Here is a 112,624-nt window from a genome sequence, read left to right as displayed (position 1 = left end):
CGCTGTCCGCGTAGTGCTGGACGCCGTGGCGGGTGCCGAGGCCCGCCCACTTGCCGAGGTGGTAGACGTCGACCTCGCCGGTGTGCCGGGTCATGGCCTCGGCGAAGCGGAAGATGTCGGCGCGGCCGGAGCGCATGTACGCGAACCAGAGCCACAGGTCGGGCGAGAGCTCGGAGTTGTCCCAGGCGTAGCCGCCGACGTCGTAGCACCACTGGTGCCGGCTCGGGTCGTAGCTGTGCATGATGTCGCCGTAGTCCCAGAAGCCGTACCAACGGCGCATCTCCACCTGGTCCTTGTAATAGGTGAAGAGGAAGTCGAGGTGGTCCTCGATCTTCGCCTTGGCGGCGGTGGTGCGGTCCGGCTCGGAGAACAGCCGGCCGAAGACGCCCGCCTCGACTAGGTGCTTGGGCGGGGCGGCGAGCTGCGGAGGCGTGCGCACGGCCTCCACCTGCTCGGCCATCGCCTCGGCGCCCGGCGTCGACTCGTGGGCCCAGAAGAGGAGTTCACTGGTACGGGCGATGCCGTAGGGCCTGCCGAACCCGGGCTCGTAGTCCTCGTAGGTGATGTTGAGGCCTTCGAGCTGTTCGGGGTACGTGTCCTGGCCCATGCCGTCGTGGTAGAAGCGCAGGTCCATGGGCTGTGCCTCGGGCGACCAGAGCCACATGGTGACCTCGGCCTCGTCGGTCTGCGCGTTGCGGATGTCGAGCTGGGCGGGGAACTTCTCCCAGAAGTCCCGCAGCCCGAAGGCGAGTCCGCCGCTCGCGCCGCCGACGTACCCGAAGCCGCTCGCGCGCCGGCCGCCGCCCGCGCCGATCCAGCCGTGGCCCTTCTTGGTCCGCTTGCGGACCGTGAAGCCGTCCGCGGAGAGCTGGGAGAGGGTGTAGTCGCCCCACTCGGGGATGTACTGGAGGCGGGTGGTCACCCGCTGGTCCCAGGTCGACGGGTTGGGCAGCTTCTTGCCCTCGAACTGGGCGGTGCGCACGGCCGTGCCCGGGTCCCGGCGCAGACCGGTGATGCCCTTGACGGCCTCGCGCAGCAGACCGGTGCCCTCGCCGCCGATACGGATGTGCCGGTCGTAAGCGGCGTCGCGCATCGGCACCTTGAACCGGACGCCGATGCCACGGATGAAGTCGCCGCTGGCCTTCCCTGGCTCCTGGGTGCCGTCGAAGGTGATCGTGTGCACCATGCGGAACGACTCGGCACCCGCGTAGAAGTAGAGCCGGACCGAGAAGGGCAGCCAACTCCGGCTGCCCTTGCGGTGCTTGCCGTCGATACGGACGACCGCGCGGACCGGCCCGTCCTGCTCGACCTCGACCTCACTGATGGCGCTCTCGAACCGCTCGTACTTCTCCGCGCCCTGGTCGCCGTCCTCGATCTCGGGCTGGCGCAGCAGCACGAGACGGCCGTCCTTGGCGATCTCCGTCGAGCCGCGCAGTACGGATTTCACCAGCGTGGAGCCGCTCTTGCCGATCTTCGCGGTGATGACACCGGTCGACACGTCGATGGAACCGCCGCGCTTGTCGACGGTCACCTTCTTCGCGGGTGCGGCGGGCGACCCCGCGGCGAGCGTGAGCTTGCCGCTGCCCGCCCCCGGCCCGACCGCGTGCGCCGTCCACTTCAGCGATCCGTCCGGCCAGTAGCCGATCGGCCAGGACTGGACGGGCACCTCCTTGCCGTCGCCGTCGGTCAGCGCGAACGTCTGCTCCTTCTCGTACGCGCCCTTCGGCCAGGGCACGCCCACGGTCGAGCCGGGGGCGGCGCCGAGGCCGCCGTCCTCCAGCCAGTCCAGGGTCACCGGGTCCGCGTCGGCGGCTTCGGCTCTCGGCGCGGCCTGCGCGTCCTGTGCGCCCAGGGCCCAGCTGAACTGGGCGGCGGCTCCGGCGACGGCGGCCGCCTTGAGGAGGGACCTACGGGGGATGGGAGACATGAGATGCAGCCATTCCTTTCCGTGCGGGGAAGTCAGGGGCATGGCAGAGAGAGGCGCGGCGCGGGACGCCGACCTTGAGTACGGGTGATGGGTGTTGTTGAACGGTTTGCGTCAGCGGTGCCGGGCGCGCTCCTCCACGGCGACGGCCGCTGCCGCGACGGCCCCGAGCACGGGGACCGCCAGCGGCAGGATGAACCAGGCGGAGCAGGCCACCACGGCCACTCCGCCGACCAGCAGGAACGACCCGGCGGGGTCGAGGACGGTACGGCGCCCGGCGGCCCCGAGCAGCTCCCGCCAGGACGCGCCGGGCTCCCAGACCGCCGCCGCGCGCAGCCCGGCGACGACCAGCCCGATCAGGGCGAACAGACCGACGGCCCCGACGACCGGGCCGCCCGGGATCCCGGCACGCACGGCCTGGACGTCCACCCACACCGCGAGGGCCGCGGCCCACCCGGCGAGTCCCGCGATCCATCCGCCGCGCAGGGCCGCCCGGTAGTCCGAGACGAACTCCCGCCAGCCACCGCCCAGATGGGCCGTACGCCGTCGAAGATGCCGGGACCCGGCGGCGAACGCGGCGGGATAGGTGACCACGGGCAGCGAGGCCACCGCGATCCACACCCCGGTGAGCAGACACTCGGCGAAGAGCGCGAACCGCTCGGCGAAGGCCGATTCGCGCCTGGGAGCGGCGTCCGTACGGGCCTTCGTGCGCGTGTGGGTCATGACCGGCTCAGCCCTTCAGCCCGGAGGTCGCCATGCCGTCGATCAGGTACCGCTGGAAGGCGAGGAAGAAGGCCAGCACGGGCAGCAGCGCCACCAGCGACATGGCGATCATGCCGCCGTAGTTGGCGACGCCCTCCTGGTCGCGGAACATCATCATGCCCAGCGAGACGGTGTACTTGCCGGGCTCGTTGAGGTAGATCAGCGGGCCCATGAAGTCGTTCCAGGCGTTGATGAAGGTGAAGATCGCGCTGGTGATGAGCGCCGGACGGCAGAGCGGCAGCACGATCGACCAGTAGATCCGCAGATGCCCGCAGCCGTCGAGCCGCGCCGCCTCGTCGAGTTCCTTCGGCAGGTTCCGCATGAACTGCACCATGAGGAAGACGAAGAACGCCTCGGTCGCCAGGTACTTGCCGATCAGCAGCGGTACATAGGTGTTGATGAGCTCCATCTTCTGGAACATCACGTACTGCGGGATGAGCAGCACGTGGTACGGCAGCAGCAGCGTGCCGATCATCAGCGAGAACATCAGATTGCGCCCGGCGAACCGGATGCGCGCGAAGGCGTACGCCGTCAGCGAGCAGGAGATCAGGATGCCGACGACGGAGCCGAGCGCGTAGAAGAGGGAGTTCTCGAAGAACGTGGCGATCGAGATGTCCGCGATGCCGTCGGCGAGCCCCTTGAAGTTCTGGAGGATCGGGCTGGTCGGGAAGAGCTCCAGGCTGCCGATGATCTCCCGGCTGGGCTTGAACGAGGCGCCGAGGACCCAGATGACGGGATAGAGGACGACCGCGAGGACGAGCAGGGCACCGAGGTGCCAGGCGAGCGACCCGGTCCGCTTGCGCCCGAGGTCCAGCGACTTGCGCGGCGTGGTCGGCGTCGGGGTGGTGGCCGGAGTCGTGGTGGTGCTCATCGGGAGGCCTCCTCGTAGTGCACCCACCGCTTCTGGGACCAGAAGAGGACCACCGTCACCAGCGCCACGGCGAGCAGCAGCATCCAGGCCATCGCGGAGGCGAAGCCCATCTGGGCCTCCTTGAAGCCCTTCTGGTACAGGTAACAGGTGTAGACGAGCGTGGAGTCGGCCGGTCCGCAGGTGGCGTTGGAGACGACGTACGCCGAGCCGAAGATCTGGAACGAGTGGATGGTCTCCAGCAGCACGTTGAAGAACAGCACCGGAGAGATCATCGGCAGGGTGATGCTCCAGAACCGCTTGAACGGCCCGGCGCCGTCCACCTCGGCCGCCTCGTACAGCTCCTTCGGGACCTGCTTGAGCCCGGCGAGGAAGATGACCATGGGGGCGCCGAACTGCCAGACGGTGAGCGCCACCAGGCTGTAGAGCACCCAGTCCGGGTTGCCGACCCAGCCGCCGACGTCGAAGCCGAAGAACGACTGCGTACGGTCCACGACGGCGTCGTCGGAGAACAGCGCCCGCCACACGAAGCCGACGGACACGCTCGCGCCGATCAGGGAGGGCGCGTAGAACGCGGCCCGGTAGAAGGCCTGCCCGCGCCGGCTCTGCGCGAGCAGCAGGGCGACACCCAGCGCGAGCAGCAGCTTCAGCGGGGTGCCGATGACGACGTACTTCGCCGTCACCTCCACCGACTTCTGCCACCGCGGATCGTCGAGCATCCTGGTGAAGTTGTCGAGGCCGATCCACTTCGGGGAGTCGAAGAGGTTGTAGTCCGTGAACGCGAAATAGAGCGAGGCGGCCATGGGCCCCGCGGTCAGCAGCAGAAAGCCCGCGATCCACGGGGACATGAAGAGGTAGCCGGCCAGATTCTCCCGGCGGCCCCGCCGCCTGACGGCGGCGGGGGGACCGGGACGCTTCTCCGGAGCATCCGGCGGAGAGTCCTTGATGAGCGTCGTCACTGCTGTTCCCATCAGGCGGCGAGCGCGGTCTCGGCCTCGGAGAAGAACTGCTTCACCGCGTCGGAGACCTTGGTCTTGCCCTGGGACAGGTCACCGGCGATGCGCAGGAACGCGGCTTCGACGGTGTCGGCGCCCGCCGGGTGCGGAGTGATCGTCCCGAGGACCCCGGCCGCCGCGACGTCCTCCTCGTACTTGGCGATCGCCTGGTTCGGGGCGTCGGTCGGCTTGTACGCGTCGAACTGCTCGGTCGTGGCCAGGATGCCGCGGTCGTAGCCCATGATCTTGCCGACCTCGGGGTCGTGGACCATGAAGTCGATGAACTGGGCGACCTCCTTCGGGTGCTTGGTCCGGGCGGAGCCGCTCAGCATCAGCGAGGAGAGGTACTGGCCGGTCTGCTTGCCGTCGGTCGTCGGGATCGGCGCGAGCCCGTACGTGCTGTCGCCTTCCGTGGCGTAGCGCACGGTGAAGTTGTCCCAGGTGAACTCGGAGGCCGCGTCGCCGGAGGCCAGGGAGGACTTGGGCTTGTTCTGCTCGACCTTCTTCGGGTCGGTGATGATCCCCGCCTTGACGCGGTTGTAGCCGTCCTGCCACCACTCCGTCAGGGCGGCCTCGTCGAAGCCGAGACCGTCCTCCGTGAAGAACGCCTTGCCGTTCTGGCGCAGGTAGAGGTCGTAGAGGTACATGATCCCGAAGTAGCCGGTGTCCCCCGCCACCTTCCGGCTGTCGTGGATCTTCTTGAGGGCGGCGAAGTACTCGTCCCAGGTCCACCCTTCCTTGGGCTTGATCCCGGCCTTCTCGAAGACCTTCTCGTCGACGACCAGTGACATCGTGTTGGAACCGACGGGTATACCGAGCAGCTTTCCGTCCACCTCGCCGACCTTCTCGACTCCGGCGCGGAAGTTCTCGAGGCTCAGATTTCCGGCGTCCACTTGGGACTTGAGATCGAGGAGAACACTTCTCTTGTCGTACTTCCGCAGGAATGCGACAGCGTTCTGGAATACGTCCGGCGGATTCCCGCCCGCGGCCTGGGTCTGGAACTTCTCCCAAAAGGCCACGTAATCCTGGAAGTCCGTCTTCACCTTGATCTTCGGGTACTTCTTCTCGAAGAGCGCGATGGTCTGGTTGATGCGCTTCGCGCGCTCCTCCGCGCCCCACCAGGCAAAGCGGATCTCGACGGTTCCGTCCCCCGATCCGCCGCTGTCTCCCCCGCAGGCCGTCGTCGTGGCCAGCCCCAGCGTGGCCAGCGACGCTCCAGCCGCCTTGAGGACCGTCCGCCTCTCAACACTCCCGTTGTCTCCCACAGTCGGGCCTCCCCGCGACGTAACCGTCCGCTGCCATGAATCGTTTCAAGTAAGCGCTTGCTGGCACAAGGTACGGAGGGTCTCAGCGGGCGTCAATGATTCGGACAGGAATCGGTGTGAACGGGGTCGCTCGCGCGGCGGCCTGAACTGGGGTGATTCGGCAAGGGAGTTGGGCGAGTCCGCAGGTGGGGTGGGGTTGGTCGGGTGGTCGAACGGGGTTTGGCGGGCTGGATTCGGGAGGGGGTGGGTGAACGTTGGGGGTGGGGTGCGGAGTTGGTGGGGTGGGGGTGGGACGCCGGGGGGCGGGGGTGGAGGCCGGGGCGGCGATGGGGGTGGCTGACGTCCCGCTGAGGGGCTGCCGATACCGGCGGCGCTCGCGAGGCAGCCGGGGGTGACCGCTGGGCGGTTGCCGTGGGCGGCTGTGGGCTTGAGCAGGCACGTTGTCCAGGTGGGGGCGGCTTGTGTGGTCTTTTGGGTGCCGGTTCGTTGTGGCTGGTCGCGCAGTTCCCCGCGCCCCTGAGGGGGCTTGGTGTGGGGCGGGATGTCAGGAGGGCCGGCCGAGTGTGGGTGGGGGTGGTGGGGCGACTTGGGGTGGTGGGCCGGGGCTGGAGACTCACGGTGGTCGAGCCGTGGGAAAGGTGGTCGGGCGTTCACTGCTCACTGGGAGCTGGGAGCTGGGAGCTGGGAGCTGGGACAAGCGTCCGGTCCAGAGAGCATCGGCCGGGCGTCCCATCCGCGGAGATCATGGCCGGGCGTCCGCCCCGGGAGGCTCAGGCCCAGCATCCGCTCTTGAGAATCACGGCTGGGTGTCCGCTCCGAGGAGCCCAGGCCTGCGTCCACTCCGCGACACCTCGTCCACGCGCCCGCTCCGAGAAGCCCGAGCTCAGCGCCCACTCGGGGAGGCCCCCGCCCGGCACCCACTCCACGAAACCGCAGCTGAACGCCCTCTCTGCGAGGCCCGGGGCTCAGCACCACTCCGCGAAGCCGCGGCCTGGCACCCTCGTCTGTAAGCCGAAGCCCGGCGTCCACTCGGCGGGATCACGGCTAGGCATCTACCGCGGGAGCCCGACCCCGGGCCACTCCGCGAAGCTACAGCTGGGCACCTCCGTGAAGCCCGGACTCAGCGCCGCTCCGCGAAGCTGCGGCCCGGCGCTCTCACCTGGAAGCCCAGGGCCGGCGTCCACTTCGCGGAATCGCAGTCGGGCACCCTCTCCGAGAGGCCTCGGACAGTGCCCGCTGCGGGGCCCAGGACACGCGTCCACCGCGGGGAATCCACAGATGGGTCCGCCTCTCAGAAACGACGGACAACGTCCCCTCCAGCCAGCCACGCACGGGACCGCCCGCTCCGGCCGGACCGGTACCCAGGGCGCAGATGGCGGGCCCTCTCGACGCGCGACAAACGCGTGCCGAAACGGCGATTGGCGGCCCGGTCCACGTGTTCTGTGGACCCGGCCGCCAATCGGTACGGTGGGCGATACTGGGATCGAACCAGTGACCTCTTCGGTGTGAACGAAGCGCTCTCCCGCTGAGCTAATCGCCCGGGCGCACGGAGAAGATTACCCCATGTCAGGGGGTGCCTCCGACCGCCCGCGAAGGATGCGGAGGGCTGTTACTCCTTGATCTTCCACGGCATCTCGAAGCCGAACTTCCAGACGTAGATCCCGACCAGCACCGCGATGATCACCAGCCCGATGGACGTCAGGATGATGTTGCGGCGGCGCACCTTGGGGTCGAGCGCCTTCTGCGTCGCCTCGGTGACCTTGCGCTTCGTCCAGCGGAGCACCAGCTGGGCCCAGACGAACTCGGTCGCCCAGATCGCCATGCCGCCGAAGATCACGAGCCAGCCCGGTCCAGGCAGTGGCAGCATGATCACGCCGGCCACGACGACCGCGAGACCCACGATGAACACGCCCACCTGCCAGCTCAGGTGCAGCGCCCGTCGTGCCTTGATGAATTCCGGCGCACGGGATCCGAGCGCCGGCTCACTCTTCGTTCCATCGGCCGCCGCGACGGCCTCCCCCGTTTCGTCACTCCCCGTATTCATACGGCCAAACCCTACCCGACGGAAACCGGTCACCGGAATGGTGGTACTCCGCGAACGAGCACTCGGCCGGATGAGGTACCTAAAGACACGCAAAACGCTCAGAGGGGTTTACAACGGCACCGTAGGTGGCATGTCGATTTCGCCGACGTGCGAATCCCCGAGCGCACACTGAGCGAAAGGCCCTGGCGCTTATGAACACCACGGTCAGCTGCGAGCTGCACCTGCGCCTCGTTGTGTCGAGCGAGTCCTCACTGCCTGTTCCCGCAGGACTGCGGTATGACACGGCCGATCCCTACGCCGTGCACGCCACCTTCCACACCGGAGCCGAAGAGACCGTCGAGTGGGTGTTCGCCCGCGACCTTCTGGCCGAGGGCCTGCACCGGCCCACCGGCACCGGCGACGTCCGCGTCTGGCCGTCGCGCAGCCACGGTCAGGGCGTCGTGTGCATCGCCCTGAGCTCTCCGGAGGGAGAGGCACTGCTCGAGGCCCCGGCGCGGGCCCTGGAGTCGTTCCTGAAGCGAACAGATGCCGCCGTGCCCCCTGGCACGGAACACCGGCACTTCGATCTCGACACGGAGCTCTCGCACATCCTGGCCGAAAGCTAGGACGAGACTCCGCACCAAGCCGCCCGGCGCCGTCCACTCGGGGAGACGGCTCGGGCTCAGACAACCGCATATGGTGCATGCACAGGTGCCGCGACCACGGATGTCCGTGGTCGCGGCACCTGTGCATCTGCCTGTGCATCTGCCTGTGCATGCGCCTGTGACGGTCCCGCGCGGATGTCGCCGACCCGTGCTCCGGGGCCGTCCGCCGGGACTGAGCCGGTCCCCCGGGTCGGTAAGCGGCTAGCATCGGCCAGCATCGGCGGGCGGCTGCCCGACCCCCAGGCCAGGGAGCGAAATGTGCTGATCACCCACGACACCCGGTGCGCCCTCGACACCGTGGTCGATCTGGTGAACACCGCACCGGAGGACGACACGACGGACGGGCTCGCGAACGTCGCGGGCCTGCACGATTTCGTACAGAACCACGAGATCAGCGATGTCGGCACCCTGTCCGAGCTGGATCTGTCGGCGGTACGCAAGATCCGGGGGCGATTCGCCTCGATCTTCGCGGCCCCGGATCCCCGGGCCGCCGCCGCGCTCATCAACGAACTGGTCGCCGCTGCGGGCACCACTCCGCGTCTCACGGATCACGACGGCTACGACTGGCACGTGCACTACTTCGCGCCGGGCGCGTCCGTCGCGGACCATCTCGCCGCCGACTGCGGCATGGCCCTGGCGTTCTTCGTGGTGGCCGGCGAACAGGAGCGGCTGCGCCGCTGCGAGGCACCGGACTGCCGACGCGCCTTCGTCGATCTCTCCCGCAACCGCTCCCGTCGCTACTGCGACAGCCGCACCTGCGGAAACCGTCTCCACGTGGCCGCATACCGGGCGCGTCGCAAGGAGGCGGCGGGCTGACGGAGTCCTCGGCGGGTGGCGCCAGGGACTCCGCGTACGGCTCAGAGCAGCAGCAGATCGTGCAGCGAAGCCATGAGCAGCAGACAGCCGATCACCGCAAGGAAGATCATCAGCGGTGGCTGGGAAAGCGCGAAGAGACAACCCCGCCGCTCCTCGGAAGGAGCCGCGGTGTCGCTCTGTGTTGTGTCCAGCATCTCGCGGCGATGATGGCGCAGCCGACTGGCCCTACGCGATCAACACGCCCGGATTATGGGGGAGTTAGCCGAAATCCGTGACACAGCGGTCCACGATCTGGGATAGGCGCCTGCCGGACGCGCACGCTCCGCCGCACCGCCCGCATCACTGTGTCGTTTCAGAGCGCCATAGGCCGTGCTGCTTCACGCGCCGCACAACGTCACATGAAGCGCTGCTTCATATGCCGTGCTTCTTCAGGATGGCCTCGATGTCGCTGAAGTCGTCCCCGGACTCGGTCTTGCGGGGCTTGGCCGCGGGTCGGGTCGCCGGGCGGGTGGCCGCGGCCGCGCCGAGCGAGGGTGCCGAGGCCGCCGGGGCCACCGCCTCGCGCTGCGCGGCCCGGGCGGCCTTGCGCTCCTTGCGGGTCCCGCCGGTGCGCCGCTCCACCGCTCGCGAGGTCATGAACAGCAGCCAGGCCCCGCCGAGCACTCCGAAGCCCGCCCAGGCCATCGGGCTGAAGGCGGTCTCCGCCGCCCATTCGACGGCCCCGGTCATCACCAGACCGAGGGGGACCAGCGAGTACGCGGTGAGGCGGACCGCCATGAGGAAACGCTTGCGGTACGCGGTGACCGCGGCGATGCCCAGGCCGGCCGCGGCGACAGCGGAACAGACGGTCTCGGCAATCATCCGGTCCTCCAGACATGGCTGGGGCGAGCAGGGTCAGATTCGTCCCTTCCATCCTGCACCGCCCGCTGCCCGGTATGCCATGGTCCGGGCAGACCTCAGGGACATCTCCGGGTCGGGTCCTCCTCAGGGCCCGGTTCCCGGTACGCGATCAGGAGTGGTTCGGGGTTCGCTCAGGGGTGGACGGTCCCGGTTGGGCCGCGAGGGCCTCGGCTGGGAGACTGGGGCCCATGAGCGACTCCTCCCCCGCACGCCCCGCCGCCCCCGTCCTGGACGTCTGGTGCGAACTGCAGTGCCCGGACTGCCGTAGCGCCCTGGACGACCTGCGAGCGCTGCGCGCACGCTACGGCGACCGGCTGGAGCTGCGGCTGCGGCACTTCCCGCTGGAGAAGCACAAGCACGCCTTCGCCGCCGCCCAGGCCGCCGAGGAGGCCGCCGAACAGGGGCAGGCATGGCCGTACGTCGAGGCGGTGCTCGGGCGCGTACAGGAGCTGGACCGTGAGGGGGAACCCTTCCTGGTCGAGATGGCCCGGGAACTCGGCCTCGACGCCGAGGAGTTCGACACCGCCCTCATCGACGGCCGGCACATCCTGATCGTCGACGCCGACCAGGCCGAGGGCAAGGCCATCGGCGTGACCGGCACCCCGACCTACGTCATCGACGGCGAGCGGCTCGACGGCGGCAAGAGCCAGGAGGGGCTGCGCGAGCGCGTCGAGGAGATCGTGGACCGGCTGCTGGCCGAGCAGAAGGCCTGACCGCCGCGCCCGCGGCCCCCTACAGGCACAGGTGCAGCTACAGCAGGTTCTTGTAGAGGTGATGGATGGTCGTCTCGTAGCCGAGTGACTCGTAGAGCCGCTCGGCCGGGGCGTTCCCGTCGAAGACGTTCAGGCGGATGCCGGGGCGTCCGGCGGCGATCGTCCGGGCTTCCGCCAGGAGCATCAGCGAACGGCCGTGGCCCCGGCCCCGACAGCGCTCGTCGGCCTCGACCTCGTAGACGAACGACCAGCCGTCGCGTGCGCCCAGCCACAGCACGCCGACCGGTGTCCCCTCGTGTTCCAGGACACTGAAGTCCATGCCCGCGCTGCCGATCCCGTCCGGCAGCGAAGTGGCGTGGTCCAGCTCGGACTTGGCGCGGGCCTCGGCCTCGGGCACTCCGCGGGTGATCCAGTCCTTGGTGTACTCCTCCTTCGCCCGCTCCTCCCAGGGCCCGAACTCGGCCTCCGTCATAGGGCGTCCCAGGCTGCCGGCGGGCAGTTCGGGCGGTGTGTCGCCGAGCCGCTTCTCCATCTGGCGGTTGCGCAGCACGTAACCGAGGGCCGTGGCCAGCCGCAGTGCGGCCGTGGCCGTGGCGGGCACCGACGCCTCGATCCGCGTACAGCCCCAGCCGCGCGCCACCTCTTCCGCGGCGAGCGCGGCCACGGTGCCGCGGCCACGTCCGCGGTCCGGTTCGTCGATGCCGAGGTCATGGATGCGGGCGACGGACGGCTCGGAGAGCGAGTGGGCGGAGAGGTGTATCGCGCCGACGGGACGGCTGTTCACGCACACCGTGTAGTGCCGTGACAGCGCCCCGTCGGCGTCGCGCTGAAGCGGCTCGGTCGGCCGCAGGGTCGTGGTCATCAGGGGTGTTGTACCCGTCCGCGAGGCCTACGTCATCCGGTTGAGGGCGTCGGTCCTGTCAGGGATCGAGGTCGTCGCCCGCCCGCTCGTCGAAGATCCGCATGGCCTTGGCGGTCACCGGGCCCGGTGCGCCCGGCAGTTCACGGGCGTCGGCCCGGTGCACGGCCTGCACATCGCGCAGCGAGGAGGTCAGGAAGATCTCGTCGGCCCGTTCCAGGACGTCCAGCGGCAGGTCGGTCTCCCTGGCGCCCGTCCACTCGACGGTGAGGGCCCGGGTGATGCCGGCGAGGCAGCCGGAGGCCACCGGCGGGGTGTGGATCTCGCCGTCGAGGACGACGAAGACATTGGAGCCCGTGCCCTCGCAGAGCTGTCCGACCGTGTTCGCGAACAGCGCCTCGGACGCGCCCTGTTCGCGCGCGCGGGCGAGGGCGACGACGTTCTCGGCGTACGAGGTCGTCTTGAGGCCCGTGAGCGTGCCGCGCTCGTTGCGGGTCCACGGCACGGTGATCACGGCGGTGGAGTCCGGGCGCCGGGTGGCCTCGCCGAGGGCGACGACCAGGGTCGGCCCGTGCTCCCCGCGGTCGGAGCCGAGCGGGCCGTGGCCCCCGGTGTACGTGATCCGCAGTCGGCCGAGCGGCATCGGGTTGGCTTCCAGGACGGCCGCGCAGGCCCGGCGCACCTCGTCGCGGTCGGGCTCGGGCAGTCCGAGGCCACGCGCGGAGCGCGCCAGCCGGTCGAGGTGGCGGGTGAGCGCGAACGGACGGCCGTCGACCGACTTCGCGGTCTCGAAGACGCCGTCGCCCACGGTCAGACCGTGATCGAAGACGGAGACACGGGCCGACTCGCTGTCCTGCAGCCGGCCGTCGAGCCAGAGCTTCACCTGTGGGTCCCTTCACTTGCGTCGTACGCCCCTGGGTACACCCCCGACGCTACAGCGAGCAGTCGCGCGGCTTTCAGTTCGGTCTCCTCCCACTCGCGCTCCGGGTCCGAACCCCAGGTGATGCCCGCGCCGGAACCGAAGCGCAGCACGCCCTCCGCCCGGTCGATCCAGAAGGTGCGGATGCCGACGGCCAGCTCGCCGGTGCGGCGGTCCGCGTCGACCCAGCCGATGCCGCCGCAGTACGGGCCCCGTGGAGCCGTCTCGAGGGCCTCGATGATCCGCAGGGCGCTGGACTTCGGCGCTCCGGTCACCGAGCCGGGTGGGAAGGCCGCGGCCAGCAGTTCGGGCCAGCCGGCGCCCTCGCGCAGTTCGCCGCGGACGGTGGAGACGAGGTGGACCAGCCCCGGGTGCTTCTCGACGACGCACAGGTCGGGCACGGTCACGCTGCCCGTGGCACACACCCTGCCCAGGTCGTTGCGCACGAGATCCACGATCATCACGTTCTCTGCGCGGTCCTTCTCCAGCAGGTCCGCCTCGGTCCGTCCGGTGCCCTTGATGGGGCCCGACTCGACCACCCTCCCGCCGACCCGGAGGAAGAGCTCGGGAGACGCGGTGGCTATCTCCACGTCGTGGCCGGGCAGGCGAATCGTTCCGGCATACGGTGCCGGGTTGCCGCGCGCCAGCAGAGCGGTCAGCGCGTCCACGTCGGCGTCGGGCGCGACCGGCGCGGACAGGACACGGCAGAGGTTCGCCTGATACACGTCGCCGGCCGCGATGTGCTCCCGGATGCGCCGCACTCCGGCCGTGTACGCGGCGCGGTCGAGCGACGACGTCCAGTCACCGACGGCCGGACCTCGCCACTCCCCCGGCACCGGCGAGGGAACGGGCTCCCGACGTACGTCCGCGAAACGGGCACAGACCAGCCGCCCCTCGAAGTCGGCACTGACGGCCCAGAAGCCACTGGAGTCCAGGGCCGCCGGGTCGCTGGTGACATCGAGGAGACCGGTCGCGACGATGTTGCCGAAACGGGCGAGAGCTGGGAGGTCGTGCACGGCTGTGAGTCTATGGCGGGTGACCCGCGGGTGCCCTGGCCGTGTCCTGGAGCGGGCGTAACGCAGCACGCTGCACAAACGCGTTTTTGTGCTGGCCCCGGAATCCGCTAGAGTTCAACACGTCGCCGGGACGCTCACGCGAACCGGAAACGACAAGCGGACGTAGCTCAGTTGGTAGAGCGCAACCTTGCCAAGGTTGAGGTCGCCAGTTCGAACCTGGTCGTCCGCTCGCAGGAAGTGGGGGATCTTCCCGAACCCCCGCACTCCTGGTGGAGTGGCCGAGAGGCGAGGCAACGGCCTGCAAAGCCGTCTACACGGGTTCAAATCCCGTCTCCACCTCCAAGGACGATTAGCTCAGCGGGAGAGCGCTTCCCTGACACGGAAGAGGTCACTGGTTCAATCCCAGTATCGTCCACTGGATCTTCCGGTACGTTCGGCGAGATCCGATCCCGCGCGATTAGCTCAGCGGGAGAGCGCTTCCCTGACACGGAAGAGGTCACTGGTTCAATCCCAGTATCGCGCACGCACTACGCACCACAGCAGGTCCTACCTGCGCGATTAGCTCAGCGGGAGAGCGCTTCCCTGACACGGAAGAGGTCACTGGTTCAATCCCAGTATCGCGCACCAGCCGAAGCCCCCGGCCGTCTCGTACGGTCGGGGGCTTCGTCGTTCCTCCGGGTCCGTCAGGAGGAGAAGAGCATGTGGCCGAAGCTCTTCTGACGCTTGTTGTGGCCGTAGTGACCGCCATGGCCGCCGTGACCGCCGTGCGGGGCGCCCCAGGCGGGTGCGGGGGCCGCGGGGTACGCCTGCGGGGCGCCCGCGGCCGGATATGCCTGCGGGACACCGGGGGGCGGCGGTGCGGGCTGCGAGTACTGGCCCTCCAGGCGGGACAGCGATTCCAGCTCGCCGTAGTCGAGAAATATCCCGCGGCAGCCGCTGCACTGCTCGATCTGGACGCCATTGCGGTTGTACGTGTGCATCGGCGCGTGACACTTCGGACACTGCATGCTCGGCTCAACTCCTCGCCGGTCGGTACTGCTTCCGCCAGGACAGACTCCGCCCGGCTTCGGTCGGTTGCACCCTACGTCGCGTATTCTCCCGCCAACTCCGGCGGGTGTGCGGCCATTCGGTCACAAGCATCGATGACGGACGTTTCCACCTCGTCCAACGGGCGCTCCGCCGCGACCGACTTGGCGATCGCCAGGGCCGCGGTCTGCACGGTCAGGGCGCGGGCCGGGACGTCGAGGGCCGGCCATGGGTCGCTGTCCGCGGGAACGGCCGGACCGCCGGCCTTCTGGTACGCGGTGAGGAAGCGGGCCCACTCGTCGGGCGGCAGGAGGCCGCAGGCGAACCAGGCCGCGGGGCGGGCCAGGTCCCAGGCGGGCTCGCCCAGGCCCAGGTCGTCGATGTCGATGAGCAGCCAGTCGCCGCCCCGCGTCCTCACCAGCTGGCCCAGGTGGAGGTCACCGTGGCACAGCGTGCGCGCGTACGGCATCGGGGCCTCGTCCCTCGCCCAGGCGGGCAGGACGGTCCAGGCCCGCAGGACCGGAGCGGCCGCCGGGTGAGCGCCTGCCGCGTGGAGGCGGGCGATGGCGCGGGCCGCCTTGGCCGGGCCGCGCATGGGGGGTATGCCGGGCGGGAGCACGGACTGCGGTGTCCGGTGGAGCCGCGCGAGGAGGGTGGCGGCCGCCTCCCAGGGGGCGGCGTCGGGGTCGTCCCGGTCCACGGGACTGCCGTACGGCCAGAAGGTGACCGGCCGCCCGTGCGACTCGACCGCGCCCGGCCTCAGCGGGGGCAGGAGGATACCGTCGAGCCGGGGATGCGCCGAGACGGCCATCCGTGCCGCGAGCTCAACGGGGTCGGTGTCGGCGGCGTGCGCCTTCGCCACGGTGCCGGCATGCCGGACGACGGTGCCGTCGGGCCGGTCGGCCAGTACGGAGGTCTCCGTACCGCAGACACAGGCCTCCGCCGCCGGATGAGCGACGGCCCGCACCTTCGCCCGGAGCGCGGGCAGCAGGTCTGCGGTCACTCGGTCCCCCTCAGGTCGTACGGCGCCGACTCCCCCGTGAGCGTACGCAGTCGGCAAACAGCCTTTGGATCGCAACCATCAATTGAGGAACCACGACGGCGAGCAATTTGGTCCGCGAGAGCGGCGCCGGTTTAGGCGCAAAAGACAGCAATGCGGGCGCAGCTCCCCAGCTGCGCCCGCATTTTTGCCGTCCGCCGCACCCCCGTCCCCACGGGGTTTCATGGCCGGATGTCCCCGCCCGGACCGCTCTTCCGGGCCTGGGGCGCCGCTCAGCGCCCCAGCATCACGCCCACGGACGACGCCTGTGTGACCACTGCTTCCCAGCCGCCGAAGACGACTACGAGCAGGGTGGCCAGAGGGAGGACCATGGCCGTCGCCACCAGGGGGTGGCGTCGGCCGGACCGGCTGGAACCGAACGCGGCGGTGTACGCCCTGCGTCCCTGCGTGCGGATCATGGTCCGCGATGCTGTGTCCGCCATGGTCCCTCTCCTGACCGTTCTGGTTGAGATCTCTTGGACGAGATCTGTTGAAAAGCTTCTGTTGTCTGGCAGCGGCGGGTGTCTGACCTCGGGGGACGAGTGCTGCACCCGCCGCTTGACAACAAATCTAGGCGGGAGAGGCGTGCGGGTCGTCATGCCCTCGTACCTATTACCGGGCCTCCCCGAGGATGACCGGTGACCTGCGGACTACTCCCCTGGGTGGAGAAGAGGTCCTAGGTCTCAGGGGTTTCCCGGAGGGGACGTCCGGTCTGTTCCGAGCTGTCCTCCCTCGGGACCGGCTGCTCGACGAGGGCGAGCACCCTGGTGGCCATGAAGCGGGCCGTGCGCACGACCGATCCGCTGCGGGTGACTTCGCTCACTTCGACCACCCCCCTGCGGACCGCTGTCTCCACCCGGCGGCCCGCCCGGCTCGCCACCACCTCGTACGTACGCGTCGTGTCACCGGCGTCGACCACTATCTCCACGCGATCACCCTTCACGGGTCCAATCCCCCTTCTGCGACGGATGGTTGGGGATCCGTGCAGCTCAACGCCGCCCGGCTCCCCCGTCCCCTGACCACCTTTCAAGTTTCCCACCCGGCACTGACAATCGATCGGGCCGTGAGGGCGCGGCCTCTGCGCGCACCCGGCCGCGGAAACGTAAGCTGTGGCTCGTCAAACGGACCGGGCAGCGGGGATGGACATGGCGATGATGCGCCTGAGGCGCGAGGACCCGCGTGTCGTCGGCTCGTTCAGGCTTCACCGACGGCTCGGCGCGGGCGGGATGGGCGTTGTCTATCTGGGCTCCGACCGGCGTGGCCAGCGGGTCGCGCTGAAGGTGATCCGGCCGGACCTGGCGGAGGATCAGGAGTTCCGGTCGCGGTTCGCCCGCGAGGTGTCGGCGGCGCGGCGGATCCGGGGCGGCTGCACCGCGCGGCTGGTCGCCGCGGATCTGGAAGCGGACCGGCCCTGGTTCGCGACGCAGTACGTGCCGGGCCCCTCGCTGCACGACAAGGTCAACGACGAGGGCCCGCTCTGCGCGGCCGAGGTCGCGGCCGTCGGCGCCGCCCTCTCCGAAGGGCTCGTCGCCGTGCACGAGGCCGGTGTCGTCCACCGCGACCTGAAGCCCTCGAACATCCTGCTGTCCCCGAAGGGGCCACGCATCATCGACTTCGGCATCGCCTGGGCGACCGGCGCGAGCACGCTGACGCACGTCGGTACGGCGGTGGGGTCGCCCGGGTTCCTGGCGCCCGAGCAGGTGCGGGGCGCGGCGGTCACGCCGGCCACGGACGTGTTCGCCCTCGGGGCCACGCTGGCCTACGCGGCGACCCAGGACTCGCCCTTCGGACACGGCAGTTCCGAAGTGATGCTCTACAGAGTCGTGCACGAGGAGGCGCAGCTGCACGGGGTGCCGGACGCGCTGGCACCTCTCGTACGGGCCTGTCTGGCGAAGGATCCCGAGGAGCGGCCCAGCACGCTGCAGTTGTCGCTCCGGCTGAAGGAGATCGCGGCCCGGGAGGCGCAGGGGATGGGCGATGCCCGGCCGCCCGCGCCCCGTACCGCCGAGGCCGACCGGCCGACCGGACGGCTGACCGAGAGCTACCCGGAGCAGCGGACGCAGCGGCGCACTCAGGGCACGTCCTCGCCTCGCGGGAACGGCAGCCCGTCGCGGTCGGGGGCTCGTCCGGCACCCTCGCGGTCCGGTACGGGTAGTCGGTCCGGGCCGCCCCGGAGTGGGGCGGGACGTTCTGGGCCGCGGACCACCGGGACCGGGCGGCGGCCTGCCAATCCGCGGTTGTTGCGGCAGCGGCTGTTCGTGTTCGTGGTGGTTACGTTGCTCGTGGCGTTGGGGATTGCGGCCGCGCAGGGATGCCAAGGGCCTGCCCGAGGGCTTGATCGTGGGGGCCCGGGCGGGGATGTGCGGCAGGCGCAGGAGTACGGACAGAGCGGGGTTCAGCTCGGCGGGTGAGCGTTTTTTGCCGGCTGCGGGTGCGTTGTGGCTGGTCGCGCAGTTCCCCGCGCCCCTTGCGGGGCCGTAGGCCCCTCTAACTCTGTGGTCTGCCCGTTGCCACCGCGTAGAACGCGACCGCTGCCGCCGCTCCCACGTTCAGGGAGTCGACGCCGTGGGCCATCGGGATGCGGACCCATTCGTCTGCCGCCACCAGGGCCTGAGTCGACAGGCCGTCGCCCTCCGCGCCGAGCATCAGGGCCACGCGGTCCATCTTGTGGGGGGCCGCCTCGTCCAGGGACTTGGCCTTCTCGTCCGGGGTGAGGGCGAGGAGGGTGAAGCCCGCCTCGCGGACCGTTTCCAGGCCCTTGGGCCAGGTGTCCAGACGGGCGTACGGGACGGAGAAGACCGCGCCCATGGAGACCTTCACCGAGCGGCGGTAGAGCGGGTCCGCGCAGTCGGGGGACAGCAGGACCGCGTCCATGCCGAGGGCGGCGGCGCTGCGGAAGATCGCGCCGATGTTGGTGTGGTCGTTGACCGACTCCATGACGACGACCCGGCGGGCCGTCTGGAGCAGGTCGTCCGGGGTCGGCAGCGGTTTGCGCTGCATGGAGGCGAGGGCGCCTCGGTGCACGTGGTAGCCGGTGACCTGTTCGGCGAGGTCCGGGCTGACCGCGTACACCGGAGCGGGGAGCTCGTCGATGACGTCGCGCATGACGTCGACCCACTTGGCGGAGAGCAGCATCGAGCGCATCTCGTAACCGGCGTCCTTGGCCCGTCTGATGACCTTCTCGCCCTCGGCGATGAACAGGCCCTCGGCGGGTTCTCGCTTGCGGCGCAGCTCCACGTCGGTCAGGCCCGTGTAGTCGCGCAGACGGGGATCGGCTGGGTCCTCAACGGTGATGAGATCGGCCACAGGGTGATACTGCCTTGTCCTGGGTGCGGTGCCAACGGCTTGGAACGGGTTGTGTTACCCGGGGTTACTCGGATGCCCGCGAGGAGCTGTCCGGGCGCACGGTCACGACCTCGCCGATGACGATGACCGCCGGGGGCTTCACGTTCTCGGCGACTACGGTCTCGGCGACCGTGGCGAGCGTCGCGTCGACCCTGCGCTGCGCGGCGGTCGTGCCCTCCTGGACGACGGCCACGGGGGTGTCCGCCAGCTTGCCGTTGTCCATCAACGTACGGGCGATGGCGCCGATCTTGTCCACGCCCATCAGGATGACCAGGGTGCCGCGGAGCTTGGCGAGGGCTGCCCAGTCGACCAGGGAGCGTTCGTCGTCGGGGGCGATGTGACCGCTGACGACCGTGAAGTCGTGGGCGACCCCGCGGTGGGTGACCGGGATGCCCGCCGCGCCCGGAACTGAGATCGAGCTGGAGATGCCGGGGACGACCGTGCAGGCGATGCCGGCCTCGGCCAGCGCCTGGACCTCCTCCATGCCACGGCCGTAGACGTAGGGGTCGCCGCCCTTCAGACGGACGACAGCCTTGCCCTGCTTGGCGTGCTCGATCAGCGCGTTGTTGATGGCCTCCTGGGCCATGAAACGGCCGTACGGGATCTTCGCCGCGTCGATCACCTCGACGTGCGGCGGGAGTTCGGCGAGGAGGTCACGAGGGCCGAGGCGGTCGGCGATGACCACGTCCGCCTCGGCGAGGAGGCGGCGGCCGCGGACCGTGATCAGGTCCGGGTCGCCGGGGCCGCCGCCGACCAGGGCGACGCCGGGGGTGCGGGTGCGGTGGTGGGGCGCGACGAGGGTGCCGTCACGGAGGCCCTCCACGACCGCGTCCCTGATGGCCGCCGTGTGGCGGGGGTCGCGGCCCTTCGCGTTCGTCGTCAGGACGGCCACCGTGACGCCCTCGCTGTGGCCGGTCGCCGGGGTCCAGGCCGTGGCCGCGTCCGCGTCGTCCGAGCGGACGCACCACACGCGGTGTGCCTCCGCCTCGGCGGAGGCGGCGGTGTTCGCCTCGGTGTCACTGGTGGCGATCAGGGCGTACCAGGCCTCCGCGAGGTCGCCGGGCTCGTACGGGCGCCTTGTCCAGGTCAGCTCGCCCGCGTCCGCCATCGCCTCGACGGAGGGGGTGGCGGCCGGGGACACGAGGTGGATGTCCGCGCCTGCCGCGATGAGGGCCGGGAGGCGGCGTTGGGCCACCTGGCCGGCGCCGAGGACTACTACGCGGCGGCCGGTGAGGCGGAGGCCTACGGGGTAGGCGGGGTTTTCGGCCATGGCGGTTCGGCTCCTCATGCGGGTGGTGCGGGTGGGCGCGCTGCAGCCTTGGAGCGTGCCCTGACGTGCGGATTTTAAAGTGCGGGGTGGTGGGTGGCCGGGGTGGGTGGGGTTTCTTTCCCCAGGCCCACCCCTTCCCGAAACCGGGGGCTCTGCCCCCGGACCCCCGTACGTGCGGGTCCGTCGTCGGTCTGTGCCCACCCGTTCCGCCCTGCGGAACGCCTGCCCACAGACCGACGACTCGGGTCTACTTCTCGGTTACCCCGGCTGAATCGAACGTCGCCACCTCGTGCATCGCGCGTGCCGCGCTCTGGACCACCGGGAGGGCCAGGAGTGCGCCCGTGCCCTCGCCGAGGCGGAGGTCCAGGTCGACCAGGGGGCGCAGGCCCAGCTTGTTGAGGGCCGCCACGTGGCCCGGCTCGGCGCTGCGGTGGCCCGCGATGCAGGCCGCGAGGACCTCGGGGGCGATGGCCCGGGCCACCAGGGCGGCGGCGCCGGCGCTGACGCCGTCCAGGATCACCGGGGTGCGGAGGGAGGCGCCGCCCAGGAGGAGGCCCACCATCGCGGCGTGTTCCAGGCCGCCGATGGCCGCGAGGACGCCGATCGGGTCGGCCGGGTCCGGCTGGTGGAGTTCCAGGGCACGGCGTACGACCTCGGTCTTGCGGGCCAGGGTCTCGTCGTTGATGCCGGTGCCCCGGCCGGTGACCTCGGCGGGGTCGGCGCCGGTGAAGACGGAGATCAGGGCTGCCGACGCGGTGGTGTTCGCGATGCCCATCTCGCCCGTGATCAGGGCCTTGTTGCCGGCCGCCACGAGGTCACGGGCCGTCTCGACGCCCACCTCGATGGCCGCCTTGACCTCCTCGCGGGTCAGCGCGGGGCCGGTCGTCATGTCGGCCGTGCCCGCGCGGACCTTGCGAGGCAGGAGCCCCGGGGTCGCGGGCAGATCGGAGGCCACGCCCACGTCCACGACGCAGACCTCGGCGCCGACCTGGTTGGCGAAGGCGTTGCAGACCGCTCCCCCGCCGAGGATGTTGGCCACCATCTGGCCGGTGACCTCCTGCGGCCAAGGGGTGACGCCCTGGGCGTGGACGCCGTGGTCGCCCGCGAAGATCGCGACGGCCGCGGGCTCCGGGATCGGCGGCGGGCACATCCGGGAGAGACCCGAGAGCTGGGCGGAGATGATCTCCAGCATGCCGAGGGCCCCGGCCGGCTTGGTCATGCGCTTCTGGCGCTCCCACGCCTCGCCGAGCGCCTTGGCGTCCAGCGGGCGGATGTTGGAGACGGTCTCGGCGAGCAGGTCGTGCGGCTCCTCTCCGGGCAGCGCCCGACGGCCGTACGTCTCCTCGTGTACGACCCAGGAGAGCGGGCGGCGCTTGGACCAGCCCGCCTGCATCAGCTCGGGCTCCTCCGGGAACTCGTCGACGTATCCGACGCAGAGGTAGGCGACGACCTCGAGGTGATCGGGCAGGCCCAGCTCACGGACCATCTCCCGCTCGTCGAAGAAGCTGACCCAGCCCACGCCCAGGCCCTCGGCCCGGGCGGCGAGCCAGAGGTTCTCGACCGCGAGCGCGGAGGAGTACGGCGCCATCTGCGGCTGGGTGTGACGGCCGAGCGTGTGCCGGCCGCCCCGGGTCGAGTCCGCGGTGACGACGATGTTCACCGGAGTGTCGAGGATGGCCTCGATCTTCAGTTCCTTGAACTGCTTCGCGCGGCCCTTGGGCAGCGACTTGGCGTACGCCTCGCGCTGCCGCTGCGCCAGTTCGTGCATCGTGCGGCGGGTCTCCGCCGAGCGGATGACGACGAAGTCCCACGGCTGGGAGTGGCCGACGGACGGCGCCGTGTGGGCCGCCTCCAGCACCCGGAGCAGCACGTCGTGCGGGATGGGGTCGCTGCGGAAGCCGTTGCGGATGTCCCGGCGCTCGCGCATCACGCGCAGGACGGCCTCGCGCTCGGCGTCGTCGTAGCCGGGCGCGGCCGGGCCGGCGGGCTCTCTCGTCTCTGCCACGGCGGCCGTGCTCTCTTCCTGGTCGGCGGCCCTGGTGTCCAGGTCCTCCGCGTGCTGTGCGGCTACGGGCTCCGCGTCCTGATCCTGGTCCTCGACCTGAACCGGAGCCTCCGGTACGGGAGTTGCCTCGGCCTCGGGGGCCTCTTCGGGCTCCCTGGGGGTGGGCAGGGTGAGCACCTGTTCCGGCTCCTCCGCGGGCGCGGCTTCGGGCGCCGGCTGCTCGACGGGCGCGAGCTGCTCGGCGGTCGCCACGGCCGGAGCTGCCGTCTCCACGGCCGGCTCCTCGGCGGGCTGCTCGGCGGGCTGCTCGGTGAACTCCTCCGGCAGGGGCGGCACCGTCATGCCGTGCGGCGGGGTCGGAGCCAGGTGCGGGGTGGTCGGGACGGCGCCCTCGACCGGCACGAACTGGCCGACGGGCTGTTCCGCGTGGGGCTCCTCCACGGGGACGGCCGTGGCAACGGCCGCCTCTTCGTGGAACTCGTGCCCGTGGGTCGGGTCGCCGTGGGTCGCCTCGCCGTGGACCACGACCGGGTCGGGTGCCGCGACCGGGTCAGGTGCCGCGACCGGTTCGGGCGCCTCGGACTGTGCGGCGCTGTCGACCGGGGCCGCCTGCGAGGGCGTGAGGTCGACGACGCTCTCGGCAGGCACTTCGGCGGGCTCCGCGAACTGCGGGGGCTGGACGATGTCCTGAGCCTGGGCGGCCTCTTCCACGGCGGGCGCGGGTTCCGTCAACTGCGGTTGCTGCTGCGGGAACCCGGCCTGCGGACCGGTCTCGGCGAACTGGGCCGCAGGATCCTGGAACTGCTGCTCCGCCTCGTACGCGGCCTGCGGGTGCGGGTCCTGCTCCGCGTGTGCGGGCTGCACCTCGTCGGCCGCCTGCGGAGGCTGGTACGCCTCGGGCGTGTGCAGGCCCGCGTCGTCCGACGGCTGCGGGACGTACGCGGCGACGGGCGCCACCGGGAACGGCGTGGGCTGCGGGAACTGGGCGAGGTCCGGGGTGTGCGCGAACTCCGGAGCCGTCTGGGCGGCCTCGTGGGTCTGGGGTGTCTCCGGAGCCTGCGGGAAGAGCGAACCGTCCGCGAGCAGAGGGGCCTGCGCGTAGTCCTGGACCTGGACCGCTTCCGGAGCCTGCGCGTAGTCCTGGACCAGAACCGTTTCCGGGGCCTGGGCGACGGCCTCCGGTGCCTGGGCCGCTTCGGGAGCCTGCACCGACTCGGGACCCGGCAGCGCTTCCGGCTGCTGAGGAACGTAGGCGGGATCCGGAGTCGGCTCGGCCTCCGGAGCGTCGGCGACGGGCTGGACGGGAGCGGGCCCGGCCTCGGGGACCTCGGCGGCGCTCGGGTCCTGGTGCACCTGCTGTACCTGCTCCGCCTGGGCCGACTCGGGGGCGGGCGCCTCGGCGGGAGGCTGTGCGGCGGGAATTCCCTCGCCCCCGGCGAGCGGCACCCCCCCGGCGTCGGGGGTGTGCGCGGCCTCCGCTACCGGCGCGGTGCCATCGTCCGGCATACCACCGGCGTGCGCTCCCCCACCTTCGGGGAAGACCGTTTCTGCAGCCTCGACCTCGGAGTCGACCTGTGCCACCGGCGGCGCGACCTGTACCTGGGCCTGCGCGCCCCAGGGAGCCGCGCCCTGCAGCGCGATCTCGTCCCGCGGCACGTCGAGGTACTCGGGACCGACCGTGGGCGGACCGGCCTGTCGTACGGGAACGGCGTGGGCGGGTGCTCCCGCCGGGCCGCGGTCGGCGAGGGAACGCACCGGGCTGCCGGCGCCGTCCGGGGTGGGCGGGCCGAGGTGCAGCGGGCGGCGGGCGACGGGCGGCTGCGGAGCGGGCGAGGACATCCGGACGGCGCTGAGGTCGACCGAGCCGCTGTCCCGGCCCGCCGTCTCGTGCGGTCCCGGCTCGTGGACGGTCTCGACGACCGGCACCGGGGCCGGCGGGGCCACTTCGTTGCCCCACGCGCCCTGGGCGCCCGGCAGCAGCAACAGGTCTTCGTCTTCGGCGGTGGAGTCGGAGAGGTAGGTGTACGCGCCGGGGGCGGGGACGCCCGGCTGCTCCACCATGCCTTGGTTCTCCGGCAGTCCCTCGCCCGGGACCTGGCCGGTGTCGGTCATGCGTACCCCTCGCCCATCGGTTAGTGCTCCAACGACCTGCTCGTCCGGAGCGGCGCACCGACCGCCCGCAATGAAGTAACGAGCATGCGTGCCGGGCGGCACGAACGACCGGTCGACAAAGCCATTAACTGGCATTGTCGCGGTCGGCCCGCCACCGCGACAGGGTGATCCGCCACGGCCCGCTGTGGACTGCGCCACGTTGCGCGTCCTCCGGTTTTCCGCCGTACCACACGCATCCCAAAACAGGTGCGTTTTCCGGACATTGACCGGCGAAATACCGGACAAGCCGAGCGCAGTACAACGATCGGCCAGCCTACCGCGCGCGGTACGACAACCGGATCACAGGGAGCGATCGGGCAGGAGCCCGGTGAGCAGGAACGCGACGCTCCGTTCCTTCTCCGTCCAGGCCCGGGTGTCCAGCTCGACGGACTGCAGAAGGGCGCACTCGACCTGGTAGCCGTGCTCCGTCAGGTCCCTGCCGACGAGTTCGGCGGCGTCGCGTGTCGCGGCGTGGGTGACGATCCGCTGCGGGCGCCGGTCGGCGACGGCTGAGACCACGGCGGCGCCGCCACCCCCGACGCGAACGACGTCCGGTTCGGGCAGGTTCTCCAGGATGTGGGGCGCGGTGCCGTGGGTGATCTGGAGCTGGACGCCGAAGCGGCGGGCGGTGGCCATGGTGCGGGCGCAGGCGTTCGGGTCGCGGTCGACGGCGATGACGGCGGCGCCGCAGCGCGCGGCCTCCGTGGCGAAGGCGCCGCTGCCGGAGCCGATGTCCCACACGAGGTCGCCGACGCGCGGTCCCAGGCGGGCGAGTTGGGCGGCGCGCAGCACCTCGGTCTCGCCCTCGCCGAGATCGCCGCCGTACATCTCGTCGGGCAGGGCCCAGCCGCGCGGTCCGGTTCCCGGGTCGCGTCCGGCGATCCAGCTGCCGCCCTCGGAGGGGGCGACGGGCCCGCCCATGACGATCACGATGTTCGGGTCGCGCCAGGTGTGGTCGGCGACCTTGTCGGAGGTGAGGACCGTGACCCGTTCGCGCGCGGTGCCGAGTTCCTCGCAGATGACGAAGGTGCGGTGGACCCCGTCCAGGAGCAGGCCCAGCTCCGCGGGGCCGGCTCCGGGCGAGGTGAAGACGGCGACCTTGGTGTGAGCGCGACACACATTCACCGCGCGTCGCAGGGTGCGCCGGTGTGCGACGACCACCTGTGCGTCGTCCCAGGGCATACCGGCACGGGCGAAAGCGGTGGCCACGGACGACACGGCCGGGACGACTTCGACCTCCAGGCCGAACTCGGGGGCGCGCAGGGTGCGTACGACTCCGAAGAAGCCCGGGTCGCCGTCGGCGAGGACGACGGCCGTGCCCCGGTGGGCGGCGATGCGGCGGGCGGCGAGGGAGACGCTGCCGAGCCGGATGCGCTCGGCGGCCACGGGCACCTCGGGGAGGCCCAGGTGATGGCCCGCTCCCGCCACCAGCGTGGCGGCGCCCAGAGCCGAGCGCGCCGCGTCGGTCAGCGGCGAGCCGTCCCAGCCGATCACCGTGACCCGGTCGGCCATCGTCGTCAGTCTCCTGGAGTCTTCGCAGGTCTCGGATGGGCATGCGGCCGCCAGGCAGGCATGCGGAGCCCCGTGAGCGTACCTCGTGACTTCCGGAGGTGGGGGCGCGGGTCCGCGGCCGTCCTCCGGGCGGTGGCCGTCCGCCTACGGCGTCAGTTCCAGTCGGAGTACGAGGTGAAGCCGCCGGTGTCGGCGAGCTGCTCGGCGATGCCCTCGATGTCTTCGGGGAGCAGTCCCCACACGATGAAGTCGGTGCGCAGGGTGACCCAGCTCCCGTCCTCGGTGCGGGTGCGCGCTATACAGGCGTTGCGCAGGACGCCCTCGCTGATGCAGCCGATCTTCTGCGCGACCTGTTGCGAGGCCGTGTTGTCCGCGGCGGTGCGCAGCTCCAGGCGCTCGAACTTCTGGTCGCCGAAGAGCCATTGGGCCGTGGCGAGCGCCGCCTCGGACGCATAGCCCTCGCCGCGCGCCCAGGGGGCGACGATGTACGACAGCTCCGTGGAGCGGACATGCCAATTCGTCTTGCCCAACTGGACGATGCCGACCAGGCGTTGGGTGAGGAACTCGGTGACGGCGAGGTCGAGCCCGCGGCCGGAGGTGCGCTCACCCGGCGCGTACCGGTTGATCCAGGAGCGGGCGGAATCCTCGGTGAAGGGCTGCGGTACGGAGGTCCAGGCCACGACCTGCTCGTCGTTCATCATCTCCGTGAGGGCCGACAGGTCGTCGTCCTCGAGAGGGCGCAGCACCAACCGCTCCGTGCTGAGGGAGATGTCGGGGAAGGTGTTAGTCATGCGCCGCTCCGTAACCATCAGGGACCGTCGGGCCTGCTGAACTGCCCAGCATGCAGCATGAAAGCACCGAACTGCACCACGGGGTCGAGTCGTTGTCGACGAATCGACCCCGTGAGTGCGAGCGGAACGGCGTCAGCCGGAGGTGACCGGCAGGACCGACCCCTGGTACTTGTCCTCGATGAACTTCGTCACCTCTGGAGAGGTCAGGAGTTTCGCGAGCTTCTCGACCCGGGGGTCGTCCTCGTTGCCCTTCTTGACGGCGAGGAGATTCGCGTACGGGTTGTTCTTCACGGACTCAAGGAGGATGGCGTCCTCGGCGGGGCTGAGGCCGGCGTCCTGGGCGTAGTTGTTGTTGATGACCGCGGCGGCCACGTCGTCGAGGGAACGCGGCAGTTGGGCCGGCTCCAGCTCCTTGAACTTGAGGTTCTTCGGGTTCTTGACGATGTCCCCCGGGGACGCGGTCGTGCCGGCGCCGTCCTTGAGCGTGATGACGCCCTCGGAGGCCAGGAGCTGGAGGGCGCGGCCCTCGTTGGTGATGTCGTTCGGCACCGCGACGGTGGCTCCGTCGGCCAGCTCCGTGACGTCCTGGACCTTCTTCGAGTACACGCCCATGGGCGGCAGGTACGCCTTCACGACCGGGACCAGCTCGGTGCCCTTGGACTTGTTGAAGTCGTCCAGGTAGGGCTCGTTCTGGTACAGGTTCGCGTCGAGCGAGCCCTCCTGGAGCGCGGTGTTCGGCAGGACGTAGTCCGTGAACTCCTTGATCTCCAGGTCGAGTCCGTTCTTCGCGGCGAGGTCCTTCTTGATGTACGAGAGGACCTCGCCGGCCGGGACGGCGGTGGCCCCGACGACGAGGGGGCCGTCGGAACCGCCACCGTCCGAGCCGGACCCGGAGCCACAGGCGGTGAGCCCGAGCCCCAGGGCGAGTGCGGCCGCGGCGGCGGGAATTACGGGCTTACGCATCTGTGGTCGTCCTCGATCCTTGGAAGGGGGGCTCAGAACGACGCGACGACGGAGCCGGCGTACTTGTCCGCGATGAACTTCTTGACCTCGGGAGAGGTGAGGAGCTTGGCGAGCTTCTTGACGCGCGGGTCGTCCTCGTTGCCCTTCTTGACAGCGAGGAAGTTGCCGTACGGGTTGTCCTTGGCGGACTCCAGGACGAGGGCGTCCTCGGAGGGCTTGAGGTCGGACTCGATGGCGTAGTTGCCGTTGATCACCGCGGCGTCGACGTCGTCCAGGGAGCGCGGGGTCTGGGCCGCCTCCAGCTCCTTGAACTTGAGGTTCTTCGGGTTCTTCGCGATGTCCTTGGGGGTCGCGTCGTTGCCCGCGCCGTCCTTGAGCGTGATGATCCCGTTGGCGTCGAGGAGCTTGAGCGCCCGCGCCTCGTTGACCGTGTCGTTCGGGACGGCGACCGTCGCACCGCTCTTCAGCTCGTCGGCCTTCTTGAACTTGCTGGAGTAGAGGCCGAGCGGCTCCAAGTGGACCGTGACGACGGGCACGATGTCGGTGCCGTTCTTCTTGTTGAAGTCGTCGAGGTACGGCTGGTTCTGGAAGTAGTTGGCGCCGACGGAGCCGTCCTGGGTCGCCGTGTTCGGCAGGACGTAGTCGGTGAACTCCTTGACCTGCAGGTCGAGGCCCGCATCCTTCGCCAGGTTGTCCTTGACGTAGGTGAGGATCTCGGCGTGCGGGACCGGGCTCGCGGCGACGACCAGCGGGTCGCTCGTGTCGGCGGAGCCCGAGGCCTCTTCCGAACCGCAGGCGGTGAGACCCAGGGTGAGGGCTCCGGCGGCGAGGACGGCGGTGGTGAACTTGGCAGTGTTACGCACGAAAAGTGCCTTTCCTGAGGGTGTAGCGGCCCCGCGGAGGGTGTGCGGGGAGAACTGAGGGGAGTGAGTACTGAGGGGGGTGAGTACTGAGGGAGTGGGAGTGAGGAGCGGGGGCCGTAGGGGTCAGACGGTCTTGCTGGTCGCGGTGGCGGCCTTCAGGAGCCTGAGCCTCGGGGCGGCACCCGACTGGCCACCTCGGCGGTGCAGCCCGCGGGCGGCGAAGTCCCCGGCGAACTGGATGAGGGAGATGACCACGGCGAGGATGCCGACGGTGATCCACATCAGTTCGGTCTCGAAGCGCTGGTAGCCGTAGCGGATCGCGATGTCACCGAGGCCACCCGCGCCGACCGTGCCCGCCATCGCCGAGTAGCCGATGAGCGCCACGATCGTCGTGGTGGTGCTGGAGATCAGCGACGGCAGCGACTCGGGGACGAGCACCTTGCGGACGACGGTCCAGGTGTTGCCGCCCATCGACTGCACGGCCTCCACGAGCCCGCCGTCCACCTCGCGGACCGCCGTCTCGACGAGGCGCGCGAAGAAGGGGATGGCGCCGATCGCGAGCGGCACGATGGCGGCCTCCCGGCCGATGGTCGTGCCGGTGATCGAGCGGGTGAAGCCCATCAGCGCGACCATCAGGATGATGAACGGCATCGAGCGGGCGACGTTCACGACCTGCCCGATGACCTTGTTCAGCACGGTGTTCTGCAGCAGGCCGCCCCGGTCCGTGAGGACCAGCAGGACGCCCAGCGGCAGACCGCCGACGACGGCGATGAGCGTCGACCAGCCGACCATGTAGAGGGTGTCCCAACAGGCCTGCTCCAGCAGCGGCTGCATCTCCGACCAGGTCACTTGGCACCTTCCTTCACCAGCACGGGCGCCTGGCCCTGGACATCGATCTGCAGACCCTGCTCGCGCAGGAAGCCGATCGGCACGACGTTCTCCTCGTAGCGGCCGGGCAGTTCGATGCGCATCCGGCCGACCTGCTTGCCGCCGACGGTGTCCATCGCGGCGCCCAGGATCGAGATGTCGATGTTGTACGTGCGCGAGAGCTGCGAGATGACCGGCTGGGTCGCGGCATCGCCGTGGAAGGTGACGTCGATGACCGTGCGGTCGTCGGCGGAGGCGTCACCGCTCACCGGGAAGAGCGCGGCGGCCAGCTCGGAGCCGGGGGTGGCCAGCAGCTCGCTGACGGTGCCGGACTCGACGATCTTGCCGTTCTCCATGAGGGCGGCCGAGTCGCAGATGCTCTTGACGACGTCCATCTCGTGCGTGATGAGCAGGACGGTCAGGCCCAGCTGCCGGTTCAGGTCGCGCAGCAACTGGAGGATGGAGCGGGTGGTCTCGGGGTCCAGCGCGCTGGTCGCCTCGTCGGAGAGGAGCACCTTCGGATCGCCGGCCAGGGCGCGGGCGATGCCGACGCGCTGCTTCTGGCCGCCGGAGAGCTGGGCCGGGTAGGACTTGGCCTTGTCGGACAGGCCGACCAGATCCAGCAGTTCCAGCGCCTTGCGGGAACGTTCCTTCCCAGACACGCCAAGGATTTCCAGCGGCAGCTCGACGTTGTCCTGGACCGTCCGCGAGGACAGCAGGTTGAAGTGCTGGAAGACCATGCCGATGTGGCTGCGTGCCTTGCGCAGTTCCCGGCCCGCGCGCGGGCCGCGCCCGGCGAGGGCCGTGAGGTCCTGTCCGGCGACGGTCACCGTGCCGGCGGTGGGGCGCTCCAGGAGGTTGACGCAGCGGATGAGGGAGGACTTGCCGGCGCCGGACTGTCCGATGACGCCGTACACCTCGCCTTCGCGGACGTGCAGATCGACGCCGTCCAGGGCGGTGACCTCACGGCCGCGCGAGCGGTAGACCTTCTTCAGGCCTGTTGTCGTGATCACTGGGGTTTCCGTCACTGTCGAGTGCAGGGCGTGGGTGTGCGCCGGGCACGGGTGCATTCGGTCCGAACGCGGCACGGTCGTTCTCGCGGTGGCGATGAAAGCCGGGCTTCGGCAGAACTGTGTGCGCGGGGCAGGCTCAGGCGCGTACGAAAAGGTCGTACGGGCAGACCTGAGCGGTCTCGCTTCGGGGCGCGAGGCTCTGGGTGGTGCGGGGGCCCTCTAGAAGGCGCACATTCGACACATACAGCGAGCACCGGGCGTCATGGTCGCCTCGGTCGCAAGGATGCGGCTGCTCGTCGTGGTCATGAGAAAAGTAAAGCAGACGTATGCGCGGGACCGGGAACCGCTGTCCGCATCGCGGACAGCGGTGGACTCCCCTCAGCCGCCGACGGAGATCTCCACTCCCCCGTCCGTGACCAGCGCCGACACGGCCGAGAGGTCACCGACGACGATGTCCGCGTCCAGCTCGGCGGCCTGGTGTGTTGTGGTCAATGCCACGGTGGTCATCCCGGCGGAGCGGCCGGCCTGCAGACCCGCGGGCGCGTCCTCGAAGACGACGCAGCGGGCCGGGTCCACGCCGAGCCGGCGGGCGGCGAGCAGGAACGGCTCGGGGTCGGGCTTTCCGCGCGTGATGTCGTCGGCGGCGATCAGGGTCTTGGGCCGGATACCGGCCTCGTCGAGGCGTGCCTCGGCCAGCCGCCGGGTGGCGGAGGTGACGACGGCCCAGCGGTCGGCGGGCACGGAGTCGAGGAGCGCCCTGGTCCCCGGAAGGAGATGGACACCGCCCTCGACGTCCTCGACCTCCAGCTGCTCGATGCGCACGACGGCCTCGGGGACCCGGTCGGCGGGCAGCAGGTCGGCGGCTATCTCGGCGGCGGGGCGGCCGTGCAGCTCGACCCGGGCGAACTCCTCGGCGGTGATCCCGTACTCCTCGGCCCAGCGGGTCCAGCAGCGGTACACCGACTCCAGGGACGAGACGAGCGTTCCGTCGTTGTCGAACAGCAGGGCATCGGCTTGGATCTTCATGCCCTCGACCCTACGGGGCACCCCGGGGGCGATCGCATCGGGCCTTTTGGCCCGTAATAGGGTCGCGGCATGCTTGATGCCCTGACGGTCGCGACCGCCGTCGCCGCGCTCGCGCTCGCCGCCTGGTGCGGCTGGGCCGCCTACCGCGACCAGCCGACCAAGGACTGGCACTTCATCGGCATGGCCGTGGTGACGCTGCTCGCCCTCGTCCAGCTCGTGGTCGGCGTCGTCCAGCTGGCCCGCGGCGAGAAGCCGGAGCAGGGCACGACGATCTTCGTGTCGTATCTGATCGGTTCCTTCGCGTGCATCCCGGCGGCCGGCTTCATGTCGCTGGCGGAGCGCACCCGCTGGGGTTCGATCACGGTCGCGGCCGGCGGTGTGGTCCTCGCCGTGCTCCAGGTGCGGCTCTACGACATCTGGGGAGGCTGAGATGACGGCGACCGACAAGCAGCCGGAGCGGACGCGGCTCATCGGCGGTCCGGGCATGCTGCTGGTCTGGCTGTACGGCGTGATGGTCGTCGGCGCCGTGTCGCGCTCCGCCGTGCAGATCGCGACGGAGTTCGACAATGCGCCGCTCGCCTATTTGCTGTCCGCGGTGGCCGGGCTCGTCTACGGCTTCATCACGTACTCGCTCGTGCGCGGCGGCGAAACGGCCCGCAAGGCGGCGCTGGTGTGCTGCGCCGCCGAACTCGCGGGCGTCCTGACCGTGGGCACCTGGACCCTGACCGACCCCTCCGCCTTCCCCGACGCCACGGTCTGGTCGGACTACGGCATGGGATACCTCTTCATCCCGGTCCTGCTCCCGGTGACGGCGATGTTCTGGCTCCGCCGCAGCAGGGCCGCCACTTCGTAGGCGTACGTCAGGTCCGGCGCGCCCCGTTTTCAGGGGCGCGGGGAACTGCGCGACCAGCCACAACGAACCGGCAGACGAAGAACAGCGCTACGCGCTGGCAACAAATGCACTGGTCGAAGACCCCTTCGCAAGGGTCACCAGACTCAGCCGCTCGTCCACCCGCTCCGTGGACACCTGCTGATACCCATGCTTCCGGTACAACCGCAGATTGTGCTCACTGCGATGTCCCGTGAAGAGCTGGAAACTCTTCGCCCCACCGTGCTCGGCCAGCCGGGACTCGATCGCGTCGAGCAACCGCCCGCCCAGCCCGTGCCGCTGCATCCGGGGATGGACGATCAACTTGTTGATGCGGGCCGTGCCATCCGCATCCACAGCCGCACGCACCGAGGCCACCACCTCGCCACCCAGCCGGGCCACCAGGACCGTGCCGCCCGCGAGCTCCGCCTTGAGGGAGTCGAGGGGCTGGGTGAGGGGCTCGATGCTGTAGTCGCCGTACAGCTCGGCCTCGCTCTGGTAGCAGAGGAACTGCAGTTTGAGGATCTGTTCGGCGTCCTGTTCGGTCGCCGCCGAGATGGTCACGCTCATGCCCATGTGTGCATGCCTCCCGCTCACCTGTTCCGCCGGTTGTCCCTCACTCCTATCCCCGTGGTTCGTGCGCCGCAACCTCCGACGTAAGCATTCGGCGCAGACAACCCAGGCATCTGGAACGTTCCGGACCGAGACTGCCCTGTGAGATACCCAACTCCCCCGCGATCTCCCGGTATGTGAGGTCCTGCGGGGACAGCAGCGCGGCCATGAGCCGCGGACAGCGGCCCGGCAGCTTGCGTACGGCGGAGTGCAGGGCCCGGCGCCGGGCGGCGGTGAGCGCGAGCTGTTCCGGGCCCGGTCCACTGTCGTCGGCGGGCTCGGATACGTACGGCAGTTCGATGCTCGCGGTGCGCCGGGTGCGGCGGGCCTCGGAGCGGACGGCGCCGCGCAGCCAGGCGGCCGGGTCTGCGGGCGGGCCGTCCGTGCCGAGGTGCTCCAGGAGGCGCACCCAGACGGCCTGTTCCAGGTCGCCGGGCTCCGCGCCCGAGGCATATGCCTCCGCGGAGGCCTCGGCGGCGAGCAGTGGACGCAGCGTGTCAAGCATGTCGTGGGTCATATGCGGCACGACGCGGCCGCCCCGGCACGAGGTTGCCGGGGCGGCCGTCTGTCACCCCAACCGGGGCCGGGGGCTCAGCTGTTGACGGGCGCGGTGCCTGCCGGGACTCAGCGCTTCAGGAAGTCCTCGCGGGCGAGGACACCGGTGTCGGGGTTGTCGGTGAAGACCCCGTCGATGCCGGTCGCGAAGTAGGTACGGAAGGCGCCGAAGGCGTCTCCGTAGCCGTCCGCGTCGGTGCCCTTGCGGAAGTTCGCGGGCAGGAAGGGGTTCTCGTTGCGCATCGTGTACGGGTGCAGGATCAGGCCCTCGGCGTGCGCGTCCCGGACCAGGGTGGTCGGGGTGGTGAGGTTGCCGCTCGCGTCCTTCAGGATGATCAGGTCGAGGGTCGGACCGATGCCCTGCGCGTAGGAGGCGATCTGCTTCAGGCCCGCGGGCTTGACCAGGTCGGCGACCGTACGCGGGTCGCCCGTCTCCACGAAGTCCCAGGGACGGGTGTTGGCGGCGGACAGGAGCACGACCAGGGGGTTGCCGACCAGCTTGTTCAGACGCTGGATGCTGGTCGGTTCGAAGGACTGGAGGATGACCGGCGAGTTCTTCTTGTCCAGGCCGTGCCTGCGCAGCACCTTGGCGACCCGCTCCTCCAGGCCGAGGCCCAGCTTGCGGAAGTAGGTGGGGTGCTTGAGCTCGGGGTAGATCCAGACCTGCTTGCCGCGCTTGCGGCTCTGCTCCTCGCGCCAGCGCAGCACCTCCTCGAAGGCGGGGATCTCCCAGCGGCCGTCGTAGAGGGTGTTGTGCGGGCGGTTGGCCGGGATGCGCTCCTTGGCGCGCAGCGTCTTCAGCTCGGCGAGCGTGAAGTCCTCGGTGAACCAGCCGGTGGTGGACACCCCGTCGAGGAGCTTGGTGGTCTTGCGGCTCGCGAACTCGGGGTGCGCGGAGACGTCCGTCGTACCGCCGATCTCCGGCTCGTGGCGGCAGACGAGGTGGCCGTCCTTGGTGGGCACCAGGTCGCCCGCCTCGATGACGTGCGCGCCCATGTCGAGGGCCAGCTGGTACGAGCCGAGCGTGTGCTCCGGCCGGTAGCCGCTGGCCCCGCGGTGCCCGATGATCGTCGGCTTCGGCAGGCTCTTGTAGCCACCGCCGCCGTGCTTCTCGTCGGCTCTCGCCGTGGCCGGCACGCCGAGGACCGCTCCGCCGGCGCCGAGGACCGCGGCCCCGAGCAGCGCGCGCCGTCCCGGGCCGGTCCCGTTCAGTCCCTCGTTCGACTCCTGCGTCCCCATGTGCGCTCCTCCGCATACTGCCCTGCACCTGTCAAAGCGGGACGATCGTAGGTGCGCGGGGGTGACGGAGGGGAGACCTTGGACGGAACACGCGGGTGACGCTGGATGTCTTGTGGGGTCCGCGAGTTGGCCGGGGGTCGGTGGGGACGTCCTGGACCGACTTGTCCTCGGACGCCGGACCCGCTGGGTGGGTGGAGGCGGCCCGGGTGGGTACCCGCGACTCGTAAGGGCGCGGGGAACCGCGCCCGCCGGCCCCACCCATCACGCACCCGGCCTCCCAAAAGGCCTAACAGGTGCGTACTTCGTCACACCGTGTCGTACGGATGACAGCCGTGCGACAGGGCGCCACCGCAGGTAAACAAGGGTCAACAGTGCGTATCCACTCGGTGAACCCGATGTGCAAGACCCGGGGGGCCGCGAGTATCGTCCTCACCTGCACAGACTTATACCGATCCCTTGACACCGGAGGGCACGTTGTCCCGCTTCGCGCTCATCAAGGCAGTGCTCGGACCGATCATGCGCCTGATGTTCCGCCCACGGGTGGAGGGTGCGGAGCGCATCCCGGGCACGGGCCCGGTCATCCTGGCCGGCAACCACCTCACGTTCATCGACTCGATGATCATGCCGCTCTTCTGCGACCGGCAGGTCTTCTTCATCGGCAAGGACGAGTACGTCACCGGGAAGGGCATCAAGGGCCGGCTCATGGCCTGGTTCTTCACGGGCTGCGGCATGATCCCGGTCGACCGTGACGGCGGCCGCGGCGGTGTCGCGGCGCTGATGACCGGCCGTCGTGTGCTGGAGGAGGGCAAGGTCTTCAGCATCTACCCCGAGGGCACCCGCTCCCCCGACGGCCGGCTCTACCGGGGCCGCACCGGCATCGCCCGGCTGGCCATGATGACCGGCGCGCCCGTCGTCCCGTTCGCCATCATCGGCACGGACAAGATCCAGCCCGGCGGTGCGGGGTTTCCGCGGCCGGGCCGCGTCACTGTCCGGTTCGGTGAGGCGATGGAGTTCTCCCGGTACGAGGGAATGGACCGGGACCGGTATGTGCTGCGGGCCGTGACGGACTCGGTGATGGCTGAGGTCATGCGGTTGTCGGGGCAGGAGTATGTGGACATGTACGCCACGAAGGCCAAGGAAGCGGCTTAGCTCCGCTGGTTGGGCGGGGGCTCCGGGGGTGGGGCTTCCGGTTGGTGGTGCGCTGCGGGTTCGTTGTGGCTTGTCGCGCAGTTCCCCGCGCCCCTTGGGGGCGCCTCAGCTGGGCTGTTCGTCCGGTGGGGCGGTGTTGGTGTGGTCGGCTCCCGGGGACGGGAACCAGAGGACGAAGGTCGAGCCCTCGCCGACTCTTGAGAAGAGGCGGATCTGGCCGCCGTGGGACTCGACTATCTGGCGGACGATCGCCAGGCCCAGGCCCGCGTGACGGTCGTGGCCGCCGCCGTTGCCCCTCGCACGCCAGAAGCGGTCGAAGACCCGGGTCTGGTCGTCGTCGAGGATGCCGGGGCCCTCGTCCTGGACCGAAGCCCAGAGCCAGCCGTCCGTCCGGCCCGCGGCGACCGTGATGCCGGTGCCGGGCGGTGAGAGTCGTACGGCGTTGGAGAGCAGGTTGCCCACCGCTCTGCGCAGCGCGTCGTGGTCGCCGATGACCGTCAGGCCCGTGGTGAGACGCCGGTGCAGTACGAGCCCGCGCTCGGCGGCGAGCGGCGCGAACTCCTCGCAGGCCTCACCCGCGGCCGCCGCCAGATCGACGTCCGCGTCGGCCAGCGCGGGTGCCGTACGGCGTGCGGTGGCCAGCAGGTCCTCGACCAGGCGGGTCATGCGGGTCGTCGCGCGGTCCACACTTCGGACGGCCGCCCTGCGCTCGGCCTCCTCGGACTCCTCCGCCGTCAGCACCGCGTCCAGGTTGGCCCGGATGATCGCGAGCGGGCTGCGCAGTTCGTGGGAGGCGTCGTCGATGAGCTGGCGCTGGGCGCGGAAGGCCTCGTCGAGGCGGTCGAGCATGGAGTCGACGGTGTCGGCGAGGTCGCGGAGTTCGTCCTTGGGTCCGTCGAGGCGGATGCGCTGCGAGAGGTCGGTGGCCTGGATCTCGGCGGCCGTACGAGAGATGGCGCGTACGGGGCGCAGGGCGCGGCCGGAGAGGATCCAGCCGATGGCGAGGCTGGTGACGGCGAGTCCGCCGAGTACGGCGAAGGAGAAGCGGCGGAGGTTGGCGAGGGTCTCGTAGTTGACGGCGGCCTCGACCTCCTGGACCTTCACCACCGGGATCTCGCCGACGTACTCGTCGTTCACGTACTTCGACGCCGAGAACTGCTTGCTGACGGGGTGCGCCTCGCCGCTGCGCTCGACCGCGAGGTACGTCCCGCCGAGGACGAGTGCGGTGAGGACGAAGAGGAGGCCGGAGTAGAGGACGGTGAGACGGAAGCGGATGGTGTGGGTGAACGCCGGGAGGCGGAGCCTGCCCCTGACGATCCGCAGCGCGCCGATCATCGTGTCTCCTTGAGGCGGTATCCCTGCCTGATCACCGTCTCGATGAGTGGTTCCTCTTCTCCGGTGATCTTCCGGCGCAGCGAACCGACCGTGACCCGCACGGTGTTGGTGAACGGGTCGGCGTGTTCGTCCCAGACGTGTTCGAGGAGTTCCTCGGCCGGTACGACACGTCCCGGGCGGGTCATCAGGTAGTGCAGGACGCCGAACTCCTTGGGCGTGAGCTGGAGCGGGCGGGCGCCCCGGAAGGCCTCGAACCGGGCGGTGTCCAGGCGGAGCTCGCCGACCTCGACGACCGCGGTTCCGCCGTCCTCGCGGCGGAGCAACGCCCTTATCCGGGCCAGGAGTTCGGGCAGCGCGAACGGCTTCACCAGGTAGTCGTCGGCGCCCTCGTCGAGGCCACGGACCCGGTCGGCGAGACGGTCGCGGGCGGTGAGCATCAGGATGCGGGGACCGCCGGGCGTGGCCCGTGCGGCACGGCAGACCGAGAAGCCGTCGCCGTCGGGCAGGTTGAGGTCCAGCAGCACCAGGTCGTAGTCGTTGACGGCCAGCTTCTCCGTGGCCGTGTCGACGTCGGGCGCGATGTCGACCGCGTAACCGGCCCGCACCAGCCCGACCTTGAGCGCAACGACGAGGTCTTCCTCGTCCTCGACGACCAGCAGTCTCATATGCCCCACCCGCCTCTTGCCGCTGTATGTGCCGTGCCCCCGTCAGGGGCGCGGGGAACTGCGCGACCGGCCACAACGGGCCCGCAGCCGCGAACCGGCCCTCCCCGGGAACACTCAGCCGCCGTCGATGATGGCCCGGGCTGCGGCCCGCGCGTCCCCCACCGGGATGGCGAACCCGATCCCGATCGAACCGCCCCGCTGCTGGTCCAACGTCGCGATGGCCGTGTTGATGCCGATCACACGACCCTCAGCATCGACGAGCGGCCCACCGGAGTTGCCCGGATTGATCGACGCGTCGGTCTGCAGGGCCCGCCGCCGCTCACCCCCCTCACCGAGCCGCACGGATCGGTCGAGCGCACTGACGATGCCCGACGTGACGGTGCCGCTGAGGCCGAGCGGGGAGCCTATGGCGAGGACGGTGTCGCCCACACCGGGCTTGGCCCGGGCCCCGGCGGCCAGCTGGGCGGCGCGCAGCCCTCGGGCGGTCTCCGGTTCCAGGACGGCCACGTCGTTGGCGGGGTCGTCACCGAGTACGTCCGCACGGAGCCGACGCCCGTCCTGGAGCTCGATCGACACCTCCGAACTCCCCGCCACCACATGCGCGTTGGTGAGAATCCGGCCGCGCTCGTCGAACACGAACCCGGAGCCCTGTCCCTCCGCCGTCTCGATCGACACGACACTCGGCAGCACGCGTGCGGCGACCGCTTCGAGCCCCGTGACGTCGTCCTGCTCGGCCGCGGACGCGGCGGGCTCCTCGTCGCCGATGGCCCCCGCCGCGTAACCCGCGGCCCCGCCCGCCAGGACGGCGGCGAGGACCGCGGCCACGAGGGGGCTGACCTTGCGGGGAGACCGGGGAGGCGGGGCCGGAGGGGGCTGCGGGGCCGGGGTCGCGTACGGGCTCGGGTACGACGTCTCCGGCGGCGCGGCCGGGCCGAATCCCGAAGGGGGCCGACCGGGCAGGAAGGAGGGTCCGCGCGGCTCGCCCAGGCCCGGATAGGGGGTGTGGGGGTGCCCGCTCCGGTACGGGTCGCCCGGCTCCGCCTCGGCCCGATGACCTTCCGCCCTGGGGCCGTTGGGGCCCAGAGGGCCGGGCGGACGGGGTGGCCCCATGGGCCGTGACGGGCCCAGCGGGCGGGTCGGACTGGGGTGAGCCGGCGGCCCCGCGCGGCCGGGGAGGCCCGCGCCGCTGGGGAGACCCGGCTCGTCCGGGAGACCCGGCCGGTCCTGGAAACCCGCGTCGCGCGGTGGTCCCGGGTGACGCGGCGGGCCCGGGTGGCCCTGGAATCGGTCGTACGACACGGTCGTTCCTCCTTGGTCGCGGAACCCTGGACCCGAGGGGCCGGGGCGCGGAACCCGGTGGTGCCGGAAGCCGGATGCCGGAGCAGGGCGCCGGAAGCCGGAGGGGTTGCGGGTCAGGGAAGTCGGGAGAACCAGAGCAGTGAGGTGGCCGCGGTGGCGAGGGCCGTGAGGAGGCCGGCCGCGACGAACCACTGCCAGATCTCGCGTTCCTCGGTTCGGTGCCCGACGGAGCTGCCGATGTCCTCGTACACCTCCTGGAGTTCTTCGCCCGTCGCGGCCTCGTGGAAGTCGCCGCCGGTGCCGGAGGCGAGGTCCCGCAGGGCGGGGCCGTCGACCGGGACGCTCACCGTGTCGCCGGACGGCAGGTCAATGGTCCCGCTTTCCGTGCCGTACGCGATGGTCGAGACCGGGATTTTGTCGCCGGCCGCCTCCTGGGCCGCGGACTCGACGGACCGGCCCGTGGTGTTGGAGCCGTCGGACAGCAGCACGATGTGCGCGGGCGGCGGCTTGGTCTCGGCCTCCCGGTCGAGCATGCGGACGGCGTCACGGGCGGCCACGACGGCCTCGCCGATCGCCGTGCCCTCGCCGGTGGTGAGCCGTTCGATGGCCGAGCGCAGAGCGCCGCGGTCGGTGGTCGGCGGGACCGCGACCGTGGCGGAACCGCTGAACGGTACGAGCCCCGCGTTGAAGCGCTCGGGCAACCGGTCGACGAAGGCGAGCGCGGCACGCTGCGCGGCCTCGAAGCGGGTCGGCTCGACGTCGGTGGCCTCCATGGACGCCGACACGTCGAACGCCACCACGATCGTGGCGCGCTCACGCGGCACCTGCACCTCCGTGGTCGGCCGGGCGAAGCCCACGACGAGCAACGCGAGCGTGCCGCAGAAGGCAGCCGCCGGGACGTGGCGGCGCCAGCCGGGCCGCCGGGGCGCGACCTTGTCCAGCAGTTCGAGGTTGGTGAACCGGACCGCGTACCGGCCGCGCCTGCGCTGCACCAGGAGATAGGCGCCGATCAGCAGGGCGAGCGGCACCAGGAGCAGCAGCCAGCCGGGCGAGTGAAGACTCACGGCACCTCCAGCGGACTCATGGCCCCCTCCGGGGGATCCGGAGGTACGGCCGGGGGTACGGACATCGGGGCGACGGACGTGTTCACGTGGCACCGCCTCCCGACCTGCGCCGCTGCTCCTCGACATGGCGTACGACGTCCCGCACCCAGTCGCGGTCCGTACGCAGCCGGAGGTGGGCCGCGCCCGCCCGGCGGATGGATGCCTTGATCAACGCACGCTGTTCCAGGGCCGCTTCGGCGTACCGCTCACGCAACCGCCGTGAGTGGGTGGGGATTTCGCGCCTGATGCCGGTCTCTGGATCGACGACGTTGAGCAACCCCACGTCAGGTAGCTCCAGTTCACGAGGGTCGACGGTCTCGACGGCCAGGATCTGGTGGCGGTGGGCGACCGTTCGAAGGGGTTGCTCCCAGCCTGTCTCCAGGAAGTCGGAGACGACTGCGACCAGGCCGCTGCCGGGGAGTGTGCGCAGCGAGCGCAGGGCGCCGGCCAGGGAGTGCGGGGCCTCCTTTGCCGCGGCCGCCGCCACCCGGGGCCGGTCCAGGGCGGCCCGCAGGATCGTGAGGAGGTGGTGGCGCCCGGTGCGGGGCGGGATCCGCTGGATGCCGCCCGGGCCGGTGATCTGCGCGCCGAGCCGGTTCCCGGCCCGTTCGGTGAGGAAGGCGACGGCCGCGGCGGCGCCGACGGCCAGGTCGCGTTTCTCCATCCGTGCCGTGCCGAAGTCCATGCTCGCGGACGCGTCGAGCACGATCCAGGTGGTCAGTTCGCGGTCGGCGAGGGTGAGACGGACGTGCGGGACGGTGGTGCGTGCGGTGGCGTTCCAGTCCATCCGGCGCACGTCGTCGCCGATGACGTACGGCCGGGTCTCGGACACCTCGGTGCCCGGTCCCGGTACGAGGCCGGGGTGGTCGCCCTGGAGGAGACCGTCGGGGCGACGGGTGAAGAGCAACTCCAGGTGTTTCAGGGCCTGTTCGGGGGTGAGCTCGCTGAGGGTCGGGGTGCCGCTCATGCCGCTTCGCCCTCCGTTCCCCCCTCTGCGCGTCCCTCTGTACGGCCTTCTGGTCGTCCCTCTGTCCGCCCCTCGGGGCGCGTGGCGGCCTGGCGTGGGGTGATGCGCGGCTGCTCCACGGCGGCCAGTACCTCGTCGACGATCTCGGCGCCGGTGACGCCGTCGGCGAGCGCGTCGAAGGACAGCACCAGTCGGTGGGCGACCACCTCGTGGGCCAGGTCGTGCACGTCCTCGGGGAGGACGTAACCACGGCCGCGCAGCAGGGCGAGCGCGCGGGCGGCGGCCACCAGGCCCAGCGTGGCGCGCGGGCCGGCACCGTGCGCCAACCGGCTTCCGGGGCCCGCGAGTTCACGGGTCGAGACGACCAGTCGTACGGCGTACTCGGCGACCGCGTGGTGCACGAACACCTCGTCGGTGGCGCGCTGGAGCGAGATGAGCCGCTCGGGGGTGAGGACGGGGCGCGCCCGGGGCGGGTCGACGCTCATGCGGTAGAGGATCGCGAGTTCCTCGGACTCGCTGGGGACGGCGACGTCGACCTTGAGCAGGAAGCGGTCGCGCTGGGCTTCGGGGAGTTGGTAGACGCCCTCGGACTCGATGGGGTTCTGGGTGGCGAGTACGAGGAACGGCTGGGGGACGGGAATGGTGGTGCCGCCGATGGAGACCTGGTGCTCGCCCATCACTTCGAGGAGCGCGGACTGCACCTTGGCGGGGGCGCGGTTGATCTCGTCGGCGAGGACGAAGTTGGCGACGACCGGGCCCGGTTCGACGCTGAACGTCTCCTGGGACGGGCGGTAGATCCGGGTGCCGGTGATGTCGGACGGGACGAGGTCGGGGGTGAACTGCAGCCGGGCGAAACGTCCGCCCGCCACCTGCGCGAGGGTCTTCGCGGCGAGTGTCTTGGCGACGCCCGGGACACCCTGGAGCAGGCAGTGGCCACGGGCCAGGACCGCGGTGAACATCCGTTCCACCATGCGGTCCTGGCCCACGATCACCCGCTTGACCTCGAAGAGCGCCTCTTCGAGGAGCTTCCCGTCCGCGGTGTCGCCGCGTGGGTCGGCGGTGGTCACAGCGCTGCCGCGGGGTTGCTCGGATCCGCGGAGGGGGTGCCGCTGGTGCCGTCCTTGTCGGGGCAGTCCTCGCGGGTCCAGGTGCGGGTTCCGCTGTCGTGCGCGCCCTCTTCGGCCGCGCCCTCCTCCACGACGAAGCGGACCGTTTCGCGCGGGGCCTCGTCACCGTCGGCGGCGAGGGCGACGCCGCCGCCTGCCAGGCCTGCGGCGGCCAGCACGGCGACGACGAGGATCTTTCGGTTACGGATACGACGGGTCATGGTCGGTGGCTCCTTCGGCCGTGTGGGACGACGTCGGGTACGGAGCCAAGACCATCAGGTGAGGGCGAAAACGCGCTTAAAGGGGGGCGCTGCCTGCGGGTTTCCTTTGGAGCGGGAGTTGGGGGCGGAAGGTTGTCCGTCGGCTGCGGGTGCGTCGGGGCCGATCGCGCAGTGCCCCGCGCCCCCGAAGGGGCACGACTGCCCGCAGCCGGACAGAACCAATGGCGGTGTCTACGGGTGCTCCGCCCCGTCCCCCAGTTTCTGGCCCCGCAGCAGTACCCATGCCGCCACCGACGCCGCCAGCAGTACCGCCGCGCCGAGGCCCGCCGCCAGGGCGACGCCGTCGACGAAGGCTGTGCGGGCGGCGTCGAGGAGCGGCTCGGCGTCGGGCAGCCCCTCGGATGCCTCCACGGCGCCGCCGAGGGACTCGTGGGCCGCGGCGGCCACCTCCGGCGGTGTGCCCGGCGGGGCCGTGAACCCGGCGTAGACGCCGGTGACGATGGAGCCGAGCAGGGCGATGCCGAGGGCCGCGCCGAGTTCGTACGCCGTCTCGGAGACCGCGGAGGCGGCGCCTGCCTGTTCCTTGGGCACGCTGGAGAGGATCACGTCGGCGGTCACGGTGAAGGAGAAGCCCGCGCCCACGCCGACGACCAGCAGGGCCCCGCCGAGCAGCGGATACCCGGTCGTCTCGTCGAGCAGGGTCAGCGCGCCCAGGGCGAGCCCGATCGCGGCGAGTCCGCCGGCGGTGACGGCACGTACCGAGTACCGGCGCGCGACCGTACCCGCGACCAGGCCCGCCGCCACCGCGCCGAGAGCGGCGGGCAGTTCGGCAAGACCTGCCTCCAACGGCCCCCTGCCCTGCACGAGTTGCAGGAACTGCGAGAGGAAGAAGACCAGCCCGGACAGGCCGAGGATGGTCAGCAGGTCGGCGAGCACGGCTCCGGAGAAGCCGCGGTTGCGGAACAGCCGCATGTCCAACAGTGGGATGGGCAGCGTGAGTTGACGGCGTACGAATCCGTAGAGCCCGGCCGCGCCGAGCAGTGCCGCGGCGCCCGCCGTGGCGTTCGGGCCGTGCGAGGCGGCCTCCTTGATCCCGTACACGATGCCGACCATGCCGACGAGCGACAGCACGACGCTCATCAGGTCCCAGGGGCCGGGCTCGGGATTGCGGGACTCGGGCAGCAGCTTCACGCCGACGAGGACGAGGACCGCCATCACGGGGAGGTTGATCAGGAAGACGGAGCCCCACCAGAAGTGTTCGAGGAGGAATCCGCCGACGACCGGGCCGACCGCCGTGCCGGCCGAGGCGGTGGCGCCCCAGATGCCGATGGCGAGGCTGCGTTCGCGCGGGTCGTGGAAGAGGTTGCGGATGAGCGCGAGGGTGGCGGGCATCAGGGTCGCGCCCGCGACACCGAGCAGCGCCCGCGCCACGATCATCAACTCGGGAGTGCTCGCATAGGCGTTGAGCACGGATACGAGACCGAACGCGACCGAGCCGATGAGCAGCAGCTTCTTGCGGCCGATGCGGTCACCGAGGCTGCCCATCGAGACGAGCAGGCCCGCGATGACGAAGGAGTAGACGTCTCCGATCCACAACAGCTGCGTACCGGAGGGCTTGAGGTCCTCGCTGATGTAGGGGGTCGCGAGACCGAGGACGGTCGCGTCGACGGCCACCAGCAGCACGGCGAGGACGAGGACGGCGAGCGCGAGCCAGCGGCCCGGACGCTTCTCCGTCTCCGCCGCGAACGCCGGCCGCACCGTGCTGGTCATGATTCCTCTCTCCGTAGTGCGCCGCCGAGCAACAGCTCGACGATCATGTGGTGGAAGTCGTTGGCCGCCACCCGGCCCTCGGTCACGGCCCATGCCCCGGAGGCGATGAGTCCGTAGAGGGCTTCGGTGAGCCAGACCGGGGTGAGGTCGATGCGGAACTCGCCGCTCTCCTGGCCGCGTCGGAACACCGCCGCGATCCGCGTGTCGAGCCGGGCCCAGCCCTCGTGCCGCTCCTCGCCCTCGAACAGCTGGTTCTCGGAGTAGAGGAAGGCGAGCAGCCCGGCGGCGCTCTCGATCTCGCCCACCAGGCGGCGTACGGCCTCCCGGGCGGTGTCCTCGTCGAGCCGCGCCGCGTCCAGCGCCGCCTCGCACTCGCGGATGCCGAGATCCTCCAGCGCCCGTACGAGGGCGTCGCGCCCGGCGAACTGGCGATGCAGCGTGGCCCGGCTGATCCCGGCCGCCTTGGCGACCTCGTCCATGGTGGCGGTGGATTTCCGGGTGAGCAGGGCGGCCGCGCTGCGCAGCACGTGGTCACGATCGATGGCCATGAGACAACCATAAACCATATGAGACATCAATGTCTCACTCGAAGCGCGCGACGCTCACCACCAGCGGTTCTTCCAGCTCTTCCAGCTCTTCCGGTTCTTCCAGCTCTTCCGGTTCTTCCAGCTCTTCCGGTTCTTCCAGCTCCTGCGGCTCCTGCGGCTCTTGCCGCGAAGGCTCAGTGCCAGGGCAGCTGCCCGCGCCGCTCCCAGTACGCCACCGGCTCCTCGGCCAGCGCGTCGAGCCGGGTCTGCTGCTCGTCGTCGAGGTCGACCACGGCGGCGTGCAGGTTCGAGGAGAGCTGGACGGCTGTGGCAGCGCCGGAGAGGACGACGCCGGCCCAGGGCTGCCGCAGGACGAGCGCCAGGGCGACCGCGTCGGAGCCGAGGCCCGCCTCTTCGGCGATGGCACGTACGGCGTCCGGCGCGTGCGGGTCGGCGAGCCGGCCGTTGGCCATGCCCTCCTTGACGATCACGGTGAGCCCGGCGTCGTGCGCCTCGGCGAGCGCGGGGCCCGCGGAGGTCTCCAGGACGTTGTAGGTGGCCTGGACGGTACGGAACAGCGGCTCGCCGTCGACCGTCACGGCGAGCGCGGTGCGGATCGCGTCGGCCTGGGCGGGACCGCTGGTGGAGAAGCCGACGGTCAGCCCCTGCGCGGCGGCCTCGGCCAGCCTGGCGTGCAGTTCCTTGTCGGTGAGGGCCGGGCTGTCCGGGGTCACCGAGTGGATCTGGTAGAGGTCGAGCCGGTCGCCGAGCAGTTCGGCGCTCTCGGCACGCTGCCTCTCGTACGTGGCGAGGCTGTGGTCCTTGATCTCGTGCGCCTCGGCGTCGGTGCGCCAGTCGGCCGTGTAGGTGTAGCCCCACTTGCTGCCGACGACGACGTCGCCGATGTCGGACCGTGTGTTCAGCCAGCCGGCGAGGAACTCCTCCGAGCGGCCGTACGAGCGGGCGGCGTCGAAGTAGCGCACGCCCTGGGCGTAGGCGGCGTCGAGGAGTTCGTGGGTGCGGGTGCGCAGCGTCTCGACGCTGCGGTCCTCTCCGAGGTCGTGGTCCCGGCCGAGGTTGATGTAGCCGGGGCGGCCGACTGCGGCGAGGCCCAGTCCGATGTGGCAGGTGGGGGTCGTTGCTGTGGCCAGTCGGGCGAAGGGCATCGCGGGCTCCGTTGGTCGGCTCCTGTACGGCTGTCCGACCAACGTAACCCGCGATGACCTTTGGCGAAGGGCGCCCGAGAGCTCGGTTCGTGTGGTGCTTTGGCGGGTGCGGGGTTCGTTGTGGTTGCTCGCGCAGTTCCCCGCGCCCCTGGAGGGCCTCCGGCCCTCAGGGCCAGATGCCTACTTCTTCTTGGCCGTCGCCCACTCGTGCTGAGCCGCCACGTTCGCCTTCACCTCTGTCAGCTGGACCGCGACCGCGCTCGGGGCGGTTCCTCCGCGGCCGTTGCGGGAGGCCAGCGCGCCAGGCACGTTCAGCACCGACCGGACCTCGGGCGTGAGGTGCGCGGAGATCTTCGCGAACTGCTCGTCGGTGAGGCCGTCGAGTTCGATGCCGTCGGCCTCCGCGGCCTTGACGCACTCCCCCGCGACCTCGTGCGCGACGCGGAACGGCACGCCCTGCTTGACCAGCCACTCGGCGATGTCCGTGGCGAGCGAGAACCCGGCCGGGGCCAGCTCCTCCATGCGCTCGCGGTGGACGGTGAGGGTCGCCATCATGCCGGTGAAGGCGGGCAGCAGGACCTCCAGTTGGTCGCAGGAGTCGAAGACCGGCTCCTTGTCCTCCTGGAGGTCGCGGTTGTACGCGAGGGGCAGGGCCTTGAGCGTCGCCATCAGACCGGTGAGGTTGCCGATGAGCCGACCCGACTTGCCGCGCGCCAGCTCCGCGATGTCCGGGTTCTTCTTCTGCGGCATGATCGACGAGCCGGTCGAGAAGGCGTCGTGGAGGGTGACGAAGGAGAACTCCTTCGTGTTCCAGATGATGACCTCCTCCGCGATCCGGGAGAGGTTCACCCCGATCATCGCGGTGATGAAGGCGAACTCGGCGACGAAGTCGCGCGAGGCCGTGCCGTCGATGGAGTTGCCGACACTGCCGTGCTCGAAGCCGAGGTCCTTGGCGACCGACTCCGGGTCGAGGCCGAGGGAGGAACCGGCCAGGGCGCCCGAGCCGTACGGCGACACGGCCGTCCGCTCGTCCCACTGCCGCAGGCGCTCGGCGTCCCGGGACAGGGACTGGGCGTGGGCCAGCACATGGTGGGCGAACAGCACGGGCTGGGCGTGCTGCAGATGCGTACGCCCCGGCATCGCGACGTCCGGGTGGGCCTCGGCCAGCCCGATCAGCGCGTCCTGGAGGTCGGCGACGAGCCCGCCGATGATCCGGGCGTGGTCGCGCAGGTACATCCGGAAGAGCGTGGCGACCTGGTCGTTGCGCGAGCGGCCGGCACGCAGCTTGCCCCCGAGGTCTGGGCCGAGCTGCTCCAGGAGCCCGCGCTCCAGGGCGGTGTGGACGTCCTCGTCGGCGATGGTGCCGACGAAGGAGCCGTCCGCGACGACGGCCTCCAGCCGGTCGAGCCCCGCGAGCATGCGCTCCAGCTCGTCGTCGGTCAGGAGTCTCGCCTTGTGCAGCACGCGCGCGTGGGCACGTGATCCGGCGATGTCGTACGGCGCCAGCCGCCAGTCGAAGTGGACGGACGCGGACAGCTTGGCAAGGGCCTCGGCGGGCCCGTCGGCGAACCGCCCGCCCCAGAGCCGTACATCACCGCTGTTGCTGCTCACTTGCTGTACTCCTCAAGACTGTTGATGTACAACCGCTTCCCCACTCTTCCAGCAGGGCCGCGCCCCCAAGGAGCGCGGGGCTGTGTCGATATGCGGCTCCGCCGCGTGGGCGCGACCAGCCCACCACAACCCGCAGGGGGCCATGTACCGGACTCCGCAGAACGCTACGCGAGGTCCCTCTTCGCCGCGATCTTCGAGGACAGCGCGAAGATGTCGATGAATCCCTGCGCCTTGGACTGGTCGAACGTATCGCCCGAGTCATACGTCGCGAGGTTGAAGTCGTACAGCGACTCCTCGGACTTCCGCCCGGTGACGACGGCACGGCCGCCGTGCAGGGTCATCCGGATGTCGCCGGAGACATGCTGGTTGGCCTCGTTGATGAACCCGTCCAGGGCGCGCTTGAGCGGGGAGAACCACAGGCCGTCGTAGACCAGCTCGCCCCAGCGCTGCTCGACCTGCCGCTTGTAGCGGGCGAGTTCACGCTCGACGGTGACGTTCTCCAGCTCCTGGTGGGCCGTGATCAGCGCGATCGCGCCGGGAGCCTCGTACACCTCGCGGGACTTGATGCCCACGAGCCGGTCCTCGACCATGTCGATCCGGCCGATGCCCTGGGCGCCCGCGCGGTCGTTGAGCTGCTGGATGGCCTGGAGGACGCTGACCGGCCTGCCGTCGACGGCGACCGGGACGCCCGCCTTGAAGGTGACGACCACCTCGTCGGGCTCGCGCGGCAGCGCCGGGTTCTGCGTGTACTCGTAGACGTCCTCGATCGGGGCGTTCCAGATGTCCTCCAGGAAGCCCGTCTCGACGGCGCGTCCGAAGACGTTCTGGTCGATGGAGTACGGCGACTTCTTGGTGGTGGCGATCGGCAGGCCCTTCTCCTCGCAGAAGGCGATCGCCTTGTCCCTGGTCATCGCGTAGTCGCGGACCGGGGCGATGCACTTGAGGTCCGGGCCGAGGGCCTGGATGCCGGCCTCGAACCGCACCTGGTCGTTGCCCTTGCCGGTGCAGCCGTGGGCGACGATGCCCGCGCCGTGCTTGTGGGCGGCGGCGACGAGGTGCTTGACGATCGTCGGCCGGGAGAGGGCGGAGACCAGCGGGTAGCGGTCCATGTAGAGGGCGTTGGCCTTGATCGCCGGGAGGCAGTACTCCTCGGCGAACTCGTCCTTCGCGTCCGCGACCTCGGCCTCGACGGCGCCGCACGCGAGGGCGCGCTTGCGGATGACGTCCAGGTCCTCGCCGCCCTGGCCGACGTCGACCGCGACCGCGATGACCTCGGCGCCCGTCTCCTCGGCGATCCAGCCGATGGCGACGGAGGTGTCCAGACCGCCTGAGTAGGCGAGTACGACGCGCTCGGTCACGGGCTTCTCCTCACAATGCATTCACTGACATGCATGAGTATGCAGTGCTCTGCATGATTCGTCAATCCGAGGTGTGCCGGAAAGTAATTTCGGAGTCGCTTGAACGCGGGAAACCGCTTACCCGTACTCCAACCCGAACGCCGGCGCCGCGTTTGTAAACCCACTCCTGACCCAAGTGAGGCACTCGCATGTCCAGGGCTCTCCCGAAGTACAACAAGCGCCGCGTGGCGATCATCGGTGGCGTGGCCGCGGTGGCGTTGTCCGGAGCGGTCATCGCCGGATCGGCCTTGGCCGGGGAAACGTCCAAGAGCGGCAACAGCCAGGCCGCCAGAACAAAGGCGTCCCCCGGCACGGTGAGCTGCCCGGCCGTCGCGCCGAGCCTGCCCGCGATCCCCGCCTCCGCCAAGGCCGAGGTCGACCGCAACCTGGCCCTCCTCGACACCCAGATCGCCGAGGCCAACAAGCGCCTCGTCGACACCGTCGGCCAGGGCGGCGCCAACTTCGCCCAGAACGCCATCGTCGGCCCCCTCAAGGACAAGCGCGTCGCGACCATCAACCGCATCGCCACCGCCATCGGCCGCACCGCCGCCAAGCCCCAGGGCCTCGACTCCCTCGCCGCCTGCACGCTGAACGCGGGCGCGGCGGCCGGAGGCGGTGCCGCGGCATCACCGAGCGCGTCCCCCACCCAGCAGGCGGGCGGCAACACCGGGAACGCCGGAAACACGGGCAACACCGGCAACACGAACGCGGCCGGCACGGTGAGCTGCCCCGCCGTCGCGCCGAGCCTGCCCGCGATCCCCGCCTCCGCCAAGGCCGAGGTCGACCGCAACCTGGCCCTCCTCGACACCCAGATCGCCGAGGCCAACAAGCGCCTCGTCGACACCGTCGGCCAGGGCGGCGCCAACTTCGCCCAGAACGCCATCGTCGGCCCCCTCAAGGACAAGCGCGTCGCGACCATCAACCGCATCGCCACCGCCATCGGCCGCACCGCCGCCAAGCCCCAGGGCCTCGACTCCCTCGCCGCCTGCACGCTCAACAAGTAGTCACCGGATCACCGACGTCCCCCCACGGGCGCCCCGCACGCCGGCCGGGGCGACTCCGGGGCCCGTAGGCCGCAAGGCCCGGGCCCCGGGGATCTCCGGGCATCACCCGGAGACCACGCCGCCCGTCGCACCCCACACGCGCGGGCGGCGCAATTCTTTAGACAAGCGAAGGAGTTGCGGCCATAATCGTTAGACATGGGAAAGACTTATGAGCGCATAGACGGCCGCCTGCGTACGTTCATCGAGGCGCAGCCCCTCTTCTTCACCGCGACCGCGCCCCTGTCGGGCGACGGCACGGTCAACCTCTCGCCCAAGGGCCTCACCGGTTCGTTCGTGGTCCTCGACGAACTCACCGTCGCCTACCTGGACTTCGCCGGGAGCAACGCCGAGACGATCGCCCACCTCCGGGAGAACGGCCGGATCACCCTGATGTGGTGCGCCTTCCAGGGCCCGCCGAACATCGTCCGCGTACACGGCCGGGGCGAGCCGGTCTTCCGCGACGACCCGCGCTTCAAGGAACTCCTCGCGCACTTCCCGGGCATCGACCCGACGCCGCACGGCCTGCGGGCGATCATCGTGGTGACGGCCGAACTCGTCCGGGACACCTGCGGCTACGCGGTGCCCTTCATGTCGTACGACGAGGACCGCGACCTGCACGCCAAGCGCTTCGCGCGGGAGGACGACGCCTCACTCGACGCGTACTTCGGGAAGAAGGAGCACATCGCGACAAGCATGGACGGCCTGCCCGGGCTGCCCCTGCCGCTGCCTCCCACCCCGGCCTGAGCCCGCACCACTCGAGAACCTTGCGCCGCTCCAGTCCGTGATGTCAGAGTATTAGCTTTTTGCCGATCTTCTTCGCAGAAACGTCAGTTGTGCCATTTGACGGAATTCTCCCTTCCACCGTGCGCAGCCCCTACGCTCGGCAAAAACCGCCCACCGGGCGGGAACACCAGGAACGGATGGGGGATCCATGTTCCGAGCCGCAAGCGAACCTCAGCGCAAACGTCATGTCCGGAACTCGTACTTCGTCGTGGGTGAGGGAATCCTCGCCGACCCCGGGGCCGACGAACCGGCCGAGGCGCAGGCGGCGTCGAGCGTCGCGGCGCTGCGCAAGTTCCAGTTCTCCCGGTTGGGGCCGAAGGCGAAGCCCGACCAGCTGCTCGACCGGGCCCAGCGCACGGAACTCGCCCAGAAGATGACCACGGACCCGCCCGGGCCGGGCGGCCAGCCCGACTCCAACCCCGGGGTACCGGCGGGCTTCACCTATCTCGGCCAGTTCGTGGACCACGACCTGACCCTGGACGCCACTGCGGTGCGGCTGGAGGAGGACGTCACCGTCCAGCAGCTGCTCCAGGGCAGGTCGCCGGCGCTGGACCTCGACAGCCTCTACGGCCTCGGACCGGACAACCGCTTCGACCGCCGTTTCTACGAGGACGACGGGATCCGGCTGAAGTCCGGCACGACCCAGGGCATCCCGGGCGCCACCGACATCACCAAGGACCCGCTGGCCGGCTTCGACCTGCCCCGGGTCGGAGCCGGCTCGCTGCCGTCCGAGCGACGACGGCCACTGATCCCGGATCCGCGCAACGACGAGAACCTCGCCGTCGCGCAGATCCACAGCGCCTTCATCCGCTTCCACAACCGGTTCGTGACCGAGCTCGCCGACAAGGGCGTTTCCAGCGCGGCGCTCTTCGAGTCGGCGCGCGAGGCGGTCGTCAAGCACTACCAGTGGATGCTGGTCCACGACTTCCTGCCGCGGATCGTCGACGGGACCGTCATCGACGAGGTCTTCGACAAGGGGCGCAAGCACTTCGAGCCCTCGCCGGGGGACCAGGACCGCCCGACGATGCCGATCGAGTTCTCCGTGGCCGCCTACCGTCTCGGCCACAGCATGGTGCGCGACGAGTACGAGTGGAACAGGATCTTCCGCACGGGCCGCACCGTGGCCACGCTGGAGCTGCTGTTCCGCTTCACCGGCACCAGCGGCAACCTCTCCCCGGGCGGCGACATCAACGACCCCGAGTCGGGCAGCTTCGAGCGCCTTCCCACCAACTGGGTCGCCGACTTCCGGCGCCTGTTCGACTTCCCCGAGGGGGGTCGCCCCGACCTCGCCGTGACCGCCGCGGAGTTCAACCTCACCAAGCGCATCGACACTCTGATGGTCGACCCGCTGGCGAAACTGCCGCTCGGCTCGTTCGGCGCACGCCCGCAGGGGCCCGGCGACGCCATCGAGTTGAACCTGGCGTTCCGGAACCTCACCCGGGCCAACATGGTGGGTCTCGCCACGGGTCAGCAGATGGCCTCGCGGCTCAGGGTGAAGCCGTTGCTCGCCTCCGACTTCGACAACCGCGACGGAGCCCAGCTCTCCGACCCGCTCAAGAAGAAGCTCGTCAGGGACTGCCCGCTGTGGTTCTACATCCTCCGCGAGGCCGAGGTGAACGGCGGCGGCAAACTGACCGGCGTCGGCGGCCGCATCGTCGCCGAGGTCTTCCACCGCGCCATCGAAGGCAGTCACCACTCCATCGTGCGTGACCCCTTCTGGCGTCCGTTCCTCACCCCCGACCCGCAGCGGAAGGCCGACGGGAAGTTCGACATGACCGACCTCCTGCTGTACGCGTTCGAGGGCAGGGCCGAACTCCTCAACCCGCTGGGTCCGTGAGCCCGGACCCTGTGGACCCCGTGGTTTCCGGACGCCCCGGCGGGCCGCCCGGAAACCACGGGAACACCGGCGCCGACACCGGGGAACACACCGACGGTCGGCGCCCGGACGGCCCACCCGGGCTGCCCCGGCCGCTGCCTCCCCGTAGCGTCCGGTCCATGCGTCCCGGTGCCGCCGTCCTCCTCGTGTCCGCGTCCCTCCTCACCCTGGCCCTGGCTCCCAGCGGCCCGCCTCCCCTTCCCGAACGGATGGCGGACACCGGCGGCGGCAGCCAGCTCATCACCGCGCAGGCCTCCCGGACCTCCTCGACGACCGGCACGGTCACCTGGTGGAACCGGCGGAACGGGCACTGGGTGAAGGCAGGTTCCGTACCCGCGCGCTTCGGTGCCAAGGGCCTCGTCGAGGGCAACTCCCGCAAGCAGGGCACCGACACCACCCCCACGGGCCTGTACGACCTGCCGTACGCCTTCGGCATCGAGCCAGCGCCCGAGGGGACGACCACGAAGTACCGCCCTGTGAGGCAGAACTCCTGGTGGTGCCAGGACACCGCCTCCCGCTCCTACAACCGCTGGACCGAGCCACGCCCCGCCGACTGCCGTGCCGCCGAGTCCGAGCACCTGATCACGTACAGGACGCAGTACGCGTACGCGCTCGTCATCGGATTCAACTACGAGCGGCCGGTGCGGGGACGCGGCGCGGGGATCTTCCTGCACGTCAACGGAAGTGGAGCGACGGCCGGTTGTGTCTCCGTGTCCCACGACGCGATGCGACGCATCCTGACCTGGGCCGATCCGGCGCGCAGCCCGCACATCGCCATCGGGACGGACGGCGGGCCCACCTCGATCGTCCGCTACTGACCTCCGCACCGACGTCCGCGCGGCCGTCGGCCGAGGAGACCCGCGCCACCTCGGGTTACCGCGAGTCGCACCAGTTCACGGCTTGCTCCGCGGGCTGTTGAACACTCCGCCGTCCCGGGACGTACCACTGGGCCAAGGGGCCACTCCCCTTCCCAGCGTCCCCCACGGAGGAACCGTGAGCACGATCGCCGGCGGCCGCGCGGCGCGGCGCCAGACGATGCGCCGCATTCGCCCTCGCCGCTCCCCCGCCATCCCGTTGCTGATCGCCGTCTGGGCGGGTGCGGCGGGCGTGATCTGGCTGTGGTGGAGCAACACCCCGTCCATCGCGGACGACAAGGGCCGGATCCTGAACGCGGGCCGGATCACCGGTCTGCTCGCCGGGTATCTGATGGCTCTCGTGGTCCTGCAGATGGCCCGGGTGCCTGCGCTGGAACGCCGGGTCGGCTCCGACCGGGTCGCTCGCTGGCACGCCATGAGCGGCCGCTACACGCTCTGCCTCACGCTCGCCCACATCGGGCTGACGATGTACGGCTACGCCCTGCAGGCGAACACGGGGGTCGTCGACCAGACCATCGAGTCGGTCACAACCCTGCCCGACATGGGCAAGGCGGCCATCGGCACGGGTCTGCTGCTGTTCATCGGCCTGATCTCCGTCGGCGGACTGCGCAAGCGGATCCCGTACGACACCTGGTACCACATCCACCTGCTCACCTACGCGGCCGTGTACCTGTCGTTCTGGCACCAGCTGTCCACCGGCAACGACTTCGCGGTCGAGCCGGCCGCCACGACGGCCTGGTACGCGCTGTACGGGACCGTGACCGCGCTGGTGCTCTGGTACCGGGTGATCACGCCGATCCGGCTGAACCTGCGGCATCGCATGCGGGTCGAGGAGGTCGTCGAGGAGGCGCCCGGCATCGTCTCCGTCCTGATCAGCGGGAAGCGGCTGCACCGCATCGGTGCCGAGCCCGGGCAGTTCTTCCGCTGGCGGTTCCTGGCACCGGGCATGCGGCTCAGTTCGCACCCGTACTCGCTGTCGGCGGCGCCCAGGCCCGGTCTGCTCAGGATCACGGTCAAGGCGCTCGGCGACCACAGCACCGCGCTGAAGGGACTGAAGCGGGGCACGCGGGTGTGGGCCGAGGGCCCGTACGGCGCGATGACCGCGTCCCGGCGCAGCCGCGGCAAGGTGCTGCTGATGGCCGGCGGAGTGGGGATCACCCCGATGCGGGCGCTGTTCGAGACACTGCCGGCCGAGCGTGGCGACCTCACCCTGCTGTACCGGGCCAACAGCACGCAGGACCTGGCGCTGTGGGACGAGTTGTCGGCGATCGCCGACGAGCGCGGCGCCCGCCTGATGTACGCGGTGAACAGCCCCGACGGGGAGCGCCCGGACATCAACCCGGAGACGCTGCGCCGGAAGCTGCCCGACATCGACGAGCACGACGTGTTCCTGTGCGGGCCTCCCGGCTTCGCCGAGGGCGCGTACACCGCACTGCGCGGCGCGGGCGTGCCGGCCCGCCGCATCCACCACGAGTCCTTCGAGCTGTGACGAACGGGAGTCCGCACCGATGAAGAAGAGCCACCCCCTGCGACGAATCGTGCTGGCCGGTGCCGCCACGGTGTCCGGGATCGTCCTTCTGCTGACGCTGAAGCCCTCCTCGGACCCGGCGGCCGCGTCGGCCGAGGGCACGCCACAAGGGCAGCAGTCGGTCGCGCCCCAGGGCTCCGGAGGCGTACAGGCGGGCAACGGAGGTGACCAGACCCTCACCGGTGACGTCGTCAAGACCGAGTACGGCAATGTCCAGGTCCGGGTCACCATGAGCGGCGGGAAGATCACCTCGGCCGCCGCCGTCCAGGCACCCAGCGGCGGGCGCAGTACCGAGGTCAGCACCAACTCGGTGCCCAAGCTCAACCAGGCGGCGATCCAGACGGGCAGCGCCGACATCGACGCGGTCTCGGGTGCCACCTACACGAGCGGCGGCTACAAGAAGTCCCTGCAGTCGGCCCTCGACAAGGCCGGCGCGTCCTCGGCGACCGGCGGCGGCTCGGGCGGCGGAGGCGGCTCGGCCGACGCGAGCGGCTCCACCGGAGGGGGTGCCGCCCAGGCCAAGACCCTCACGGGCACGGCCGTCGAGACCGACTACGGCCCCGTGCAGGTCCGGATCACCGTCACCGGCGGGAAGATCACCAAGTCCGAGGCGGTGCAGTCGCCCAGCGGCGGACGCAGCACCCAGATCAGCGGTGACGCGGTGCCCAAGCTCAACCAGGCCGCGGTCGCGGCGGGCAGCGCCGACATCGACGCCGTGTCCGGCGCCACGTACACCAGCGGCGGCTACAAGGAGTCCCTGCAGTCGGCCCTGGACCAGGCCGGTGGCTGAACCGACCGAGCCGGCCGATCTGGCCGAACCCGCCGAGGCGCCCGTCGCGGTGCGTCACGCGGAGGAGGTGATGGGCACGGTCTTCTCCTTCGACGTACGGGGCGGTGAACCCGAGGCCGTACAGGCCGCGTTGGCGGAGGCCGTGGCCCAACTCCACGCGGTGGACGAGGTGTTCAGCACCTACCGCGAGGACAGCCAGATCTCCCGGCTGGCGCGCGGCGAACTGACCGTCGAGAATTGCGACCCGGAGGTCGCCGAGGTGCTCGAACTGTGCGCCGAGGCCGAGCGGTTGAGCGACGGCTGGTTCAGTACGAGATACGCGGGTCTCATCGACCCGACCGGCATGGTGAAGGGCTGGGCCGTCGAGCGCGTGGCCCGGCATCTCGTCGCGGCCGGGGCGAGCGGCGTCAGCGTGAACGGCGGCGGCGACGTGCAGATGTACGGCGTGCCGGGGCCGCACCGGCCCTGGCGGGTAGGCGTCTCCGACCCGCTGCGGCCCGGCGGGCTGGCCGCCGTGGTCTCGGCGGCCGGGGTCGACGAGCTGGCCGTGGCCACCTCCGGCTCCGCCGAGCGCGGCACCCACATCGTGGACCCGCGCACCGGCCGCTCCGCGGTCACCGACCTGGTCGCCGTGACCGTCGTCGGCCCCCGCATCACCTGGGCCGACGCCTGGGCGACAGCGGCCTTCGCGATGGGCTCCCGCCAGGCCCTGACCTGGCTGGAGTCCCTGCCGGACGTCGAGGCCCTGCTGATCACAGCGGGCGACGAGGTCAGATGCACGGGGGGCCTGGCCAACAGGCTGGGCTGAGAAGGACTCACCCCTTCAGGCGCGCGAGCGGCGGGGTCTTCAGGGGCGCGGGGAACTGCGCGACCAGCCACAGCGCACCCGCACCCGATCCAGAACCCTCAATGATGGTTCTGAGCCAACCGCAGCAAGTGATCGGCCAACGCCTGCCCACCCGTGGGGTTCCGACTGATCAACAGCAACGTGTCGTCCCCGGCGATCGTCCCGAGAATGTCGTGCAACTCGGCCTGGTCGATCGCCGAGGCAAGAAACTGCGCAGCCCCCGGAGGGGTCCGCAGAACCACGAGGTTCGCCGAAGCCTCCGCGGAGATCAACAGCTCCGAGGACAGCCTCCGCATCCGCTCCTCCTTCGCCGACTCCCCCAGCGGCGCGCGCGGGGTACGGAAACCCCCCTCGCTCGGCACCGCGTAGATCAGATCGCCGTCGTTGTTGCGGATCTTCACCGCGTTCAGCTCGTCCAGGTCCCGGGAGAGCGTCGCCTGAGTGACGTTCAGCCCGTCGTCGGCAAGAAGCTTGGCCAACTGGCTCTGGGAGCGCACCGGTTGCCGGTTGAGGATGTCCACGATCCGGCGGTGGCGTGCGGTGCGGGTCTGCGGGACCGCGGGCCCCGCGTGCTCGTGGTCCTGCGCCTGACTCATCGTCGTCGTCCCATTCCTCAGGATGCTCCGTCCCCGTCGGCGTCTCGGGCCTGGTCGAGGACGCCGGGCAGGGCCCGCAGGAACGCGTCCACCTCGTCGTCGCTCACGTTCAGCGGCGGCATCAGCCGTACGACATCGGGGGCGGGCGCGTTCACCAGGAGACCGGCGTCCTGAGCCGTCTGCTGCGCGCGGGGCGCGAGCGGCTCGGTGAGCACGATACCCAGGAGGAGGCCCGCGCCCCGGACATGGTCGATCAGCGGATGGCCGAGGGACTCGATTCCGTCCCGCAGCTTCTCGCTCGTCCGCTTCACGTTCTCCAGCAGCCCCTCCGCCTCGATCGTGTCGAGGACGGCGAGTCCGGCGGCGCAGGCGACCGGGTTGCCGCCGAAGGTCGTGCCGTGGTGACCGGGCTTCAGCAGCTGCGCGGCCCGGCCGAAGGCGACGGTCGCGCCGAGCGGAAGCCCGCCGCCGAGTCCCTTGGCGAGCGTGACGATGTCCGGCAGGACACCCTCGTGGGCCTGGTACTCGAACCAGTGCCCCGTCCGGCCGACACCCGTCTGCACCTCGTCGAGGACGAGGAGCGTGCCGGTGGCGGCGGTGATGGCGCGGGCGGCCTTGAGGTAACCGGGCGGCGGCACGATCACGCCGTTCTCGCCCTGGACCGGCTCGATGACGACCAGCGCGGTGTCCTCGGTGACGGCGGCGGCGAGCGCCTGCGGGTCCCCGTACGGCACATGCGTGACGTCGCCCGGCAGCGGCAGGAACGGCTCCCGCTTGCCCGGCTGGCCGGTGAGCGCGAGCGCGCCCATGGTCCGGCCGTGGAAGCCGCCGTCGGTGGCGACCATGTGCCCGCGGCCGGTGAGCCGGCCGATCTTGAAGGCGCCCTCGTTGGCCTCGGCCCCCGAGTTGCAGAAGTAGACCCGGCCGTCCCGTCCGAAGAGCTGGAGCAGCCGTTCGGCGAGCGTGACGGGCGGCTCGGCGACGAAGAGGTTGGAGACATGGCCGAGGGAGGCGATCTGCCGGCTGACGGCCTCGACGATCGCCGGGTGGGCGTGGCCGAGCGCGTTGACCGCGATCCCGCCGACGAAGTCCAGGTACTCCTTGCCGTCGGCGTCCCACAGCTTGGTGCCCGCGCCCCGGACGAGGGGCAGCCGCGGGGTGCCGTAGTTGTCCATCAGCGCGCCCTGCCATCGCTGGGTGAGCTGTTCGTTGGCGGTCATACGGCTTCCCCCTCGTGCGTGTTCGGCTCTTGCTTGCGCGGCTCTTCCGCGTCCGGCACGACCATCGTGCCGATGCCCTCGTCGGTGAAGATCTCCAGCAGGATCGAGTGCTGGACCCGGCCGTCGATCACCCGGGCGGTGTTCACGCCGTTGCGGACGGCGTGCAGACAGCCCTCCATCTTCGGCACCATGCCGCTGGCCAGTTCGGGCAGCAGCTTCTCCAGCTCCCTCGCGGTGAGCCGGCTGATGACCTCGTCGGAGTTCGGCCAGTCCTCGTAGAGTCCCTCGACGTCCGTGAGGACCATCAGTGTTTCGGCACCCAGCGCCGCAGCGAGTGCCGCAGCCGCCGTATCAGCATTGACGTTGTAGACATGTCCGTCGTCCTGGCTACGGGCGATCGACGAGACGACCGGGATCCGGCCGTCGGCGAGCAGTGCCTCGATCGCGCCCGTGTCGATCGCGGTGATCTCGCCCACCCGCCCGATGTCGACCAACTCCCCGTCGATCTCGGGCTGGTGCCTGGTGGCGGTGATGGTGTGCGCGTCCTCGCCGGTCAACCCGACGGCGAGCGGCCCGTGTTGGTTGAGCAGCCCGACCAGCTCGCGCTGGACCTGCCCGGCGAGGACCATCCGTACGACGTCCATGGCGTCCTCGGTGGTGACCCTGAGGCCCGCCTTGAACTCGCTGACGATGCCGTGCCGGTCCAGGGCCGCGCTGATCTGCGGGCCGCCGCCGTGCACGACGACGGGCTTGAGCCCGGCCTGGCGCAGGAACACGACGTCCTGTGCGAACGCGGCCTTCAGGTCCTCGTCGATCATGGCGTTGCCGCCGAACTTGATGACGACCGTCCTGCCGTTGTGCCGCGTCAGCCAGGGCAGCGCCTCGATGAGGATCTGCGCCTTGGGCAGTGCGGTGTGTTTGCGGGTGGCGTTCATGAGGAGTACGCGCTGTTCTCGTGGACGTAGTCGGCGGTGAGGTCGTTGGTCCAGATCGTGGCGGTCTCGGTGCCCGCTGCGAGGTCGGCGACGATGTGGACCTCGCGGTAGCGCATGTCGACCTTGTCGCGGTCCTCGCCGACGCCGCCGTTCTTGCAGACCCAGACACCGTTGATGGCGACGTTCAGCCGGTCGGGTTCAAAGGCGGCTCGGGTCGTGCCGATGGCGGACAGGACACGGCCCCAGTTGGGGTCCTCGCCGTGGATCGCGCACTTGAGGAGGTTGTTGCGGGCGATGGAGCGGCCCACCTCGACGGCGTCGTCCTCGCTCGCCGCGTTGACCACCTCGACCTTGATGTCCTTGCTGGCGCCCTCGGCGTCCCGGATGAGCTGCTGACCGAGATCGTCACAGACCTTCCGTACGGCCTCGGCGAACTCCGCGTCGTCCGGGGTGACCTGGGAGGCTCCGGAGGCGAGCAGCAGCACGGTGTCGTTGGTCGACATGCAGCCGTCGGAGTCGACCCGGTCGAAGGTCGTGCGGGTGGCGGCGCGCAGGGCCCTGTCCAGTACGCCGCTCTCGACGTCGGCGTCCGTGGTGAGGACGACCAGCATCGTGGCGAGGCCGGGGGCGAGCATGCCCGCGCCCTTGGCCATGCCGCCGACGGTCCAGCCGTCCCCGGTGACCACGGAGGTCTTGTGGACGCTGTCGGTGGTCTTGATGGCGATGGCGGCCTTCTCGCCGCCGTGCGGGCTGAGTTGGGCGACTGCCTTGTCGACACCCGGCAGAAGCTTGTCCATCGGCAGAAGCAGGCCGATGAGGCCCGTGGAGCAGACGGCGATCATGCCTGCGGCGTGACCGCCCGTCTCGTCCAGCCCGGCGATGTTGAGGGACTCGGCCACCTTCTCCGCGGTGGCGTGGGTGTCCTGGAAACCCTTCGGGCCCGTACAGGCGTTGGCGCCACCCGAGTTGAGGACGACGGCGGTCAACTCGCCGCCCTTCAGAACCTGCTCGGACCAGAGCACCGGCGCGGCCTTCACACGGTTGGAGGTGAAGACGCCCGCCGCGGCCAGTCTGGGCCCGTTGTTGACCACGAGGGCGAGGTCCGGGTTGCCGTTCTCCTTGATGCCTGCTGCGATGCCGGAGGCGGTGAAGCCCTTGGCTGCCGTGACACTCACGGTGCGACTCCGATCGTGGAAAGGCCGGTGGCCTCGTCGAGCCCGAGGGCGATGTTCATGCTCTGTACGGCACCGCCCGCGGTGCCCTTGGTGAGGTTGTCGATGGCGCTGATCGCGATGATCCGGTGCGCGGCCGCGTCGAACGCGACCTGCACCTGAACGGCGTTGGAACCGTAGACGGACGCGGTCGCGGGCCACTGGCCCTCGGGCAGCAGATGCACGAACGGTTCGTCGGCGTAGGCCTTCTCGTACGCGGCCCGTACGGACTCGGCCGTGACGCCCTCGCGGGCCTTCGCCGTGCACGTGGCGAGGATGCCGCGGGGCATCGGGGCGAGGGTCGGGGTGAAGGAGACGGTGACGGGCTCACCGGCGGCCGCGCCGAGGTTCTGGATCATCTCGGGGGTGTGCCGGTGGACGCCGCCCACGCCGTACGGGGACATGGACCCCATGACCTCGCTGCCCAGCAGGTGCGCCTTGGGCGCCTTGCCCGCTCCGGAGGTCCCGGAGGCGGCGACGATCACGGCCTCGGGCTCGGCGAGACCGGCTCCGTACGCCGGGAAGAGCGCCAGCGAGGCGGCCGTCGGGTAGCAACCGGGCACCGCGATGCGCTTGGACCCCTCCAGCGCGGCGCGGGCACCCGGCAGTTCGGGGAGGCCGTAGGGCCAGGTCCCGGCGTGCGCGGAGCCGTAGAACCGCTCCCAGTCGGCCGCGTCCTTCAACCGGAAGTCGGCCCCCATGTCGACGACCAGTACATCCGGACCGAGTTTCTCGGCGACGGCGGCGGACTGTCCGTGGGGCAGCGCCAGGAAGACGACATCGTGTCCCGTGAGGACCTCGGGTGTGGTCTCCTGAAGCACGCGGTCGCTCAGCGGCAGCAGATGCGGCTGCAGCGCACCGAGCCGCTGCCCCGCGTTGGAGTTTCCGGTCAGAGCGCCGATCTCGACCTCGGGGTGCGCCAGGAGCAGACGCAGCAGTTCCCCGCCCGCGTACCCACTCGCTCCGGCCACTGCCGCACGTACCGCCATGGAACCCTCCTCTTGGATGGCATGACTATACGTTTCGATGCACGTTTATGCAATCTCGGAGCTTTTCGAGGCAGGTGTCACCCCGTCTCGGCGAACACATGATCGTGGGGCGGTGCCGGGTGGGAGGCATTCACGCGTAACGGGCATGCCGGGTGAGGATCTACCGCTCAGCGCGGGCGCGGTCTTGGATCCACGGGTCATGCGGTGACGGCGATGGCCGGCTCGTAGCGCGGGATGCTGTGCGACTTCCCAGCGCTCAGCCCCACCAGGTCAGCCGCTCGTCCGCCGGATCGGCTGCCCAGTCGGTCTCGACGGTCCGGGACCCGCGGGTGTCGTGGCAGAGCCGGTGCATAGGATCGCCGGCATGGCACTGCGACCTGTTCAGGTGAACATGAAGGCTTTGGACGCCTCGGCAGTCGGCCGGTTCTGGGCGGAGGCGCTCGGCTGGAGTGTGTTCAGCCCCGGCGTGACCACCTACGTCGGACCCGACGGCGACCTCGTCTGGCCGCACCCGGCCGCCGTCTGCATCGACGTCGTTCCCGTCCCGGAGTCCAAGACAGCAACGAAGAACCGTACGCACCTCGATCTCGCCACCACCTCCGCGGCCCATCTGACGGAGTTGGTCGCGCGTCTGAAGGCTCTCGGTGCGACGCCTGTCGACGTGGGTCAGGGCGATGTGCCGTGGACGGTACTCGCCGACCCCGAGGGCAACGAGTTCTGCGTGCTGGAGCCTCGGGAGATCTACCGGGACACCGGGCCGATCGCCGCGGTGGTGGTCGACTGCGTGGATCCGCGGGCCATGGCCCGGTTCTGGGGCGAGGCGATGGACTGGAACCTGCACGAGGTGACCGACGATCACGCGTCGTTGCGTTCCGCCAAGGGTGTCGGTCCGTATCTCGAGTTCCTCCGCTCGCCCGACGTGAAGACCGTGCCGGACCGCGTCCATCTCGACCTGCTGCCTTACCCCGGTGACGACAAGGCGGCGGAGGTGGCCCGGCTGCGGGCCCTCGGCGCCACCGACCTCGACCTCGGCCAGGGCGACGTCCCGTGGACGTGCCTGACCGACCCGGAGGGCCACGAGTTCTGCGTCCTCGCCCCGTCCTGACGCGGCGCCTCGACGACACCTGGACCTGTGCGCCCATGCGCCATGACCCCGGGTGGGCCGGGCCGCGGCGTCTCGGTCGGTTCGGGCGGCTGGAGCTTGTGTGAAGAGGGGCGTCGCTGAACGTCTTCTTCTCCACCCGGCCCCTGTGAGGGATCATGCCCGTGGGCCCCGACCGGGCCCACGGGGCGGGGACGGGCGGAAACGGGGGTGCGGCGGATGGTGTCGCTGGAGTCGAGGGAACGGTGGCGCTTCGTGACCGGCCACGGGGGGATGTCGAGGCCGGCCGTGGCGGACGGCCTCGTGCACGTCAGCAGCGGGCCCGAGCTGTATGCCCTGGACGCGGCCACCGGGCAGCAGCGGTGGAGCTTCGTCACCGGTCATGAGCGGATCCGCCCGCTGGCGCCGGTGGTGGCCGACTCGGTGGTCCACTTCGGCAGCGACGACGCGACGGGCCACACGTACGCGCTGGACGCAGTCACCGGACGGCAGCTCTGGAAGGCCGCTACCGGTGCGCCCGTGAGTTCGCGTGCCGCCGTGGCCGACGGGGTGGTGTACATCGGCAACGGGAACGGTCTGCGGGCCCTCGACGCCACCACCGGGGAGCAGCGATGGGAGCTGACCGGCGGCGAGGTGCTCGGATGCCCGGCCGTGGCCGACGGCGTGGTGTACGCACACGTCGGCGGGGAGCGTGGCAACAAGGGGCTCCATGCAGTGGACGCGGCCACCGGGGAGAGGCGCTGGCGGTTCACCACCGGCCGCGAGTGGAACGAGGCATCGATGCCGGCGGTGTCCGGGGGGACCGTCTTCCTGAGCAGCGGAAGCAGCCTGTACGCGGTGGACGCCCACGACGGGCGGCGGAAGTGGGAGTGCCGCACCGGCCACTATGTGACCGCCTCCCCCGCGGTCGCCGACGGCCTTGTGCACTGCGGCAGTTGGGACAGCCATCACTACGCGGTGGATGCCGCCACCGGCGAGCCGCGTTGGCGGTTCGCCGCCGACGGGGCGGTGGCGTCCTCGGCGGCGGTGGCCGACGGGCTGATCCACTTCGGCTCCTGGGACCACCACCTGTACACCGTGGACGCGGCCACCGGCGCGTTGCGCGGGAAGTTCCCAGCAGGTCACCGGGTGGGCTCGCCGACGGTCGTGGACGGCATGATCTACGTCGGCATCTTCAACGGCCACCTACTCGCCCTGCGATCTCCGGCCACCGCGCCGGAGCGCGCCGGGAACTGAGCGTCTCCCGCCGGGGGAAGCGCCCGGTTCCGGCGGCGCGGCGACTCCGGCGTCGGGGTGCTCACCCGGTCACGGCCGAGATCCCTGCCCGGGTGCACAGGACGTACGGGCGGCCCAGGCCCGTTCGGGGCCCGGGCCGCCCGCCAGGTCATCCCTTCTTGATCCGCAGGAACGTCACCGAGTTCGCCGGGAAGGTGTACGTGAACCTGTCGGCCACCCCGGAGAACGTGGAGGCGACCGGTGCGACGGCCGTGTCCGTCTCGGTGTTCACGGCGTCGGGCGCGGCGGCCAGCGTGGTCACCGCGGCCTTCGAGCGGACCTTCGCACCGCCCAGGTCGATCGCCGTACGGGCGTCCGCCGCCTGGGCGTTGACGACCTTGACGATCAGGTCACCGGTCTTCTTGTCCTTGGTGACCACCTGCCGGAACGGCTCGGCCGGCTTGTCGTCGGTGAAGCTGCCCCACTCCTGGCCGTCGAGGAGGAGGGTCACCTGGCGGCCGCGCACCTTGATGTCGATGTCGTAGGCGCGGCCCGTCTCGATGGACCCGGCCTTGGAGACGAGCGTCGACTTGCCGCCGTCCACGGCCTGTTCGACGGCGGACTGGGTGTTGTTCCAGCCGCCCAGGTTCCACCAGTAGTAGTTGCCGGTGTCCTTGACGCCGAAGGCGACGAGGAAGCCCTCCTTGCCGGACTTCTTGGTCGCCTTCACATGCACGTCGTAGTCGTGCCAGGCCGGGTCGCCCGCGGAGACCATGGTGTTCTCGGCCGCCACGTCGCTCTGCACGTACTGCCCGTCCTGGACGCTCCAGCTGCCGCCGCCCGTGTGGGTCCACTTGGAGGCGTCACCGGAGAAGTCGTCGCTCAGCAGCGCCGTACCGTCCGCGCCGGTCACCGACACGTCGTCGTACGCGGCGGTCGTCGCCCAGGTCGACAGGCCGACCGCGCCCGTGATGGGCCCGTTCAACGAAGGTGTGCCGGTCGCGGTCGAGGGCACGACCTTGTCGCCGACGTTGCGCATGAAGAGCTTCTGGACCTCGTAGTTGGCCGAGTTCCAGGACGCGTGGTTGTTGAACCAGATCAGGTCGGGCCGCCACTGCACGTAGTCCTCGTTGGCGAGCAGCGGAGCGTACGAGGCGAGCTTCACGATGTCCGCGTTGCGTTCGAGGCCGGTCATGAACGCGGCTTCGGAGAGGGCGTTCTTGAAGGTGTTGCCCTGCGAGGCGTACTCGCCGAGGAAGACCTTGGGTCCCTTCCTGTCGTACGAGTCGTAGCGGTCGTTGTTCTGGAGGAACCACTGCGGGCTGTTGTAGTAGTGCTCGTCGACCATGTCGACGTTCGCTTCCCGGTTGAGCTTCCAGGCCGTGTCGAACGTCGAACCGCTGTCGTCCGGGCCCGAGTTGGAGATGACCGTGATGTTCGGGTACTTCGCCTCGATGGCCGCGCGGAACTGCTTGAAGCGCTCGAAGTACTCGTTCGGCAGGTTCTCCTCGTTGCCGACCGCGAGGTGGGTGAGACGGAAGGGCTTCGGGTGGCCCGCCTTCGCCCGTGCCTTGCCCCACTCGCTGGTCACGGGACCGTTGGCGTACTCGATGAGGTCCAGGGTGTCCTGGATGTGCCGCTTGAGGAGCGCGTCGTCGTCGACGGCCTGGTTCTGGCCGCAGCCGGTGACGAGCGCGGGCACGACGGGCAGCGGCATGGCGCCGATGTCCTCGGAGAACTGGAAGTACTCGTGGTAGCCGAGCCCGTAACTCTGGTTGTAGCCCCAGACGTTGGAGTTCGTCGCACGCTGCTCGACGGGGCCGATGGTGTCCTTCCACTGGTACGAGCGCTTGCGCTCCCAGTTGGAGGCCTCGCTGTAGTCCTGCATGGAGCCCGTGTTGACGAGGCAGCCGCCCGGGAAGCGGACGAAGGCGGGGTCGAGGGCGGCGATCTTCTGGGCGAGGTCCTTGCGCAGACCGTGGCCCTTGTACGTGTCGCGCGGTATCAGCGAGATCATGTCGAGGGCGACCGGGCTGCCGGCGGCCACGGCGAGCCGGCCGGTGGCGCTGGTACGGGTGGCGGTGAAGCGTGCCGTGTACTTCGCCCAGCCGCCGCGGGCGGTGACGCGCCTGGCCTCGGCGAGTTCGCCGTCGGCGTCCTGGAGGGTGACCGTGAGCGCCGATCTCCCCTCCGCGCGGGCCCACACTGAGAAGTCGTAGACCTTGCCCTTCTCGACCGAAATACCGGTGTTGTAGCCGGAGTTGGTGACGGACGAGCCGCCGTCCAAAGCCAGGTACGTGCGGTTGCGGGCGTTCAGGCGGCCGTCGTCGTCCGCGGTCCTCGCGGTGCCGGTGGCCGCCCAGGAGGTGAGCGACGTGTACGAGCCGTTGTCGGCCTTCGAGTACTCGAAGGACCGGTTCTGCACGAGCTCCGCGTACAGGCCGCCGTCCGCGGCCCGGTTGATGTCCTCGAAGAAGACGCCGTACATCGTGTCGTCGATCTTCGCGCCCGCGGTCTTCGGGTCGACGGTGATCGCGTAGTCGGTGGTGTCCTCGGCGGTGACGTCCTCGGCGGCTGCGTTCACCGGGGCCGGGACGAGGAAGGACGCGGCCAGCAGTGCGGTGGCCGTGAGGGAGAGTCTCCAGCGGGTGCGGGTGCGTGACATGGATCCTCCGCGGCTCTAGAGGGGGCTCAGCAAGCGAGATCTTGTTCGAGATATCGGACGCTGATCAATACTTCGAACGGCAAGATAGGTAGAGGGCAGGAGCACGTCAATGGGTTGCACAGGAGAGGCCGGGGAGGCGGAGGGGATGTCCGAATACTGGCCGGTGACCGATGTGTTGGCGTATCTCACGGGCGGCTGGCGCGTGGAGCGTTCGGTGCGGGATCTCGCGAGCGGGGACCGGGGCTCGTTCAGCGGGGCGACGGTGTTCGAGCCGCTCGACGACGAGGCCGGGCTGCTCCACCACGAGTCCGGCACCTTCGTGTGGCAGAACGTGGCCCGCCCCGCCGAGCGCACATTGCGGTTCCTGGCGGATGACGACGGAGCCGGCCGGGCCGACGTTCGGTTCGCGGACGGCCGCCGCTTCCACGACCTGGACCTGACCTCCGGGCACCACGTCACCGACCATCCGTGCGCGGCGGACCTCTACCGGGGCGAGTTCACCGTGCACGACGCGGACCACTGGCGGACGGTGTGGCGGGTGGGCGGCCCCGCCAAGGACCTGCTCCTCACGACGGACTACACGCGGGACGCCGAGCGGGAGGCCGGGCACGACTCCGGGCAGGGCTAGAGGCGCTCGGACCGAGCCTCGAAGCGGAGGTTCCAGCGCCCGGCCCGGCCGGTGAGCGTGACCGTCGACAACGGGCGGACGTCGAGGTTCCAGTACGCCGACGGGTGCGCCTTCAAGGCGTAGACGAGCGCGGCCCGTACGACGGCGGGCTCGGCCACGGCGACGATGCGGCCCCCGTCGTCGGCCGGGCGGGTGTCGAGCCAGCCGCCCACCCGCTGGATGAACTCCACCAGCGACTCTCCGCCGTGCGCCGCGGAGTACGGGTCGGCGAGCCAGGCGTCCACGGCCTCGGGTTCACGGGCCATCGCCTCGCCGAGTGTCAGGCCTCGCCAGCGCCCCATGTCGCAGTCCCGCAGGGCCGGCTGAGCCAGCGGCGCGAGGCCCAGCGCGTCACCGGTGGCCCGGCTGCGCGGAGTCGGTGAGCAGTACCGCAGCTCGGCAGCCGCCAACGGCACCAGCATGTGTACGACGCGCTGCACCTCGCCCCAGCCCGCCTGGTCGAGCGGCCGGTCGTCGTCGAAGCGCTCGGCGAGCAGCGAGGAGCTGCGGGCGGCAGCGATCAGCGTGACCCGAACATGCATGCGGCGATGGTGGAGGGCGGGACTCCGCAGGTCAAGAGGTGATCCGCAGCGCGCACGGAATGCTCACGGACGGTGGATCACCGAGGACCCGGTGCCATCGGATCGTCGGGGGTGGCTCAGGCCCGGAGCACCTCGTCGCAGGCCGCCCGCAGTCTCCGTACGCCCTCCGTGATCTCCGCCGTCCCCGCGACCGCCGCGAAGCTCAACCGCAGGTGGGCGGCCGGGGGTTCGGCGCTGAAGTAGGGGCGGCCGGGGGTGACGGCGACGCCCGAGCGGAGCGCGGCGGCGAACAGAGCCTGTTCGTCCGTGCCGTCGGGGAGGCGGAGCCACAGGTGGTAGCCGCCGGACGGGATGTGGGGCAGGGAGAGTTCGGGGAGGTTCAGCCGGAGCGCGGCGGTCATCGTGTCGCGGCGGTTCCTCAGTTCGGTCGCGACGGCACGCAGATGGCGTGGCCAGGCGGGCGAGCCGACGAGTTCCAGGGCCGCCTCCTGGAGCGGGCGCGGCACGAAGAAGGTGTCGACCACCTGGATCGCCCGCAGCCGCTCCAGTACGGGCCCGCGGGCGGCCAGCGCGCTCACCCGGAAGCTCGGCGAGGTCGCCTTGGTGAGGGAGCAGACGTGCACGACGACTCCGTCTGGGTCGTCCGAGGCCAGCGGACGCGGCAGCGGCCCCGCGTCCTCGTGCACGAGCCGGCGCACGAAGTCGTCCTCGACGACGAACGCGCCCGCGTCGCGTGCGATCCGCAGCACCTCGCCTCGTCGCTCGGGGGCGAGCACCGCGCCGGTCGGGTTCTGGAAGAGCGGCTGGCAGACGAAGACACGGGCGCCGGTCGCCTTGAGGGCGTCCGCGAGCAGTGCCGGTTTCACACCGTCCCGGTCCACGGGCACCGGCACGGGCCTGAGGCCGGCGGCGCGGGCGATCGCCAGCATGCCGGGGTAGGTGGGCGACTCGACGAGGACCGGGGCGCCGGGCGGGGCGAGCGCGCGCAACGCGGTGGTCAGCCCGGACTGGCCGCCCGCCGTGATGAGCACCTCGGCGGCGGTGACGGCACCCCCGATGCCCCGCGCGAACCACTCGCGCAGCTCAGGCAGCCCGTCCACCGGCGGCCGTCCCCAGGCACCGGGGCGGCGGCCGGCCCGGGACAGGGCGGCGGCCATCGCCCGCTCCGGCTGGAGCGAGGGGTGCAGATAGCCACCGTTGAACTCGACGACTCCCGGCGGCGGGGCGGCGAGTGTGGCGACCACCGCGGAGGCGTCCACCGTGCGCGGTACGAGTTCGGCGGCGGCGTCCGCGCTCAGCGTGACCTCCTGCCAGGAGGTGTCCCCGACGGCCGGCCCCGCGTCGCGCGGCGTGGCCCGGAACGCCCCGGCCCCTGGCCGCGTGACCACCAGCCCCTCGGCGGCCAGTTGGGCCAGCGCACGGGACACGGTCACGGGACTCACCCGGAACCGCTCGACGAGGGCCCTACTGGACGGCAGCTTTCCACCTGGAGAGTAGCGGTTCAGTTCGCCCCGCAGCCGACTCACCAGATCACCGGCACTGCTACGCTCTTGCATGAGAGCACAGGATAGCGCTACTGCGCAGACCGCGATAGCGGTGCCCGTCGCCCCCGGAACCGGTCGGCCCGCCACGGGACGGGGCTCCGCCGCGAGGGCCGGCACTCTCCAAGCCGCCCTCGGCGTCACCGCGTTCTCCCTCACCTTCCCGGCCACCGCCTGGGGTCTTGAGGGGTTCGGCCCCTGGTCGCTCGTCGCCGTACGGACCGTCCTGGCGGCCGTCATCGCGGGCGGCTGCCTCCTTGCCCTGCGCGTACCGCTCCCCGGCCGCCGCCACTGGGCGGGCCTCGCCGTCGTCGCCGCCGGAGTCGTGCTCGGTTTCCCCATGCTGACGACCCTCGCCCTGCAGACGTCGACCACCGCGCACGCCGCGGTCGTGGTCGGGCTGCTCCCCCTGACGACGGCTCTGTTCTCGGCACTGCGCGTCGGCACCCGCCCCTCGCGCACCTTCTGGGTCGCGGCGTTCGCGGGTGCGGCCGTGGTGATCGCGTTCACCGTGCAGCAGAGCGGCGGCGCACTGACCAGTGCGGACGCCTATCTCTTCGGGGCGCTGCTGATCTGCGCCGCGGGATACACGGAGGGCGGCCGGCTGGCCCGCGTGATGCCGGGCTGGCAGGTGATCGGCTGGGCGCTGGCCCTGTGCCTGCCGCTGACGGTGCCCGTGGCCGCGATCGCGCTGTCGTACGAGCCCGTCCGGCTGACCGCGCACAGCGTGACCGGGCTGCTGTGGGTCGCGGCGGGATCCCAGTTCTTCGGCTTGGTCGTCTGGTACCGCGGCATGGCGGCGATCGGCATCCCGAAGGCCAGCCAGTTGCAGTTGGCCCAGCCGCTGCTCACACTGGTGTGGTCGGTGCTGCTCCTGGGCGAACACCTGACACCGGCCGCACCGCTGACGGCCGCGGCCGTGCTCGTCTGCATCGCCGTCACCCAACGGGCCCGGGGTTGACCGGCCCGTACGAGCCGGTACCAACCGGTGTCACCCGCCGTAGACTTACGGCCACCAACCGCTACTCCCGTGCGGAACTAGGAGGCCCTACAGATGCAAGCAACCGTAGGCGACCATCTGCTGGTGCACGGCAGGATCGTCGGGCAGCACGACAAGGTCGCGGAAGTCATCGAGGTACTCGGGCAGAAGGGCAGCCCCCCTTACCGGGTCCGCTTCGAGGACGGCCACGAGACCCTGATGTCACCCGGCCCCGACTGCGTGGTCCAGCACCACAAGGACACCGCCCACTAGGCCCCGCGCGCGGGCTTCGCCGGCTGCTTGTAGTGGTCGGCGACCACGCGTGCCATGGCTCCGATGCTGTCGGCCGCCACTTCCCTGGCGGAGAAGAAGATGTGCCCGCGCACCTCCGGATGGTCCCGCGCGAAGGTCAGGTGCCGGGACAGCTCGGCGACGTCCTGCCAGGCCGCGGGCTGCGCGGGGTCACCGGCCTTGTAGAGCGCCTCACCGACGTACAGCTTCGTGCTGCTGCCGCGCACGGCCTCGGCCCACCAGGGAACCAGCTTCGCGTAGTCCGCGGCGGCGAAGCCGATGTTCCAGTAGAGCTGCGGGACGATGTAGTCGATCCAGCCCTGCCGGACCCACTTCCTGGTGTCCGCGTGCAGATCGTCGTACGTCTGCACGCCGGCCCGGGTGTCCGAGCCCCGCGAGTCGGTCGTGGCGTTGCGCCACACCCCGAACGGGCTGATCCCGAACTTCGTGCCCGGCCGGACCTTCTTGATCCGGGCGGCCGTCTCCAGCACCAGCCGGTCGATGTTGTTCCGCCGCCAGGCCGCCCGGTCGGCGAAGTCGTCGCCGTACGCGGCATACGCGTCGTCGTCGTCGAAGACCTGGCCCGCGACCGGATACGGGTAGAAGTAGTCGTCCCAGTGCACGGCGTCCACGGCGTACTTCTTCACCGCGTCCAGCATCGCGTCCTGGACGAACGTGCGGACCTCGGGCAGACCCGGGTTGTAGTAAAGCTTGCCGCCGTACGGCACGACCCAGTCGGGGTGCTTGCGCGCGGGGTGCGAGGCGACGAGCTTCGTCGGGTCGGTGTGGTTGGCGACGCGGTACGGGTTGAACCAGGCGTGCAGTTCCAGACCGCGCGCGTGGGCCTCCTTCACCGCGGTGCCGAGCGGGTCCCAGCCGGGGGCCTTGCCCTGGACGCCGGTGAGGCACTGCGCCCAGGGCTCGTACGGCGATGGCCACAGCGCGTCGGCCGTGGGCCGCACCTGGAAGATCACCGCGTTCAGCCGGCGCTTCACCGCCTGGTCGAGATGCCTGAGCAGTTCGGTGCGCTGCTGGGCCGCGGTCAGCCCGGGCTTCGAGGGCCAGTCACGGTTCGCGACGGTCGCCACCCACATGCCCCGCAACTCGCCTGCCGGAGCACGGCGCCTGCGGGGCCGGGAGTCGTCGCCCCCGGAGCCGTCACCGGATCCGTCTCCCCCGGAGACCTCGGCCGCCACCGCCAGTCCCGCCGTCACGAGTCCCGACAGCCCGACCGCCGCGGCCGCCGCGAATCCCCGACGTGACATACGCCCCATGCCGTACACCCCAAACGCTCCGGGTCCGCCTGGTCACGGACCGTTTCCACCGCACAGCATGCCTGACCCGGCCGGAGGATCGTGTGCAGTTCCGGAGTAACGTGCGTGGCGGTGACAGGCACCGGACGGGGACCTGTCGGGCCAGTGACCATTTAGAGCGAAAGGGACGATGTGACGGACATCCCGGCGGGAGACATTGCACGCGTCGGAGTGGTGGGCTGCGGCCAGATGGGGGCGGGCATCGCCGAGGTGTGCGCCCGCGCCGGCCTGGACGTGAAGGTCGCCGAGACCACCGGCGAGGCGTTGGAGATCGGCCGGACCCGGCTCTACAACTCGCTCTCCAAGGCGGCCGAGCGCGGCAAGATCTCCGAGGAGGAGCGTGACGCCACCCAGGCGCGGCTCTCCTTCACCACGGACCTCGGCGAGTTCTCCGACCGCGATCTGGTGATCGAGGCGGTCGTCGAGAACGAGCAGGTGAAGACCGAGATCTTCCAGGTGCTGGACCAGGTGGTGACCCGGCAGGACGCGATCCTCGCCTCCAACACCTCCTCGATCCCGCTGGTGAAGCTCGCCGTCGCCACGTCGCGTCCCGACCAGGTCATCGGCATCCACTTCTTCAACCCGGCCCCGGTACAGAAGCTCGTCGAGCTGATCCCGGCGCTCACCACGTCCGAGGGCACCATCAGCCGGGCGCAGTTGCTGGTCGAGAAGATCCTCGGCAAGCACGCGATCCGCGCGCAGGACCGCTCGGGCTTCGTGGTCAACGCGCTGCTGATCCCGTATCTGCTCTCCGCGATCCGGATGTTCGAGTCCGGCATGGCGAGCCGCGAGGACATCGACAACGGCATGGAGCTGGGATGCGCCCATCCGATGGGTCCGCTCAAGTTGTCCGACCTGATCGGGCTCGACACGGTGTCGTCGGTCGCGTACTCGATGTACGAGGAGTACAAGGAGCCGCTGTACGCGGCTCCGCCGCTGCTTCAGCGGATGGTCGACGCGGGGCGGCTCGGCCGCAAGTCCGGCTCCGGTTTTTATACCTACGCCTGATTTCTGCGTAACCGCCTGAGCGCTCCCGCGGGTTGTCCGTTGCCTGCGGGTTCGTTGTGGCTTGTCGCGCAGTTCCCCGCGCCCGGTACGGGGCACGGCTACTGTCCGTACAACCTCAGGCCGACGCGGGCCCGGCTCCCTTTGGGGGGCCGGGCCCGCTTCATTCACACACCGTGTGCGTGGCGGGCTCGCATATGCCCCTCGCACACTCTCCCCACGTGTCCACCAGGCGAGTTGACTTTCCGTGCGCATGAAGCGGATGTGACGACTACGGAAAGGAGCGGACCCGTGACCGCCGACCCGGAGCATCCCGTGGTCCAAGGAGAACTCGCAGAGTTACGCCGCCGACTCGATGTGGCTCATGCCCGCGTCGAGGGCGGCCTGGCTCTGCTCAGCCATCGCGCCGAACAGACCGCCAAGGAAGTGGACGACCTGAGCGCACGGATCGTCACACTGGAACACACCCGCTGGCCACTGCGCGCGGTAGCGGTCGTCACGGCCGTGGGCGCGCTCGCCGTGGCGGTCTATCAGGCTCTGGGCCGCTAGGCCCCAGGACGCCGACGGGGGAAGTTCAGGGCAACGCGTCCTGTCCGAGCCTCAGATGGTGCAGGAGGAGCAGCGCGGCTGCCATGTTGGCGGCCGGGACCTCGCCGCGGGCGACCATGTCGGGGACGAGCTTGAGGGGAACCCACTCCCGACGGTCCGACTCGAAGTCGTCCACGGGATGCCCGATGTACGCGCCTTCGTCGGCCCAGTAGATGTGGTGCTGGGCATCGGTGAGCCCGTTCGAGGGCTCGACGCTCATCAGATGGCGCAGGGGTCCCGGTCGCCACCCGGTCTCCTCCTCCAGTTCGCGGGCCGCCGCGACGGCGATGTCCTCGCCGTCCTCGACGACGCCCGCGGGAAGCTCCCATCCCCAACTGTCGGTGATGAAGCGGTGCCGCCACAGAAGCAGCACCTCGTTCGCCTCATTCACCACAGTGGCCACGGCCACCGGCCGCAGCCGTATTAAGAAGTGATCGAGGTGCCGACCGTCCGGCAGCTCGACATCTGCGAGATTGACGCTGAACCAGCGGTTTGCGTACACAGTTTGTTCGTTCAGTTTCGTCCACTGCACTGTTCTGCCACCTTCCGCCGAGTAGATGGCAATATGGCAGCAGGAGCGTCCGCACAGCAGGCTCACAGCGGGCCGCTCGCAGCGCAGCGGTAGGCGCAGAGTTACCCACCGCGGGGAGGCTCGGGGGCTCCGGCGGTGGTTGGACGTCTTCCCTCACGGTTCCCCGGGACTCTCCCGGAGCTCTTCCCCGAGTTCCCCCACGGGCTCTTCCTAGAGCGGTACGCGCAGTGCCCCGTCGATGAGTTCAGCGGCTTCGGAGGTGCCCGCGCACCCGTTGGCCACCAGGTGTTCGCGTACCGCCCGCAGTCTGTCGCGCAGCCGCTGGGACTCCATCCCCCGCGCCCGCTCGGCCATTTCGACCGCGGTGACCACCGCCTTGTCGGCGTTGCCCTGGCGCAGTTCGATCTGGCTGAGCATGGCGAGCCGGTGCACCCTGCCCCGGTCGTGCGCCGGGTTGTCCACGGCCGCCGCGGCGTGCTCCCGCGCGGCCGTCAGGTCGCCGAGGCTCAGGAGGGCCTCCGCCACCTGTACGTTGACCAGCCCGGGTTGGACATAGCCGGTCTCGTCCGGTTCGTAGCCGCGCCGGATGCGCTCGGCGGCCTGCTCGGCACGCCGGATGCAGGACAGCGCGCTGCTGCCGTCGCCGAGGTGTGCGTACGCCTTGGCCTGCATCGCGTAGAGGTCCGACGCGAGCGCCGGAGTGATGTGCCGGCCCGCGGCGCGCAGCGCCGCCTCCGCGAAGGCGACCGCCTGCCGGTGCTCGCGCATGAAGAGCGCCTGGTTGACCAGGAGCGCGATGACATAGGCGCCAAGTCCTCTGTCCCCGCTGGCCTTCGCGAGTCTGAGCGCCTGGTGGAAGTACCGCTGGGCCAGGCCGTGCGCGTCGGAGTCGTAGGCGCAGATGCCCGCGATCGCCACCAGGCCGCCGGTGGCCCGGTGCAGCTGGCGGCCGGTGGCGTCGGTGTAGCTGCCCCTGAGGAGCGGCGCGGTCTCGGAGTTGAGGAAGCCGACGATGCGGGTACGGGTCGCCACGCCACCGGCCTTGCGGTACATCTGCTCGTAGTGGGCGCGGGCGGCGCGCAGCATCTCGATGTCGGACATGCTCACGCGGTGCCGTCCGCCGCGCGAGACGTCCACGTCCTCGGGCGGGTTCTCCCACTCCCACACGGGCATCACGGCGGGCGTGCCGGTGACTGCGGGGGCGCCGAGGATGTGCGGGCGCTGCTGTTCGTCGGAGCGCCACAGCGCGGTGGCGCGCTCCACGAATCCGGAGAGTGTGGTGCCGTGCGGGGTGGCCGGCTCGCCGGGCACCCCGAGGCCGATGTCGTCGAGTGTGACGGGCCGTTGGAGCCGGCCGGCGAGTACCTCGCAGATCAGGTCGGGTACCTGGCCGCGAGGTCGCTGCCCCTTCAACCAACGCGCCACGGCGGTGTGTTCGTAACGGAGTGCGAGGCCACGAGCCCGGCCTGCCTGGTTGACATGGGCGGCGAGTCCCGCGTGCGAGACGCCGGCCTCGTCGAGGATCGCGTCGAGCAGAGTGTTGGGCTGCATGAATGCCATCCGGTGGCTCGGTGCAGACGGTGCTGCTTAACGTAGCGCCTCCGTCTTCACACGGGGTGTGAACGGAGTGCCCGAATCCGGGCAGTACGCGCGCTGTTGCGGAGAGTTGCTACCCGGTTGACTGAATTGCCTCGTAAGAGGCCGGCCGGGCCGCCGGCTCCCCCTCGTACAGTGCGGCGGCCCGATTCGCGCCGTCCGCCCGGCTGCCTGCCCGACACTCCGTGGCGGGGCGGACGGCTCCGCCGGCTCGCGCCGCTGGGTTGGGCCGGACGGCCAAGCACCGGATGACTAGAGGTAATTGGTCGGCTGCGGGTCCATCGTGGCTTGCCGCGCAGTTCCCCGCGCCCCCAAGGGGGCCCGGACGTGCCGCCGATCGTTGCGTAGAACCAGTACGGCCACGTCGTCCGTCGGGAATCCTCCCGCGTGGCGCAGCAGTTGGGTGAAGACCGTGTGGAGTACGGACCGGGGCGAGAGCGGCTGGGAGCGGGAGGCCTCGGTCAGGGCGGTGCCCAGCGGAAAGAACCGGCCGTCGCTGTCGCGGGCGTCCTCGACGCCGTCTGTGTGCAGGAACAGCGCCTCGCCCGGCAGGAAGGGCCCGCAGCGGACGACGGGCAGCTCCGCGGGGAGGGGGAAGAGCCCGAGGGGAGGCAGGGGGTCGCCGACTGCGAGGTGCTCCGCGTGTCCTCGTACACCGGCCGGTCCGATGTGGTGGCGCAGCAGATACGGCCACGGGTGACCGCAGTTGAGGGCACGCATCTCGCCGTCCGGGCCGATCTCCAGGAGCAGCACGGTGACGAACTCCTCGGCGACCGGGTTGTCGGGGTCGAGCCCGGACGAGGGATGCTCGGCCTTCGCGCGCTCCCGCAGATGCCGGGCCATGGCGCGCTCCAGCCTCCGTAGTACGCCCGTGAGTTCGGCCTCGTCGTGGACGGCCTCGCGGAAGCTGCCGAGCACGGCGGCGACGGTGCCGAGGGCGGCGAGTCCGTGCCCGCGGACGTCGCCCATCACGATCCGCACACCGTGCTCGGTGCCGATCACCTCGTACAGGTCCCCCCCGACGGTGGCCCCGCGGTCGGCGGAGAACTGAGCCGCCGCGATGTTCAGGCCGTCGACGCGCGGGGGCAGCGGGCGAAGGAGGGCTCCCTGGGCGGCCCCCGCGACCTTGCGGATCTGCCGGAGTTCACGCAGCAGTCCTCGTCTGACGTGCAGCATCAGACCCGTGCCGACGGCGAAGAAGACGGCACAGGTGACGATCCGGGCGCCGAGCCCGTCCTCCTGGGCGAGCGGACAGGCCAGTTTGTACGTGATCGCCGCCGCGCCCCACACGGCGGGCAGCCCCATCTCCAGCCCCCGCCGCAGTCGTTGCTCGTCCCGGCCGAGCCGGCGGGCCTCGCAGCGTCCCAGCCGACGGGCCCGGGCACGGCGCAGTCTGTCGGCCTGTGTGCGGCCGAGCGTTCGGTATACGGCTTTCCGCCAACGAGTCCGGTGGCTCACCCCGGGCCTGGCCCGGCGGAGACCCCCAGCCTTGGTATGGATCATGCCGATGGCCCCCCTAAGGCCCTGTTCAGCGCAGGCACCGGCCTGTTCGGCCGGATCGATTCTGTCGACCGCCTGCCCCGATCGGCCCGGATCGCCCACACTTGTCACCCAAATGAGTGAGGTGACTACAAACAGCACCCAGAAGGGGCGCGGGGCTGTGACGTTTTGCGGCTCCGCCGCCAGGGCGCGACCAGCCACGGGCCCCTGAAAGGGGCGCGGGGAACTGCGCGACAAGCCACGGCACACCCGCGGCAAGCCGACAACCCGCAGTTCCCCGGCACCACTTACAAAGAGCTAGCTCCGAAGAACAGCCCCGGCACGCTCGCCCGCGAGGGCAACGGCGGCGTCACGCGCCGCGGAGGCCTCGTCCACGGTCAGCGTGCGATCGTCCGCGCGGAAGCGCAACGCGTACGCCAGCGACTTCCGCCCCTCGCCGAGCTGCTCACCCTCGTAGACGTCGAACAGCCGGATGGACTCCAGCAGTTCACCCGCCCCCTCACGGAGCGCGGCCTCGACGTCGGCCGCCGGGACGTCCCCGGAGACGACCAGCGCGACATCCTGCGTGGCGACCGGGAAGGTCGACACGTGGGGGCCCTTGGGCAGCCCCGCACTCGCCTGCTCCAGCACGTCCAGGTTCAGTTCCATCGCACAGGTGCGCGCGGGCAGCCCCAGGGCCTTGAGGACACGGGGGTGCAGCTCGCCCGCGTAACCGATGACCCGCTCGGTGCCGTCGACGACGACGGCGAGCTCGGCGCAGCGGCCCGGGTGCCACGGCCCGTACTGGCCCTGGCGCACGAGGAGTTCGGTCCCCGCCTCGTGGGCCAGGGTGCGCGCGGCCTCGACGGCGTCGGCCCAGTCGGCCGGGCGGCCCTTGCCCCACCAGCCGGCCTGCTCGCGGGCGCCCGCGAGGACGACGGCGGCGTGCCGGGGCTGGACGGGCAGCGCGTCGGTGAGGGACGCGATCTCCTCGTCCGTGGGACGACGGTCGACGGGCAGCCGCACCGCGACGCGCAGTTCGTCCTGCGGGTGGAAGACCAGGCCGGTCTCGAAGAGCGCCAGGTCGTGCGAGCCCCGCCCGTCGTTGCGGCGCAGGGCCTGAAGGAGGCCCGGCAGCAGCGTCGTACGGAGCGCGGGCTCCTCGTCGGAGAGCGGGTTGACCAGCTTGACGACCCGGCGCTTCGGGTCGTCGGCGGCCAGGCCGAGCTGGTCGAAGACGTGCTCGCCGATGAACGGGTAGTTCAGGGCCTCGACGTAGCCGGCGCCGGCCAGTGCGCGGCCGACCCGTCGGTGCAGCCGCTGCCGGTCGGTGAGGCCGAGGCCCGCCGGGGGCTTCGGCAGGGTCGAGGGCAGGTTCTCGTAGCCCTCGAGCCGGATGACCTCTTCGGCCAGGTCGTTCGGGTCCGTCAGGTCGGGCCGCCACGACGGGACGGTGACGATCAGCTCGTCCTGCCCGTAGACGTCGCAGCCGACCTGCTGGAGACGGCGTACGACGGTCTCGCGGCCGTAGTCGACGCCCGCGACCTTGTCCGGGTGGTTCGCCGGGATGCTGATGGTGTGCGGCGCCGAGGGCGCGATGACCTCGGTGACGCCCCCGTCGGCGGTGCCTCCCGCGAGGAGGACGAGCAGGTCGACCGTGCGCTGGGCGGCGGCGGACGTGGCCTCCGGGTCGACTCCCCGCTCGAAGCGCTTGGACGCCTCGGAGGCCAGCTTGTGACGGCGGGCCGTGCGCGCGATGGAGATCGGGTCGAAGTGCGCGGCCTCGACGACGACCTCGGTGGTGGTGCCCTCGGTGTCGTCGATCTCGGTGTTGGCACCGCCCATGACACCGGCCAGGCCGATCGGGCCGCGGTCGTCGGTGATCACCAGGTCCTCGGCGTCCAGCGTGCGCTTGGCGCCGTCGAGAGTGGTGAGCTTCTCGCCCGGCTCGGCCCGGCGCACACCGATCGCGCCCTGGACACGGGAGCGGTCGTACGCGTGCAGGGGCTGACCGAGTTCCAGCATCACGTAGTTGGTGATGTCGACGGCCAGCGAGATCGGGCGCATGCCCGCCTTCTGGAGGCGGCGCCGCAGCCAGATCGGGGAGCGCGCCTCGGGCGACAGACCGGTGACGGTGCGCGCGGTGAAACGGTCGCAGCCCCGCGGGTCGGAGACCTGCACGGGGTAGCCGAACGCGTTCGGACCCGGTACGTCGAGCAGCGCCGGGTCGCGCAGCGGCAGTCCGTACGCGGTGGCGGCCTCGCGGGCGACGCCGCGCATCGACAGCGCGTAGCCGCGGTCGGGCGTGACGGCGATGTCGAGGACCTCGTCGACGAGTTCGAGCAGCTCGACGGCGTCGGTGCCGACCTCGTGCTCGGGCGGCAGGACGATGATCCCGCCGCTGCCGTCGTCGCCCATGCCCAGCTCGTCGCCGGAGCAGATCATGCCGTGCGAGGTCTTGCCGTACGTCTTGCGCGCGGCGATCGCGAAGTTGCCGGGCAGCACGGCGCCGGGCAGGACCACGACGACCTTGTCGCCGACGGCGAAGTTGCGGGCGCCGCAGACGATCTCCTGCGGCTCACCGGTGCCGTTGGCCGTGCCGACGTCGACGGTGCAGAAGCGGATGGGCTTCTTGAAGCCCTCCAGCTCCTCGATGGTCAGCACCCGGCCGACGACGAGCGGCCCCTTGAGGTCGGCGCCGAGCTGCTCGACCCTCTCGACCTCCAGGCCGGCGGAAACGAGCTTGGCCTGCACATCGCGGCCGGTCTCGGTGGCGGGGAGGTCGACGTACTCCCGCAGCCAGGAAAGCGGGACCCGCATCAGATCTCCATCCCGAACGGCCGGGTGAACCGGACGTCACCCTCGACCATGTCTCGCATGTCTTCGACGTTGTGGCGGAACATCAGCATCCGCTCGATGCCGAACCCGAAGGCGAATCCGCTGTACTTGTCCGGGTCCACACCACAGGCGACGAGGACGCGGGGGTTGACCATGCCGCAGCCGCCCAGCTCGATCCAGCCCTCGGAGGAGCAGGTACGGCAGGGGCGGTCGGGGTTGCCGACGGACTCGCCCTTGCAGACGTAGCAGAGCATGTCCATCTCGGCGGACGGCTCGGTGAAGGGGAAGTAGTTCGGGCGCAGCCGGGTCTTCATGTCCGCGCCGAAGAGCGACTGGACCATGTGGTCCAGGGTGCCCTTGAGGTCGGCCATGGTCAGGCCCTCGTCGACGGCGAGCAGCTCGATCTGGTGGAAGACCGGGGTGTGCGTGGCGTCCAGCTCGTCCGTGCGGTACACACGGCCGGGGCACACGACGTAGACGGGCGGCTCACGGTCGAGCAGCGCACGGGCCTGCACGGGCGAGGTGTGCGTCCGCAGCACGACACCGGACTCGCCGTCGCCGTCGGCGCCCTTGGGGCCCTGCACGAAGAAGGTGTCCTGCATCTGCCGGGCCGGGTGGTCCGGGCCGAAGTTCAGGGCGTCGAAGTTGAACCACTCCGCCTCGACCTCGGGGCCCTCGGCGATCTCGTATCCCATGGACACGAAGACGTCCGCGACCCGCTCCATCATGGTGGTCAGCGGGTGCCGGGCGCCGGACGGTACGCGGTCGTGGGGCAGCGTGACGTCCACGGCCTCCTCGACCAGCACGCGTGCGTCGCGTTCGGCCTCCAGCTCGGCCTGGCGGCCGGAGAGCGCCTTGTTCACCGCGCCGCGGGCCTGGCCGACCAGCTTGCCGGCGGCGGCCTTGGCGTGCGGGGGCAGGGCGCCGATCTCGCGGTTGGCGAGCGCCAGCGGCGAGGCGCCGCCGGTGTGGGCGACCTTGGCCTCCTGGAGCGCGTCGAGGTCACCGGCGGCGGCGAAGGCGGCGAGCGCCTCGTCCCGCATGCGCTCGATCTCTTCCGGTTTCAGTGCCTCGACCTCAACAGGGTCGTACGACTTGTTCGGTGCCGACATCTCTTCCCGTGCTTCCGATTGGTTGGCCAACGGTCCCCGTCGCGACTCGCGGGACGCCCTGTCCCTGAAAAGGGGACGCAAAGGTGCCAAAGGCCGAGTCTAACGGGGGTGAGGTGTGCGAATGCGCCCGTGGGGGCCTCTCGGCGTTACTGCAGGTACGCCGGGGTGCCCACGGGCAACGTAAATCGGAACTGTGCGCCGCCCTCGGGCGCGCGGCCGACCGTGATGGTGCCGCCGTGGGCCTCGACGATGCCCTTGACGATGTAGAGGCCGAGGCCGGTGCCGCCGCGCTTGCTGCCCCGCCAGAAGCGGGTGAAGACGCGGTTCATGGACTCCTCCGGGATGCCGGGGCCTTCGTCGCTCACCGTGACCGACGTGCAGGCGTCCTCTCCTTCGCGGAGTGACGGCGCGGGCTCCACGTCGATGGTGACGGTTCCCTCGCCGTGCCGCACCGCATTTTCCAGCAGGTTGCTGAGCACCTGGTCGACCTTGTCCGGGTCGGCCCACAGATCGGGCAGGGGCTGGCCGATGCGGAGCAGGAAGCGGTCGGCCGACTGGCCGGAGGCGACGTACGCCTGGATGTGCCGACCGACGGCGGCACCTATGTCGACGGGCTGACGGCGCAGTTCGAGGCGCCCCGAGTCGATACGCGAGATGTCGAGAAGCTCGGCGATGAGGCGGGTGACCCGGTTGGCGTCCGCGTCGACCGTCTCCAGCATCAGCTTCTTCTGGTCGTCCGTGAACCGCTCCCACTTGGCGAGCAGCGTCGCGGTGAAGCCCTTCACGGAGGTGAGAGGCGAGCGCAGCTCGTGGGCGACCGTGGCGATCAGCTCGGCGTGGCTGCGCTCGGTGCGGCGGCGGGCCTCGGTGTCGCGGAGGGAGACGACGACGCGGCGGATCGGGCCGGTGGGCCGCACCCGTACGTACCGTGCGGAGACCAGGACCTCCCGGCCCCCGGGGAGCAGCAGATTGCGCTCGGGCTGTCCGACCCGGATCGCCAGCCCGCCGTACGGGTCGGTCAGCTGCCACCAGCGGCGGCCTTCGAGGTCCTCTAACGGCAGGGCCCATTCGAGATGCCGGCCGAGGGCGTCGGCGGCGGGAGTGGCGGTGATGCGGGCGGCCGCGGCGTTGAAGCAGATCACCCGGCCGCGCTCGTCGGCGATCACGAGTCCGTCCGGCAGTTCGTCGGGGTCGAGGCCGAGTTCGGCGAGATCGCCGTGCCGGGACGCGGGCGCGCTCCGCACGTCATGCGCCCGCAATGCGCTCTTCGCACCGCTCGTGCCGACACTCATCCCCGTACCCCACCTCTCGTCTGGCGCAGGGCCCCGAGCCCGTCACCCTACTAGCTGGGAGTGACGGAACGGACCCCCTCAGGAACCAGCACGGCGGGCACGCTGCGCACGAGCCGACGCGTAGAGACATACGGCGGCCGCCGTCGCGAGGTTCAAGCTTTCGGCCTTGCCGTGAATGGGTACGCGCACGACGGCGTCCGCCAGCGCACGCGTCTCCTCCGGGAGCCCCCATGCCTCGTTCCCGAAGACCCAGGCGGTGGGCCCGCTCATGGTGCCCTTGTCGAGTTCGTCGTCGAGGTCGTCGTCGCCCGCGCCGTCGGCGGCGAGAATCCGCACACCGGCGTCCTTCAGCCCTCGCACCGCGTGCTCCACGGGTACGCCGACCGCGACGGGCAGATGGAACAGCGAACCCACCGACGCCCGTACGGACTTGGGGTTGTAGAGGTCGACGGACGCGTCGGTGAGGACGACGGCGTCGGCGCCCGCGGCGTCGGCGCAGCGCAGGACGGTGCCGGCGTTCCCGGGGTCCCGGACGTTCGCCAGTACGGCGACCAGCCTGGGCCCGGCCTTGAGGATCTCCTCGAACGGCGTGTCCAGAAACCGGCAGATCCCGACGAGTCCCTGCGGGGTGACGGTCGTCGAGATGTCCGCGATCACGTCCTCGGCGGCGAGGTGCACCCGGGCCCCGGCGTCCCGGGCCTCCCCCACGATGTCGGCGTACCGCTCCGCGGCGTCCGGCGTCGCGAACAGCTCGACCAGTGTGGCGCCGGCTTCCCCCCGATGCCCGGCGGCCTCCCGCACGGCCTGCGGCCCCTCCGCGAGGAACAGCCGCTCCTTCCCCCGGAAGTTCCGCCTGGCAAGCCGCCGGGCGGCGGAAACGCGCGCGGAACGGGGGGAGATCAGCTCGGGGCCGACAGGCATGGGTTCACCTTTTGCTTCACAGGGGCATTTCGGGCGCAGCGCAAACACATATGGACCCGCAAGCCCTGGGGCGAGCGGGTCCACAAGCTGGTCCGGCCAAGGCCAGCGCGAGCGTCACGCAGCCTTCGGCGCGTTGACGTCCGACGGCAGGGCCTTCTGCGCGACCTCGACGAGCGCGGCGAACGCGTTGGCGTCGTTGACGGCCAGCTCGGCGAGGATCTTGCGGTCCACCTCGATGTTGGCGGCCTTCAGACCCTGGATGAGGCGGTTGTACGTCATGCCGTTCTGGCGGGCCGCAGCGTTGATGCGCTGGATCCACAGCTGACGGAAGTCACCCTTGCGCTTCTTGCGGTCGTTGTAGTTGTAGACCAGCGAGTGAGTGACCTGCTCCTTGGCCTTGCGGTACAGGCGCGAACGCTGACCGCGGTAGCCGGAGGCCGCCTCGAGGATTGCCCGGCGCTTCTTGTGGGCGTTGACTGCCCGCTTGACGCGTGCCACTTGTTAACTCCTTGTAGCGGGGCCGTGGTGGTCGTCACACGGCCCGAATTCGATTGGGTCCCGGTCCAGACGTACGGCGCCGAGGCGCCCGAACGTCACTTGCCGAGAAGCTTCTTGATCTTCTTGGCGTCGCCCGGGGCCATCTCGGCGTTGCCGGTGAGGCGGCGCGTGACGCGCGACGACTTGTGCTCGAGCAGGTGGCGCTTGCCGGCGCGCTCACGGAGCACCTTGCCGGAGCCGGTGATCTTGAAGCGCTTGCTGGCACCGCTGTGCGACTTGTTCTTCGGCATAGCGCCGTTCTCTCCTCGTCAGTGGCGCTCCTGTGCCCGGTCGTGAAACCGGGCACAACGGAACGTCATGTGTATCGGTTGACGTCCCCGGACTCGCGTCCGGGAACCCCCTTGGACTCGCGCCCCGGGATCAGGCCTCGGCGGAAGCCTCGGCCGGAGCCTCGGCGGTCTCCGTGTCGGCTTCGGCGACCTCTCCTTCGGAGATGTCGTCACCCGTGTGGTTCTGCGACTTGCCCGGGTTGGCCTTCGCCTCCGCCTTGCGGGCCGCCTGGGCCTCACGGGCTTCGGCCATCGCCTCGGTCTTCTTCTTGTGCGGGCCGAGAACCATGATCATGTTTCGGCCGTCCTGCTTCGGGTTGGACTCGACGAACCCGAGGTCCTCGACGTCCGAAGCGAGACGCTGCAGCAGTCGGTAGCCGAGTTCCGGCCGGGACTGCTCGCGACCACGGAACATGATCGTGATCTTGACCTTGTCGCCCTGCTTGAGGAACCGGACGACGTGACCCTTTTTGGTGTCGTAGTCGTGCGGGTCGATCTTCGGCCGGAGCTTCATTTCCTTGATGACCGTGTGCGCCTGGTTCTTGCGCGCCTCACGGGCCTTCATGGCCGACTCGTACTTGAACTTCCCGTAGTCCATGAGCTTGCAGACCGGGGGACGCGCGCTCGCAGCCACCTCGACCAGGTCGAGGTCGTACTCCTGCGCAAGTTCCAGGGCCTTGGCAAGCGGAACAATCCCGACCTGCTCGCCGCTGGGACCGACAAGTCGCACTTCGGGAACGCGAATCCGGTCGTTGATGCGGGGCTCGGTGCTGATGGATCCTCCTCGGATAGCACCACACGGACTGTCTGGCAAACAGCTCGCATACGTCTCTTTGACTGGACCAACCGCCGCGGCACATGAAAAATGCCCCGGACAGGACACAGGCGGTGGCTCCAAGAATGACCGGAGCACCGCCGCGGTGGCCCGCGGGGCGCATATCCAGCGACTCCATCGTCCGTACGGAACGATGGTGGCCGCCTGACCGGGTGACCCGCCGTCCCGGAGGACAGTCGGGTGGGAGATCGGAGCCTCCACTTGCGGGCCGGGCACAGGAGTGACCGGCCGGTCGTTACACAAGGTTAGCAGCTCCCCCGGGGTGGTGCGAATCGGCCTGCACGCACTGTTCTCCGGCAGTTCCCCGGGGCTACCGCGGGCGGAGGCCGCGAATCCCTCGCACGAGGGCCGGGGCTCCCGCGGGCGGAGGCCGACGGGCCGGGGCCTATCGTGTGGGGCATGAGTGAGACCCCTCCTGAGACCCCCGACTTCGACGCCATGACCCGCGACATCGCCGAGGTCCCCGCGGTCGAGGTCCTCGTGACGGTCGCCGTCAACCTGATGAGCGCCGCCGCCGTCAAGCTCGGTCTGACCGAGGAGGGCGACAAGTACAAGGACCTCGACGAGGCGCGCAAGCTGGTGCACGCGCTGGCCGGGCTGCTCGACGCGAGCGCGACCGAGATCAGCTCCTTCCACGCGGCCCCGCTGCGCGACGGCCTGAAGTCGCTGCAGCTGGCGTTCCGCGAGGCGTCGCTCGTCCCGGACGAGCCGGGCCAGGGCCCGGGCGAGAAGTACACGGGTCCGGTCTTCGGCTGACCCGTCCGGCTCCGCCCTTTCCGGCGTACGTCTCGGCTTCTTCCGACGTGTGTCTGCCTCTACTTCTGGCGTACGTACAGGGGCTCGCCCGGTGGCGTCGCCTCGGCCGGCAGGAGTGCCAGGTCGAGGCCGCGTACCAGGCGGGCCCTCAGTGTTTCGTCCGCGGCGAGCCGCTGGGCGACGGCCTGGGCTGTCTCGGCCGGGGCGGCGGACGGGTCCAGTACGAGGGCGAGGGTGCCGTCGGCCCGGCCTGGGCCGAGGTGGGCGCGGAGCACCAGGGGCTCGTCGGCGACCGCGGCGCGTACCGCGGCGACCACCGCGGGATCGGCCAGCGGGTCCGTCGTGGTGCGCCCTTCGGCGAGCGCCAGCAGGGCCGGGCCCGTCAGCTCGTACGGGACCGGGCCCGCCAGGTCGAGTACGACGGTGTCGGCCTTCTCGTGGGCGGCGGCCTGGAGGGCCTGGTGCAGGGGTACGGCCACGGGGCGGGCCTCGGGGTCCCATCGGGCCAGCGACTCGGTGGACGTGAAGGCGGGAAGGGCGGTCCGGTCGCCGGCCTTGAGGGTGGGGACGGCCATGTCGCTGGTCTTCTCGCGGCGCAGCCCGTTCTCGTCCTCCTCGACCTCGCCGAGCACGGCGACGACCGGGACCAGGAGCCGGGCCCCCTTCAGTGCGGCGAGGACGGGGCCGTGCGCCGACCGGTCCTCGGCCCAGGCCGTGAGCGCCGCGCTCAGCCGGGGGTCGGCGGAGCCGTCGTCGTCGGAGAAGCCGGGGTCGGGGATGTTCTTGTTCGCCACGGGCACCGACCCTATCGGTGGGCACCGGCGGTCCGTGCCGGTGGGCGGCACCGGCCCGTCCGGTGGGCCGATCGTGCGCTTTGCGCCGCTCGGAAACCCGGCGTTCACGGGGTTCACGGGTTTCTCAGGGATCGCTGACACGCTTCTAACATCCGTCTAACCGGGCGCACAGTGCCGGGGCCCACGATCGCGGCATGTTCCCCCACAGGGCTCGTCCGCGCGGTGGCCGTCCGTCCCGCCACAGGTCTCTCGTGTACGCCTCGGTCGCCTCCGTCGTGCTCGTGGGTGCCACGTCCTCGGGGACGATGTACGTGAAGGCGCAGGCACACGATGCCGAGGGGCTCGTATCGTCCTCGGTGTCGCCCGGTGCGGGGGCTTCGTCGGGGGCGACGGCAGCGATGGAGGCGACGGTGGAATCTTCGGCGGTGCCCACGGCTGCGGCGAAGGCGTCGGCAGCGCCCGCGTCGGCGTCTGCGTCTGCGTCTGCGGCCAGTCCCAGTCCCAGTCCCGTGGTGGACCGGGATGCGCTGCTCGCCGAGGCGGTGGAGGCCGTGGCCGTCGAGGACGGGGCGGCGGTGGCGGTGGCGGTGCTGGATGTGTCGTCCGGTGAGAGCGCGGTGTACGGGGACGGGGCGTTCGACACCGCGAGCATCGTGAAGGTCGACATTCTGGCCTCGGTGCTGTTGCGGGCGCGGGATGCGGGGCGAGGGCTCACCGCTCAGGAGAAGACGTACGCCGCCGCGATGATCCGGAACAGTGACAACGCGTCGGCGACCGCGCTGTGGACGGCGATCGGGCAGGCGGAGGGGTTGCGGGCGGCGAACGAGCGGTTCGGGCTGCTGGACACGGAGGGTGGGGACGGGGCGTTGTGGGGGCTTACGCAGACCACGGCCGCCGATCAACTCACCTTGTTGCGGCAGGTGTTCGGGGCGGAGTCGGAGTTGAGTGAGGCTTCCCGGGCATATCTGGCCGGGCTCATGGGGGAGATCGCCGTGGGGCAGGGCTGGGGGGTGTCTGCGGCCGCGTCTGGCGTGGGGGCCTCTGAAATCGCCCTGAAGAACGGGTGGTTGCCTCGGAGTGCGACCGGGTTGTGGGACATCAACAGCGTGGGGCGGGTGAGCGCGGGCGGCCGGGAGTATCTGGTGGCTGTCCTGTCCGACGGCAACTCGTCGAAGGAGAAGGGGGTTTCGCTGGTGGAGGCGGCTGCGAAGGCTGCGGTGGCTTGCTTCGAGGGGACCGACGCTCCCGCGAGGTCCGGCGGGTGAATGTGCGGGTCGTGGTGGGCTGGTCGCGCAGTTCCCCGCGCCCCTGAAGAACGTTGCCGCGCGGTGTGTTGTGTGCCGGTCGTTCTGGGCTGAGCGCGCAGTTCCTCGCGCCCCTATCGAGGCTCGGTCGGTTTTCTGCTGCCTCGCCAGAGGATGACGGCCACTACCAGGAGGACGCCGCCGGTGCTGCCTGCCAGGGGGCCCACCCAGGCTGAGGTGGGCCTGTCCTCCTTGGCGGTGTCGGGGCCCTTGCCGAAGTACTTGTTGTTGTGAGCCGCCGCCTTCAGGCCCTCGGGCTTCAGGTCGGAGCCTGCCTTGATGGCTGCCGCGGGGTCCACGAAGCCGAAGCCGCGGGAGTCGTCGCGGCCGCCGGTGGGGGCGTCGCGGGCCGTGTCCTCCAGGAGCTGCTTGATCTGGGCCGGGGACAGGCCCGGGTGGGCCGCCTTGATGAGGGCGACCGCCCCGGAGACGAAGGCCGACGCGGCACTCGTGCCCCAGCCCTCGTAGTACTTCCGGTCCGGATCGGCGATGACGACGTCGACACCGGGCGCGCTGACCGTGGCGTACCAGCGGCGGGTGGAGAACGAGGCGCGGGTGCCGTAGCGGTCGACGGCCGTCGCGGCGATGACGCCCGGGTAGGCCGCCGGGTACGAGATGTGGTCGCCCTTCTCGCCGCCGTTGCCGGCCGAGGCGACGACGACGGCGCCCTTCTTCAGGGCGTACTGGACGGCCGCGTCCTCGGAGGCCTCGGGGTGGGCGGACTTGGAGTCGTCGCCGAGGGAGAGGTTGATGACGTCGGCGTCGTGGTCGGCGGCCCACCGGATGCCTTCGGCGAGGGCGTTGCCGCGGGTGTTGCGGGCCTTGCCGCGGGCCGAGTCGCCGTCTTCGAGGATCACGCGGACGGGGAGGATCTTCGCCTCGGGGGCGATGCCCATGACTCCGTCGTCGTCGCCCGCGCCGTGACCGTGGCCCGCGATGATGCCGGCCATCGCGGTGCCGTGGCGGGCCCAGGGGCGATCGCCGCGGCCGGCGCCGAAGCCGACCATGTCCTTGCCGGTGAGGACGTTGCCCTCGAGGTCCGGGTGTTCGTCGTCGACTCCCGTGTCGAGGACGGCGACGGTGATGCCCTTGCCCTTCGACGTCTGCCACGCCTCCTGTGTGTGCATCGCGTCGAGGGCCCACTGCTTGGCGCGGATGCCGTCGGCGTGAGCGGCGGTGGCGGGCAGGAGGGCGACGGCGGCGGCCAGGAGGCCGACCACGAATCCCCTCCTGTGCAGGGCCCTGCGGGTCATGACGGCTTCTCCGTGGCCGAGTTGACGGTTTTCCGGAGGCTCCGCTCGATTCGGTCGGCGAGGCCCTGTGCGTCGTGGCCCAGGCCGCCCTGGGCGGCGGGTGTGGTGGCGTCGGCCTTCATCGCGTCCTCGGCGGGCTGCGGTTCGGTGACGGTACGGCCGTCGGCGAAGCCGGAGACGGCGTAGACGACGACCGGGGCGTCGGTCAGGACCGACACGGTCCAGGAGGCGCGCTGGTCGTCGCCGAACCCGGCGGCGAGGGTGCCCTGCGCCGCGTACGGGCGGGGCATGAGGTCGCGCCGCCGGTCGAGGCCCTGGGCGTTGAACCGGGCGCGCAGGGTGCCCATCGCCGCGGAGTCCGCCTTCGTGAACAGCAGGCCGACCGTGGTGACGTGGCTGCGGGTGGCGTCCGTGTAGGTCGCGCGCAGGAGGCGCAGACAGCCCGCGGGGGCGAGGGCCTTGCGCAGGAGCGGGTCGAAGGCGTCCTTGCAGCCGCTGTCCGGGGCCACGGCGATTCGGGTCCATGTGCGGTCGGCGCCGCCCGGGCCGGCGCCCTCGCCGTCGACGGTGGGCGGGAACAGTTCGTCCACGGGAATGCTGTGCCACAGATCCCCGGCAGCCGTGAACGCGTCCGGTGTCCCGGCCCCGCCCGCGCTGTCGCCGCTCAGCCAACTGCCCGTCACCGCACCGCCGATGAGCCCGAGCCCCAGCACGACGCAGGTCACCACGGCCGCGAGGCGGGGGCGTGGTCGGGCGCCTCCCGTGTGCGGCTGGACGGTGTCGTGGTCGAACGTGTCGGGGGCCGCGAGGGACACGAAGGGACGGTGGGCCGGGTCCGGGGGTTCGGTGACGTGCGGATTGGGGTCCGTGAAGGACTCCGCCGAGCCGGACAGGCGAATGTCCGGGCGGCGCGGGGCGCTGGGCGCCGGGGGTGGGTCGGGCGGGACGGGCCGGAGCCTGGTGGTGGTCTCCGTCGGGGTCTCCCAGGGGGCGCCGGTGCGCCGCGCGGAGGGGTGGAACGTGCTCGGCCGCGGCGGCACGGGCGGCCTGGCCGGGCGTTCCGCGGCACCCGGCCCGGACGGCGGCGCGACGCGGCGTTCGGCGGCGCCGGGCCGGGGCGCCGGAGTCTCAGGCCTCGGCGGGGCGAAGGGCCGAAGGGGCAGTCCGGAGCCGGGACGCTCCTGGGAGGTACCGCCGGCCGTCCGGGAGGCGCCGTCGGCCGTCCGCGGACCGGTGTCGGGGCGGGGCGGGGCGGACCTGCTCTCGCCGTTCGTCATCGGGCCGCGGGACTCGGCCGCGGGCCGCGCCGGACCGTCGCTCCCCCGCGTGCTCCGACCGGCCGCTCCCGGCCCTCCCGGTGCGTTCGCGGGACGCGGCGGGACCCCGGCCGTCCCCTCGGCGCTCCTCCTCGGAGCATGCGGATCCCCCGCCGGACGCTGCGGGAAGCCCGCCTGCTGCGGGCGCCCTGTGGCCGCCCCGGACTCGGTCGCCGGACGCGGCGGAGCACCCGCCCGCTCGACACGCCCCGTTCCCGCCCCGGACTCGGGAGCCGGACGCGGCGGAACGCCCGTGTGTTCGGCACGCCCCGTGCCCATCCCCGGCTCGTTCGCCGGACGCCGTGGGACATCGGCCCGGTCGGTGGTCCTCGGGGCCGCCCCGGGTTCACGCGCGGGACGAGGCGGAACGCCCGTCCGTTCGGTGCGTCCCGGAGTCGTCTGTTCGGTGCGTCCCGGGGTCGCCCCGGGGGCGTCGGCCGGGCGTGGTGGGCGAGCCGCGTTCTCCGGGGAGGTGCGTGGGCCGTTCGCCGGACGCGGCGGGACGGGCGGTTTGCCGGTCCGTTCCACGCGCGGGATGGCACCCGTGTCGGGCGGCGGTGTGTCCGGGAAGCGTGCCGAAGCGGGTGGCGGCGGGGGCATCTCGGGTTCGTGTCGCCGTTCGCCGGCGGGACGGAGGTTCGGGAAGCGGGACGCCGCGGCCGAGGACGTACCCCGGGGGCCGGTCCCGTCCGACGCGTGCGGCCGGTGCGGTGTGCCCGGGGCGCCGGAGCCCGGCCGAGTCCCCGCGCTGCCGGGCCTGGGCGGTACGTCTACGAAGTCGCGCCCGGCCGGAGAGTCCGTGTCATCGGCGTCGGACCCCTCGGGCCGCTGCGGAACACCCGCGGTCCCGGGCCGGTGCGACGCACGCCCCGGCCTCGCAGGCCCGAAGGCGTCGAACCAGGGCCGACGGTCCGGGCTCTCGGGCGCCTCGGCGGCGCCCCGGCCCGACGGCGTACCCGGGTTTCCCGTATCTCCAGACCCCTCGGACTGCTCTCGTCCGCTCTCCGCCGCGGGCTGCTCGGGGGGCGTCGAGGGCCGTGGAGGAATGGAGGCGCGGCGCGCTTCCGTGCTCATGCACCCCCCGTTTCCTCGGCCCCCGCGACCGGCCCGCCGAAGGATCCCCTCCGGATCCGTTCCCTGCTTGCGTGCGCGTCACTCTACGGGTTGACGCTGTGCGAGTGGGAACCAGTCGGCAGGCCCGGGGCATCTGCCCGGAACGTCCCCCTACCCTGCGGTAATCAGGTCTGGCAGGCTTCGCCCATGACTGCCCGCGCCGCAGACCGGGCCCGTTACGACCGGGCCACCGCTCACCTAGACGCACCCGTCGCCATCGTGGACTTGGAGGCCTTCGACGCCAACGCGGAGGATCTCGTGCGGAGGGCGGCAGGCAAGCCCGTACGCGTCGCGAGCAAGTCCGTGCGCTGCCGTGCGCTGCTCGAACGCGTGCTGGCCCGGGACGGCTTCGCCGGGATCATGTCGTTCACGCTCGCCGAGTCGCTGTGGCTGGCGCGCTCCGGCTTCGAGGACGTACTGCTCGCGTATCCGTCCGCGGACCGCAAGGCGTACGCGGAGCTCGCCGCCGATCCGAAGCTCGCGGCCGCCGTGACCGTCATGGTCGACGACCCGGCGCAGCTGAAGCTGATCGACGACGCCCGGGACGGCGGGCGCGAAGAGGTGCGTGTCTGCCTGGAGTTGGACACCGCGCTCAAGATGCTCGGCGGCCGGGTCCGGGTCGGCGCTCGCCGTTCGCCGCTGCACTCCCCCGCCCAGGTCGCCGAGATGGCTCGTACGGTCGCTCGTCGGCCCGGTTTCCGGCTCGTCGGGATCATGGCGTACGAGGGGCACATCGCGGGGGTCGGCGACTCCCTGCAGGGGCGGCCGCTGCGGTCGCGTGCGATCCGGCTGATGCAGGCCACGGCTCGCAAGGAGCTGGCGCAGCGCCGTGCGGACGTCGTGCGGGCGGTCCGGGCCGTCGTGCCGGACCTGGAGTTCGTCAACGGCGGTGGCACGGGCAGCGTCCAGCACACCGCGGCGGAGGACTCGGTGACCGAGATCGCGGCCGGGTCCGGGCTGTACCTGCCGCGGCTCTTCGACAACTACACGTCGTTCAGCGGGCGTCCGGCCGCGCTCTTCGCGCAGCCCGTCGTGCGCAGGCCGGGGGTGGGTGTGGTGACCGTCCTCGGCGGCGGCTACCCGGCGTCGGGTGCCGCGGGCCCCGACCGGTCGCCCGTGCCGTACCTGCCCGAGGGACTGCGGTACGACGCCCAGGAGGGGGCCGGCGAGGTGCAGACGCCGCTGCTCGGCTCGCCTGCGGACGATCTGCTGATCGGCGACAAGGTGTGGTTCCGGCACGCGAAGGCCGGGGAGCTGTGCGAGCGGTTCGACGTGCTGCGGCTCGTGGAGGGCGACGCGGTGACGGCGACGGTCCCGACCTATCGCGGGGAAGGCCACACGTTCCTGTAGCCGACAACCGACCTGCCGTGCAGGCCGGAGTCGGTTACTGGGTGGGGCCGATGCTGCTGCCCACTCCGCCGCCCGTGCCCTCGTCGCCGACGGGCCGGATCCCCTTGGTGATCCGGTCCATGTCGGCGAGGGGCGGCCCCTCCTCGCCCGCGTCGAAGGCGTAGCGCACCATGACCATCGACTCCGAGCCGACGCTGGACGGGAACGCCATCGACTGGACGTAGCCTCCGGGACCCGCCTCGGTCTTGACGCGCCAGCGCACGAGGTACCCGGTGCGGCCGGCGACCGCCACCGACCCCTGCTTGACCACCTCGTGGGAGGTGATGCCGTGGAAGGGGCGCTGGTTGACCTTGTTGCGGTCGTAGGCGCGGTCGGCCGCCTCGGATATGTCGTCCTTGGCGAGGGTCTCGGGGGACTTCTCGTCGTTCGACGTGACCGTGCGCGAGATGACCGTGCCGTGGCGGCAGAGGCCGTCGTCGCCCGGGCAGTCGTACGTCCCGGACGTGGTCATCATGATGTCGGTCTCGGTGACGCTCTGGGGTCTGGCCCAGCCGTCGAGGAGCGGCAGGGTGATTCCGTTGAGCTCGTCCACGACGACGGAGGGGTCGTCGGCGGACGGTTCGGAGCTGGACTCCGAGGGCGAGGGCTCGGCGCTCGTGGGCGCGGACGACGTGGGCGTCGGCGCGGTCTGCGTCTGCGGGTCGCCGTCGTCCCCTCTCAGGACGACGGCACCCGTGACGATCGCGGCGACCAGCACGACCGCCGCGGCGGTGAGGGCGATCGCCTTCCCGCGTCCGGAGCCGCCGGAGACGCCGGTCCCGAGCGGCACCGTCGGCGTCGAAGGTGCGAACTGCGGCTGCACGTACGGCTGTTGGGGCGTCGTCGCCTCGGGTGAGCGCCGGTGTTCGGTCCAGGCGGTCCCGTCCCACCAGCGCTCCACGTGCGGGGCGGAGGGGTCCCGGTACCAGCCGGGCGGGGGCGTCATGCTCATCCCGGCACTCTAGGCGGCTTCGGCGGACTCCGGTGCGCCACCGTGCTCCGTAGGGGCGCGGGGGGCTGCGCGACCAGCCACGGACGGCCCGCAGCCGAGATGACGCACTCCCGGACACACCCCAAGGGACCGGGCCCCAGCACACGGGCGCCTCCCGGATCGGCCTACAGGGGCGTGACGTACGCGCCAGAGATCCCGCCGTCCACCAGGAAGTCCGTGGCGTTCACGAACGAGGAGTCGTCGCTGGCGAGGAAGGCGACCGCCGCGGCGATCTCCTCGGCCTGCGCGAACCGCCCGACCGGGATGTGTACGAGGCGGCGCGCGGCCCGCTCCGGATCCTTGGCGAACAGTTCCTGGAGGAGGGGCGTGTCGACCGGCCCCGGGCACAGCGCGTTCACGCGGATGCCCTCCCGCGCGAACTGCACGCCCAGCTCACGGGACATGGCGAGCACTCCGCCCTTGGAGGCCGTGTACGAGATCTGCGAGGTCGCGGCACCCATCCGGGCCACGAACGACGCGGTGTTGATGATCGACCCCCTGCCCTGCTGCCGCATGTAGGGGATCGCGGCCTTGCAGCACAGGTACACCGACGTGAGGTTGACCTCCTGGACGCGCTTCCAGGCCTCCAGGCCCGTCTCCAGGATCGAGTCGTCGTCGGGCGGCGAGATTCCCGCGTTGTTGAAGGCGATGTCGACCGACCCGTACGTGTCGAACGCGGTCCTGAAGAGCGCCTCGACCTGCTCGGGGTCGGTGACGTCGACCTTCACGAAGATGCCGCCGATCTCCTCGGCGGCCGCCTTGCCACGGGTCTCGTCGACGTCGCCGCAGACGACGTGGGCGCCCTCGGAGGCGAGACGGCGGGCGGTGGCGAGGCCGATGCCGCTGCCGGCCCCGGTGATGACGGCGGTGCGGCCGACCAGGCGGCGGCAGATGATGTCGTCGGTCGATGCGCTCACTGTGCGGGGCCCTCCGTGCTGATGAAGACGTTCTTGGTTTCGGTGAAGGCGGCGAGGGCGTCCGGGCCGAGCTCACGGCCGATGCCCGACTGCTTGAAGCCGCCGAAGGGGGTCCAGTAGCGGACGCTGGAGTGGGAGTTGACGGACAGGTTCCCGGCGCGGACGGCGATGGAGACACGCAGGGCGCGGCCCACGTCCCGGGTCCAGATGGAACCGGCCAGGCCGTACTCGGTGGCGTTGGCGAGGCGGATCGCGTCGGCCTCGTCCTCGAAGGGGAGGACGACGGCGACCGGTCCGAAGACCTCCTCGACGGCCACGCGCGCGTGGGACTCGATTCCGGTCAGGACGGTGGGCGGGAACCAGAAGCCGGGGCCTTCGGGGGCGGTTCCCCGGATGCCGGCCAGATCGTCGGTGACGTACGACCGTACGCGCTCCAGCTGGGACTGGGAGATCAGCGGGCCCATGGCGGTCTTCTCGTCGGCCGGGTCGCCGACGACGACGGACTCGACGGCAGGGGCCAGCAGTTCGAGGAAGCGGTCGTACGCGGACCGCTGGACGAGGATGCGGGTGCGGGCGCAGCAGTCCTGGCCGGAGTTGTCGAGGAAGGACATGGGGGTGGCGGCCGCGGCGGCCTCGATGTCGGCGTCGGCGAAGACGATGTTGGGGCTCTTGCCGCCGAGTTCGAGGGTGACGCGCTTGAGAAGCGCCGATCCCTTCGCCAACACCTGTTTGCCCACGGTCGTTGACCCCGTGAAGACGATCTTCGCGACCCCGGGGTGTTCGACCAGCGCGTTGCCGGTGACCGGGCCCGCCCCCGGGAGCACCTGGAAGAGATGCTCAGGAAGCCCAGCCACCAGGGCGAGTTCGGCCAGCCGCAGGGCCGTCAGCGGGGTCGTCTCGGCGGGCTTGAGGATGACCGCGTTGCCCGCCGCGAGCGCCGGAGCCGTGCCCCAGGCCGCGATCGGCATCGGGAAGTTCCAGGGCGCGATGATTCCGACAACGCCCAGCGGTTCGAGGATCGTGATGTCGAGACCGCCCGGCACCGGGATCTGGTGCCCGGTGAGCCGCTCCACACCCCCGGCCGCGTAGTCGAGCAGATCACGCACGTTGCCCGCCTCCCAGCGGGCGTTGCCGACGACATGCCCGGCCTCGCGAACCTCCAGCTGGGCGAGCTCTTCCAGATGCTCATCGACAACGACGGCGAAGCGACGCAACAGCCGGGCCCGCTCACCGGGCGCGAGGCCGGCCCATCGAACCTGCGCCTTCGCACCCCGTACGACGGCGGCGTCCACCTCCGCCGTACCGGCACCCGAAACGGTGGCGACGACTTCTTCGGTGGCCGGATTGAGCACCTGAAGCTCGTGCTCGTCGGACCCAGCGGCCCGCAAGTGCGACTGTGACTGGGACTGGGACAACGAAGAACCCCTCACATGCGTTCGAAGGAGCGGCGGAGCTCCCAGTCGGTCACCGCGGCGTCGAAGGCGTCCAGTTCGACGCGTGCCATGTTGCGGTAGTGCGCGACCACCTCGTCACCGAAGGCGGCCTTGGCGATGGCGCTGTTCTCCCAGATCTCGGCGGCCTCGCGCAGCGTGGTGGGCACGTGCTCGTAGCCCGAGGTGTACGCGTTCCCGGTACACGCCTCCGGCAGCTCCAGCTTCTGCTCGATGCCGTACAGCCCGGCCGCGACGAGCCCCGCGACGGCGAGATGCGGATTGACGTCCCCACCCGGAAGCCGGTTCTCGAACCGCATCGAGCGACCGTGCCCGACCACCCGCAGCGCGCATGTCCGGTTGTCGTACCCCCAGGCCACGGCGGTCGGCGCGAACGAACCCGGCTGGAACCGCTTGTACGAGTTGATGTTGGGCGCGTACAGCAGCGAGAAGTCCCGGAGCGCGGCGAGCTGGCCTGCGAGGAAGTACCGCATGACCTGCGACATTCCGCCAGCCCCGTCGCCCGCCATCACATTGGTGCCGTCGGCGTCGGCGAGCGAGAGGTGGATGTGGCAGGAGTTGCCCTCGCGCTCGTTGTACTTGGCCATGAAGGTGAGCGAGACGCCTTCCTGGGAGGCGATCTCCTTGGCCCCGGTCTTGTAGATGGCGTGCTGGTCACAGGTGACCAGGGCCTCGTCGTACTTGAACGCGATCTCGTGCTGCCCGGGATTGCACTCGCCCTTGGCGGACTCGACGATCAGCCCGGCGGCACCCATCTCATTGCGAATACGCCGCAACAGGGGCTCGATCCGCCCGGTCCCGAGCACCGAGTAGTCGATGTTGTACTGATTGGCAGGCGTCAGCCCCCGGTAGTTCGCGTCCCAGGCCTGCTCGTACGTGTCCTTGAAGACGATGAACTCCAGCTCGGTGCCCACCTGCGCGGTGAACCCGTGCTCGGCGAGCCGCTCCAGCTGGCGCCGGAGGATCTGGCGGGGCGCGGCGACGACGGGCGAGCCGTTGTCCCAGGCGAGGTCGGCGACGAGCATCGCGGTACCCGCGTTCCAGGGAACACGACGCAACGTACTCAGATCCGGATGCATGGCGAAGTCGCCGTACCCGCGCTCCCAGGACGACATCTCGTACCCGTCGACGGTGTTCATGTCGGTGTCGACGGCGAGGAGGTAGTTGCAGCCCTCCGTACCGTGGTGCAGGACCTCGTCGAGGAAGAATCGCGCGGCGAACCGCTTGCCCTGGAGCCGCCCCTGCATGTCCGGGAAGGCCAGGACGACCGTGTCGATCTCCCCACTCGCGACGAGGGCGTGCAGCTCCTCGACACTGAGGGGTGGTGTGCGGTCTGCCACGGGAAATGCCTCCTTCGGTCAGCCGAGAGCCATAAGGTATTGCCGAGAACCATTGCTTGGGAAGGGGGCACGGCCAGATGTCGCAGCCGGATCCACACGAACTGAACGACCGGCTGACGCCGGTGCTGCGCCCGGTGCGCGCGGGCAACGGCTTCGAGGAGGCCCTGGAGCAGATCCTCCAGGTCGTCCGGCTGGGTTTGGTGCCCGGGGGTGAACGGCTGCCCGCCGAACGGGAGTTGGCGGACCGCCTCGGGATCAGCCGGGTGACGCTGCGCGAGGTCCTGAAGGTCCTCCAGGACCAGGGCCTGGTCGAGTCGAGGCGCGGCCGCTACGGCGGCACGTTCGTCCTCCCCCGCGCCGACGCCCCCGGCGAGGCGGAGCTGCGCCGCCGGATCGACGAGGTCGACATAGAGGACGTCCTGCGCTTCCGCGAGGTCCTGGAGGTGGGAGCGGCGGGCCTCTGTGCCGCACACGGCCTGTCCCCCGCCCGGTCGACACGCCTGCGCGAGGCCCTGGCCCGCACCCAGGACGCCCCCCTGGCGGACTACCGCCGCCTGGACACGCTCCTGCATCTCACCCTCGCCGAGCTGTGCGGTTCACCGACGCTCACCGCCCAGTACGCGGCCGTACGCGCCACGGTGAACGACCTGCTCGACTGCATCCCCCTGCTGGTCCGGAACCTGGAGCACTCGCAGCGCCAGCACGAGGCACTGGTCGAGGCGGTACTCGACGGAGACGCGGACGGAGCCCGGGAAATGATGCGCGAACACTGCGCGGGCACGGCGGCACTCCTGCGCGGCTTCCTGGCGTAGAACCCGTGCGAGGCGCCCGCCCACAAGATCCAGTCAAGTCTCCCCTGTAAAGGTATGGGGTCGGTCTATTAGCCTCCTCCCGAGAGGCACGAAGAACAGGGAGCGTGGGGATGACAGGCAGACCGCTCATCGGAGTCAGCACATACCTGGAGACCGCACGCTGGGGCGTCTGGGAACTGGAGGCGGCACTGCTGCCGGCCGGCTACCCGCGCCTGGTCCAGTCGGCGGGCGGCCTGGCCGCGATGCTGCCACCGGACGAACCCACCCACGCCGCCGGGACCGTGGCCCGGCTCGACGGACTGGTGATCGCGGGCGGCCCCGACGTGGACCCGTCCCGCTACGGCGCCGCCCGGGACCCACGGTGCGGCCCCGAGGCCCGCGCCCGCGACACCTGGGAACTCGCCCTGATCGACGCCGCGTTGGCCTCCGGCACCCCACTCCTCGGAATCTGCCGCGGAATGCAACTCCTGAACGTCGCGCTCGGCGGAACACTCGTCCAGCACCTCGACGACCACATCGAATCAGTAGGCGTCTTCGGCCACCACACCGTAAAACCGGTCCCGGGCTCCCTCTACGCCTCCTTGGTCCCCGAGGAAACATCCGTACCGACCTACCACCACCAGGCGGCGGACCGCCTGGGCACCGACCTCGCCCCCTCCGCCCACGCGACGGACGGCACGATCGAGGCAATCGAACTCCCCGGCCCCGGCTGGGCGTTGGGGGTGCAGTGGCACCCCGAGATGGGCGAGGACACCCGAGTCATGGCAGGCCTGATCCAGGCCGCTTCCTGACGCGCTCGCTCCACTCACGGGCCCGGGGAACCGCTCAGTCCTTCAGGGGCGCGGGGCTGTGACATCTGCGGCTCCGCCGCGGGGCGCGACCAGCCACAACGCACCCGCAGCGGAGAACCAACCGCCCTACCCCCGAGTCAACGCCAACAGATCCCGCGCAGGCCCGGTCGGCCGATGCCCCACAGGCCAGACAGCGCGCAAGTCCCGACTCAGCCGAACCCCCTCCACAGGAATCTCGACAAGCCGACGAGCGGACAGTTCCTCCCCCAACGCCAGTTCGCTGAGAACCGCCGGCCCCGCCCCCGAAGCCGCGGACGCCTTCACCGCCGTCGTGGAGGACAGCTCGATCAGAGGGCGGGCCAGCCCGCCGAGCGCCGCATCCAGCACCTGCCGCGTCCCCGACCCCTCCTCCCGCAGAATCAACGGCGCCCCCGCCAGCTCCCCCGCGTCGAGCGCCCGCCGCCTCCGCGCCCACGGATGCCCGGGCGCGGTCACCACGATCAGCCGGTCGTGAGCGATGACCACGGAGTCCAGCCCGCTCGCCACGGACACCCCCTCCACGAACCCGAGGTCCGCCTCGCCGGAGAGCACCCGCTCGGCCACGACCGTCGAGTTCCCGGCGATCAGCGACACCGCGGTGTCCGGCCGCTGCGCGCGCAGCGCGAGCAACCACCCGGGCAGCAGATACTCGGCGATCGTCATGCTCGCCGCGACCCGCAGCCGGGAGTCCCGCCGGTCCCGCAACGCCTGCGCGCCCGCGTCGAAGGCCTCCGCCGCCTCCACGACGCGCCGGGCCCAGTCGGTCACCAGTGCCCCCGCGTCGGTGAGCCGCGACCCCGTGGGCGACCGGTCGACGAGGGCGACCCCCAGTTGCCGTTCCATGGACCGGATCCGACTGCTGGCGGCCGGCTGCGTGATCCCGACCTCCCGGGCGGCCCGCCCCAGACTCCCGAGCCGCGCCACGGCGAGCAGCAGCTCCAGCGCACCCAGATCGGGGACCCGGTGCGACAGCCCACCCCCCGCCATGGACGCCGTCCCGCGAACTCCCTGGTCACCCGTCCCGTCATCCCGACTCATAAGCCCACCTTATGTCCTCATAGACCGGCACTCCCTGGCGAGCGCTCCCCCACCGGGGCACGGTGAACTCATGGCCACAGCCCACCCGCTCACCGCCACCACGGACAACACCAGCCACGCCAACCCCGGCCGCCCCACAAGGGCAAAGGCAGAGGCAGAGGCGACGACAAAGCCATCCCCTCTCCGCCATCTCGGCCCCAACTGGTACGCCCCGGTGATGGGCACGGCAATCGTGGCCACGGCAGGTGCCGGCCTCCCCGTGGACATCCCGGGCCTGCGCACGATCTGCACCGCGGTCTGGGCACTCGCGCTGACCCTGCTCGTCGCCCTCCTCACCGCCCGGGCGGCCCATTGGACGCACCACAGGGACCAGGCCCGCGCCCACCTCCTGGACCCGTCGATGGCCCCCTTCTACGGCTGTCTCTCCATGGCCCTGCTGGCCGTGGGCGGCGGGGCCCTGGTGGTCGGGCGGGACTGGATCGGCACACGGGCGGCGGTCGCCCTGGACGCCGTGCTCTTCTCCACGGGCACCCTGATCGGTCTGGTGGCGGCGGTGGCGGTCCCGTACCTGATGGTCGTGCGCCACCGCCTGGACCCGTCCCAGGCCACCCCGGTATGGCTGCTCCCCCTCGTCGCGCCCATGGTCTCCGCGGCGCTCGGCCCTCTGCTCGTACCGCATCTCCCGGCCGACCAGGCCCGCGAGACCCTGTTGCTCGCCTGCTTCGCGATGTTCGGTCTCAGTCTGCTGGCCACGCTCGTGATGCTGCCGATGATCTTCGCCCGCCTCGTCACGGGCGGCCCGCTGCCGCTCGCGCTCACCCCGACCCTGTTCCTGGTCCTGGGTCCGCTGGGGCAGTCCACGACGGCCGTCGACAAGTTCGCCGTCGCCGCCCCGGGTGTGGTGCCCGCCCCGTACGACCAGGGCTTCGGGATCCTGCCGGTGCTCTACGGCGTCCCGGTGATGGGTTTCGCGCTGCTCTGGCTGGCACTGGCCGGCGCCCTGGTGCTGCGGGCCCGCAGCCGGGGCATGGTCTTCGGCATGACCTGGTGGGCGTTCACCTTCCCGGTCGGTACGTGTGTGACGGGCGCCGAGGGGCTCGCCCGGCACACCGGGCTCGTCGTCTACGACGGGCTCACGGTCGCCCTGTACGCCCTGCTCCTCGCGGCCTGGGCGGTGGCCGCCGTCCACACGGTTCGCGGCCTGGTCAGCGGACGGCTGCTCGCAGCGCCTCGCCGAGCACCTGTGGAGCTTCCGCCAACGACGGTCCGTACCACGTGAGATGGCGCCCTCCGACCAGTGCGCAGGGCACACCGGGGAACGCCTCGGGGCCGTCGTCGCTCGTGAAGCGGTACGGCTCGTCGGGCAGCACGACCAGGTCGAGACCGGCGGCGCGCAGTTCGTCGACCGGGACACGCGGATAGCGTTCGGTGTGCGTCGCGTACGCGTTGTCGACGCCGAGCCGCGCCAGCACGTCCCCGGCGAAGGTGTCCCGCCCGAGCACCATCCAGGGCCGCCGCCAGATCGGTACGGCGGCGCGCAGGCGCCTCTCCGGGCGGGGCGGGTCCAGCCAGGCTTCCTGGGCCTCGTCCAGCCATCGCGGCCGCGTCCGCAGCCCGCACGCGCGGACCACCCTCTCCAGTTCCCGAAAGGCGCCCGGCACGTCCCGTACCTCGGTGACGAGCACGTCGAGTCCCGCCTGCCTCAGGGCGGCCAGGTCGGGCTCGCGGTTCTCCTCCTCGTTGGCGATCACCAGATCGGGCGCGAGGCCGACGATCCGCTCGACGTCCGGGTTCTTCGTGCCCTTGACGCGTACGACGTCGAGGTCGGCCGGATGACTGCACCAGTCGGTCGCCCCGACCAGGACACCCGGTACGGACACGGCGACGGCCTCGGTGAGCGACGGGACGAGTGACACCACTCTCATGGCCGAGTACTCCGGATGACGGTCATCGGCGTGGATCGTCCTCCACGGCCTCGATGTGGTCCGCGACCGCGACGATGAGCACGCGCGTGTCCGCGTCGGTCGCCCGCCACCGGTGCCGTACGCCGCCCGTCAGGTGCAGTGTGTCGCCGCGTCCCAGTCGGTACGCGCGGCCCTCTGCCTCGACCTCGACGGCGCCGTCGGCCACGTACATCAACTCGTCGTTGCGGTGCTGGAATTCACGGCCGGCGTCGTGGTCGCCGGAGAACTCCATGGCGTGCAACTGGTGGTGACCGCGCACCAGGGGGCGCACTCGGGGCTCGTGGGTGAACTCGGAGTCGTCCGCGCGCACCACGTCGACGCTGCGCGCCGGGTCGGCGGCGGCGAGGAGTTCGACGCACGTGGTGTGCAGGGCGTCGGCGACCCGTTGGAGGGAACGCATGCTGGGCCGCGCCCGCTCGTTCTCGACCTGGCTCAGGAACGGCACCGACAGACCGCTGCGCTCGGCGACGACGGCGAGGGTGAGCTCCAGTGCCCGGCGCCGCCGCCTGACGGCCGCGCCCACTCGAAGGGTTTCCTTGTTTTCATCCATCGCTTCGGCTCCCCCCTGTGCGTCGTCGGTGCGCTGCTCGGTGCATGCGGTGCGGTGCGGTGGCGGCACGTTCGTTGTACGTACGCGCCAATTTCTCGCGAGTTCCTGATGTCTTGTCTGCACCCTACGGGTGTTCGGCAAACCGTTTCATGCGCCCGTCACATCGCTGTAAACATCGCCGCACGGATCGCGTGACCGACCGTCACAGTTCGCGCCGGTGGGAGCGCCGGCGCGGTTGTCGCGGTGTGCGCGCGGTGCCGTCAGGCCGGCGCGGCCCTTGCCCGGGTCGTATGCACAGGTGACGCCGCGAGGGGTGGGCCTCGCCGTATGGCGCTGCCCACCCCTCGCGGAGGCTTGTCCGCGCGCGATTCGTCGTCACGCGCGCGTGGGGGCCCGTTTTCGGAAACGGCCCCCCACTGGAGACGTGTTTACTGCGGAGTCATCCGTTCCACCATGTCCGGGTGCTCCTTCAGCCACGCGGAGACGGCCTCCTCCTCCTGGCCCTGGCCGCGGTCCTTGATCTCGCTCTCCAGGCTGCCGAGTTCGTCCTCGCTCATCTTGAAGTTCTTGATCCACTTCGTGAGCTGCGGGTACTGCTCCGGGAACTTCTTGCTGGAGATGGTCCGGATCGTGTTGCCCTCACCGAACGTCTTCTTCGGGTCCGCGAGCTTCGTCAGCTCGTACTCGCTGTAGGCCCAGTGCGGCGACCAGAGCGTGACGGCGACGGGCTCCTTCTTGGCGTACGCGCGCTTCAGCTCGGCCAGCATCGCGGGCGTGGAGCCGTCGACGATCTCGTACTCCTTGTCCAGGCCGTAGCCGGGCAGGACCTTCGTCTTGGCGAGGTTCATCTCGCCGGTGCCCGGTTCGATGCCGATGATCTTCCCGTCGAAGAGATCGCCCTTGCCCTTGAGGTCGGCGAGGGACTTGACGTCCTTCACGTACGAAGGCACCGCGATCTCCAGGGAGGTCGGTTCGTACCAGGTGCCGAGGTCCCGCAGGTTGTCCTTGTGCTTGTCCCAGTAGTTGGCCTGCGCGTACGGCAGCCAGGCGTCGAAGTTGAGGTCGATGTCGCCGGTGGCCAGGCCGGTGTAGACCGGGCCGACGTCCATCTGCTTCAGGTTCAGCTTGTAGCCGCGCCGGGCCAGGACGTCCTTCCACAGGTAGGTGACGGCGACGTCCTCGTCCCAGGGGAACCAGGCGACGTCGACCGTGCGCTTCGCCTCGGCCGGGGTGCCGGAGGAGGACTTCTCGACCGGGGCCAGCTTGTCGACGACACCGGGGTTGCTCTTCAGCCAGGTGCGCACGGCGTCCTGCTGCTTGCCCTTGCCGGCCTTGTTGATGTCCGCCTCAAGGCTGGTGAGCTGCTTCTCGGTCATCTTGAAGCTCTTGAGCCACTTGGCGACGACCGGGTTGTCCTGGGCGAAGCCCTTGCGGGAGAGCGTGTGCACACCGTCGCCCTTGCCCCAGGCCCCCTTCGGGTCCGCGAGCTTCGTCAGCTTGTACTCGCTGTACGCCCAGTGCGGCGACCAGAGCGTGCCGACGAACGGCTCCTTCTTGGCGTACGCGCGCTTCAGCTCGGCCAGCATCGCCGGCGTGGAGCTGTCGACGACCTTGTACTCCTTGTCGAGCCCGTACTCCTTGAGGACCTTGGTCTTGAGGAGGCCCATCATTCCGGCGCTGGACTCGATGCCGGTGATCTTGCCGTCGAACTCGCCCGCCTTGCCCTTGAGGTCCTCCAGGGAGTCGATGCCCATGTAGGCGGGCACGCTCAGCTCCAGGGACGTCGGGCCGTACCAGGAGCCGAGGTCGTCGAGCTGCTTGCCGTACTTCTTCCAGTACTGCTCGTGGGTGGTCGGCAGCCAGGAGTCGGTCTGGAAGTCGATGTCGCCCTGGGCGAGCGAGGTGTAGAGGGGGCCGGCGTCGAACTGCTTGGTCTCGACCTCGAAGCCGCGCTGCTCCAGGATCTCCTTCCAGAGGAAGGTGGAGGCGACGCCCTCGTCCCAGGGGATGTAGCCGATGCTGACCTTCTTGCCCTGGCCGACGTTCCCGCCGTCGGACGCGGTGGTCTCGGTGTCGCTGGAGCCGAAGATGCCCATGCCGCCCGCGACGAGCGCGAGCACGACGACGCCGATGACGGCCACGGAGGGCCGGGGGCGGTAGGACCAGATCTGCAGGCCCTGTGCGGCACGCAGCTTGGCGGCGGTGCGGCGGCCGAGCGGCGAGACCTGGGTGCCCAGGGCGCTGGTCATGCGGTCCAGGTAGATGGCGAGGATGACGATGGCTATGCCCGCCTCGGCGCCGAGGCCGACGTTGAGCTGGCCGATCGCCTCGTTCACGTCACCGCCGAGGCCGCCGGTGCCGACCATGCCGGCGATGGCGGCCATGGACAGGCCCAGCATGATGACCTGGTTGACACCGGCCATGACGGTGGGCAGCGCCAGCGGCAGCTGGACGCGCAGCAGGATGTTGCGGGGGGTGGTGCCGAACGCGTCGGCGGCCTCGACCAGTTCCTTGTCGACCTGGCGGATGCCCAGTTCCGTCATACGGACGCCGGGTGCCAGGGCGAAGATCAGGGTGGCCACGATGCCCGCGGGTCCGCCGGTGCCGAAGAACAGGATGGCCGGGATGAGGTAGATCATCGCGGGCATCGTCTGCATGAGGTCGAGCACGGGGCGGACGATGCCGCTGACGCGGTCCGAGCGGGCCGCCCAGATGCCGACGGGTACGGATATGACGAGCGCGATGATCGTCGCCACCAGGACCAGCGACAGGGTCACCATCGCGTTCTCCCACAGTTCGAGGGAGTCGATGAAGGCGAATCCCACGAAGGCGAGGACACCGGCGGACGTGCCGCGCAGCCAGAACGCGATGACCGCGAAGATGCCCGCGAGGAGAAGGGGTTCGGGCGCCTGCAGGACGTCGTTGATGACGTCGTAGGTGCCCTGGAAGACGGTCTTCAGGAAGTCGAAGAGCCACGCCATGTGGTTGAGCAGCCAGTCGACCGTGTCGTTGACCCAGTCGCCGAAGGGGATCCTAGGCACCGGCCTTCACCGCCTTCACGGTCTTGTCGCGCGGTGTGTCGCAGGGCACGGGTTCGCCCTGTTCGTCGCCGAGGAAGCCGACGAGCCGCTGCCGGGGAACGACACCGAGCAGCTTGCCCTTCTTGTCGACGACCGCCACGGGGTGCGCCAGCCGCGCGCTGATGGCGCACAGCTCGCCGAACGACGAGTCGGGTCTGGCGGTCTCACAGCCGCAGTCGGCCTCGTCGCCGCGCAGCTCCGTGTCCATGACGGAGGACGCGGTGAGGACCCGGGACCGGTCGACGTCCTTGGTGAAGGAGGCGACGTAGTCGTTCGCGGGGCGGACGAGGATGTCCTCGGCGGTGCCGATCTGGACGATGCTGCCGTCGCGCATGACGGCGATGCGGTCGCCCAGGCGCATGGCCTCGTTGAGGTCGTGGGTGATGAAGACGATGGTCTTCTTGAGCTTCTTCTGGAGCTCGATCAGCTGGTCCTGCATGTCGCGGCGGATCAGCGGGTCGAGCGCGCTGAAGGACTCGTCCATCAGCAGCAGGTCGGCGTCGGTGGCGAGCGCCCGGGCGAGGCCCACGCGCTGCTGCATACCGCCGGACAGCTCGTCGGGCCAGGACTTCTCCCAGCCGGCGAGTCCGGCCAGCACCAGGGCCTTGGTGGCGCGCTCCTCGCGCTCGGCGCGCGGCACGCCCTGCACCTCGAGGCCGTACGCGGCGTTCTCCAGGACGCTGCGGTGCGGGAAGAGCGCGAAGTGCTGGAAGACCATGCTGACCTTCTTGGAGCGGACCTCGCGCATCTCACGGTCGTTGAGCGCGGTCAGTTCCTGCCCGTCGAAGACCACGCGTCCCGCGGTCGGCTCCAGGAGTCCGTTGAGCATGCGCAGCAAGGTGGACTTGCCGGATCCCGACAGGCCCATGACGACGAAGATCTCGCCCGGTTCGACCGTGAACGACGCGTCGATCACCGCGGCCGTGGTGCCGTCCGCGCGCAGTTCCTCACGGTCGGCTCCCCCGCGCAGTCGCTCGACCGCCTCGCCGGGTCGTCTGCCGAACACTTTGTAGAGCTGTTCCGCCTGCAGCCTGGATGACACAAGTACCTCTCGGGTCGAACGAAGACGGCCCGCCTCCCCCGCCGGCGGGCCGTGGAGCGACGCGGGTTCCGCCCGCTCGTCCGGTGCGCATATGTCAGATGTGGTTGAAAATGCGACCGGGTTCACTCCGGATCGGCGCCTGCCCCCGCCCGGGTGGCGCAAACGCGACCGTGTCCCAGTTCACAAGGCGTTTACATCCGGAGGGTGTGGGCACTCGCTTTCGTCCACTCTCCGCGCCGACCGGTGACTGCCGGTGACTGTCAGCGGCGTACGGCATGATGCGAGGCGTGACGCAGCAGACACAGCAGCCCCGGCGAACCATGCTCCTCGACACCGCTTCCCTGTACTTCCGGGCCTATTTCGGGGTCCCGGATTCCGTGCGGGCCCCGGACGGCACACCGGTGAACGCCGTGCGGGGTCTGCTCGAGTTCATCGACCGGCTGGTGAAGGACCACCGCCCGGACGATCTGATCGCCTGCATGGACGCGGACTGGCGGCCCCAGTGGCGGGTCGACCTGATCCCCTCGTACAAGGCGCATCGCGTCGCCCAGGAGACCGAGGTCGGTCCGGACGAGGAGGAGGTGCCCGACACGCTCTCGCCCCAGGTGCCGGTCATCGAGGCGGTCCTGGACGCGCTGGGCATCGCGCGCGTGGGCGTGGCGGGGTACGAGGCGGACGACGTGATCGGGACGTTCGCCGGCCGCGCCACGGGCCCGGTCGACATCGTCACCGGCGACCGCGACCTGTACCAACTGGTCGACGACAAGCGCGGGGTGCGCGTGCTGTACCCGCTCAAGGGCGTCGGCATGCTCCAGCTCACGGACGAGGCCTGGCTGCGCGAGAAGTACGGCGTCGACGGCGCGGGGTACGCGACTCTGGCGCTGCTGCGCGGCGACCCGAGCGACGGTCTGCCGGGCGTGCCGGGCATCGGCGAGAAGACGGCCGCCAAGCTGCTGGCCGAGTTCGGGGACCTGGCCGGGATCATGGCGGCGGTCGACGACCCGAAGGCCAAGCTCACACCGTCCCAGCGCAAGCGTCTCGACGAGTCCCGGCCGTACGTCGCCGTCGCGCCCGAGGTCGTCCGGGTGGCCGGAGACGTACCCTTGCCGGACGTGACCACCGCGCTGCCCCACACGCCGCGCGATCCGGCAGCTCTGGAGGAGCTCGCGACACGCTGGGGCCTGGGTGGTTCGCTGGCGCGACTGCTGACGACACTCCGCAGTTGAAGCAGCAATTCGATTCCCACGAAACGGTAATCGGGTTCTCAAGAAGGGGGCGCCAGTGGACGGTGAGGTGCTAACTTAGGTAAGCCTAAGCGAACTTCGGGAGGCTGTCATGGCAGAGCGTCCGGCACGGAGGGCCCCCAAGCCCCACGCCGCGAGCGTGATCCGCACGGAGCGACTCACGCCGCATATGCAGCGTGTGGTCCTCGGCGGCGACGGCCTCGCCGATTTCACCGCGGGCACGAGCACCGACCACTACGTCAAGCTGCTGTTCGGGGCCGAGGGTGTGACCTATCCGGAGCCCTTCGACATGACCCGGATCCGCGAGGAGTTCCCGCGCGACCAGTGGCCCGTGACGCGTACGTACACGGTGCGCGCCTGGGACCCGGAACTGCGTGAGCTGACACTCGACTTCGTCATCCACGGCGACGAGGGTCTCGCCGGGCCGTGGGCGACCCGCGTCCAGGCCGGCGAGACCGTCCGGTTCCTCGGCCCCGGCGGGGCGTACGCCCCCGACGCCGGGGCGGACTGGCATCTGCTGGCCGGTGACGAGAGCGCGCTGCCCGCGATCGCCGCCTCGCTGGAGGCCATGCCCGACGGTGCGCGGGTGCATGCCTTCGTGGAGGTCGCGGGGCCGGAGGAGGAGCAGAAGATCGACTCCGACGTGGAGGTCGTCTGGCTGCACCGCGGTGACCGGCCGATCGGTGAGGCGCTGGTCGAGGCCGTGCGGGGCCTTTCGTTCCCCGAGGGTCGGGTGCACGCGTTCGTGCACGGCGAGGCCGCCTTCGTGAAGGAGCTCCGCCGGCTGCTCCGCGTCGAGCACGAGGTCGCGCGCGAGGATCTGTCCATCTCCGGGTACTGGCGGCTGGGACACAACGAGGACGGGTGGCAGGCCGCGAAGCGGGACTGGAACGCGCAGGTCGAGGCGGAGCAGGAAGCTCCGCCGGTTGCCTAGGTTCCGTCCCGGGTTCGTTGTCGTCTGCGGGTTCGTTGTAGCTGGTCGCGCAGTTCCCCGCGCCCCTGAAGGGGCGCGGTTGTGCACGCGGCCTCAAAGTGACCGCCCCTGCAAAGGGCCCCTAGACCGAGCGTTGATATGACCTGAACGTGCGGATCGAGAGCCAGACCGCAGTTACCGCCAGGGCCAGGAGTGCGCCGCCCCTCGTCAGTACGACGGACCAGTCCGGGTTCTCCGACATCGCTGAACGGCCCGCCACCATCGCCCAGTCGAGTGGGTTGTAGTCGGCGATGTTACGCATCCAGCCTGGCATCTGGGACGGGGCCATGAAGGCCGAGGAGAGGAAGGTCAGCGGCAGCAGCAGGAACGTGTTGATGCCGATGATCGACTCCCGCTGGCGCACCAGCATGCCGAGCGCGTTCGAGAACGCGCCGAAGACCGTGCCGAGCAGTGAGGCCGCGACGACGAGTACGAGCAGTCCCGCGGCCCCGCCGGGATAGTCCGCGCCGCCCAGCCTGCCGAGCAGGATGATCAGCGCGGACTGCACGGCCGTGGTGAGCGCCTGCTGTACGACGTTGGCGTTCATCAGGGCGCCGCGCCCGACCGGAGTGGTCAGGAACCGGTTCAGCGTGCCGCGCTCGATCTCCTCCAACGTGCCCATGCCCGCCCACATGTTGGAGCTGAGCGCACTCATCACGACGATGCCCGGTACGAGGTAGTCGAGATAGCTGCTCGTGCCGAAGCCGCCGAGCTGGACGACCTCCTTGAAGAGGTTGCCGAACAGGAACAGCCAGATCGCGGGCTGGATCAGCATCATCACGACGTACGCGGGCTGGCGCAGTACAGCCGTCAGCTGACGCTGCGTCATGTACCAGGTCTGGGTGAGGGCGTTGGTGCTCATCGGGTGCCTCCCGTGAGGGCGAGGCCGTCGGTCCCCTCGGCCGCGACCGCTGCCGCCGCCTCGGCTTCGGAGTAACGGCGGCCCGCGTGGCGCAGGTAGACGTCGTCGAGCGACGGACGGGCGACGGTGGCCGCGCTGACAGCGACCCCGGCGCGCTCCAGGGCGGCGAGCAGGACGGGCACGGCCGCGGCCCCGTCCTCGGCGCGGACGCTGATGCGGCGGCCGTGGAAGAGCGCCTCGTACACACCGGGCAGGGCCGTGAGGGCGCCTGCCAGGAGCGTACGACCGGCTTCGCCGACGGGGTGGCGCAGTTCCACATGGACGGCGTCGCCGCGGAGTTCGCCCTTGAGGGCGTCCGGGGTGCCCTGGACGACGACACGGCCGCGGTCGACGATCGCGATGTGCCCGGCGAGGCGGTCGGCCTCTTCGAGGTGGTGCGTGGTGAGCAGGATGGTCAGGCCCTCGCCGCCGGCCAGGCGGGCGATCTCGTCCCACATCGCGGTGCGTGCCTCGGGGTCGAGGCCTGTGGTGGGCTCGTCGAGGAAGAGGACCTCGGGCCGGTGGACGAGGCCGAGAGCGACGTCGAGACGGCGCTGCATGCCTCCGGAGTAGCCCTTGACCTGGCGGCCTGCCGCGTCCCCGAGCTGGAAGCGGGCCAGCAGCTCGTCCACCCGGTTGCGGAGGGCCGCGCCCTTCAACCCGTAGAGCCTGCCCTGGAGTTGGAGGTTCTCACGGCCGGTGGCCACCGGGTCCGCGCCGGACTTCTGTGCGACCACGCCGATCGCGCGGCGCACCCGGTCCGGATGGCGCAGGACGTCGTGGCCCGCGACCGTGGCGGTGCCCGAGTCGGGGCGGGCGAGGGTGGTGAGGATCTTGACGGTGGTGGACTTGCCGGCGCCGTTCGGGCCGAGGAGTCCGAAGACGGTGCCCGCCTCGACGGTGAGGTCCATGCCGCTGAGGGCGGTGACATCGCCGGGGTAGGTCTTGATCAGCTGACGCGCCTGCACTGCGGGCGCACGGGTGCTCATGACGACTGCTCTCCTGGGTGAGCGGATGACGGCTGATCCGCGTGAAGAGCGCCGGGCTATCCTGGGCGTGCCGCACCTCGATCGCCTGGCCTGCCTCACCTCGGAGTCGGCTCGGGGTTCGAGACCCTGGCGGAGCTGCTCCAACAGCTCTGCCGGGGTCTGTTCTGTTTGCTGCTGCCTCACTCCTTCTCGAAGTGGTGGGCCTCCAACTCCTCGAACTCCGGCGGCACTTCCCCGGTCTCGTGGAAGCTCCGCCACTCCTTGACCCCGTCGAGCGCTCCGGACCCGAGCTCCCGCAGAAAGCCGCGGACCCACTCGGCCTGCGCCTCGACCATGTGCAGTTGGTACTCGCTCTCGACGAGGAAGATCCGCGGCAGCGTCTCGTACAGCTTCGCCAGGCCTCCACGAGCGCTCGCCGCCTGCACGTCCAGCACCTTGAGCCGCTCGGTCAGCAGGCGCGCCACCTCGTCGGGGTGGATCACCGCCATCAGCGAGAGGGCGGCCTCGAAGATCGGGAACTCCCGGGCCGGGACGGAGAGCAGGTCCGACAGCCACTCCGTCGCCTCCTCGCGCCCGGCGTCCGTGATGCCGTAGAGCGTGCGCTCGGGGCGGTTTCCCTGCCGCTGCACCTCGGCGACCTCGACGAATCCGTACTTCTCCAGGTTCTGCACGACCGTGTAGAGCGAGCCGTAGTTGATCTTCAGGCTCGCGTCCTTGCCGCGGCTGCGCAGGGTCTGGGCGATCTCGTACGGATGCATCGGCCGCTCGGTGAGCAGCACCATGACGGCCAGCGCCAGGGGGTTGCCGAGCTTGCGGCGCTTGATGGCCACCGGGATCACCACTCATATCCTCGTACACGAATATCCGTGGCCGAACATATCGCGTCTCAACGGTGAGCGTCAATACACACGATGTATCGCGATTCAGGTTCAGGCGCAAGGGCGTGAGGACTTAGGCCCGGCCTCGACATGGCCGCGTCACGCGGGCGAAACAGGCCCTCCCTAATTTCTGTCACCCGACAGGAATTCTGCTGCGGAGTTCCTCAGTCGCCGCCAGGATCCCGCTCCCCTGCGCCGAAGGCAGGTGCCGCCGCCGTGACCACTACCGCCCCCTCCGACGTACGCCCCGATCCCCCGGAGTCGTCCGGCGACCGCTCGCTCGCCGAGTTCGGCTACCCCCAGGAGCTGCACCGCAGCCTGGGCAGGTACGCCTCGTTCGCCGCCGGTTTCTCCTTCATCTCCGTCCTGACGACCGTCTTCCAGTTCTTCGCCTTCGGGTACGCGTTCGGCGGTCCCGTCTTCTTCTGGGCCTGGCCGGCCGTGCTGATCGGCCAGCTGCTGGTCGCCGCGTGCTTCGCC

At 70.7% G+C, this 112,624-nt stretch carries 103 protein-coding genes, 6 tRNA genes and 1 pseudogene (2 of these 110 only partly in view); 35 read left to right on the top strand and 75 right to left on the bottom strand.

Going from position 1 to position 112,624, the window contains the following annotated elements:
* The 7 genes from OG718_RS42680 to OG718_RS42650 all read right to left on the bottom strand — a co-directional run.
* Positions 1–1,927, bottom strand: the 5' portion of a protein-coding gene (locus OG718_RS42680; RefSeq protein WP_328846688.1) for an exo-rhamnogalacturonan lyase family protein. It extends 821 nt beyond the left edge of the window; the window shows 1,927 of its 2,748 coding nt (coding positions 1–1,927); the start codon lies at positions 1,925–1,927; its stop codon lies off the left edge, out of view.
* Positions 1,928–2,038: 111 nt separating this feature from the next.
* On the bottom strand, positions 2,039–2,647 hold the full coding sequence (locus tag OG718_RS42675) for a hypothetical protein (protein WP_143635457.1): 609 nt from the start codon (positions 2,645–2,647) through the stop codon (positions 2,039–2,041).
* 7 nt (positions 2,648–2,654) lie between these two features.
* Positions 2,655–3,557 carry a carbohydrate ABC transporter permease gene (locus OG718_RS42670; RefSeq protein ID WP_143635459.1) on the bottom strand — a complete coding sequence of 301 codons (903 nt, stop codon included), beginning with the start codon at positions 3,555–3,557 and terminating at the stop codon, positions 2,655–2,657.
* Positions 3,554–4,525, bottom strand: coding sequence for a carbohydrate ABC transporter permease (locus OG718_RS42665; protein ID WP_143635461.1), 972 nt, complete (start codon positions 4,523–4,525; stop codon positions 3,554–3,556). The genes OG718_RS42670 and OG718_RS42665 overlap by 4 nt, the downstream gene beginning before the upstream one ends.
* Entirely contained in the window at positions 4,525–5,814 is a 1,290-nt protein-coding gene (locus OG718_RS42660) for an ABC transporter substrate-binding protein (RefSeq protein ID WP_306940962.1), read from the bottom strand. The genes OG718_RS42665 and OG718_RS42660 overlap by 1 nt, the downstream gene beginning before the upstream one ends.
* 1,468 nt (positions 5,815–7,282) lie before the next feature.
* A tRNA-Val gene (locus OG718_RS42655) sits at positions 7,283–7,354 on the bottom strand.
* A 69-nt stretch (positions 7,355–7,423) separates the two neighbouring features.
* Entirely contained in the window at positions 7,424–7,858 is a 435-nt protein-coding gene (locus OG718_RS42650; RefSeq protein WP_143636033.1) for a TIGR02611 family protein, read from the bottom strand.
* 191 nt (positions 7,859–8,049) lie between these two features.
* On the opposite strand from OG718_RS42650, the gene OG718_RS42645 reads away from it, so the two are divergent.
* Positions 8,050–8,463, top strand: coding sequence for an SsgA family sporulation/cell division regulator (locus OG718_RS42645; protein ID WP_003959770.1), 414 nt, complete (start codon positions 8,050–8,052; stop codon positions 8,461–8,463).
* A 297-nt stretch (positions 8,464–8,760) separates the two neighbouring features.
* Positions 8,761–9,318: a CGNR zinc finger domain-containing protein gene (locus OG718_RS42640; RefSeq protein ID WP_143635467.1), complete on the top strand. Its 558-nt coding sequence runs from the start codon at positions 8,761–8,763 to the stop codon at positions 9,316–9,318.
* A 41-nt stretch (positions 9,319–9,359) separates the two neighbouring features.
* On the opposite strand, the gene OG718_RS42635 is transcribed toward OG718_RS42640, so the two are convergent.
* Positions 9,360–9,512 carry a hypothetical protein gene (locus tag OG718_RS42635; protein ID WP_167459210.1) on the bottom strand — a complete coding sequence of 51 codons (153 nt, stop codon included), beginning with the start codon at positions 9,510–9,512 and terminating at the stop codon, positions 9,360–9,362.
* A 217-nt stretch (positions 9,513–9,729) separates the two neighbouring features.
* Positions 9,730–10,179, bottom strand: a complete 450-nt coding sequence (locus tag OG718_RS42630; protein WP_143635469.1) for a hypothetical protein — start codon at positions 10,177–10,179, stop codon at positions 9,730–9,732.
* Positions 10,180–10,406: 227 nt separating this feature from the next.
* Between OG718_RS42630 and OG718_RS42625 the strand changes: the two genes are divergently transcribed.
* The gene (locus OG718_RS42625) at positions 10,407–10,931 is read left to right on the top strand and encodes a DsbA family protein (protein WP_143635471.1); all 525 of its coding nucleotides are present in this window, start codon (positions 10,407–10,409) and stop codon (positions 10,929–10,931) included.
* A 37-nt stretch (positions 10,932–10,968) separates the two neighbouring features.
* On the opposite strand, the gene OG718_RS42620 is transcribed toward OG718_RS42625, so the two are convergent.
* From OG718_RS42620 to OG718_RS42610, 3 genes are read right to left on the bottom strand one after another with little or no spacing between them, the layout of a single operon-like run.
* The gene (locus OG718_RS42620; RefSeq protein ID WP_143635473.1) at positions 10,969–11,793 is read right to left on the bottom strand and encodes a GNAT family N-acetyltransferase; all 825 of its coding nucleotides are present in this window, start codon (positions 11,791–11,793) and stop codon (positions 10,969–10,971) included.
* Positions 11,794–11,851: 58 nt separating this feature from the next.
* Positions 11,852–12,673, bottom strand: a complete 822-nt coding sequence (locus tag OG718_RS42615; RefSeq protein WP_328846687.1) for an aminotransferase class IV — start codon at positions 12,671–12,673, stop codon at positions 11,852–11,854.
* Complete coding sequence (locus OG718_RS42610) at positions 12,670–13,725, bottom strand: chorismate-binding protein (RefSeq protein ID WP_328846686.1); 1,056 nt, start codon at positions 13,723–13,725, stop codon at positions 12,670–12,672. Before OG718_RS42610 ends, OG718_RS42615 begins: the two co-directional genes overlap by 4 nt.
* A 156-nt stretch (positions 13,726–13,881) precedes the next feature.
* Here OG718_RS42610 and OG718_RS42605 point away from each other — a divergent pair.
* From OG718_RS42605 to OG718_RS42585, 5 genes are all read left to right on the top strand, one after another.
* Positions 13,882–13,954, top strand: a tRNA-Gly gene (locus OG718_RS42605).
* Between the two features lie 39 nt (positions 13,955–13,993).
* Positions 13,994–14,067: transfer RNA gene (locus tag OG718_RS42600), tRNA-Cys, on the top strand.
* Position 14,068: 1 nt separating this feature from the next.
* Positions 14,069–14,140, top strand: a tRNA-Val gene (locus tag OG718_RS42595).
* Positions 14,141–14,176: 36 nt separating this feature from the next.
* A tRNA-Val gene (locus tag OG718_RS42590) sits at positions 14,177–14,248 on the top strand.
* Positions 14,249–14,277: 29 nt separating this feature from the next.
* Positions 14,278–14,352 (top strand) — tRNA-Val (locus tag OG718_RS42585).
* A 56-nt stretch (positions 14,353–14,408) separates the two neighbouring features.
* Here OG718_RS42585 and OG718_RS42580 read toward each other — a convergent pair.
* From OG718_RS42580 to OG718_RS42565, 4 genes are all read right to left on the bottom strand, one after another.
* Positions 14,409–14,732: a TFIIB-type zinc ribbon-containing protein gene (locus tag OG718_RS42580; RefSeq protein ID WP_143635478.1), complete on the bottom strand. Its 324-nt coding sequence runs from the start codon at positions 14,730–14,732 to the stop codon at positions 14,409–14,411.
* A gap of 74 nt (positions 14,733–14,806) precedes the next feature.
* The gene (locus OG718_RS42575; RefSeq protein WP_328846685.1) at positions 14,807–15,754 is read right to left on the bottom strand and encodes an aminoglycoside phosphotransferase family protein; all 948 of its coding nucleotides are present in this window, start codon (positions 15,752–15,754) and stop codon (positions 14,807–14,809) included.
* Positions 15,755–16,023: 269 nt separating this feature from the next.
* Positions 16,024–16,233: a hypothetical protein gene (locus OG718_RS42570; RefSeq protein ID WP_143635481.1), complete on the bottom strand. Its 210-nt coding sequence runs from the start codon at positions 16,231–16,233 to the stop codon at positions 16,024–16,026.
* Positions 16,234–16,466: 233 nt separating this feature from the next.
* A complete protein-coding gene (locus OG718_RS42565; RefSeq protein WP_055511046.1) occupies positions 16,467–16,733 on the bottom strand; it encodes a hypothetical protein in 267 nt (88 codons plus the stop codon).
* 196 nt (positions 16,734–16,929) lie between these two features.
* Between OG718_RS42565 and OG718_RS42560 the strand changes: the two genes are divergently transcribed.
* Positions 16,930–18,201: a protein kinase domain-containing protein gene (locus tag OG718_RS42560; protein WP_143636035.1), complete on the top strand. Its 1,272-nt coding sequence runs from the start codon at positions 16,930–16,932 to the stop codon at positions 18,199–18,201.
* Between the two features lie 76 nt (positions 18,202–18,277).
* Here the strand turns inward: OG718_RS42560 and OG718_RS42555 are convergent, their stop codons facing one another.
* The 10 genes from OG718_RS42555 to OG718_RS42510 form a co-directional block, all read right to left on the bottom strand.
* Positions 18,278–19,096 (bottom strand): TrmH family RNA methyltransferase, encoded by an 819-nt coding sequence (locus OG718_RS42555; RefSeq protein ID WP_143635483.1) that lies wholly within the window; start codon positions 19,094–19,096, stop codon positions 18,278–18,280.
* A gap of 64 nt (positions 19,097–19,160) precedes the next feature.
* On the bottom strand, positions 19,161–20,405 hold the full coding sequence (gene cobA, locus OG718_RS42550) for a uroporphyrinogen-III C-methyltransferase (protein ID WP_143635485.1): 1,245 nt from the start codon (positions 20,403–20,405) through the stop codon (positions 19,161–19,163).
* A 247-nt stretch (positions 20,406–20,652) separates the two neighbouring features.
* Positions 20,653–24,522 (bottom strand): nicotinate-nucleotide--dimethylbenzimidazole phosphoribosyltransferase, encoded by a 3,870-nt coding sequence (gene cobT, locus OG718_RS42545; RefSeq protein WP_328846684.1) that lies wholly within the window; start codon positions 24,520–24,522, stop codon positions 20,653–20,655.
* 339 nt (positions 24,523–24,861) lie between these two features.
* Positions 24,862–26,073 carry a precorrin-6y C5,15-methyltransferase (decarboxylating) subunit CbiE gene (gene cbiE, locus OG718_RS42540; protein WP_143635489.1) on the bottom strand — a complete coding sequence of 404 codons (1,212 nt, stop codon included), beginning with the start codon at positions 26,071–26,073 and terminating at the stop codon, positions 24,862–24,864.
* A gap of 152 nt (positions 26,074–26,225) precedes the next feature.
* Positions 26,226–26,864 carry a GNAT family N-acetyltransferase gene (locus OG718_RS42535; protein ID WP_143635490.1) on the bottom strand — a complete coding sequence of 213 codons (639 nt, stop codon included), beginning with the start codon at positions 26,862–26,864 and terminating at the stop codon, positions 26,226–26,228.
* Positions 26,865–26,996: 132 nt separating this feature from the next.
* Positions 26,997–27,827, bottom strand: a complete 831-nt coding sequence (locus OG718_RS42530) for a MetQ/NlpA family ABC transporter substrate-binding protein (protein WP_328846683.1) — start codon at positions 27,825–27,827, stop codon at positions 26,997–26,999.
* Positions 27,828–27,859: 32 nt separating this feature from the next.
* Positions 27,860–28,690 carry a MetQ/NlpA family ABC transporter substrate-binding protein gene (locus tag OG718_RS42525; protein WP_328846682.1) on the bottom strand — a complete coding sequence of 277 codons (831 nt, stop codon included), beginning with the start codon at positions 28,688–28,690 and terminating at the stop codon, positions 27,860–27,862.
* A 123-nt stretch (positions 28,691–28,813) separates the two neighbouring features.
* On the bottom strand, positions 28,814–29,539 hold the full coding sequence (locus OG718_RS42520) for a methionine ABC transporter permease (protein ID WP_143635495.1): 726 nt from the start codon (positions 29,537–29,539) through the stop codon (positions 28,814–28,816).
* A complete protein-coding gene (locus OG718_RS42515) occupies positions 29,536–30,570 on the bottom strand; it encodes a methionine ABC transporter ATP-binding protein (protein WP_189839930.1) in 1,035 nt (344 codons plus the stop codon). The genes OG718_RS42520 and OG718_RS42515 overlap by 4 nt, the downstream gene beginning before the upstream one ends.
* 378 nt (positions 30,571–30,948) lie before the next feature.
* Positions 30,949–31,596, bottom strand: coding sequence for an HAD family hydrolase (locus tag OG718_RS42510; RefSeq protein ID WP_143635496.1), 648 nt, complete (start codon positions 31,594–31,596; stop codon positions 30,949–30,951).
* A gap of 69 nt (positions 31,597–31,665) precedes the next feature.
* Between OG718_RS42510 and OG718_RS42505 the strand changes: the two genes are divergently transcribed.
* Positions 31,666–32,025, top strand: coding sequence for a hypothetical protein (locus OG718_RS42505; protein ID WP_306940953.1), 360 nt, complete (start codon positions 31,666–31,668; stop codon positions 32,023–32,025).
* A 1-nt stretch (position 32,026) separates the two neighbouring features.
* A complete protein-coding gene (locus tag OG718_RS42500; protein ID WP_328846681.1) occupies positions 32,027–32,449 on the top strand; it encodes a hypothetical protein in 423 nt (140 codons plus the stop codon).
* Positions 32,450–32,536: 87 nt separating this feature from the next.
* Here the strand turns inward: OG718_RS42500 and OG718_RS42495 are convergent, their stop codons facing one another.
* The 3 genes from OG718_RS42495 to OG718_RS42485 all read right to left on the bottom strand — a co-directional run bounded on the left by OG718_RS42495 (position 32,537) and on the right by OG718_RS42485 (position 34,870).
* Positions 32,537–33,040: a GNAT family N-acetyltransferase gene (locus tag OG718_RS42495; protein ID WP_143635502.1), complete on the bottom strand. Its 504-nt coding sequence runs from the start codon at positions 33,038–33,040 to the stop codon at positions 32,537–32,539.
* 46 nt (positions 33,041–33,086) lie between these two features.
* Positions 33,087–33,593: an RNA polymerase sigma factor gene (locus OG718_RS42490; protein ID WP_328846680.1), complete on the bottom strand. Its 507-nt coding sequence runs from the start codon at positions 33,591–33,593 to the stop codon at positions 33,087–33,089.
* A 107-nt stretch (positions 33,594–33,700) separates the two neighbouring features.
* Positions 33,701–34,870: a glycerophosphodiester phosphodiesterase gene (locus tag OG718_RS42485; RefSeq protein WP_328846679.1), complete on the bottom strand. Its 1,170-nt coding sequence runs from the start codon at positions 34,868–34,870 to the stop codon at positions 33,701–33,703.
* A 474-nt stretch (positions 34,871–35,344) separates the two neighbouring features.
* On the opposite strand from OG718_RS42485, the gene OG718_RS42480 reads away from it, so the two are divergent.
* Positions 35,345–36,019, top strand: a complete 675-nt coding sequence (locus tag OG718_RS42480; protein WP_055616518.1) for a lysophospholipid acyltransferase family protein — start codon at positions 35,345–35,347, stop codon at positions 36,017–36,019.
* A 105-nt stretch (positions 36,020–36,124) separates the two neighbouring features.
* Here OG718_RS42480 and OG718_RS42475 read toward each other — a convergent pair whose 3' ends face one another.
* The 12 genes from OG718_RS42475 to OG718_RS42420 all read right to left on the bottom strand — a co-directional run bounded on the left by OG718_RS42475 (position 36,125) and on the right by OG718_RS42420 (position 49,147).
* Positions 36,125–37,354: a sensor histidine kinase gene (locus OG718_RS42475; RefSeq protein WP_260694986.1), complete on the bottom strand. Its 1,230-nt coding sequence runs from the start codon at positions 37,352–37,354 to the stop codon at positions 36,125–36,127.
* Complete coding sequence (locus OG718_RS42470) at positions 37,351–38,019, bottom strand: response regulator transcription factor (protein WP_143635507.1); 669 nt, start codon at positions 38,017–38,019, stop codon at positions 37,351–37,353. The genes OG718_RS42475 and OG718_RS42470 overlap by 4 nt, the downstream gene beginning before the upstream one ends.
* 114 nt (positions 38,020–38,133) lie before the next feature.
* Entirely contained in the window at positions 38,134–39,318 is a 1,185-nt protein-coding gene (locus OG718_RS42465) for a S1C family serine protease (RefSeq protein ID WP_328846677.1), read from the bottom strand.
* 113 nt (positions 39,319–39,431) lie between these two features.
* Positions 39,432–40,382, bottom strand: coding sequence for a VWA domain-containing protein (locus OG718_RS42460; RefSeq protein ID WP_143635509.1), 951 nt, complete (start codon positions 40,380–40,382; stop codon positions 39,432–39,434).
* 82 nt (positions 40,383–40,464) lie between these two features.
* Positions 40,465–41,388, bottom strand: a complete 924-nt coding sequence (locus OG718_RS42455; protein ID WP_328846676.1) for a DUF58 domain-containing protein — start codon at positions 41,386–41,388, stop codon at positions 40,465–40,467.
* A complete protein-coding gene (locus tag OG718_RS42450; protein ID WP_328846675.1) occupies positions 41,385–42,455 on the bottom strand; it encodes an AAA family ATPase in 1,071 nt (356 codons plus the stop codon). Before OG718_RS42450 ends, OG718_RS42455 begins: the two co-directional genes overlap by 4 nt.
* A complete protein-coding gene (locus OG718_RS42445; protein WP_143635512.1) occupies positions 42,452–42,715 on the bottom strand; it encodes a hypothetical protein in 264 nt (87 codons plus the stop codon). The genes OG718_RS42450 and OG718_RS42445 overlap by 4 nt, the downstream gene beginning before the upstream one ends.
* A gap of 231 nt (positions 42,716–42,946) precedes the next feature.
* The gene (locus OG718_RS42440) at positions 42,947–44,485 is read right to left on the bottom strand and encodes an MFS transporter (RefSeq protein WP_328846674.1); all 1,539 of its coding nucleotides are present in this window, start codon (positions 44,483–44,485) and stop codon (positions 42,947–42,949) included.
* The gene (locus tag OG718_RS42435) at positions 44,482–45,033 is read right to left on the bottom strand and encodes a TetR/AcrR family transcriptional regulator (protein ID WP_223064920.1); all 552 of its coding nucleotides are present in this window, start codon (positions 45,031–45,033) and stop codon (positions 44,482–44,484) included. Before OG718_RS42435 ends, OG718_RS42440 begins: the two co-directional genes overlap by 4 nt.
* 173 nt (positions 45,034–45,206) lie before the next feature.
* Complete coding sequence (locus OG718_RS42430) at positions 45,207–46,178, bottom strand: aldo/keto reductase (protein ID WP_143635515.1); 972 nt, start codon at positions 46,176–46,178, stop codon at positions 45,207–45,209.
* Positions 46,179–46,358: 180 nt separating this feature from the next.
* Positions 46,359–47,789: an argininosuccinate lyase gene (gene argH, locus OG718_RS42425; RefSeq protein WP_328846673.1), complete on the bottom strand. Its 1,431-nt coding sequence runs from the start codon at positions 47,787–47,789 to the stop codon at positions 46,359–46,361.
* Positions 47,790–47,953: 164 nt separating this feature from the next.
* Positions 47,954–49,147: an argininosuccinate synthase gene (locus OG718_RS42420; protein WP_186001108.1), complete on the bottom strand. Its 1,194-nt coding sequence runs from the start codon at positions 49,145–49,147 to the stop codon at positions 47,954–47,956.
* Between the two features lie 188 nt (positions 49,148–49,335).
* On the opposite strand from OG718_RS42420, the gene OG718_RS42415 reads away from it, so the two are divergent.
* From OG718_RS42415 to OG718_RS42385, 7 genes are all read left to right on the top strand, one after another.
* A complete protein-coding gene (locus OG718_RS42415; protein ID WP_143635520.1) occupies positions 49,336–50,190 on the top strand; it encodes a hypothetical protein in 855 nt (284 codons plus the stop codon).
* A 195-nt stretch (positions 50,191–50,385) separates the two neighbouring features.
* Positions 50,386–50,973 (top strand): pyridoxamine 5'-phosphate oxidase family protein, encoded by a 588-nt coding sequence (locus OG718_RS42410; RefSeq protein WP_328846672.1) that lies wholly within the window; start codon positions 50,386–50,388, stop codon positions 50,971–50,973.
* A 187-nt stretch (positions 50,974–51,160) separates the two neighbouring features.
* A complete protein-coding gene (locus OG718_RS42405; protein WP_328846671.1) occupies positions 51,161–52,849 on the top strand; it encodes a peroxidase family protein in 1,689 nt (562 codons plus the stop codon).
* A gap of 158 nt (positions 52,850–53,007) precedes the next feature.
* The gene (locus OG718_RS42400; protein ID WP_328846670.1) at positions 53,008–53,706 is read left to right on the top strand and encodes a L,D-transpeptidase family protein; all 699 of its coding nucleotides are present in this window, start codon (positions 53,008–53,010) and stop codon (positions 53,704–53,706) included.
* Positions 53,707–53,923: 217 nt separating this feature from the next.
* The gene (locus tag OG718_RS42395; protein WP_143636047.1) at positions 53,924–55,252 is read left to right on the top strand and encodes a ferredoxin reductase family protein; all 1,329 of its coding nucleotides are present in this window, start codon (positions 53,924–53,926) and stop codon (positions 55,250–55,252) included.
* A 19-nt stretch (positions 55,253–55,271) separates the two neighbouring features.
* On the top strand, positions 55,272–56,081 hold the full coding sequence (locus OG718_RS42390) for an FMN-binding protein (RefSeq protein ID WP_143635526.1): 810 nt from the start codon (positions 55,272–55,274) through the stop codon (positions 56,079–56,081).
* Between the two features lie 19 nt (positions 56,082–56,100).
* Positions 56,101–56,889, top strand: coding sequence for an FAD:protein FMN transferase (locus OG718_RS42385; protein ID WP_143636049.1), 789 nt, complete (start codon positions 56,101–56,103; stop codon positions 56,887–56,889).
* A 98-nt stretch (positions 56,890–56,987) separates the two neighbouring features.
* On the opposite strand, the gene OG718_RS42380 is transcribed toward OG718_RS42385, so the two are convergent.
* Genes OG718_RS42380 through argC form a run of 5 tightly spaced genes read right to left on the bottom strand, consistent with a single transcriptional unit; the run spans position 56,988 to position 61,879 of the window.
* A complete protein-coding gene (locus tag OG718_RS42380; protein ID WP_055613870.1) occupies positions 56,988–57,524 on the bottom strand; it encodes an arginine repressor in 537 nt (178 codons plus the stop codon).
* A gap of 17 nt (positions 57,525–57,541) precedes the next feature.
* Positions 57,542–58,744 (bottom strand): acetylornithine transaminase, encoded by a 1,203-nt coding sequence (locus OG718_RS42375; RefSeq protein ID WP_143635527.1) that lies wholly within the window; start codon positions 58,742–58,744, stop codon positions 57,542–57,544.
* Positions 58,741–59,679 carry an acetylglutamate kinase gene (gene argB / locus OG718_RS42370; RefSeq protein ID WP_143635529.1) on the bottom strand — a complete coding sequence of 313 codons (939 nt, stop codon included), beginning with the start codon at positions 59,677–59,679 and terminating at the stop codon, positions 58,741–58,743. Before argB ends, OG718_RS42375 begins: the two co-directional genes overlap by 4 nt.
* Complete coding sequence (gene argJ, locus OG718_RS42365) at positions 59,676–60,854, bottom strand: bifunctional glutamate N-acetyltransferase/amino-acid acetyltransferase ArgJ (protein ID WP_328846669.1); 1,179 nt, start codon at positions 60,852–60,854, stop codon at positions 59,676–59,678. The genes argB and argJ overlap by 4 nt, the downstream gene beginning before the upstream one ends.
* Positions 60,851–61,879, bottom strand: coding sequence for an N-acetyl-gamma-glutamyl-phosphate reductase (gene argC / locus OG718_RS42360; RefSeq protein ID WP_143635533.1), 1,029 nt, complete (start codon positions 61,877–61,879; stop codon positions 60,851–60,853). The genes argJ and argC overlap by 4 nt, the downstream gene beginning before the upstream one ends.
* A gap of 364 nt (positions 61,880–62,243) precedes the next feature.
* Here argC and OG718_RS42355 point away from each other — a divergent pair, with 364 nt between their 5' ends.
* Positions 62,244–62,984, top strand: coding sequence for a VOC family protein (locus tag OG718_RS42355; RefSeq protein WP_328846668.1), 741 nt, complete (start codon positions 62,244–62,246; stop codon positions 62,982–62,984).
* Positions 62,985–63,200: 216 nt separating this feature from the next.
* Positions 63,201–64,217, top strand: coding sequence for an outer membrane protein assembly factor BamB family protein (locus OG718_RS42350; RefSeq protein WP_328846667.1), 1,017 nt, complete (start codon positions 63,201–63,203; stop codon positions 64,215–64,217).
* A gap of 148 nt (positions 64,218–64,365) precedes the next feature.
* Here OG718_RS42350 and OG718_RS42345 read toward each other — a convergent pair whose 3' ends face one another.
* Positions 64,366–66,861 (bottom strand): alpha-L-arabinofuranosidase C-terminal domain-containing protein, encoded by a 2,496-nt coding sequence (locus tag OG718_RS42345; RefSeq protein ID WP_328846666.1) that lies wholly within the window; start codon positions 66,859–66,861, stop codon positions 64,366–64,368.
* Between the two features lie 145 nt (positions 66,862–67,006).
* Here OG718_RS42345 and OG718_RS42340 point away from each other — a divergent pair, with 145 nt between their 5' ends.
* Positions 67,007–67,489: a DUF6314 family protein gene (locus OG718_RS42340; RefSeq protein WP_328846665.1), complete on the top strand. Its 483-nt coding sequence runs from the start codon at positions 67,007–67,009 to the stop codon at positions 67,487–67,489.
* On the opposite strand, the gene OG718_RS42335 is transcribed toward OG718_RS42340, so the two are convergent.
* Together OG718_RS42335 and OG718_RS42330 are read right to left on the bottom strand one after the other, a co-directional pair.
* Positions 67,486–68,070, bottom strand: coding sequence for a histidine phosphatase family protein (locus OG718_RS42335; protein ID WP_143635542.1), 585 nt, complete (start codon positions 68,068–68,070; stop codon positions 67,486–67,488). The two genes, OG718_RS42340 and OG718_RS42335, sit on opposite strands and share 4 nt — an antisense overlap.
* Before the next feature lie 116 nt (positions 68,071–68,186).
* Positions 68,187–69,626 carry an aminotransferase-like domain-containing protein gene (locus OG718_RS42330; RefSeq protein WP_143635544.1) on the bottom strand — a complete coding sequence of 480 codons (1,440 nt, stop codon included), beginning with the start codon at positions 69,624–69,626 and terminating at the stop codon, positions 68,187–68,189.
* Between OG718_RS42330 and OG718_RS42325 the strand changes: the two genes are divergently transcribed.
* Both OG718_RS42325 and OG718_RS42320 read left to right on the top strand, forming a co-directional pair.
* Entirely contained in the window at positions 69,625–70,572 is a 948-nt protein-coding gene (locus OG718_RS42325; protein WP_143635546.1) for a DMT family transporter, read from the top strand. The two genes, OG718_RS42330 and OG718_RS42325, sit on opposite strands and share 2 nt — an antisense overlap.
* Before the next feature lie 93 nt (positions 70,573–70,665).
* Positions 70,666–70,863: a DUF1918 domain-containing protein gene (locus OG718_RS42320; protein WP_143635548.1), complete on the top strand. Its 198-nt coding sequence runs from the start codon at positions 70,666–70,668 to the stop codon at positions 70,861–70,863.
* Here OG718_RS42320 and OG718_RS42315 read toward each other — a convergent pair.
* Positions 70,860–72,155, bottom strand: a complete 1,296-nt coding sequence (locus OG718_RS42315; RefSeq protein WP_143635550.1) for a glycoside hydrolase family 10 protein — start codon at positions 72,153–72,155, stop codon at positions 70,860–70,862. The genes OG718_RS42320 and OG718_RS42315 overlap by 4 nt on opposite strands.
* Positions 72,156–72,326: 171 nt before the next feature.
* On the opposite strand from OG718_RS42315, the gene OG718_RS42310 reads away from it, so the two are divergent.
* Both OG718_RS42310 and OG718_RS42305 read left to right on the top strand, forming a co-directional pair.
* On the top strand, positions 72,327–73,202 hold the full coding sequence (locus OG718_RS42310) for a 3-hydroxybutyryl-CoA dehydrogenase (RefSeq protein WP_143635552.1): 876 nt from the start codon (positions 72,327–72,329) through the stop codon (positions 73,200–73,202).
* 288 nt (positions 73,203–73,490) lie between these two features.
* Positions 73,491–73,748, top strand: a complete 258-nt coding sequence (locus OG718_RS42305; RefSeq protein WP_143635554.1) for a hypothetical protein — start codon at positions 73,491–73,493, stop codon at positions 73,746–73,748.
* A 25-nt stretch (positions 73,749–73,773) separates the two neighbouring features.
* Here the strand turns inward: OG718_RS42305 and OG718_RS42300 are convergent, their stop codons facing one another.
* The 10 genes and pseudogenes from OG718_RS42300 to infC form a co-directional block, all read right to left on the bottom strand.
* On the bottom strand, positions 73,774–74,319 hold the full coding sequence (locus OG718_RS42300) for an NUDIX hydrolase (RefSeq protein WP_143635556.1): 546 nt from the start codon (positions 74,317–74,319) through the stop codon (positions 73,774–73,776).
* Between the two features lie 210 nt (positions 74,320–74,529).
* Positions 74,530–75,870 (bottom strand): transcriptional regulator, encoded by a 1,341-nt coding sequence (locus OG718_RS42295; RefSeq protein WP_143635558.1) that lies wholly within the window; start codon positions 75,868–75,870, stop codon positions 74,530–74,532.
* A 297-nt stretch (positions 75,871–76,167) separates the two neighbouring features.
* Entirely contained in the window at positions 76,168–77,220 is a 1,053-nt protein-coding gene (locus tag OG718_RS42290) for a PP2C family protein-serine/threonine phosphatase (RefSeq protein ID WP_260695005.1), read from the bottom strand.
* Between the two features lie 492 nt (positions 77,221–77,712).
* The gene (gene pheT, locus OG718_RS42285; protein WP_328846664.1) at positions 77,713–80,214 is read right to left on the bottom strand and encodes a phenylalanine--tRNA ligase subunit beta; all 2,502 of its coding nucleotides are present in this window, start codon (positions 80,212–80,214) and stop codon (positions 77,713–77,715) included.
* On the bottom strand, positions 80,214–81,344 hold the full coding sequence (gene pheS, locus OG718_RS42280; protein WP_328846663.1) for a phenylalanine--tRNA ligase subunit alpha: 1,131 nt from the start codon (positions 81,342–81,344) through the stop codon (positions 80,214–80,216). The genes pheT and pheS overlap by 1 nt, the downstream gene beginning before the upstream one ends.
* A gap of 146 nt (positions 81,345–81,490) precedes the next feature.
* The gene (locus OG718_RS42275; protein WP_143635565.1) at positions 81,491–82,636 is read right to left on the bottom strand and encodes a sensor histidine kinase; all 1,146 of its coding nucleotides are present in this window, start codon (positions 82,634–82,636) and stop codon (positions 81,491–81,493) included.
* 78 nt (positions 82,637–82,714) lie between these two features.
* Complete coding sequence (locus tag OG718_RS42270; protein WP_143635567.1) at positions 82,715–83,557, bottom strand: TrmH family RNA methyltransferase; 843 nt, start codon at positions 83,555–83,557, stop codon at positions 82,715–82,717.
* Positions 83,558–83,671: 114 nt separating this feature from the next.
* Positions 83,672–84,055: a 50S ribosomal protein L20 gene (rplT, locus tag OG718_RS42265; protein ID WP_003970214.1), complete on the bottom strand. Its 384-nt coding sequence runs from the start codon at positions 84,053–84,055 to the stop codon at positions 83,672–83,674.
* Positions 84,056–84,150: 95 nt separating this feature from the next.
* Positions 84,151–84,345, bottom strand: a complete 195-nt coding sequence (gene rpmI, locus OG718_RS42260) for a 50S ribosomal protein L35 (protein WP_019065473.1) — start codon at positions 84,343–84,345, stop codon at positions 84,151–84,153.
* Positions 84,346–84,475: 130 nt separating this feature from the next.
* Positions 84,476–85,184: pseudogene (gene infC, locus OG718_RS42255) on the bottom strand (translation initiation factor IF-3).
* A 434-nt stretch (positions 85,185–85,618) separates the two neighbouring features.
* Between infC and OG718_RS42250 the strand changes: the two are divergent.
* The gene (locus tag OG718_RS42250; protein ID WP_055613892.1) at positions 85,619–85,975 is read left to right on the top strand and encodes a DUF1844 domain-containing protein; all 357 of its coding nucleotides are present in this window, start codon (positions 85,619–85,621) and stop codon (positions 85,973–85,975) included.
* Positions 85,976–86,034: 59 nt separating this feature from the next.
* Here the strand turns inward: OG718_RS42250 and OG718_RS42245 are convergent, their stop codons facing one another.
* On the bottom strand, positions 86,035–86,769 hold the full coding sequence (locus OG718_RS42245) for an SseB family protein (protein ID WP_143635569.1): 735 nt from the start codon (positions 86,767–86,769) through the stop codon (positions 86,035–86,037).
* Positions 86,770–86,963: 194 nt separating this feature from the next.
* On the opposite strand from OG718_RS42245, the gene OG718_RS42240 reads away from it, so the two are divergent.
* On the top strand, positions 86,964–88,034 hold the full coding sequence (locus tag OG718_RS42240; protein ID WP_328846662.1) for a serine hydrolase: 1,071 nt from the start codon (positions 86,964–86,966) through the stop codon (positions 88,032–88,034).
* A 113-nt stretch (positions 88,035–88,147) separates the two neighbouring features.
* Here the strand turns inward: OG718_RS42240 and mycP are convergent, their stop codons facing one another.
* Entirely contained in the window at positions 88,148–89,326 is a 1,179-nt protein-coding gene (gene mycP, locus OG718_RS42235; RefSeq protein ID WP_328846661.1) for a type VII secretion-associated serine protease mycosin, read from the bottom strand.
* Complete coding sequence (locus tag OG718_RS42230; protein WP_260694990.1) at positions 89,323–90,603, bottom strand: hypothetical protein; 1,281 nt, start codon at positions 90,601–90,603, stop codon at positions 89,323–89,325. Before OG718_RS42230 ends, mycP begins: the two co-directional genes overlap by 4 nt.
* A gap of 1,299 nt (positions 90,604–91,902) precedes the next feature.
* On the opposite strand from OG718_RS42230, the gene OG718_RS42225 reads away from it, so the two are divergent.
* Positions 91,903–93,105, top strand: a complete 1,203-nt coding sequence (locus OG718_RS42225; protein ID WP_143635575.1) for an amino acid deaminase/aldolase — start codon at positions 91,903–91,905, stop codon at positions 93,103–93,105.
* A gap of 34 nt (positions 93,106–93,139) precedes the next feature.
* Here the strand turns inward: OG718_RS42225 and OG718_RS42220 are convergent, their stop codons facing one another.
* The 4 genes from OG718_RS42220 to OG718_RS42205 form a co-directional block, all read right to left on the bottom strand.
* Positions 93,140–94,090, bottom strand: coding sequence for a DUF2510 domain-containing protein (locus tag OG718_RS42220; RefSeq protein ID WP_328847924.1), 951 nt, complete (start codon positions 94,088–94,090; stop codon positions 93,140–93,142).
* A 170-nt stretch (positions 94,091–94,260) separates the two neighbouring features.
* Entirely contained in the window at positions 94,261–95,052 is a 792-nt protein-coding gene (locus OG718_RS42215) for a 3-oxoacyl-ACP reductase (protein ID WP_143635577.1), read from the bottom strand.
* The gene (locus OG718_RS42210; RefSeq protein ID WP_443055245.1) at positions 95,049–96,467 is read right to left on the bottom strand and encodes an aldehyde dehydrogenase family protein; all 1,419 of its coding nucleotides are present in this window, start codon (positions 96,465–96,467) and stop codon (positions 95,049–95,051) included. Before OG718_RS42210 ends, OG718_RS42215 begins: the two co-directional genes overlap by 4 nt.
* Before the next feature lie 11 nt (positions 96,468–96,478).
* The gene (locus tag OG718_RS42205; protein ID WP_306940924.1) at positions 96,479–97,843 is read right to left on the bottom strand and encodes a glutamine synthetase family protein; all 1,365 of its coding nucleotides are present in this window, start codon (positions 97,841–97,843) and stop codon (positions 96,479–96,481) included.
* 77 nt (positions 97,844–97,920) lie between these two features.
* On the opposite strand from OG718_RS42205, the gene OG718_RS42200 reads away from it, so the two are divergent.
* Together OG718_RS42200 and OG718_RS42195 are read left to right on the top strand one after the other, a co-directional pair.
* Positions 97,921–98,655 (top strand): FadR/GntR family transcriptional regulator, encoded by a 735-nt coding sequence (locus tag OG718_RS42200; RefSeq protein ID WP_143635581.1) that lies wholly within the window; start codon positions 97,921–97,923, stop codon positions 98,653–98,655.
* Between the two features lie 110 nt (positions 98,656–98,765).
* Positions 98,766–99,446, top strand: a complete 681-nt coding sequence (locus OG718_RS42195; RefSeq protein WP_143635583.1) for a gamma-glutamyl-gamma-aminobutyrate hydrolase family protein — start codon at positions 98,766–98,768, stop codon at positions 99,444–99,446.
* A gap of 126 nt (positions 99,447–99,572) precedes the next feature.
* On the opposite strand, the gene OG718_RS42190 is transcribed toward OG718_RS42195, so the two are convergent.
* The gene (locus OG718_RS42190; protein ID WP_143635584.1) at positions 99,573–100,523 is read right to left on the bottom strand and encodes a LysR family transcriptional regulator; all 951 of its coding nucleotides are present in this window, start codon (positions 100,521–100,523) and stop codon (positions 99,573–99,575) included.
* Positions 100,524–100,740: 217 nt separating this feature from the next.
* Here OG718_RS42190 and OG718_RS42185 point away from each other — a divergent pair, with 217 nt between their 5' ends.
* The gene (locus OG718_RS42185) at positions 100,741–101,802 is read left to right on the top strand and encodes a TDT family transporter (RefSeq protein ID WP_443055375.1); all 1,062 of its coding nucleotides are present in this window, start codon (positions 100,741–100,743) and stop codon (positions 101,800–101,802) included.
* On the opposite strand, the gene OG718_RS42180 is transcribed toward OG718_RS42185, so the two are convergent.
* From OG718_RS42180 to OG718_RS42165, 4 genes are all read right to left on the bottom strand, one after another.
* On the bottom strand, positions 101,729–102,448 hold the full coding sequence (locus OG718_RS42180; RefSeq protein WP_328846659.1) for a helical backbone metal receptor: 720 nt from the start codon (positions 102,446–102,448) through the stop codon (positions 101,729–101,731). The genes OG718_RS42185 and OG718_RS42180 overlap by 74 nt on opposite strands.
* A 22-nt stretch (positions 102,449–102,470) precedes the next feature.
* On the bottom strand, positions 102,471–103,037 hold the full coding sequence (locus tag OG718_RS42175) for a helix-turn-helix domain-containing protein (protein WP_143635589.1): 567 nt from the start codon (positions 103,035–103,037) through the stop codon (positions 102,471–102,473).
* Positions 103,038–103,465: 428 nt separating this feature from the next.
* The gene (locus tag OG718_RS42170) at positions 103,466–106,078 is read right to left on the bottom strand and encodes an ABC transporter permease/substrate binding protein (RefSeq protein ID WP_328846658.1); all 2,613 of its coding nucleotides are present in this window, start codon (positions 106,076–106,078) and stop codon (positions 103,466–103,468) included.
* A complete protein-coding gene (locus tag OG718_RS42165; protein ID WP_143635592.1) occupies positions 106,071–107,159 on the bottom strand; it encodes a quaternary amine ABC transporter ATP-binding protein in 1,089 nt (362 codons plus the stop codon). The genes OG718_RS42170 and OG718_RS42165 overlap by 8 nt, the downstream gene beginning before the upstream one ends.
* 278 nt (positions 107,160–107,437) lie before the next feature.
* Between OG718_RS42165 and OG718_RS42160 the strand changes: the two genes are divergently transcribed.
* Together OG718_RS42160 and OG718_RS42155 are read left to right on the top strand one after the other, a co-directional pair.
* Complete coding sequence (locus tag OG718_RS42160; protein WP_328847922.1) at positions 107,438–108,385, top strand: 5'-3' exonuclease; 948 nt, start codon at positions 107,438–107,440, stop codon at positions 108,383–108,385.
* A 109-nt stretch (positions 108,386–108,494) separates the two neighbouring features.
* Positions 108,495–109,337, top strand: a complete 843-nt coding sequence (locus tag OG718_RS42155) for a siderophore-interacting protein (RefSeq protein ID WP_143635593.1) — start codon at positions 108,495–108,497, stop codon at positions 109,335–109,337.
* 121 nt (positions 109,338–109,458) lie between these two features.
* Here OG718_RS42155 and OG718_RS42150 read toward each other — a convergent pair whose 3' ends face one another.
* The 3 genes from OG718_RS42150 to OG718_RS42140 form a co-directional block, all read right to left on the bottom strand.
* Positions 109,459–110,238 carry an ABC transporter permease gene (locus OG718_RS42150; protein WP_328846657.1) on the bottom strand — a complete coding sequence of 260 codons (780 nt, stop codon included), beginning with the start codon at positions 110,236–110,238 and terminating at the stop codon, positions 109,459–109,461.
* Positions 110,235–111,266 (bottom strand): ATP-binding cassette domain-containing protein, encoded by a 1,032-nt coding sequence (locus OG718_RS42145; RefSeq protein WP_328846656.1) that lies wholly within the window; start codon positions 111,264–111,266, stop codon positions 110,235–110,237. Before OG718_RS42145 ends, OG718_RS42150 begins: the two co-directional genes overlap by 4 nt.
* A 179-nt stretch (positions 111,267–111,445) precedes the next feature.
* On the bottom strand, positions 111,446–112,096 hold the full coding sequence (locus OG718_RS42140; protein ID WP_328847921.1) for a PadR family transcriptional regulator: 651 nt from the start codon (positions 112,094–112,096) through the stop codon (positions 111,446–111,448).
* A gap of 264 nt (positions 112,097–112,360) precedes the next feature.
* On the opposite strand from OG718_RS42140, the gene OG718_RS42135 reads away from it, so the two are divergent.
* Positions 112,361–112,624, top strand: partial view of an amino acid permease gene (locus OG718_RS42135; protein WP_143635598.1) — the start only. The gene runs 1,275 nt beyond the window's last position; only the first 264 of its 1,539 coding nucleotides appear in the window; the start codon lies at positions 112,361–112,363; its stop codon lies off the right edge, out of view.

This window comes from Streptomyces sp. NBC_00258, assembly GCF_036182465.1.
In the GTDB taxonomy this organism is placed as follows: domain Bacteria; phylum Actinomycetota; class Actinomycetes; order Streptomycetales; family Streptomycetaceae; genus Streptomyces.
The sequence above is the reverse complement of the archived record's forward strand: the minus strand, read 5'-3'. Positions and strand labels throughout refer to the sequence as shown.

Coding starts and splice junctions, on each gene's coding strand:
- OG718_RS42675 (WP_143635457.1), bottom strand. CDS start 2,647: ATGACCCACACGCGCACGAAGGCCCGTACGGACGCCGCTCCCAGGCGC.
- OG718_RS42670 (WP_143635459.1), bottom strand. CDS start 3,557: ATGAGCACCACCACGACTCCGGCCACCACCCCGACGCCGACCACGCCG.
- OG718_RS42665 (WP_143635461.1), bottom strand. CDS start 4,525: ATGGGAACAGCAGTGACGACGCTCATCAAGGACTCTCCGCCGGATGCT.
- OG718_RS42650 (WP_143636033.1), bottom strand. CDS start 7,858: ATGAATACGGGGAGTGACGAAACGGGGGAGGCCGTCGCGGCGGCCGAT.
- OG718_RS42645 (WP_003959770.1), top strand. CDS start 8,050: ATGAACACCACGGTCAGCTGCGAGCTGCACCTGCGCCTCGTTGTGTCG.
- OG718_RS42635 (WP_167459210.1), bottom strand. CDS start 9,512: ATGCTGGACACAACACAGAGCGACACCGCGGCTCCTTCCGAGGAGCGG.
- OG718_RS42630 (WP_143635469.1), bottom strand. CDS start 10,179: ATGATTGCCGAGACCGTCTGTTCCGCTGTCGCCGCGGCCGGCCTGGGC.
- OG718_RS42625 (WP_143635471.1), top strand. CDS start 10,407: ATGAGCGACTCCTCCCCCGCACGCCCCGCCGCCCCCGTCCTGGACGTC.
- OG718_RS42620 (WP_143635473.1), bottom strand. CDS start 11,793: ATGACCACGACCCTGCGGCCGACCGAGCCGCTTCAGCGCGACGCCGAC.
- OG718_RS42580 (WP_143635478.1), bottom strand. CDS start 14,732: ATGCAGTGTCCGAAGTGTCACGCGCCGATGCACACGTACAACCGCAAT.
- OG718_RS42570 (WP_143635481.1), bottom strand. CDS start 16,233: ATGGCGGACACAGCATCGCGGACCATGATCCGCACGCAGGGACGCAGG.
- OG718_RS42560 (WP_143636035.1), top strand. CDS start 16,930: ATGGACATGGCGATGATGCGCCTGAGGCGCGAGGACCCGCGTGTCGTC.
- cobA (WP_143635485.1), bottom strand. CDS start 20,405: ATGGCCGAAAACCCCGCCTACCCCGTAGGCCTCCGCCTCACCGGCCGC.
- cobT (WP_328846684.1), bottom strand. CDS start 24,522: ATGACCGACACCGGCCAGGTCCCGGGCGAGGGACTGCCGGAGAACCAA.
- cbiE (WP_143635489.1), bottom strand. CDS start 26,073: ATGGCCGACCGGGTCACGGTGATCGGCTGGGACGGCTCGCCGCTGACC.
- OG718_RS42535 (WP_143635490.1), bottom strand. CDS start 26,864: ATGACTAACACCTTCCCCGACATCTCCCTCAGCACGGAGCGGTTGGTG.
- OG718_RS42530 (WP_328846683.1), bottom strand. CDS start 27,827: ATGCGTAAGCCCGTAATTCCCGCCGCCGCGGCCGCACTCGCCCTGGGG.
- OG718_RS42510 (WP_143635496.1), bottom strand. CDS start 31,596: ATGAAGATCCAAGCCGATGCCCTGCTGTTCGACAACGACGGAACGCTC.
- OG718_RS42505 (WP_306940953.1), top strand. CDS start 31,666: ATGCTTGATGCCCTGACGGTCGCGACCGCCGTCGCCGCGCTCGCGCTC.
- OG718_RS42500 (WP_328846681.1), top strand. CDS start 32,027: ATGACGGCGACCGACAAGCAGCCGGAGCGGACGCGGCTCATCGGCGGT.
- OG718_RS42495 (WP_143635502.1), bottom strand. CDS start 33,040: ATGGGCATGAGCGTGACCATCTCGGCGGCGACCGAACAGGACGCCGAA.
- OG718_RS42490 (WP_328846680.1), bottom strand. CDS start 33,593: ATGACCCACGACATGCTTGACACGCTGCGTCCACTGCTCGCCGCCGAG.
- OG718_RS42485 (WP_328846679.1), bottom strand. CDS start 34,870: ATGGGGACGCAGGAGTCGAACGAGGGACTGAACGGGACCGGCCCGGGA.
- OG718_RS42475 (WP_260694986.1), bottom strand. CDS start 37,354: ATGATCGGCGCGCTGCGGATCGTCAGGGGCAGGCTCCGCCTCCCGGCG.
- OG718_RS42470 (WP_143635507.1), bottom strand. CDS start 38,019: ATGAGACTGCTGGTCGTCGAGGACGAGGAAGACCTCGTCGTTGCGCTC.
- OG718_RS42455 (WP_328846676.1), bottom strand. CDS start 41,388: ATGAGCGGCACCCCGACCCTCAGCGAGCTCACCCCCGAACAGGCCCTG.
- OG718_RS42445 (WP_143635512.1), bottom strand. CDS start 42,715: ATGACCCGTCGTATCCGTAACCGAAAGATCCTCGTCGTCGCCGTGCTG.
- OG718_RS42440 (WP_328846674.1), bottom strand. CDS start 44,485: ATGACCAGCACGGTGCGGCCGGCGTTCGCGGCGGAGACGGAGAAGCGT.
- OG718_RS42435 (WP_223064920.1), bottom strand. CDS start 45,033: ATGGCCATCGATCGTGACCACGTGCTGCGCAGCGCGGCCGCCCTGCTC.
- OG718_RS42430 (WP_143635515.1), bottom strand. CDS start 46,178: ATGCCCTTCGCCCGACTGGCCACAGCAACGACCCCCACCTGCCACATC.
- OG718_RS42415 (WP_143635520.1), top strand. CDS start 49,336: ATGTCCAGGGCTCTCCCGAAGTACAACAAGCGCCGCGTGGCGATCATC.
- OG718_RS42410 (WP_328846672.1), top strand. CDS start 50,386: ATGGGAAAGACTTATGAGCGCATAGACGGCCGCCTGCGTACGTTCATC.
- OG718_RS42405 (WP_328846671.1), top strand. CDS start 51,161: ATGTTCCGAGCCGCAAGCGAACCTCAGCGCAAACGTCATGTCCGGAAC.
- OG718_RS42400 (WP_328846670.1), top strand. CDS start 53,008: ATGCGTCCCGGTGCCGCCGTCCTCCTCGTGTCCGCGTCCCTCCTCACC.
- OG718_RS42395 (WP_143636047.1), top strand. CDS start 53,924: ATGCGCCGCATTCGCCCTCGCCGCTCCCCCGCCATCCCGTTGCTGATC.
- OG718_RS42390 (WP_143635526.1), top strand. CDS start 55,272: ATGAAGAAGAGCCACCCCCTGCGACGAATCGTGCTGGCCGGTGCCGCC.
- OG718_RS42380 (WP_055613870.1), bottom strand. CDS start 57,524: ATGAGTCAGGCGCAGGACCACGAGCACGCGGGGCCCGCGGTCCCGCAG.
- OG718_RS42375 (WP_143635527.1), bottom strand. CDS start 58,744: ATGACCGCCAACGAACAGCTCACCCAGCGATGGCAGGGCGCGCTGATG.
- argB (WP_143635529.1), bottom strand. CDS start 59,679: ATGAACGCCACCCGCAAACACACCGCACTGCCCAAGGCGCAGATCCTC.
- argC (WP_143635533.1), bottom strand. CDS start 61,879: ATGGCGGTACGTGCGGCAGTGGCCGGAGCGAGTGGGTACGCGGGCGGG.
- OG718_RS42355 (WP_328846668.1), top strand. CDS start 62,244: ATGGCACTGCGACCTGTTCAGGTGAACATGAAGGCTTTGGACGCCTCG.
- OG718_RS42350 (WP_328846667.1), top strand. CDS start 63,201: ATGGTGTCGCTGGAGTCGAGGGAACGGTGGCGCTTCGTGACCGGCCAC.
- OG718_RS42345 (WP_328846666.1), bottom strand. CDS start 66,861: ATGTCACGCACCCGCACCCGCTGGAGACTCTCCCTCACGGCCACCGCA.
- OG718_RS42340 (WP_328846665.1), top strand. CDS start 67,007: ATGTCCGAATACTGGCCGGTGACCGATGTGTTGGCGTATCTCACGGGC.
- OG718_RS42335 (WP_143635542.1), bottom strand. CDS start 68,070: ATGCATGTTCGGGTCACGCTGATCGCTGCCGCCCGCAGCTCCTCGCTG.
- OG718_RS42325 (WP_143635546.1), top strand. CDS start 69,625: ATGAGAGCACAGGATAGCGCTACTGCGCAGACCGCGATAGCGGTGCCC.
- OG718_RS42330 (WP_143635544.1), bottom strand. CDS start 69,626: ATGCAAGAGCGTAGCAGTGCCGGTGATCTGGTGAGTCGGCTGCGGGGC.
- OG718_RS42320 (WP_143635548.1), top strand. CDS start 70,666: ATGCAAGCAACCGTAGGCGACCATCTGCTGGTGCACGGCAGGATCGTC.
- OG718_RS42315 (WP_143635550.1), bottom strand. CDS start 72,155: ATGGGGCGTATGTCACGTCGGGGATTCGCGGCGGCCGCGGCGGTCGGG.
- OG718_RS42295 (WP_143635558.1), bottom strand. CDS start 75,870: ATGCAGCCCAACACTCTGCTCGACGCGATCCTCGACGAGGCCGGCGTC.
- OG718_RS42290 (WP_260695005.1), bottom strand. CDS start 77,220: ATGGGGCTGCCCGCCGTGTGGGGCGCGGCGGCGATCACGTACAAACTG.
- pheT (WP_328846664.1), bottom strand. CDS start 80,214: ATGCGGGTCCCGCTTTCCTGGCTGCGGGAGTACGTCGACCTCCCCGCC.
- pheS (WP_328846663.1), bottom strand. CDS start 81,344: ATGTCGGCACCGAACAAGTCGTACGACCCTGTTGAGGTCGAGGCACTG.
- OG718_RS42275 (WP_143635565.1), bottom strand. CDS start 82,636: ATGAGTGTCGGCACGAGCGGTGCGAAGAGCGCATTGCGGGCGCATGAC.
- OG718_RS42270 (WP_143635567.1), bottom strand. CDS start 83,557: ATGCCTGTCGGCCCCGAGCTGATCTCCCCCCGTTCCGCGCGCGTTTCC.
- rpmI (WP_019065473.1), bottom strand. CDS start 84,345: ATGCCGAAGAACAAGTCGCACAGCGGTGCCAGCAAGCGCTTCAAGATC.
- OG718_RS42250 (WP_055613892.1), top strand. CDS start 85,619: ATGAGTGAGACCCCTCCTGAGACCCCCGACTTCGACGCCATGACCCGC.
- OG718_RS42240 (WP_328846662.1), top strand. CDS start 86,964: ATGTTCCCCCACAGGGCTCGTCCGCGCGGTGGCCGTCCGTCCCGCCAC.
- mycP (WP_328846661.1), bottom strand. CDS start 89,326: ATGACCCGCAGGGCCCTGCACAGGAGGGGATTCGTGGTCGGCCTCCTG.
- OG718_RS42230 (WP_260694990.1), bottom strand. CDS start 90,603: ATGACGAACGGCGAGAGCAGGTCCGCCCCGCCCCGCCCCGACACCGGT.
- OG718_RS42225 (WP_143635575.1), top strand. CDS start 91,903: ATGACTGCCCGCGCCGCAGACCGGGCCCGTTACGACCGGGCCACCGCT.
- OG718_RS42220 (WP_328847924.1), bottom strand. CDS start 94,090: ATGACGCCCCCGCCCGGCTGGTACCGGGACCCCTCCGCCCCGCACGTG.
- OG718_RS42200 (WP_143635581.1), top strand. CDS start 97,921: ATGTCGCAGCCGGATCCACACGAACTGAACGACCGGCTGACGCCGGTG.
- OG718_RS42195 (WP_143635583.1), top strand. CDS start 98,766: ATGACAGGCAGACCGCTCATCGGAGTCAGCACATACCTGGAGACCGCA.
- OG718_RS42190 (WP_143635584.1), bottom strand. CDS start 100,523: ATGAGTCGGGATGACGGGACGGGTGACCAGGGAGTTCGCGGGACGGCG.
- OG718_RS42185 (WP_443055375.1), top strand. CDS start 100,741: ATGGGCACGGCAATCGTGGCCACGGCAGGTGCCGGCCTCCCCGTGGAC.
- OG718_RS42180 (WP_328846659.1), bottom strand. CDS start 102,448: ATGAGAGTGGTGTCACTCGTCCCGTCGCTCACCGAGGCCGTCGCCGTG.
- OG718_RS42175 (WP_143635589.1), bottom strand. CDS start 103,037: ATGGATGAAAACAAGGAAACCCTTCGAGTGGGCGCGGCCGTCAGGCGG.
- OG718_RS42160 (WP_328847922.1), top strand. CDS start 107,438: ATGCGAGGCGTGACGCAGCAGACACAGCAGCCCCGGCGAACCATGCTC.
- OG718_RS42155 (WP_143635593.1), top strand. CDS start 108,495: ATGGCAGAGCGTCCGGCACGGAGGGCCCCCAAGCCCCACGCCGCGAGC.
- OG718_RS42150 (WP_328846657.1), bottom strand. CDS start 110,238: ATGAGCACCAACGCCCTCACCCAGACCTGGTACATGACGCAGCGTCAG.
- OG718_RS42145 (WP_328846656.1), bottom strand. CDS start 111,266: ATGAGCACCCGTGCGCCCGCAGTGCAGGCGCGTCAGCTGATCAAGACC.